This window comes from Mycobacterium sp. 852002-51613_SCH5001154, assembly GCF_001667425.1.
GTDB lineage: Bacteria > Actinomycetota > Actinomycetes > Mycobacteriales > Mycobacteriaceae > Mycobacterium.
On the sequence record NZ_LZII01000016.1, the window covers coordinates 1 to 104,056 of the forward strand.

The window sequence follows — 104,056 nt, forward strand, 5'->3', positions numbered from 1 at the left end:
CGCCGCCGACTCCGCCGTCGCAGACGGATACCGCCGCTCGAAGTGCTCATCGAACTCCGCGATCACCGCGGGCGACGGCAACTTCGATTCGAACATACATTCGATTATGCCAGGGCGGTCTGACAACACCTACCTGCCCACTAGTCCCCTTGCCGGACCCAGGCAAAGATGTACAAGCTCATCGCCGTGACGAGCGCGATCAGCACCCATTGAACGATGGCCTGGTCGATCCACGAACCGGGCGGTGGTGCGCCGGGAAGGATGTTGCGCAGCGGGACGATGGCGAACAGGTTCGCGGCGTACCAGGTGGCGAACGGCGGCAGAAACTTCCTTCTGCCCAGCGCCATCGGAATGGCGACCAGCAGTGCCAGGGTGGGCAGGCTGATGAGGACCAGGCAGATGCCCAGGTCGAAGATCAGCGGGCCCTTGGCCCTCTTCAGGGTGATGACCACGTTCCCGTTGTCGGTGCCGCGCTGCGTCGGGAGCGCTCCGGGGTCGTGGACGCGGTTGACGGTGATGTCCCACCCGTCCAACTCCCCAGTCACCTCGACCCGGGCGGGCACCTTCTTCAGGTTGTCGCCCGACCCGACGAAGGCGTCGGCGGAGATCGGCTCGGTCCGGTAGGAGTCGAACGGCCAGTTGCCCGGATCGCCGTGCGCCACGACCGTGGTGCTGAGTTGCGCCGGCGCCTTGCCCTTCGGGTAGTGCAGGTCGCCCAGGTCGCTCGTCGGGTACAGGCGCACGGCGACGTCGGTGCCCAACACGTCGAATCTGTTGTCGTACGCCGAAATCCCCGGATAGACAAGCACATTCACCGCGAGCCGCTTGGCGACCGGCTTCAATTCCTCGACCTGCAGCTGCACGATGGTCGCGTCGCCCCCGCCCTGGCCCAGGTCCAGCGGAGGCAGCGGCCCCTCGGACCTCTCCAGCCAGTGGACGCCGAACAGGGAGAGCATGTAGGCCGTGACGACCACCGCCAGGACGGCGACCCCGATCACGATGCGCGGCCGCTTCGCCATGTGTTTGCGGGCCGGCGGTGCGGACGGTGTCGGTGCGTCCGATGGGGGCGGCGGTGCCGGCGCCGCGGGAGCCTCGGCGGTCATTGGTGAGCCGCTGATGTTTCAGGGCTCGTCGAGGGCCACACGTGGTCAGATGCTAGCGAACTCGCGCACACCGTGCGCGCCGATGCACGCCCCGTCACTCGCCGTCCATGCGGCGGTAACCCGCTCGTCGTTTCAGGTGTGGGCGGCGCCCCCGGGAACGGCCCGCGTTTGCTGCGTGACGCAGCGGAACCCGATGTGGGTGGTCGCGGTGTCCTGCGACTGCGGTGACCGCGCGGCCGGACGATAGCGGTGGCAGTACTCCGGCGCGCACAGGTGCGAACCGCCCTTCAGCGTCTGGCTGACGGCCGGATCCGCCGGCCCCGTTGGGGCGCAACACGCCTTCGGCGGCTCGTCGAGGCGGTGGTGCGCGGAGAACCTGGTGGCGGTCCACTCCCACACGTTGCCGATCATGTCGAGCAGGCCGAACCCGTTGGGGGGGAACGTGCCCACCGGCGATGTGCCCACCCAGCCCAGGGCGCCGTCGTTGCGGTATGGGAAGCGACCCTGCCAGGTGTTGGCCATCAGCCGACCGTCGGGGTTGGGTTCGTCCCCCCACGCGTACGTGCCCGCGCTCCCGCCGCGGGCGGCGTACTCCCACTCGGCCTCAGTCGGCAGCCGCCGGCCGGCCCACCGCGCGTACGCGGCGGCGTCGGGGTAGGCCACCTGCACCACCGGGTGATCGGCCAACTCGGCGATGTCGCTGTCCGGGCCGAACGGGTGCCGCCAATTCGCACCCGGCACCCAGTCCCACCACTGCCGCCAGTCGCGCAGGTCGACCGGGCCGGGAGTGGGACGAAAGACCATGGCGCCCGGACGCAGATCGGCCGGGTCCGCCCCCGGGTACAGCGCCGGGTCGATGGGTTGCTCGGCAACCGTCACATAGCCTGTCGCGGAGACGAATTCGGCGAACTGCGCATTGGTCACCGGGTGTCGCTCCACCGCGAATGAGGCCACGGTGACGGTGTGGATCGGCGCCTCTTCGGGATAGAAGCTGGTGCACCCCATGCGGAACGATCCGCCCGGTAGGTCGACCAGCTCGGTGAGCACCAGTCCAGGGTACGAGCGGCTCAGTCGGATTGCCGATACCACGTGAGCATGTACAGCCCCATCGCCCCGACAAGCGCGAGCAGCACCCAGATCACCAACGCCTGGTCGATCCATGCCCCGGGTGGTGGCGAGCCGGGAAGGAAGTTGCGGATGGGTATGACGGCGAACAGCATCGCCGCGAACCATGTCACGAAGGGCGGCACGAATTTGCGCCTCCCCAAGGCGATCTGGATGGCCACCGCGAACGCCAAGGTCGGCAGGGCGAAGAGGACAAGGCAGATGCCGAGGTCGAAGATCAGCGGACCTTTGGCCCGGTGCAGCGTGATGACCACGTTGTCCGGCCGGTCCGATTCCTGGCTGGCTTCACCGACGCGCTGGACGCTCACGTCCCAGCCATCCAACGCGCCGGTGACCTCGACCCGGGCGGGGATGTATTGGCGGGCGTCGCCCTGGCCAACGAGAACATCGGCCGAGAGTGTATCCGTGCGATACGAATCGAACGGCCAGTCGTTGGGGTTTCCGTGTGCCTCGATCGTGGTGGCAACCTGCGCCGGCGACTTCCCCGCCGGGTATTGCAGATCGCCCAGGTCGTTGGGCGGATCCATCCGGACCGCGGTGTCGGTCTTCAACACGTCAAGGCGTTTGTCGAACATCGAGTCTTCGGGTATCACAAGCACTTTCACCGTCAGGCGATTGGCGATGGTGTCCAGCTTCTCGAGGCGGACCAACACGACGGTGTCACCGGTTGCGTTCAAGTCCGGCGGCTTGAGTGGGGCCCCGGAATTGGCCAGCAGGTGGAAGCCGAACAGGGACAACGCATAGACCGCAACGAAGGCCAGCAGGGCGCCGAGGCCGATGACGAGGCGCCGCCTGGGCTTGCGCGACTGCGTTTCGGGCCGCGCCAACGTCGTAGTGCCGGGCGAAGGCGTTGCTGGCGTTGCGGGCTGCTGCTGCGGCGGCGTGTGATGGGTCATCTTCCTGCCTTCGTCGAGGTTGACCGATCCGCCGCCCTGGGCGGCACGAGACAGATGGTAGCGAACTCGATGTGCTCGCGGGGCGAAAATAGATATCGGTCGCCATCAGGCATGTTGGGCCGACGCCGCCAGCGGCAGGCCGCCGGGCAGCGAATCCTTCCCAGGGCGACTCGTCCGCTCCCCGCGCACACCGGCATCTCGCATGGCCAAAGGATCAGTTCACCCGATGTTTGTTTGCTTGCCGGCTGGGATAACGGTAATTCTCGACGTGTGTCGAAATGGGGCGAAGCCCCTCTGCTCGCCGTCGCCGCCGGGCCCCACCCCCAGGAGCCAACCAACGTGAAGCGCAATCTACCGGCGGCAGCCATCAGCCTGTTCGCTGCGGCGGCAGTGGCGGTCTCAGCATGCAGCACCGACTCCCACCCGACGCTGGCGTATGCCGCCGGCGCAAAGGTGGAGTGCGGCGGCAAGCAGGCTCTGACCGCCAGCGGCTCGACCGCGCAGGCCAACGCGATGACGAAGTTCGTCGCCGCCTACGGGAAGGTCTGCGCCGGGCAGACCCTCAACTACACCGCGAACGGATCGGGCGCCGGAATCAGCGACTTCCTCGCCGGCAAAACGGATTTCGGCGGGTCGGACACGCCGCTGTCCGGAGACCAATATGCCGCGGCCAAACAACGCTGCGGCGGAGCCGACGCGTGGAACCTCCCGGTGGTGTTCGGCCCGCTGGCCATCACCTACAACCTCGGCTCGGTCGACTCCTTGGTGCTCGACGCGCCGACGATAGCCAAGATCTTCGACGGCACCATCACCCGATGGGATGACCCGGCGCTTACCGCGCTCAACGCATCGATGCCGGCCGAAGAGATCCGTGTCATCTACCGCAGCGACGCGTCCGGGACCACCGACAACTTCCAGTCCTACCTGCAGGCCGCGTCCGGCGGGGCCTGGAGCAAGGGCGCCGGCAAGGCGTTCAACGGCGGCGTCGGCACCGGCGCCGCCGGCAACAACGGCACCGCGGCACTGGTGAAATCGACCGAGGGCGCAATCAGTTACAACGAGCTGTCTTTCGCGCTGCAGCAAGGGCTTTACGCCGCCGAGATCAAAACCCCGGCGAGCCGCAGGTCGCTCCGGCCGGTGCGGATCGGCACCGACACCGTCGGCAAGACCATCACCGGCGCCAAGATCGTCGGCAGCGGCAACGACCTGGTGCTCGACATCTCGTTGTTCTACAACCCCGCCCAGCCGGACGTCTACCCGATCGTCTTGGCCACCTACGAGATCGTCTGCTCGAAGTACCCGACGCTGGACGTCGCCAAGGCGGTCAAGGCGTTCCTGCAGGCGGCGATCGGACCCGGCCAGGTGGAGCTGGCGAACAGCGGCTACATCCCGCTGTCGCCCAACTTCCAGGCCAGGGTCTCGAGCGCCGTCGACGCGATCAGCTCGATGGAGGCACCGAATCCGGAGTAGGCGTCAGGCCCTCTTCGGCGGCTTTTTCTCGCGGGATCGCCACCAGGCGACGATGAACAGGGACATCGCAGTGACCAGCCCTATCAGTACCCATAGGACGACGGCCTGGTCGATCCAGGAACCCGGCGGTGGAGATCCTGGCAGGAAGTTGCGCAGCGGGACGACGGCGAACAGCAGCGCCGCGAACCAGGTTCCCAACGGCGGCAGGAAGGTGGTCCGGCCCAACGCCATCGGGATGGCCACCCACAATGCGAGCACCGGCAGGGCGATGAGGACCAGGCAGATGCCGACGTCGAAGATCAGCGCGCCCTTGGACCGTTGCAGCGTGATGATCAAGTCGTCCTGCACATCGGGGTTGGCGTCCTCGGGGTCGTGGACGCGGGTGACGGTGGCGTCCCAGCCGTCCAACTTTCCGGTCGCCTCGACGCGGGCAGGTGCCTTCTCGCGGCTGGCGCCGGTACCGGTGAACACGTCGGCGGCGATGACCTCGGTCTTGTAGGCGTCGAACGGCCAGTTGGCGGGATCGCCGTGCGCGACGATGGTCGTGCTGACCTGCGCCGGCGATTTTCCTACCGGGTATTGCAGGTCGCCGAGGTCGTTGTCGGGATACAGGCGCACCGCGGCGTCGGTGGTCAGCACCCCGAAGTTCTTGTCGTACAACGAATCCTTGGGGTAGACGGTCACATTCACCGTCAGGCGGTTCGCGACGGTATCCAGCTTCTCCAGGCGGACCTGAACGACGCTGTCTTCGGCCTCCACCTTGCTCAAATCCACCGAGGGAAGCGGGGGCGCCGACTTTGCCAGCAGGTGCACGGCGATCAGCGAGAGAGCGTAGATGACGATGAGGGAGGCGACTATTCCAAAAGCGATGGCGATTTGCCGACCCCGGTGGTCGGCGGGCGCCGGCGGCGCGGGAGGCGCCGGAGTCCCGGCGGTCATTGAGGCATCACGGGCCAAATGCTAACAGGGACAACGGCGAATTTCAGGGGATAATGACGGCGAATTGCTGCATTACCGTCGATTTAGCCGCTTCGAAACCGGGCGCTTTGCCGGGCCCCTCCAGATGGATGGCGACCAGGTACGCCTGGGTGTTGGTCCGGATGTGGGCGATGCGGTCGGCGAACTCGTTTGCTCCGGCCCCGCCATTGGTCCCGCTGAGCAGCTGGCTGCTGTAGCCGCAGAATTGGGCCGCTGTGACGGTGACCTTGGCCCCGGGGTGCGCCGTCCCCAAGTCGGTGGCATAACGCAGGAACGCGCCACCGGGGTCGAGGTCGGTGCGGGCGATGGTCACCCGTACCGACATGCCGTCGGGGCCGGTCGACGTCAACGCCACGTCGCCCGTGCCGGGAACCGCATTCCAGCCGTCGGGCAACGGGACCGTGAGCACGGGCGCCACCGGGTCCGCCACGGAGGCCTTGGTCATCGACCCGCTGGTGGGCGGCGGGAAGCACACCAAGGCATTGGGCGGAATGTGGTCGGGCAGGGTGGTCTCGATGCCGGGCACCGGCTCGGCCGGGTCGGAAGCTCGCGTGGTGGCCGAAGTTGACGAGGCGGTGCCACCGATGGCCGTTCCGCCGGTGGTCTTCTCACATCCCACCGCAGCGAGCGCCAACAAGCACAGCACCAGGGCTTCAGTCGCGCGAAAAGGCAAGCGCAATTTCGGCTTCCACGTCTACATAGGGCCGGCCGGACAGGTCGACGGTGACCTGCGCGATGGTGCCCCCGGTGAACGAGAACGGCGCTTTGTAGCGGCTGCACACTGCCGAGCCGCCGTTGCGGCCGACGGTGATCCCGGCACCCGCGATCCCGAACGTTCCGGGATGGGTCTGCACGTCCGCGAGCGTGCCGACCACTTCGTCGTCGATGAACAACGTGACGTCGCCGAGCGGCGTGTGGCTGTCCGGCACGGTCCCGGTCCGCGAATAATTCACGCCGAGCAGATGCCTGCCGAGCGGCACCGCGCCCGATGAGGAGACCGTCTGCTGGCGCTCGCCCAGGAAGTTGTAGACGTAATGCAGCCGCCCGTCCTGGACGAACAACACGTGCCCGCCGTGGGCGCCGCCGTGTTTGAACAGCACCCCTTCCGCGCCGGTGGTGTCCACGCTCACCTCGGCCAGCACCGCGAACGACCTGCCGCGGATTTCTGCGGCGGCGCCGCTGCTCACGTCCGCGCAGTCGGGATAGTAGATGTAGCTGGTCCGGTCACCGACGAGGTAAGGGCGAAATCGCGTCATCGTCTCCAGGATGTTCAGGTCCGACAGCGGCAACCCGTTGTACTTGGCGGCCTCGGAGAACCACATCGCCTTGAGTTCTTCGTGTTTGTCCGGGTGCTCGGCGGCCAGGTCGTGACACTGGCTGCGGTCGGCCTCGATGTGGAACAGCTCCCAGCGGTCGGCGTCGAAGTGCGACCAGCCCGCCGGCGTGGCCGCGTGGACGGTGTTGGCGAACCAGCCCTGATGCCAGATGCCGCGGGTGCCGAGCATGGAATAGAACTGGGTCTGCTTCCCGGTGTTGGCGGCCGAATCAGCAAGGGCCGCTTTGAAACTCACGCCGTCCAGTGGCTTCTGCGCGATGCCCCGCACGGTGTCGGGGGGCGTCATGCCCAGCAGGTCGTAGACCGTGGGCGTGATGTCGCAGACGTTGACGTAGTTGTCGCGGATCTCCCCATGTGCGGCAACACCATTGGGCCACGAGATGATCGCCGTGTCGGCGATGCCGCCCTCGTGCGACGCGTACCGCTTGTACAGCTTGTACGGGGTGTTGAAGGCCATCGCCCAGCCGATCGGGTAATGGTTGTAGGTCTCCGGGCCGCCGAGGTGGTCGAACAGCTTCATGCTCTCTTCGACGGTGTCGATGTAGCCGTTGAAGAACTTGCCCTCGTTGACCGATCCGTTCGGGCCGCCCTCCCCGCTGGCGCCGTTGTCGGAGATCACCACGATGAGGGTGTTGTCCAGTTGACCGGATTCCTCCAAATAGTCCAGGATGCGGCCGATTTGGGCGTCGGTGTAGCTGAGGAAGCCGGCAAACACCTCGGCCATTCGGGAGAACAGCTTCTTCTCGTCGGCGTTCAGCGAGCCCCACGGCCGCACCGTGTCCTGCAGCGGCCAGGGCTCGCCCTGCGGTCCCTTGACGTCCAGGTACGGGTTGACCGGCGACAGCTCGGTGTCCGGCGGCACGATGCCCATCGACTTCTGGTTTTCCAGCACGATCTCGCGGTAGGCCTCGTAGCCCATGTCGAAGCGGCCGGCGTAATGGTCCGCCCATTCTTTGAAGACGTGGTGCGGCGCGTGCCCGGCGCCCGGGCACACGTAGCTGAACCAGGGCTTGTCCGGCGCGATCACCTTGGCGTCGCGGATGAACTCGATGGTCTTGTCGGCGATGTCCTTCGAAAGGTGATAGCCGTCTTCCGGCGTGCCCGGCGGGTTGACCGGATGGTTGTCGTAGACCAGGTCGGGATACCACTGGTCGGTCTCGCCGCCCAGGAAACCGTAGAACCGCTCGAAGCCGCGCGAGATGGGCCAATGTCGTTTCGTCGAAGCGAGATTGGATTCTTCGAGCGGCGTCAGGTGCCACTTGCCGACGCAGTACGTGTTGTAGCCGCGCTCGGCCAGCACTTCGGAGAGCAGCGCGGTATCGAACGGGATCCGGCCGTTGGCGTTGGGGAAGGCGTCGGTGAACTCCTCGATGGTGGCCATGCCGACGGTGGTGGCGTTGCGGCCGGTCAACAACGACGCCCGGGTCGGCGAGCACAGCGCGGTGGTGTGAAATTGCGACAGCCGTACACCACGCTCGGCGATGCGGGTCATGGCGGGCATCTCGACCAGGCCGCCGAAACAGTCCCACGTCGCGATGCCGGTGTCGTCCCAGACCAGGTACAGGATGTTGGGCGAGTTCTCCGGTGCGGTCGGGGCGGCGTACGGGCCCCAGTCCGGCTCGGAGTCCCGGATATCCAGCTCGATCTTGCCTTGAAAGGCATGGGAGTCAGGCGACATGCGCCGAGCGTAGCGCCACCGCGGGAATTCCGATCCTTTTTCCCTGCGGCGTTACGCTCGGCACAGCGAAACGCCCGAGACCCTAAGGTCCCGGGCGTTTCGATGTCCCGTGGGGGCTACTTGGCCTTCTCGAGGATTTCGACGAGCCGCCACCGTTTGGTCGCCGACGTCGGACGCGTCTCCATCAGCGAGACGCGGTCGCCGATGCCCGCGGTGCTGTTCTCGTCGTGCGCCTTCACCTTCTTGGTGGTACGGATGATCTTGCCGTACAGCGGGTGACGCACGCGGTCTTCCAGCTCGACCACGATGGTCTTCTGCATCTTGTCGCTCACCACGTAACCGATGCGGACCTTGCGCCGGCCACGCACCTTCGGGTTGGCCGGAGTGTGCTTGGGGCCCTTCTCTTTCGAGGCGGTGTCCTTTGCGGCCGCCTTCGGAGCCGCCTTCGGGGCCGCCTTCTTCGCTTCTGCCATCAGGATTCCTTACCGTCGGGCCCGGAAGCCAGGCCCAGTTCTCGTTCGCGCAGCACGGTGTACACGCGCGCGATCTCCTGTCGCACCGCGCGCAGCCGGCGGTTGTTGGACAGCTGCCCCGTCGCCATCTGGAAACGCAGGTTGAACAGCTCTTCCTTGGATTCGCGCAGACGCTCGGTCAGCTCCTCGTCGGTGAGCTCACGCAGTTCGCCAGGCGAAATTCCCACTGCCATCAGAACTGATCCTCTCGGGTCACGATGCGTGCCTTGATCGGCAGCTTGTGGATTGCACGGGTAAGGGCCGCCCGGGCCACCTGCTCGTTGGGGTAGCTCAGCTCGAACAGCACGCGGCCCGGCTTGACGTTGACCACCCACCATTCCGGCGAGCCCTTACCCGAACCCATCCGGGTTTCGGCGGGCTTCTTGGTCAGCGGGCGGTCCGGGAAGACGTTGATCCACACCTTGCCGCCACGCTTGATGTGGCGGTTGATCGCGATACGCGCGGACTCGATCTGCCGGTTGGTGACGTAGGCGTGCTCCAGGGCCTGGATGCCGTAGTCACCGAAGTTCACCGCCGTGCCGCCGCTGGCGATGCCACGCTGGCGGGGGTGGTGCTGCTTGCGGTGTTTAACCCTGCGGGGAATCAACATGATTCAGCTCTCCGTGCTCTGCGGTTCTGCGGCGGGCGCGGCCTCGGCCGCTGCGGCCGCAGTGCTTTCTTCGGCGCCCGCGGCGGCCCGGCCGGCCTCGGTGCTGGTCGCCGTGGTCCCCGACGCACCGCTGCGCCGGGGGCGCGTGCCCGACGGACGCTCGCGGCGCGGACGGTCGGCGCCCGCCGGAGCGGCTACGGCCAGTTCGCGTTTCCCGCCGACGATGTCGCCCTTGTAGATCCACACCTTCACACCGATCCGGCCGAAGGTGGTCTTGGCCTCGTACAGGCCGTAGTCGATGTCGGCGCGCAGCGTGTGCAGCGGCACCCGCCCCTCGCGGTAGAACTCCGAGCGGCTCATCTCCGCACCGCCCAGGCGACCCGAGCACTGCACCCGGATGCCCTTGACGTTGGGCTGACGCATCGCCGACTGGATGGCCTTACGCATCGCGCGGCGGAACGCCACCCGGTTGCTCAGCTGCTCGGCGACGCCCTGGGCCACCAATTGCGCCTGGGACTCAGGATTGCGGACTTCGAGGATGTTGAGCTGAACCTGCTTGCCGGTCAGCTTCTCCAGGTCCGCACGGATGCGGTCGGCCTCGGTGCCGCGGCGGCCGATGACGATGCCGGGGCGCGCGGTGTGGATGTCGACGCGCACCCGGTCGCGGGTGCGCTCGATCTCCACGTCGGCGATGCCGGCGCGCTCCAGCCCGGTGGACAGCAGCTTGCGGATCGCGACGTCTTCCTTGACGTAGTCCGCGTACTGCTTGTCGGCGTACCAGCGGGACTTCCAGTCGGTGGTGATACCCAGCCGGAAGCCGTGCGGATTTATCTTCTGGCCCACTAGTCTGAGCCTCCCTTCGCTTCCGAGGTCTCAGCAGTTGCCTTCGAAGTCTTCGCCTCGGCGGTTTTCGCCGCAGCCTTCTTCGCGGGTGCCTTCTTGGCGGGTGCCTTGGTGGCGGCCTTCTTCGCGGGCGCCTTCGCGGCGGCCTTGCTGGCCTCGGCGCGGCGGGCCCTCGTCGACTTCGCCGAACGCTGGTCCTTGGCCGGCCGGCTCTCCACCACGACCGTGATGTGGCTGGTGCGCTTGCGGATCCGGAATGCGCGACCCTGGGCGCGCGGACGAATGCGCTTGGCGGTCGGGCCCTCGTCGGCGTACACCGTGGCGACCACCAGGGTGGCCGGGTCCAGCCCGTTGTTGTTCTGCGCGTTCGCCGCGGCGCTGGCGATCACCTTGGCTACCGGCTCGCTGGCCGCCTGGGGCGCCCAGCGCAGGATGTCGAGCGCGTCGGCCACCGACCGGCCCCGCACCAGGTCGATCACCCGGCGTGCCTTCGTCGGTGAGACCCGCACGAACCGCGCCTTGGCGACCGCCGACGGGAATTCAGTTGTGGTCATCGCCGTTTGGCCTTCCGGTCGTCCTTGATGTGTCCCTTGAAGGTTCGCGTCGGCGCGAATTCACCAAGCTTGTGACCGACCATCGACTCGGTGACGAACACCGGGACGTGCTTGCGTCCGTCGTGGACGGCAAAGGTGTGACCGATGAAGTCCGGGATGATCGTCGAACGCCGAGACCAGGTCTTGATGACCTGCTTGGTGTTCTTCTCGTTCTGAACGTCCACCTTCTTGAGGAGGTGGCCGTCGACGAACGGGCCCTTCTTCAGGCTGCGTGGCATGTGCTTGTACTCCTAGTCCCGGAACTTCCTCAGCGACCGTGCTTCTTGCCGGTGCGCCGGCGCCGGACGATGAGTTTGTTGCTGGCCTTGTTCGGGTGGCGGGTGCGGCCCTCCGGCTTGCCCCACGGGCTCACCGGGTGGCGACCACCGGAGGTCTTGCCCTCACCACCACCGTGCGGGTGGTCCACCGGGTTCATGACCACACCACGGACCGAGGGGCGCTTGCCCTTCCACCGCATCCGGCCGGCCTTGCCCCAGTTGATGTTTGCCTGCTCGGCGTTGCCCACCTCGCCGACCGTGGCGCGGCAGCGCACGTCGACGCGGCGGATTTCACCGCTGGGCATACGCAGCGACGCGTAGGTGCCCTCTTTACCGAGCAGCTGGATGCTCGAGCCGGCGGACCGGGCCAGCTTGGCGCCACCGCCCGGCCGCAGTTCCACGGCGTGGATCACGGTACCGGCGGGGATGTTGCGCAGTGGCAGGTTGTTGCCGGGCTTGATGTCGGCGTTCGCGCCCGACTCCACCACGTCGCCCTGCGAAAGGCCTTGCGGCGCGATGATGTAACGCTTCTCGCCGTCCAGGAAGTGCAGTAGCGCGATGTTGGCGGTCCGGTTCGGGTCGTACTCGATGTGCGCGACCTTGGCGTTGACGCCGTCCTTGTCGTTGCGACGGAAGTCGATCACCCGGTAGGCCCGCTTGTGGCCGCCGCCCTTGTGGCGGGTGGTGATGCGGCCGTGTGCGTTACGGCCACCGTGGCCGTGCAGCGGGCGCACCAACGACTTCTCCGGCTCCGACCGGGTGACCTCGGCGAAGTCGGACACGCTGGAGCCGCGGCGGCCGGGGGTCGTCGGCTTGTACTTACGAATTGCCATGTCTAATCAGGTCTTTCTCTCGCGCGCGGCTAGGCCGGGGCCCCGAACAGGTCGATGGGCTTGCTACCGGGCGCCAGCGTGACGATGGCCCGCTTAGTGCCCTTGCGCTTGCCGTATCCGGTCCTGGTGCGCTTGCGCTTACCCTGCCGGTTTGCGGTGTTCACCGATGCGACCTTGACAGAGAAGATCTTCTCGATGGCGATCTTGATCTGCGTCTTGTTCGAATCGGGGTGCACCACAAAGGTGTACACGTTGTCGTCCAGCAGCCCGTAGGACTTTTCCGAGATGACCGGGGCCAGGATGATGTCGCGGGGGTCGGTGATGGTCGCCATCTACGCCGTTACCTCCTCGGTGCTAGCGGTGCTGGCGCCCGCCTGGGCACTGATGTAGGCGTTGAGCGCCTCAACGCTGAACACCACGTCGTCGGAGCGCAGCACGTCATAGGTGTTGAGCTGGTCGGGCGTCAGGATGTGCACACCGGGCAGGTTGCGCACGCTCTTGGCGCCGGCCTCGTCGCTGCGGCCGATCACGATCAGCACCTTCTTGCGGTCGGTCAGCGTGCCCAGAAATGCCCTAGCGTTCTTGGTCGACGGCGTCTGGCCCGACACCAGCTCGGTGACCGCATGAATGCGGCCGTTGCGCGCCCGGTCCGACAAGGCGCCGCGCAACGCCGCGACGATCATCTTCTTGGGGGTGCGCTGGGCGTAATCGCGGGGCTTGGGGCCGTGCACGACGCCACCGCCGGTGAACTGCGGGGCCCGCGTCGAACCCTGACGGGCACGACCGGTTCCCTTCTGCCGGTATGGCTTACGTCCACCGCCGCTGACCTCGCCGCGGGTCTTGGTCGAGTGCGTGCCCTGGCGAGCCGCCGCCCGCTGCGCGGTGACCACCTGGTGCATCAACGCGATATTGGCCGGGGCGTCGAACAATTCGGCCGGCAATTCGACGGAGCCGTCGACCTTGCCGTCCGGCGTCTTGACGTCAATCTTGAGTGTCTGGCCTTTGGTCGCCATTACTTCTCACCTCGTTTGATCGCGCTGCGGACCACCACGAGCCCACCGGTGCGGCCTGGGACCGCGCCCTTGATCAGCAGCACGCCGTTCTCGGCATCAACCTTGTGCACCACCAGGTTCTGCACGGTCACCCGGTCGTTACCCATCCGGCCGGCCATCCGGGTGCCCTTGAAGACGCGCGCGGGAGTGGCGCAGCCGCCGATGGAACCGGGACGGCGGTGCACCGCCTGCGCACCGTGGCTGGCGCCCTGGCCCTTGAAGCCGTGGCGCTTCATGGTGCCGGCGAAGCCCTTGCCCTTGGAGGTACCGGTCACGTCGACATAGGCGCCGTCGGCGAAGATCTCCGCCGTCAGCTCCTGGCCGACTTCGTATTCGCTGGTCGCGGCCTCGTCATCCAGCCGCAGCTCGGCGAGGTGCCGGCGCGGGTTCACGCCCGCGGCGCTGTACTGACCGGTCACCGGCTTGTTCACCTTGCGGGGGCTGATCTCGCCGTAGGCCAGCTGGACGGCGCTGTAGCCGTCGCGCTCGGGCGTGCGGATGCGGGTGACCACGTTGGGCCCCGCTTTGACCACCGTCACGGGGACGACCCGGTTGTTCTCGTCGAACACCTGCGTCATGCCCAGCTTGGTACCCAGAATGCCTTTTCTTGCCATGAGTTCACCAAGCCCCTACTGGATGTTGACGTCGACACTGGCCGGAAGGTCGATGCGCATCAGCGCGTCGACGGTCTTCGGCGTCGGGTCGAGGATGTCGATCAACCGCTTGTGAGTACGCATCTCGAAGTGCTCCCGCGAGTCCTTGTACTTATGCGGAGAGCGAATGACGCAGTACACGTTCTTCTCAGTCGGCAGCGGCACCGGACCTACGACACTGGCACCCGTGCGGACGACGGTCTCGACGATTTTGCGCGCCGATGCGTCGATGGCCTCATGGTCGTAGGCCTTGAGCCTGATGCGGATCTTTTGTCCCGCCACGCTTCTCCTACCCTCACTCCACTTACAAAAATCCGTGTCCGGACCTGGTGCTCCCAGCGCGCTGATCGAGCCCGGGTCAACCCTGGGCCGATCGAGCGTCGCGCCGGATACTGCGCCGCTGTTTACCTGTCGTGGTCCACCGGCCCCCGCGGTCGGGTGTGTCACCCTCACGCAGCCTGGACCGCGGCAAAATTTGTCGCGCTCCAAGGATGGGACCGGACGCGCCCGTTTGGGCGCTGGTCGTATGCCCGACCAGGCGCAAACCCGGCCCAAGGCAACCTGAACAGTATGCCCTAGATCGTGGGTTTGGCCAAATCCCGGCCGAACGCCGCCGACGCGGCCCCGCCGGGCGGCCAACCCGCTGGTCAGCGGCCGTAGCCGGCCTCAGGCACCCGCCGATTCGACGCTCGCCGCGTCGGCCCGGTTGTGTGCGCGCTGAACATAGAGGAAACCGTCGACGGACGCGAGCGCGCACTCGCGGTAATCGAAGTCGGGAAGCGTGGAAAGGCGCCCCAGCACTAGGGGGCCGATGAGGAGCGCGATGGCCCGGGAGCGGTCCACCTCGCCGAGTTCGGCGGCCTCCGGGCTGTCGAAGATGGCGTCGAACGGGGCCGCGTACTGCTGGGCGATGCGCTCGCGCAGCGTGGTGATCGCCGCGCTGTCCGCCGCCTGACTGTCGCGGGGTTCCGGCATCTCGTCCAGGTCGCGGCCCAGGGCCAGCCACGACATCGCCGTCATGACGGCGGGCGCCTGGGCCACCGACTCGGCCTGCGCCAACACCACCGCCACCAGGCGGTCGCGCAGCGAACCCTCGGCCGGCGGCGCGGGTGACGGCGGGATGAGGCTGTTGAAAGCCGCTGCCAGCAAATCGTTTCCGCTCGGGAAGTGGCGATACAACGTGGCCCTCGCGACGTTGGCGGTACGGGTGACCGCGTCGACGGTCACCGCGCTGGGACCACCGGAACTCAGCAGCGCGGCGGCGGCCTCGAGCAAACGGGCCCGCGAGCGCGCTGGGCGGGGGTCGCTGGTACTGCCAGTGATTGTGATCCACCTCCCTGTTTGGAAACGAGACTATCGGTCTACCTACAAGACTGTCGGTCTCGAAACTTCCCAACGCCACCGTGAGGAGGCGCATCATGGTCGAAACCCTGGTCCGGCCTGACCAGCGTACTGATGCGGTCAGCATCGGCAATAGTCCCCGAGCGCGAAACTGGACGCTGGCCGTCGCCTGCATGGGAGTCGCCCTGGTTGTCGCCTCGATGACGGCCTTGAACACCGCGCTGGGAGACCTCGCGGTGGCCACCTCGGCCACCCAGTCCCAGCTGAACTGGATCGTCGACGGATACACCGTGGCCCTGGCGTGTCTGCTCTTGCCCGCCGGCGCGATCGGCGACCGCTACGGCAGGCGCGGCGCCCTGCTGATCGGTTTGGTGGTCTTCTCGGTCGGCTCGATGGCTCCGGCGATGCTGCACAGCCCGGCGCAGATCATCGCCGGCCGCGCGGCGGCCGGGATCGGCGCCGCCTTCGTGATGCCGGCGACGCTGTCGCTGCTGAGCGTGGCCTATCCGAAAGCCCAGCGCACCAAGGCGGTTGGGATCTGGGCCGGCACGGCCGGATCCGGTGGCGTGCTGGGCATGATCGGTTCCGGTTTGCTGCTTCGCTTTTGGGACTGGCACGCGATCTTCTGGTCACTGGGCGCCGCCGGGCTGGTGATCTTCGCGCTGGCGTGCACCGTCGCTTCGTCCCGCGACAGCGGCGCCCCGCGGATCGATGGGCTGGGCGCGGTCCTGATCGGCGCCGCGCTGGCGATCGCCGTGGCGGCGATCCTGGAAGCGCCGACCCGCGGATGGAGCGACCCCCTGGTCTGGGGCGGGCTTGTCGCGGGCGCGGTGCTCGCGGCGGCGTTCGGTGCCGTCGAGCTGCGCCTCGCCTGGCGCAGCAGGCAACCCCTGCTCGACGTCCGGTTGTTCGCCGACCCGAATTTCGCCACCGGCGTCGCCGCGATCGTCATCCTGTTCGGCGCCACGTTCGGGTTCTTCTACATCGGCATGCAATACGTGCAACAGATCATGGGCTACTCGGCCCTGGCGACGGCAATCTCCTTCGGCCCGTTCATGGTGCCGCTGGGCATCTTCTCGGCGCTGTCGTTCTGGTACGTGCCCAAGCTGGGCCTGCGGCTGGTGCTGTTCATCGGCACGCTGCTGATGGCGGTCGGCTTCGCGTGCATGTACCGGTTGAACCTGCACTCTTCCTATCTGGAATTCGCCTGGCCCACACTGATCCTGGCAACCGGCATCGGAATCTGCACGGCACCGACGACATCGGCGATCATGGGAGCGGTGCCCGACGAGAAGCAGGGCGTCGCCTCCGCGGTGAACGATACGTCCCGGGAGATGGGCGGCGCGTTGGGAATCGCGGTGGCGGGTTCGATTCTGGCCGGCCGCTATTCGCACGAGCTCGCCCCGAAGCTGGCGGGCTTTCCCGGGCCGGTCCGGGGGCCGGCCACCGATTCGCTGGCCAAGGCGGTCGAGGTGGCGGGCCGGATGGGGCCCCAGGGCCGCCAGCTGGCCGACATCAGCAAGTCCGCGTTCCTGGCGGCCTTGCACGCGTCGACCATCACGATGGCCGTGATCGTCGCCGCCGCCGCGCTGCTGATCGCGGTTTGGGCGCCGGGCCGCGACGGCCGGCAGCTTCGGCCGGTACGCGGGATGCTGTCCGGCCGCCATCGCTGACACGCCGCCGGGGCGCGACCGCTTCGGCCAATGCTGTTGTCCGACAGCGGGTTCAACGCTTGAAAATGTCTGCCGGTTCTGGTATCACCAGACGTATATCGACAGATACAGATCATCTCTGCGAGCGAGGTGGATGTGGTGTTGATGGGTGTTGCGAGCGTGGTCGAGCCGGTATGCCCGGTGATGCATGAGGCGGCGGCGATCGTGGAGGCCGAATGGGTACGCCTGAGGCGAGAGAGCGAGCCGGCTCGGCACCCCAGCTGTGAGTTTCCCACGGCGCGGCGCTGCCGGCGCCAGACGAGCACCCTGGTGTCCACCGAATCGACGCGCGCCGGCCGCGCGGCGCACACCCTCGGGCGGCGGACTCGCTGGCCGGCCTCCCTGATCTGGGCCCGGCAGCGTTCACCTCCGGCCTGCCGGCATGTTTCACGCATCGGCGAAGGGAGGTAACCGAGAAGAGACAAGCACGGGTAATCGAACAGTGAAATGGCGACCGTGCAGTCCACGAATATTGCGACGCTATTGTCGCGTGACGCACCACCTGCGCGCGCACTGCCACTCGACGTGGCCATCTACGTGGACCGCATGAACAATCGCCGCTCGCGGGGCGGGCCTCATGCCTCAGCCTTGAGGCCCGCCCTCACGCACGCATCACCGAACGAATTCGGCGGCGCGATGACCGAGCATGACGATGCTGGCGTGCGGCCCCCGGCTGGTGATTTCGGGCAGGATCGAGCCGTCGATCACCCAAAGGTTGTCGATACCGTGCACCCGGCAGCGATGGTCTACGACGGCTCGCGGGTCGGTATCGGCGCCCATCGGCGCTGTGCCGCAGAGATGTTGCGACGTGGACCATACGGGTTCACCGACATGCGTTGCGGTACGCGCCAATTCGCGGGCAAGTTCGGCGCCTTGGCGTAGCGCCGCGACGTCTTCGGGCTCGCTGTCGTAGCGGTGCTCGATGCGGGGCGCCGCCTCGGGATCCGCCGACGCCAGCGCAATACGCCCCCGTGCGCGCGGCCGCATGAGCGCAACCCCGATGTGCGGCCAGTCGGCATGACCGGCGGTGCCGTCCCCGGTCATCGCGACGAATCCCCCTGTGTACGGTCTGATCTCGAGCCCGTCGGCGGTGCTGAGTACGACTTCGAGCACCGGCCGGCCGGGAGCCACCGTCCAGTCGGTGGGCAACACCCATTCGGGGTGATCGCTGAACGACGTCCCCACCGGCAGCGGCTTCACCACGGGTACGCCGACGGACCGCAGCCCCTTCTCGGCTCCGATGCCGGAGAGCATCAGCAGCTGCGCCGTTTGGATGGCGCCGGCACACAGCACGATCCGGTCCGCGGTCAGCGTCAAGCGGCCGTGCGGGCCGATCGCGTCGACACCCGCGGCGGCGGCGCCGGCGAAGCGCAACCGCGCGGCGCGCGTCCGGGAGTGCAATGTCAGATTCGGCCGGCGCAGCGCCGGCAGCAGAAATCCCGCGCCGGATCCGGTACGCACACCGTCCACGATGTTGAGCGGGACGGCGCCTACTCCCGAAACCAGTTCCGGCCCACAGTCATTGAGATCTTCGATCCAGTCGAACCCGGCGCGCTGCGCGGCGGTGATGAAACGCTCGGTGGTTCCCGTCATTTCGTGGGTACGACGGACCCGGATGGGACCGCTGTCGCCATGGGCCGGCCCGCTGAAGTCCAGGTCGGTCTCGATGGCGCGGAAGCTTTCGAGGACGTCGGACCAGGCCCAGCCGGGTAGCGATAACCGGTCGAAGTCGCGCGGCAATCCGCGGCAGAAGTAGCCGCCATTGATTGCGCCCGAGCCACCGACCGTCGCCCCGCGCACGATCGGATGCGCGCGCATGGGTCGATCGGTCAGGCTGGTCTGATAACGGCACACCAGCGGGCTGCCGACCCCGATCGGCAGCTGCAACCCGTTCGCGGTCTGAGCGAGCAATCCCGGATCATCGAGGGCCGGCCCCGCCTCGAGGACGGTCACCGCGCAGCCCGGCTCGGCAGAAAGACGTTCGGCGACAACCGATCCAGCGCTACCGGCACCGACGATCAGCACGTCGCTGTGCGGGGCGGCCTTACTCAAGGGCGGGTCAAGGTGGCGGCTAGCTCCGAATCTGGGGTTTCAGCGCCCGCAGGTTGCGCTCCCGCACCACTCCCCACCACAACCCGAGGCCGTACGCCAGGTCGTCGACACGCTTGAGCAACAGATAGGTCAACAGGCCGATCGGTTCGGCATCGTCGCCGATGGCGTCGCGGCGCCGCAGCCAGTCCACCACGCCGTCCATGATCGCCGCGACCAGCACGACGCGTCGGAAGTGTCGCGACAGCGTGGCGGCAAGCAGCGCCACCGGCCAATAGTGCCGACACAGGGCCGACGCCAGCTGCAGTGCCGCCGACCACAGGCCACGGGTCGCGATCATCGCCACGTCGGCGATGGACGTCTCGGCGCCGCGCATCGCCCTGGCGATCCTGCGGCCGGTCAGGACGGCGACGACGATGGACGCCAGCTGGGACAGGCTGGTCCCGAACGCCATCAGGATCCAGGTCATCAGCGCCCAGCCGGAGATCACCACCGGGGCCGTCTTGTCCGGGTGGCGAACCGAGAGCGGGGCCGCCGATCCACCATAGAACGCCTTGCGCGCGAGCCAATCCCGCAGTTCGGTGCGGTGGTCGTGGGCGACCAGCGCGATGGGTTCGTAGCGCAGCCGGGCGCCGGCCTCGATGAGCCGCCAACACAGGTCGACGTCTTCGCCGGATTGCAGGGTCTCGTCGAACCCGCCGACACTGCGCAGGGCGGAGCACCGACAGATGATCGCCGCGCTGGGCACGTAGGACACCTGGCTGTGGGGCAGCACCGGCGCTTCGCGCTCGCCGAGGTCGAGCGACGAGTGCAGCGCCTCGTAACGGGCCACCACATTCTCACTGTGCGACAAACCGACGATGCGCGGCGCGGACAGGGCCACGGTGGGATCGCAGAAATGCCCGAGCAGCGCCTCCAGCCAGCCGCGCCGCGGAGCGACGTCGGAATCCAGAAACGCGACGTAGTCGGTCCTGCAGGCGGCCAACCCGGTGTTGCGGGCGGCGGCCGGGCCTCTGGAGCGGGAGTGCCGCAACACTTCGACGTCGCAGTGCGCGCCGACGAAGTCGTCGGGCTCGATCGGCGGGCTCGAACCGTCGTCCACCACGATGACCCGCAGGCCGCGCAGCGAGCTCACCAAGCGGCGCACCCCGGAAAGGTTGTCGCGCACCGGAATTACCACGGTGACGTCGTGGTGCGACGGGCCGCCCGCCGGCCGCGGATGCGCCACCGTGGCGTCGAGCAGGGTGCGGGCCAGCTGGGCGCTGACGTCGTCGCGAACCTTCAGCCGGCCGTCGCACAGCATGTCCTGGGCGGCCGGCGCCAGCTTCAGCAGCCGGGTCGGTGAACCACCGAGCAGCGCCGAGCCATCACCGAGCACCCGCACCCGCCGGTCGACCTGGACGGCGAAGCCATCCGGCAGCCGGGCCGCCGTCATGTAAGCATCCCGTCGCGCCCGGGCGACCACCGGGCCACTCGCCGGACACAGCCGTCGACCATCTCGGCAAGGATGCGCTTGCCTTCGGCGGCGGTCGCGGTTGTCGGGTCCCCCAGCACGCCCACGGGGCTGACCGCCGCGACTCCCCCGCGCCGCATCGACGGGAGTAATTCCGGCAGCGGCGCCCGGTTGCCGGTGAGCCATCGGTCGGTCAGCACGTCGCCGGGCGAGATGTGCAGCAACATCGATGTTTCGGTGTGCCCGGCGTGGGCATCGCCACCGTCGGCCAGGCATGGGCACCAGCCGGCGTCGCGTCCCTCGGCCCGCAGTCGCGCCACCGCAGCGGTCAGCGCGGCGACGTTGCCGCCGTGGCCGTTGACGAAGACCAGGCGATTGGCCCAGCTAGCGGCCGACCGGCCGTACTCCACGAGCAGCATCGTCAGGGCTTCGGTGCCGATGGAGATCGTTCCGGCGAAACTCTGGTGCTCGCCGCTGGCGCCGTAGGCGATGGCCGGCGCCAGCAACCACTCGCGCTCGAGGATCGCTTCGAGACCGGCCCGAACCCCCCGGGCGACCGCGGTGGCGATCCGGGTGTCGGTGTCCAACGGCAGATGCGGGCCGTGCTGTTCGGTCGACCCCAGCGGGATCAATATCGACGGCGAGGTGCCCGATAGCTGGCTTGACGTCGCCATTGCCAATTCGCCGAGTACGGGCACTCGGTGATGGTAGGACGAATTCACCTGGCGTGCACCAATTGTTGTTCGGAGAAAACATTTTTTTTCTGACTGGTTCATCAGGGGTTCTAAATTTGTGCTCGTTCGTCACGGGTACCACGCGTGTACCACCGTTTCGGGGCCGCCGAGCATTCCGGATAAATCTGCCCGGGATTCGGTAATTAGCCGATCAGGCGTCCCCGCCGGACGGGACCCCGAGCGCCCGGGTGAAGCCGGCGGGCACCAAGATGTCCTCCGGGCCGAGGTCGTGGACGCTGGCGTGGCCCAGACCCATCAGCGCCGAGTCGATGCCCCCGCGCAGGATGTCGAGCACGTTCTCCACGCCCGCCTGGCCGGCCGCGGCGAGGCCCCACAGGTAGGCGCGGCCGATCATCACCGCGCGCGCCCCGAGCGCCACGGCCTTGACGACGTCGCTGCCGCGGCGGATGCCACCATCGAGCAGCACCTCGACCTCATCGCCCACCGCGGCGGCCACGGCGGGCAGCGCGCGGATGGAGGCCGGCGTGCCGTCGAGGTTGTTACCACCGTGGTTCGACACCGAAATCGCCGAAACCCCGGCATCCACAGCCCTTTTCGCGTCGTCAACACGCATCACGCCCTTGAGCATGAAGGGACCGCCCCACAGCTCGCGTAGCCACGCGATGTCCTCCCACGTCGGGGGCGGCGTACCCATCCACTCGCCGTAGGCCGCGAAGAAGGGCGGGCCGGGTTCACCGGGGCGACCCTGGTTGGGCACCCGCAAATCCGGCGGGCGCAGTGTCTTGCCGTATTTCCACAGCCAGCGTGGCTTGAACACCGCTTCCGGAGACTGCCGCAGGACGGTCCGCAGGTTCATCGCTTCGGGAATCTGGGGACTACCCCAGTCGCGCCCGTGGGAGAACGACCAGTCGGTGGTGACGATCAAACCGACCGCACCGGCCTGGCGCGCCCGTTCCACCCGCTCGGCGATCGCGTCGCGCCCGCCCAGCCAGTACACCTGGAAGAAGATTTTGGGATTGGCGGCGACGACCTCCTCGATCGGTTTGCTGGCGAAAGAGGACAGGCCCATCGCCGTTCCCCGCGCCGCCGCTGCCCGCGCGACCGCGACCTCACCGTCCGGGTCGACCGCCTGGACACCGGTTGGCGAAATCAGCACCGGCATCGAAATATCTTGTCCCATCACGGTAGTCGATAGGTCGCGCTTTTCCTGCGCGCCCACGACGTGCGGGGCGAATCCCAGTTCACCGAACGCCGCGACGTTATCGGAGACAGTGACTCCCTTTTCGCTTCCCGCAAGCAGCGCCGAGTAGACGGATTTCGGCAGTCGCCGCTTCGCGCGCTGCTGCGCGATGGCAACGGTTTCAAACCACTGGCCGGCCATGGTCACACCGGGCTTTCGTTGCACAGCCGCGCGGGTGGCACGTCCGGTGGCCGCACGGACAGCGTCAAGGGCACCGGCTGGCGAACGCGCCGCCCGTGGGAATGGTCGGCCCGGGGGCGCGGCGTCTCGCGCCGGCGGGCCAGCGCCGACGCGCTGTGGCCCTGGACGCACTCGGGATCCGGCCCGTCCATCGGCAGGCCGGTGAAGAACTTGGCCGCCATGCAGCCGCCCCGGCAGGCGTCGTAGTGGCCGCAGCTGCCACACGCGCCCGCGGACTGCGGTTCGCGGAGCTCACGGAACAGCGGTGCGTTCTTCCAGACCTGGTCGAATCCACCGTCCGACAGCACATTTCCGGCCAGGAAGCGGTCGTGGATGGCGAACGGGCAGGCGTACACGTCGCCCACCGGGTCGATCAGGCACACCACCCGGCCGGCACCGCACATGTTCAGCCCGGCCAGCGCGCCGGAGGACCCCAGCGGCGACAGGTGGAAGAAGGAGTCGCCGGTGAGGACCCGCTCCCCCTTGGCGACCAGCCAGTCGTAGAGCTGCACCTGCTGCTCGGCGGTGGGGTGCAGGTCCTCCCAGACGTCGGCGCCGCGGCCCGAGGGACGCAGCCGGGTGATCCGCAGGGTGGCACCGTAACGGCTTGCCAGCGCGGCGAATTCGTCGAGTTGGTCGACGTTGTGCCGGGTGACCACGACGGAGATCTTCGCGTCGGCGAAGCCTGCACTGGCCAGGTTCTCCAGCGCGCGCACGGCCATGGCGAAGGACCCCGGGCCCCGGACCGCGTCGTTGACCTCCGCGGTGGCCCCGTCGAGCGAGATCTGGACATCGACGTAGTCGCTGGCGGCCAGCCGGGCGGCGACCTCTTCGGTGATGCGGACCCCGTTGGTGGAGAACTTCACCCCGACGTGGTGCGCGGTGGCGTAATCGACCAGCTCCCAGAAGTCCGGGCGCACGGTCGGCTCACCGCCGCCGATGTTGACGTAGAACACCTGCATGCGTTCGAGCTCGTCGATGATGTCCATGCACTGCCGGGTGGACAGCTCCCGCGGATCACGTTTACCCGAGGACGACAGGCAGTGCACGCACGCCAGGTTGCAGGCGTACGTCAGCTCCCACGTCAGGCAGATTGGCGCATCCAGCCCGCTCTCGAACTGCTCGATGAGCCGCGGCACTCTGGCCAGTCCGGCGGTCATGGAACCTCCTGAGGTACCAACATCTTCGAATCGGCCAACACGCCCAGCGCGTGTAGGTACGGCGCCTCACCCGAGTCGTCCACACCCGCCGCGCGGCAGGCGGAATGCACATCGGGATGGTCGGCCAGCGACCGCACCACCGTCAGGATGGTGCGGTTCTTGAGAAAAGACAGCTTGCGGGTGCCGAAGTGATAGAGCAGCGCCCCGAACGGTTCGGGTCGAACCGCCACCTGGGGGTGCAACCGCCAGCCGCGGTCGGGGTCGAACACGCGGGTCAGTACACCCCGCACATGCCGTCGATGGACACCTCTTCGACCAGGGTCTCGGCGACGAGCTGGGTCTCGGTCTCGGTTTCGTGGTCCACGGGTCATTGCCTTTCGTCGGTTCTTGACAACGATGGGGATCGAGTCACAAGCTTCGTCAGAATATGGCATCGAGTGCCGAAATGGAAGGGCGGGGTGTCATGGTGCCGCAGCCACGGGTGGGCCGTCGCCGCTCGACGACTCCGCACCACATCACCGACGTGGCCATCGAACTGTTCAGCGCCCGCGGTTTCGCCGACGTCAGCGTCGACGACGTCGCGCAGGCCGCCGGCATCTCGCGGCGGACGCTGTTCCGCTACTACGCGTCCAAGAACGCCATCCCCTGGGGCGACTTCGACACCCACCTCGCGCACCTGCGCGACCTGCTCGACAACGTCGATCCGCGGGTGCCACTGGGCCAGGCTCTGCGCGATGCGCTGTTGGCGTTCAACACCTTTGACGAGTCCGAGACCGCGCGGCACCGCCAGCGGATGCGGGTGATCCTGCAGACGGCCGAACTGCAGGCCTATTCGATGACGATGTACGCGGGCTGGCGCGAGGTGATCGCCGGCTTCGTGGCCCGCCGGTCGGACATCAAGACGACCGACCTGCTGCCCCAGACCGCCGCCTGGACCATGCTCGCGGTGGCGCTGTCGGCCTACGAGCATTGGTTGGGTGACGAGTCCGTCCCGCTGCCGACCGCGCTGGGCAACGCGTTTGACGTCGTCGGCGCCGGACTTGACAGGCTGGATCGGTGACCGGTGACCACCTGCTGCACACCCTGCGCGCGCAGGGACGGTTTTGCGCCGGCTCGGGCTCACCGATGTATGGGGAGCTTTTCGAGCTGGTGGCCATCGACGTCGCGGCCGGCGGCGTCTTCGCCGCCATCTTGTCCGGGCACGAGGACGACCCGTCGCGCCTTGCGGTGCCGCTGCGTCTGCTCGGCGGGCTGCACCGATTGGTGCTCGACGGCCGGGCAGCGCAATTGCGCCGGTGGTATCCCAGCACCGGGGGCAGCTGGGACGCCGAGTCGGCGTGGCCGGAGATCAAGGACGTCGCGGCCGGCCACTCCGAGGCGCTGCGGGCGGCGTTGCGGCAACCGCCCCAGACCAACGAGGTCGGGCGGTCCGCCGCGCTCATCGGTGGCCTGTTGCGCGTCAACCGTGAATTCGACCTGCCGATAAGGCTTTTCGAGATCGGATCGAGCGCGGGGCTGAACCTGCGCGGAGACCATTACGGTTACCGATTCGCCGGCGGCCAGTGGGGGCCGGATGATTCGCCGGTGACCATCGAGGATGCGTGGCGCGGCGCGCTGCCGCACGGCCGGGTACGGATCATCGAGCGGCACGGCTATGACATCGCACCCATCGACGTCACCGGGGCCGCCGGGGAGCTCACCGTGTTGAGCTACGTGTGGCCCGACCAGAGCGCCCGACTAGAGCGGTTGCGCGGCGCCATCGAGGTCGCCCGGCGTGTGCCGGCCGGGCTGGAGCGCCAGACGGCGGCCGACGCGGTCGCCGGCCTCACCCTGGCCGCGGGCGCGCTGACGGTGCTGTGGCATTCAATCACCTGGCAATACCTGTCCGACGGGGAGCGGGACACGGTCCGCGCCCGCGTTCACGCGCTGGGCGAGCAGGCGGATGAGCGATCGCCGTTCGTCCACCTCACCCTGGAGCCGGCGCGTGACCGGCCCGACTCACCAATCCGGTTCCTGGTGCGGGCGCGCCGCTGGCCGGGCGGCGACCTGGAGATTCTCGGCGAATGCCATCCGCATGGACCGCCGGTGCGCTGGCTGTGAGCGGTGGACACGAAAACTGCTGGGGCGCAGCGGCTTCCGCCAGAGTCAGCCCAGCACGTCCGCGATGGGCGCGCCGGCGGAGATCTTGGCGCGCACCTTCATGACTTTGCCCGGCATCCCGCCGCCCACCACCCCGACCAGCACCCCGTCGCGCTCGTAATAGGCCAGGAACTTGCGGCCGTCGTCTTCGACGAGGTGGACGGTGTCGGTGGCTTCGGGCTCTCCGAGGCACTGGATCTTGACGTCGTACTGGTCGCTCCAGAAGTAGGGGACGACCACGGCCGACGAGACGTCCTGCCCCAGCATCGCGGGCACCACCACGCGGGTCTGGTCGGCGACGTTGCTCCAATGTTCTACGCGCGCTTGATGTCCGGTCGCGTCGCGCCAGGACGCGACGTCACCGAGCGCCCACACGTTCGGCGCGCTGGTTCGTCCGGCCTCGTCGCAGAGCACGCCGTTGTCGACCTCGACGCCGCTGCCCTCGAGCCACCCCGTGGCGGGGCGGGATCCGATGCCGACGACCACCAGGTCCGCGGCGAGCTCGGTGCCGTCGCTCAGCACCACGGTGTCCACCCGCTCGTCGCCGCGCACTTCGGCCACCCCGACACCGAGGCGCACGTCGACCCCCTCCGCGCGGTGCAGGCGCGCGACCAGCTCGCCGATTCGCTCGCCGAGCACCGACGCCAGGGGCGTCGGCTGCGGCTCAACCAACACGACGTCCACCCCGAGGCTCCGTAGGCTGGCCGCCACCTCACAGCCGATGAAGCCGGCGCCGACGACGACAGCACGCTGGCACGCGGAGGCGTGCTCACGCAGCGCCATGCTCTCGTCGAACGTGCGCAGCACCCGGATGCCCGCCAGATCGGGCAGCGTCGGAATGCGCCGCGGCACCAAGCCGGTCGCGATGACGAGTTCGTCGTAGCCGATCACGGACCCGTCGGCCAGCGTCACCGTCTGGGCCACGGTGTCCAGGCCGGTGGCCGCCACACCCAGCCGCAGGGTGATGTCGTTCTCGTCGTACCACTCGCGCGGTTTGAGGGCCACGTCGTCGACCTCTTTGCGCAGCACCTCTTTTGACAGCGGCGGGCGATCGTAGGGCACGTGCGCCTCGTCGCTGATGATCGTGACGCGGCCGGCGTACTCGGATCGCCGCAGCTGCTCGGCGGTCCGGGCGGCGGCCAGACCCCCACCGACGATCACGATTCCTTTGCTAGCGGTCACGTGGAGTTCATACCACGATCGCCGGTCAATACTTCAAGGCGCCCTTGTCCACGGGGATCTGGGTGCCGGTCACCGTGCCCGACCCGTCGCCAGCTAGCCATGCCACGACATCGGCCACCTCGTCGGGCGTCATGAAGCCGTTGGGCTGCAAGGGCATCGGGGGAAAGCTGTGCACGAAGCTGGGATGGCGGGCAAAAATCTCCATCATCGCCTCCGGCTCGATCATCGGGGTATCGACCGAGTAGGGGTGGATGGAGTTGACCCGGATGTTGTATTCGCCGAGCTCGATGGCGAGGGTGTTGGTCAGCGCGGTGAGTCCGTGCTTGCTGGCCGAGTAATGCCCGTTGCCAGGAGTGGCTTTCAGCCCCGCCGACGAGCTGACCACCACGATCGACCCCCCGTTGCCGGCCTCGATCATTGCGGGCACGGTGGCGCGCAGTGTGCGCCAGGTGCCGGTCAGGTTGACCCCGATCACCGTGTCCCACTGCTCATCGGTCAGCTCCCAAAGCCGGCCCCAGCTCAGGACTCCCGCGTTGGCCACCACGATGTCGAGCCGTCCGAATTGTTCGACGCCGTCGGCCACCAGTTGGCGCAGCGCGGCGTCGTCCCGGATGTCCGCTTCACGGGCCAGCACCTTGCGGCCCTCGGCTTCCACCAGGCGGACGGTCTCGCTGAGGTCCTCCGGCGTGGCCGGCGCGTAGGTCAGGCTCGTCGACGCCGAGGCGCAGATGTCGAGCGCGATGATGTCGGCGCCCTCCCGGGCCAGCCGCACCGCGTGCGAACGGCCCTGGGCGCGGGCGGCGCCGGTAATGAAAGCCACCCGCCCCTGCAGTGATCCAGTTTGTCCCGCCACGCAGCCAGGCTAGCAGCGAAACTGAAACCTGTTCTAACTCGCCCGCCGATCAGATTTCGGAGATGATCTGGGCCCGCCGGCTGTTGTACTCCTGGTCGGTCAGCGCGCCGCTGGCGCGCAACGTCTCGAGCTCCTGAAGCCGCTGAGCGATCGATGGCTGCGGGGGCGTCACCACCGGGGCCGGGCCGGCGGCAGCGGCCGGCTGGGCGGCCTGCGTGGCCGGCGCCTGTTGTTCGGCCGCGCGGCGCACCACCGCCTGGACCTGCTGGCGCAGCGCCGGGTTCGACCGGATGTCGACCATCCGGTTGAGCGGAACGTTGTTGGCCTTGAGGATCTGCAGGATCTCCATCAACGGGCCGGCCTGCCCGCTCAGGTCGTAGGTCCTGTTGTCCTCGGCCACGGTGAACTGCGCCGGCACCAGACCGTTGACCAACGCGCTTCGCTCCCAGTCGATTCGGTACTCGTTGGTGGTGGGGTTGACCAGCACCACCACCTTGCGGGCGCTCAGGTTGCCGAGCCGGGTCACGCTCGCGATCACCCGGTCTTCGCTGTCGAACGGCAGAAAACCCGGCCCGGAGATGTGCAGGTTCACCTTCACCACCTGCTGATTGTTGATCCACGTCCCCGTCTCGGTGACGCCGGTGATTTGAGCGAGCGCCAGCACCCCGTGCTGTTCGAGCTCCGCCGTCTTGGCCGAGGACTTCGCGCCGTAGTTGGCCAGCGCCAGCGCGATCAGCACGTCGGCCACCGTGATGAGCAGGCCGACGTAGAACATCCACTGCAGCAGGCTGCCCAGGCCGAGGGTGAAGTAGACGATCAGGAAAATCGGCCCGACCAGGCCGCCGCACAGCAAAACCACCAACTGTGCTTTCAGATAGCGCGCCAACACGAGTGTCTCCTTACCCTTGCTGGGATTTTCGTGTCAGGTTAGCCCTCGCGGTGTCACCGCGCGCGCCATAAACGCAAACCGGTCCGGCCTCAGTCCACCTTGGGAATCAGTGCCGGGGCGGGGCGCGTCGAAGACTCCGCCGACGTCGTCGCGGTGGGCGAATGGGCCGACACCATCTTCACCGGCGTGCCGGTCGATACCGGCATCGCCGGGGCCGCGGCGGCCGGCGGTGTCTGCACCTGCGCCGGCGTCGACGCGAGCGGATTGACCGGCGCCGGGGCCGGCGCCGCGGGCTGCGTGGTGGCCGGGGTATAGGCGGGGGCCACCATCCGCACCGGCGTCGCCGAAGTGGTGGCCGGGGCCACTGCGGCCGGCCCCGTGGTGGCCGCGGCTACGGTCGGGCTGGCGGGTGCCTGCGCCCCGGCGATCGCCGAGGCCGGCGCGACCGCCGACATCAGGGGACCCGCCGGTACACCCGGCGCCGAACCGCCCGCGGCCGTCGCCGCAGGCAGCTGTGCCGCCATCGACGCGGGGGCCGCCGCGGACTGCAGGGGCGTTGTGTTGGCGGCCTCGGTGGCGAGATACTGCGCAGCGCCGCCGTTCATCAGCTGCACGAACTGGTTGTGGAACGCCGCGGCTTGAGCGCTGAGCGCCTGGTAGACCTGAGAATGCGCGTCGAACAGCGCCGCGATGCCAGCCGACACCTCGTCGGCACCCGGGGCCAGCACGCTCGAGGTCGGCCCCAGCGCCATCGAGTTCGCCGACGTGATCGTCCAGCCGATCCTGGCTAAATCCGACGCCGCGGCGGCGACGTACTCGGGCGTCGCGAATACGAAGGACATCCGAACCTCCCGGCCATCTTCCCCCGACACCCTTGTCCCGGAATCGTAGCGGAATCGTCAAGATCCGGCCCGGTAAAACGCGTAAAGCCCGGACCGCCGAAATCGGCAATCCGGGCCCTACGGCGAACTGGATCTACTTGATGATCTTGACGACCCGGCCGGCGCCGACGGTGCGGCCACCCTCGCGGATCGCGAACCGCAGACCGTCGTCCATGGCGACGGGCTGGATCAGCTTGACCGAGATGTTGGTGTTGTCACCGGGCATCACCATTTCGGTGCCCTCCGGCAGCGTCACCACACCGGTCACGTCGGTGGTGCGGAAGTAGAACTGCGGGCGGTAGTTGTTGAAGAACGGCGTGTGCCGGCCGCCCTCGTCCTTGGACAGGATGTAGACGCTGCCCTCGAACTCGGTGTGCGGCGTGGTGGTGCCGGGCTTCACGACGACCTGACCGCGCTCGACGTCCTCGCGCTTGATGCCACGCAGCAACAGTCCGACGTTGTCGCCGGCCTGTCCCTGGTCGAGCAGCTTGCGGAACATCTCCACACCGGTGACGGTGGTCTTGGTGCTGGTCGGCTTGATACCGACGATCTCGACTTCCTCGTTCACGTTGATCACACCGCGCTCGACACGACCGGTGACCACGGTGCCACGACCGGTGATCGTGAAGACGTCCTCCACGGGCATCAGGAACGGCTTCTCGGTCTCGCGGACGGGGTCCGGGATCGACTCGTCGACGGCCTCCATCAGCTGCTCGACCGACTCCACCCACTTGGCGTCGCCCTCGAGCGCCTTCAGCGCCGAGACCCGAACCACCGGGGCGTCCTCGTCGAACTCCTGGGCGGCCAGCAGTTCGCGGACCTCCATCTCGACGAGCTCGAGCAGCTCCTCGTCGTCGACCATGTCGGCCTTGTTCAGGGCGACCAGGATGTAGGGCACCCCGACCTGACGCGCGAGCAGCACGTGCTCACGGGTCTGCGGCATCGGGCCGTCGGTGGCGGCAACCACCAGGATCGCGCCGTCCATCTGGGCCGCACCGGTGATCATGTTCTTGATGTAGTCGGCGTGACCCGGGGCGTCGACGTGGGCATAGTGCCGCTTGTCGGTCTGGTACTCCACGTGGGAGATGTTGATCGTGATACCGCGCTGACGCTCCTCGGGAGCGTTGTCGATCTGGTCGAACGCGCGGGACTCGTTCAGGTCCGGGTACTTGTCGTGCAGAACCTTGGTGATAGCCGCGGTCAGCGTCGTCTTGCCGTGGTCAACGTGACCGATGGTCCCAATGTTGACGTGCGGCTTCGTCCGCTCGAACTTCGCCTTCGCCACTTCGTTGTCCTCCTGGACTGTTGGTGCTCGTTAAAGCAGTGTTGGTGTTTTCAGTTGTGCCGCGCCCAAGGCTTTGCAATGACCCGGCAAGATTACTCCGAGGCGATATTTACTGACCCGTCGCCTTCGCGATGATCTCCTTCGACACGTTCGCCGGTACTTCGGCGTACGAGTCGAACACCATGGAGTAGTTCGCCCGGCCTTGGGTCTTGGACCTCAGGTCGCCGACGTAGCCGAACATCTCCGACAGCGGCACGTGCGCCTTGACGACGCGTGCACCGCTCCGCTCCTCCATGGCCTGGATCTGGCCACGGCGGGAGTTCAAGTCGCCGATCACGTCGCCCATGTAGTCCTCGGGCGTGGTGACCTCGACGGCCATGATCGGTTCCAGGATCACCGGCTGGGCCTGCTGCGCAGCCTTCTTCAGCACCTGCGAACCGGCGATCTTGAACGCCATCTCCGACGAGTCCACCTCGTGGAAGGCGCCGTCGAGCAGGGTGACCTTCAAGTTCACCAGCGGGTAGCCGGCCAGCACGCCGTACTGCATCGCGTCCTGGGCGCCGGCGTCCACCGACGGGATGTACTCGCGCGGGATGCGGCCACCGGTGACCTTGTTCTCGAACTCGTAGGTCGCACCGTCCTCGCCATGGAACGGCTCGAGGTTGATCAGCACCTTCGCGAACTGTCCCGAGCCGCCGGTCTGCTTCTTATGGGTGAACTCGACCTTCTCCACCAGCCGCTTGATGGTCTCCTTGTAGGCGACCTGCGGCTTGCCGACGTTGGCCTCGACCTTGAACTCGCGGCGCATGCGGTCCACCAGGATGTCCAGGTGGAGTTCGCCCATGCCACCGATCACGGTCTGGCCGGTCTCGGCGTCCTGGTGGACCTTGAACGTCGGGTCCTCCTCGGCGAGCTTCTGGATCGACAGGCTCAGCTTCTCCTGGTCGCTCTTGGTCTTGGGCTCGATGGCCACCTCGATGACCGGGTCCGGGAACGTCATGGACTCGAGCACGACTTGGTCGTTCGGGTCGCTCAGGGTGTCGCCGGTGGTGGTGTCCTTCAGGCCGATCACCGCGTAGATGTGACCCGCCGATGCGGTCTCCACCGGGTTCTCCTTGTTGGAGTGCATCTGGAACAGCTTGCCCAGCCGCTCCTTCTTGCCCTTGGTGGAGTTGATGACCTGGCTGCCGGAATCGACCTTGCCCGAGTACACCCGGACGTAGGTCAGCTTGCCGAAGAACGGGTGCGTCGCGACCTTGAAGGCCAGCGCCGAGAACGGCTCGTCGGTCGACGGCTTGCGGATGACCTCGACGTCCTCCTTGCCGGGCGCGTGGCCGACGGCCGGGGGCACGTCCAGCGGCGAGGGCAGGTAGTCGATGACCGCGTCCAGCATCGGCTGCACGCCCTTGTTCTTGAACGCGCTGCCGCACAGCACCGGGTAGGCCTCCGAGCTGATGGTCAGCTTGCGGATCGCGCCCTTGATCTCCTCGACGGTGAGCTCCTCGCCGCCGAAATACTTCTCCAGCAGCGCCTCGTCGGTCTCGGCGACCGCCTCGAGCAGCTTGGTGCGGTACTCGTCGGCCTTCTCCTGCAGGTCGGCGGGAATGTCGACCACGTCGTACTTCTCGCCGAGCTTGGCCTCGGCGCTCCACACCTTGGCCTTCATCTCGACCAGGTCGACGACGCCCTCGAAATCACCCTCGGAGCCGACAGGCAACTGGATCGGGATGACGTTCGCGCCCAGGCGCTCCTCCATGGTGCGGACCGAGAAGTAGAAGTCGGCGCCGATCTTGTCCATCTTGTTGACGAAGCAGATCCGCGGGACGTCGTACTTGTCGGCCTGGCGCCACACCTGCTCGGACTGCGGCTCGACGCCCTCCTTGCCGTCAAAGACGGCGACCGCGCCGTCGAGCACGCGCAGGCTGCGCTCCACCTCGACGGTGAAGTCGACGTGGCCGGGGGTGTCGATGATGTTGATCTGGTTGTCGTTCCAGAAGCAGGTGGTGGCCGCGGAGGTGATGGTGATTCCCCGCTCCTGTTCCTGCTCCATCCAGTCCATGGTGGCGGCGCCGTCGTGGACCTCACCGATCTTGTAGCTGATACCGGTGTAGTAGAGGATGCGCTCCGTCGTCGTCGTCTTGCCGGCGTCGATATGCGCCATGATGCCGATGTTGCGGACCTTGGTGAGGTCGGTCAGCACGTCCTTCTGTGCCACAGAAGTCTTCCCACTCTTTCGATTGCTTGGTTGCTGTCTATTTAGCCTCCGGCATCATCGCCGGAAGCTGTCACCAGCGATAATGCGCGAACGCGCGGTTGGCCTCGGCCATCTTGTGGGTGTCCTCACGCCGCTTGACGGAGGCCCCCAGGCCGTTGCTGGCGTCCAGGATCTCGTTCGCCAGCCGCTCGACCATCGTCTTCTCCCGGCGTTGCCGCGAGAAGCTGACAAGCCAGCGCAGCGCGAGCGTGGTGGACCGGTCCGGACGGACCTCGACCGGCACCTGGTAGGTCGCACCGCCGACGCGGCGGCTGCGCACCTCCAGCGCGGGCTTGACGTTGTCGAGAGCGCGCTTGAGCGTGATCACAGGATCGGTGCCCGTCTTGTCCCGGGCGTTCTCGAGCGCACCATAAACAATGCGCTCGGCCAGCGATTTCTTCCCCTGCAGGAGAACTTTGTTCACCAGCTGGGTGACCAGTTGCGACCCGTAGACCGGATCGTTGACCAACGGACGCTTCGGCGCGGGCCCCTTGCGCGGCATCAGCTCTTCTCCTTCTTCGCGCCGTAACGGCTGCGGGCCTGCTTGCGGTTCTTGACCCCCTGGGTGTCGAGGGAACCGCGGATGATCTTGTACCGCACACCGGGCAGGTCCTTGACTCGGCCACCACGCACCAGCACCATCGAGTGCTCCTGCAGGTTGTGGCCCTCGCCCGGGATGTAGGCGGTGACCTCGACCTGGCTCGTCAGCTTCACGCGCGCAACCTTCCGAAGCGCCGAGTTCGGCTTCTTCGGGGTGGTGGTGTACACGCGAGTGCATACGCCACGGCGCTGCGGGCTGCCCTTCAGGGCCGCGGTCTTGACCTTGGCGATCTTGTCGCGGCGACCCTTGCGGACCAGCTGCTGAATCGTTGGCATCTACCGGCTTTCTGTGTTCGTGTTGTGCGTTTTTCGGCTGTTCTCAAGTCTTCGTACTGCAGTTTTGTCCGGCCGCACTACCCCGCGGCCGGGTGTGTCGCACGCGCCGCGCACCAGAGAAGATCCGATGCATCGTGGACATGCGAATTCGCCCGGCATTCACTTCCTTACGGTTAGGCGCCGTAAGCCGCCAGGCACGAGCCTCCACAATACCCGCCGCCGGTCTTGCAGGTCAAAGCGGCGGTTGACCGTGCGCGACGCGCCGTTCCAGACCCGCCGCCAGCCGCAGCACCATGTCCGAGAACAGCGCGTCGGTGTCGATGTCGTCCATGACACCGGTCATTTCCAGAAGCACGAAGCCGTGCAGCGCGGACCAGAACTCCAGGGCCGCGTGGAACGCCTCGTCGCCGTCGAGACCGTAGGAGGACAGCACCGAGATCACCGGCGCGGCAGCGCCTCGGGTGGCCGCCGTGTACTCCGGATCGTCACCACCCAGCGGCATCCGGGTGAACGCCGAGTACCGGCCGGGGTGGTGATGGGCGTAGCTGCGGTAGGCGCCCGCCATGACCAGCACCGCGTCGTCACGGGCGCGGCCCTCGCCGACCCTGTTCAGCATCGTGATGATGTCGTCGATGACGCGGATCCGCACCGCGCGGCGCAGATCCTCCAGGCTGTCGACGTGGTTGTAGAGCGACGGTCCCTTGGTGCCCAGCTGCATCGCCAGCGCGTTGATGGTGAGGGCGTCCCAGCCCTCCCGGTCCAGGAAGGTGAGCGCGCCGTCGATGATGCCTTCGCGGCTCAGCTTTGCCGGGCGCGAGCCGGTTCTCCCCGCGCGCGGGCGCCCGCCCGCCGACGGCGTTTCCGGCTGAGCTGCCATGGCGGGGCCCTTCGCTTGCGATGATCGTGGTGCTTAACTAATGACTCTAGTTGACGCCAACCGCGAAACCGTTTCAGCCATGGCCGGATGGACGTAATCTCATCGAGCAGATCCACCCGTCACAAAAGGGGGCCCGCAGTGAACTGGACAACCGCCGCCGGGTCGCTGGCAACCTGCGTCGTCACCGTCGTCGCAGCACCCGCTCCCCCGGCTCACGCGAAGAACGGCGACACCCACGTCGTCGGGCAGGGCATCCAGCAGACGCTGGACTGCAACGACGCCACGCTGTTCGTCAACGGCTCCTTCAACAACGTCACCGCGCTGGGCAACTGCTACGCGGTCACGGTGATGGGCTCGTCCAACACCGTCGTCGCCGACTCGGTCTCGCACGACATCACTGTCTACGGCTACGACCAGACGGTGTTCTACCACAACGGCACGCCGTTCATCTGGGACCGCGGCCGCGAGCTGGGCATGACCAATCGGCTCCAGCAGGTGCCCGGCTGAACCACACACCACATCGCCACTCAAACCGTAGCTGCCATCCAAATCGAGGGGAATCGAGAAACAATGTCCGCCCACATCTTTGCCCGCCCCTCGGGGTTGACCGCGCTCGCCGTGGTGCCGGCCGTCGCGTCCGTGTTGCTGGCCGGCTGCAGTTCGACCGCCAACCCGCCCGCCGGTTCCACGACCACAACGAAGAGCAGCACGACGACGACGACGAGCGCCGGGGCGGCCCCCACCACGGGGTCGAGCGGCGCGAGCACCACCGCGTCGGTGGAGATCGGCAACACGCTCAACTACGGGTCGATGGGCACCACCGCGACGCTTGACTGCGCCAGCGGCAAGTCGCTGAATGTGGGCGGTTCCAACAACACCCTGACCGTCACCGGCAGCTGCGTGACGGTGACCGTCGGCGGCACGGACAACAAGATCACTCTGGACAAGGTCGACACCCGCATCAGCGTGGTCGGGTTGAACAACACCATCACCTATAAAGACGGTGAGCCCAAGGTCGACAACCTGGGTTCGGGCAACACCATCACCAAGGGCGGCTAGCCGGCAATCGTGCGCAGGTAGCCTGCGAACGCGGGTTTTACCGTTGCGCCACAACGGCTTTCATACCCCGATGCGTTGCGGTCGGGGCGCATGCCGCCGCTACTGCTGGGGCCGCGCGGTGTTTGACCCACACACCGCGCCGCCGAGGTGCCACGGGCAGATCCGGGGCATATGATTCTGCCAGCAGAACGGAAGCCAGCCATGTTCACCAGTACCAGCAATCACGCCCGCGCACTGGTTGCGGCCGTCGTGGTACTGACCGGCGTCGTGATGCTGCCCCACGGCGCGGCGGCGGCCGATCCCAACCCCGACGACCAGTTTTTGGCGCTGCTCGACCAGAAGCAGATCCCCGCCCTCGAGAACGTGCCGAGCCTCATCGCCACCGCCCACAGAATTTGTCGCCAACTCGATGGCGGAATGCCGGCGGACGGCGTCGTTGCCGACATGCGGGAACGGGCGTTCAATGCCAACGGGGCCGGCGGCCAATACCCTCCCGACCGCGTCGCGCGCACCATTGCCCGCTTCATCTCCGCCTCAGTCGAGGCCTACTGTCCGAACAACCAACCGAAGATTGCTTCCCTTCAGGCCATGGCGAATCCGGTGCCCGGCTCGAACGAATCGATGCCGCGGAGCCCCTCGTACATCGCAGCCAGCTGGTGGAGCGACCTTCGAGACCCGCAATCGGCAATGCGCATGGTCCCCTTGGGGGAAACCGGCCAGCCCGACCCACCGCAACTTCCCCCACCGCCGCCGCCGACGGCCCAGATCCTGACGCCACCCGCGCCGGTCGCGACGCCGTCTCCACGGCAACAACCGCCACCCCCGGCGCAGGACCCGCAACCGGGACCGCAACCGCAGGCGCCTGCTGCTCCCGCGCCCGGCGGTAGCGGCGCTGGTCCGGAGTCGCCGCCCACGCCGCCCACACCGCCCGGCAGGGTGCGGCTCGCGCCGTAAGGGACCGAACGATGCGCCGGCTAGCCGGCGGATGCCCCGTGCCGGCCCGCGCCCGCGGCGAACCGTCCGGCCCCCTCGTTCGCCTCGGCGGCGACGCGGGAGATGCTGGCGAATTCGAAGTCGATCGCCTCGGGTTCCGTTGTCCCCCATTGGTGTAGCGCCGAAAGCCGGTCGGACCGCAGGCACTGCTGCGGTAGCGCGGCCAGTTGCGCCGCCAGTTCCTCCGCCGCCTGCCGCGCCTGGCCGTTGGGCACGACGCGGTTGGCCAAGCCCATCGCCAGGGCTTCGTCGGCCTTGACGCCGCGGCCGGTGAGAATCATGTCCATCGCGCGGCTGTGCCCGATCAGCCGCGGCAGCCGCACGGTGCCGCCGTCGATCAACGGTACCCCCCACCGGCGGCAGAACACCCCGAACACGGCGTCCTCCTCGGCCACCCGCAGGTCGCACCAGACGGCCAACTCCAGGCCCCCTGCGACGGCGTAGCCGCTGACCGCGGCGATCACGGGTTTGGACAACACCATCCGCGTGGGACCCATCGGGCCCGGGCCCGTCCGGTGCACGGCGTTCGCGTCCGGTGTGCCGAAGGCCTTCAAATCAGCCCCGGCACAAAATGTTCCACCGTCTCCCCACAAGACGGCGACCGACGCCGTGTCGTCGCGGTCGAATTCGTCGAACGCCGCGTACAGGGCCGCGGCGGTGGGGCCGTTGACCGCGTTGCGCGCCGCCGGGCGGTTCAGGATCACCGTCGTCACCGGGCCGTTGCGTTCGATACGCACCGGATCGTTCATTTTGCCTCCGCAAATAGTGGTTCGCGCCGCTCGAGCAACTCGGTGGCGAAGTCGTGGTAAGCCGCGCGCAGCCGGGCGCCGGGCCAGTCGTCCGGCAGTAGTTCGTCGGGTAACACCGGGTCGGTGAGCAGGTGTCGCACCGTCGCCGCCGCGACCACGAATCGGCCGGGAATGTCTGGTGCGGTGGCCATCTCGTCGAGCATGCGGCTGCCGGCCCGGGCCCAGGCCGGCAGGTCCCACAGCTGGGCGGCGAGCTGCGCGGGATCGTCGTCGCGTGCCCGCAGGACGCGCACGCGAGCGTCGATCTCGGGGTCGAGGTCGAGCTCGAGGTTGTCGGGTCGCATCCAGACGCCTTCGCGCAGTTCGCCGAAGCGCTTACCGTGCAGGGCGGTTCGAAGCGCCGCCCGGGTGCGTGCGTCGCCGCCCACGCTGGTCACGATCAGCGTGATCCACTCCCCGCGCCACGGCCTGACTCGCGGGTTGATGGCGTCGTCCTGCCGCCGCTGGCGGGCCAGCAGGCGATCCGAGAGCCGGTAGCCGTCGGCGGAGCGGATCAGGTCGCCCGCGCCTACCATCCGGGTCAGCGCCACCCGCAGGGTGGTCTCTTTGATGCCGAAATCGGCAGTGAGCCTGACCAATTCACTCGCGCTGGCGCAAGCCGGGTGGGCCCCCAGCAGCACGCTGAGCACCACCGACCGGGCCGTCATGGTGGGCATGGCTACACCTGAGACGCGCGGCGGCCGTAGTCACCGAAAGGTTCGTCGCGATGCCGCACCGCGTCCCGGAAGCCGTGCTCCACGGCGTCGGCCACGAAGGCGTGGCCCTCGGGCGTATGCCGGGCAACGCCGTCGAACACGGTGCTGACCATCCTGCTGGTGCCCACACCTTGTTGCAGCAAAGCCGAATTCAGCGCGAGCTTGACCATCATCAGCTGATTGACGGGCACCGCGGCGATCCGCTGGACGAGCCGTTCGGTGCGCTCGTCGAGGTCCGCCGGGTCCGGCGCCTCGACCGCCAGGCCCCATTCGGCGGCTTGCGCGCCGGTTATGCAATCACCGGTGAACAGCAGGCGCTTGGCGCGCTGGTCGCCGAGCCGGTGCGCCCACAGCCCGGCCGCCGGGACGCCCCACACCCGCGTGGGCGGATAGCCGATCTTGGCGTCGGCGGCGGCGATCACCTGGTCGGCATGCAACGCGATGTCGGTGCCCCCGGCCACGCAGTAACCGTGGATCTTGACGACCGTCGGCTTGTCGGCGTGCATCAGGCTGGAGAAACCACGCACGAACCGGCTCATCATCTGGTAGTCGATCATCGGGTCCCAGGGCTGGTCGGGTAAGTGGTTGACCGCCTGGGTTTTTCCGCTCAGCACGGTGCCCGCATAGGCCCCGGTCCCGCCGGCCGATCCGGTGCGGTCGGCGTAGGCGCTCAGGTCGAAACCCGCGCAGAACCCCTCGCCGCGGCCGGACACCAGGATGACGTGCACATTGGGGTCGAGGTCGGCGCGCTCGACCAGCGCCGAGAGCTCCAGCGGGGTGTCCGCGACGATCGCGTTGCCCTTCTCCGGCCGGTTGAAGGTGATCCGGGCAACCCGGTCGGTGACCTCGTAGGTCATGGTCTTCAGGTTGTCGAAGTCGACCGGCCTGATCGCGTGAGTCATATTGGAGCTCAGCCCTTGACCAGGGCACGCTCGAGGATCGGGGCCAGATCCAGGCCGGCGGGCATGGTGCCGTACGCCCCACCCCACTGGCGGTCGAGCCGGGTCGTCAGGAAGGCCTCGGCGACGGCGGGGTGGCCGTGGCGCACCAGCAGCGAGCCCTGCAGCGCCAGACAGATGTCCTCGGCCACCTTGCGGGCCCGGTGCGCGATACTGTCCAGGTCGGTCAGGTCCTGCCGCAGGCGCTCGACGTGACCGCCCAGTCGCGGGTCCGCGCCGGCGCTTTCGGCCAGTTCGGTGAACAGCACATCGACGCATTCGGGCCGAGTTGCCATGGCGCGCAACGTGTCCAGCGCGCTGACGTTGCCCGACCCCTCCCAGATTCCCATCAGCGGCGCCTCGCGGTACAGCCGCGGCATGCCCGAGTCCTCGACGTAGCCGTTGCCGCCCAGGCATTCCAGCGCTTCGGCGGCGTGCGGGGTGGCTCGCTTGCACACCCAGTACTTGCTGGCCGCCAGGCCGATGCGGCGCAGCAGCGCCTCCTGGTCGTCGCCGCGCAACGCCTTGTCGGTGGCGCCGGCCATCCGCATCGCGACGATGGTCGCGGCCTCGGCCTCCACGGCGAGGTCGGCCAGGACGTTGCGCATCAGCGGCTGGTCGATCAGGTAGGCGCCGAACGCCTTTCGGTGCTGCGCGTGGTGGATCGCGCGGGTCAATCCGGTGCGCATGCTGGTGGCGCTGCCCAGGGTGCAGTCCAGCCGGGTCAGGTTGACCATCTCGATGATGGTGGGGACGCCGCGGCCCTCCTCGCCCACCAACCACGCGGTGGCGCCATCGTATTCGACCTCACTGGATGCGTTCGCGTGGTTGCCGAGCTTGTCCTTGAGCCGCTGCAGGAACATTCGGTTGCGGCTGCCATCGGGCAGCACCCGCGGCAGCAGGAAGCACGACAGCCCGCCCGGGGCCTGCGCGAGGACGAGGAAGATGTCGCACATCGGCGCCGAGGTGAACCACTTGTGGCCGGTCAGGCTGTAGCTGCCGTCGCCGTTCGGGGTCGCCTGCGTGGTGCCGGCGCGCACGTCGGATCCGCCCTGCTTCTCGGTCATCGACATGCCGGCGGTGATGCCGCGCTTGGTGGTGGCCAGCTTGAGTTCGGGGTCGTATTCGCGGCTGGTCAGCAGGGGCTCGTAGACCGCCGCGAGCTCTGGGTTGTAGCGCAGCGCGGGAACGACGGCGTAGGTCATCGAGATCGGGCAGGTGTGGCCGGGCTCGACGTTCCAGACCGACATCTTCGCCGCGCGCACCACGTGCGCGCCCGGGCGGTCGTCGGCCCACGGTGCGGCGTGGATGCCGGTGGCGATCGCCGTGCGCATCAGCTCGTGGTAGGCCGGGTCGTACTCGACCTCGTCGATCCGGTGGCCGTACTTGTCGTGGGTGTGCAGGATGGGCCGGTTGCGGTCGGCGAGCTCGCCCCATCGCTGCGCTTCGCGGCCACCCGCGATCGCGCCCACCTCGTTCACCTCTTCTGAGCCCCATCCCCCGCCCTCGCGGATCAGAGCCTCGATGAGCACCGTGGACGTCGCGGGGTTGTAGTTCTCCAGCGGAGGGACCTGGTTGGTGACGACATGCGTATCCGACATGCCACTCATGTTACATTTTTCCGACAGCCGCACAAGAGGTGTAATAGGGCGTCATCGTGGGTGCGCGGCGAAGAATTCCCAAAGCGTCCGCGCGGCGAACGGGGGCCACTCGTGGCCGCCCGCCTCGATCGTGATCAGCGTGACGCCGCGGCTGCCCGCACATCCCGCCGTCGACGTGGTGAGGGGGCCATTCATCGTGGTGGCCGGGGCGGCGCACTGATCGACGTTGCGCCAGAACGCATTCACGTCGGGTACCGAGGGCCCGTTGATGACGCTGAAACCCTGCCCGCCGCCATAGGGCACCAGCCGGTCCGCCGTGCCGTGGATGTGCATGATCGACATCGGACGTGGGTTGGGGCAGCGGTTCAGCTGCGTGCCGGCCACCGGACCGATCGCCGCGAAGATATCGGTGGTGCACGCCAGCGTGTAGGCCATGATGCCGCCGTTACTCATGCCGCTGACATAGATGCGGGCGGGGTCGGTGCCGAGGTGCTTGGCGACGTCGGCGACGGCCGCGCTGACGAAGGCGACGTCGTCGACGCCCTCCCGGCCCGGCCGGCCGCAGCAGCCCTCCCCGTCGACATTCCAGGCCCGGTCGAGTCCATCCGGGTAGGCGACGACGAACTTGGCCGAATCGGCCAATTCGTCCCAGCCGTAATCCCTTTCGACTTGCCTCGCGCTCCCGGAATAGCCGTGCAGCACCACGACGAGCGGCGCCGAAGCCGGTGCTCCCGGGGGCTCGTAGAGCCGATAGCTGCGATCGTGTCCGCCCACATTGATGTGGTGCAAGCTGGTGCCCTTGACGAAGCCCGAGGGCGGCTCAGGTTTCAGCGGCGAACAACCCACAGCCAGAAGGACTACCCCCAGAAGCGCCGCGAGCCGACCGAGCACGGGCCGTAACTCAGCCGCTGGTCTTTTCCCGCAGGAACGCGATGTCGTCCTTGCGGCCCTCGTCCGCCGTCTCGCAGATGACGGGCGCGTCCGCCGACCTGACGACCGCGGCCAGCAGCTCGGGATCGATCTGGCCGGTGCCGAAGTTGGCGTGCCGGTCGGCACCCGAGCCGGCGGCGTCGCGCGAGTCGTTGCAGTGCACCAGGTCGATGCGTCCGGTCAGGGCCCTGATCCTGTCGACCGCATCAATCAGCGCCTCCCCGGCGGCCCATGCGTGACAGGTGTCCAGGCAGAATCCAATGCCCTTGTCGCCGATGCGATCCCAGAGCCTGCCGATGGTGTCGAAGTGGCGGGCCATCGCATGGTCGCCGCCGGCGGTGTTCTCCAGGAACACCTGCACGTCTGTTTCCAGATAGTCCAGCGCCTTGACCCAGCGCTCGAAGCCGGCATCCATGTCGTTGTCGTCGGCATGGCCGCCGTGCACGATCACGGCGGTCGCGTTGATCTCCGAGGCGGCGTCGCAGGTGTCCTGCAGGATCTTGCGCGACGGGATGCGGATACGGTTGTTGGCCGATGCCACGTTGATCAGATACGGCGCGTGGACGTACAGCGGGATGGTGGACGCCTTGAGCACCTCGGCGTCGTCGCGCGGCTTGGGCTTCTTCCAGCTCTGCGGGTTACCCAGGAAGAACTGCACCGCGTCGGCGCCGTCCGCCTGCGCGGCGGCCAGCGGGTCGTCGTTGTGGACGTGTGAACCGATGAGCACGCGGCCAGTGTAGTTGGCGAGCGGCCGTCATCGCCGCCAGAACAAGTGATGCGTGACCCCACTGGCGCTGGGCACGACCTCGTGGTGGAACCTGTCCTCGAGCTCTTCAGGGGACTCCCAGAGGCGCGATCCGGCGCCGATCTCCACATCCGCGACCGCAACGTGAAGAGCGTCGACGACGCCCGCGTCCAGAAATCGGCGCACGGTGCTCGCGCCACCGCCGAGCCGGACATCCTTGCCGCCGGCGGCGAGCTTCGCCTGCTCCAGGACGCTCATCGGATCTCCCGAGACGAAGTGAAATGTCGTGTCCGACAGTGCCAACGGCGGGCGGTCATAGTGCGTCATGACGAACACCGGGGTATGGAACGGCGGCTCGTCACCCCACCACCCCTGCCAGTCGGGGTGGTCCTGCCATCGGCCGCGGTACGGGCTGAACTTGTTGCGACCCATGATCTCCGCGCCGATGTTGTTGGTGAAGTCGCGGATGAAGTAGTCGTCGAGGCCGCGATTCCCGCCGGGCTCGCTGCGGCCCACCCAACTCGCGGTCGCGCCGGCCCAGGCGAACAGGGCACCTTGGTCGGCGTCGCCGAACGGGCGCTCGAAGCACTGGTTGAGCCCGGCGCCGAACCCATCACGCGACAACATGAAATTCTGGACTCTGAGCAGTTGGGCCACGCATTCCTCCTGAGGTCTTCTACGGTCAATAGGTAGACCTGGACCGATGGCGGAACTCATCGCCGTTGGCCGCTTCGACTGACGAGCAGACACGAAATCGCGCCGGCGCAGCCAGATTCATGCAATATCTGCTCGCGAACAAGAAAAGAGCCCCCGCACTGGGCGGGAGCTCTTCCTCGTCGAACTAGCGGTAGTCGCTGTAGCCGTAGTCGTCCAGCGGCACCGCGGCACCGGTGGCCTGGCCGAAGTCCGGGCTGTAGTACTGATCCTCGTAGGACGGGATCGTGTACGCGGCGGCCCGAGCCTCCTCGGTCGGCTGCACCTGGATGTTGCGGTACCGGTTGATACCGGTACCGGCCGGGATCAGCTTTCCGATGATCACGTTCTCCTTCAGACCCTGCAGCTTGTCGCTGCGGCAGTTGATCGCCGCATCGGTCAGCACGCGCGTGGTCTCCTGGAAGGACGCCGCGCTCAGCCACGAGTCCGTGGCGAGGCTCGCCTTCGTGATACCCATCAGCACCGGACGTCCGGCGGCGGGCTCGCCGCCCTCGGCCACCACCCGGCGGTTCTCCGCCTCGAACTCCGCACGATCGATCAGCGACCCGGGCAGGAACTCCGTCGCGCCCGAGTCGATGATGGTGACGCGGCGCAGCATCTGGCGCACGATCACCTCGATGTGCTTGTCGTGGATCGACACACCCTGAGCCCGGTAGACCTCCTGGACCTCGCGGACCAGGTGGATCTGCACCTCGCGGGGGCCCTGCACGCGCAGCACCTCGTGCGGGTCGGCCGAGCCCTCCATCAGCTGCTGGCCCACCTCGACGTGGTCGCCGTCGGAAAGCACCCGCTCGGAACCGTCGTCGTGTTTGAACACCCGCAACCGCTGCCGCTTGGAGAGCTTGTCGTAGACGACCTCCTCGCTCCCGTCGTCGGGAATGACGGTGATCTTGTAGAAGCGCTCACCCTCCTCGAGGCGGATCCGCCCGGTCAGGTCGGCGATCGGGGCCTTGCCGCGCGGGACGCGGGCCTCGAACAGCTCCTGCACCCGGGGCAGACCGCCGGTGATGTCCTCACCGACACCACCCTGGTGGAAGGTACGCATGGTCAGCTGCGTGCCGGGCTCACCGATGGACTGGGCGGCGACGATACCGACGGCCTCGCCGATGTCGACCAGTTTTCCGGTGGCCATGGACCGCCCGTAGCAGGTCGCGCACACGCCGGTGCCGGTGGTACACGTCAGCACCGAGCGCACCTTGACCTGCGTGATGCCGGCCGCCAGCAGGGCGTCGATCTCCGGGTCACCCAGGTCTTCACCGCGGCGCACGACGACGTTGCCGGCCTCGTCGACCGCGTCGGCGCCCAGAGTCCGTGCGTACGCCGAGGTTTCGATGTACGGGTCGCGGATCAGGGTGCCGTCGGGCTGACGCTCGGCCAGCTCGACGAGGATGCCGCGCTCGGTCTCGCAGTCGTGCTCGCGGACGATGACGTCCTGGCTGACGTCCACCAGACGACGGGTCAGGTAACCCGAGTCGGCGGTACGCAACGCGGTGTCCGCCAGGCCCTTTCGAGCACCGTGCGTGTTGATGAAGTACTCCAGCACGGTCAGGCCCTCGCGGAACGACGACTTGACCGGACGCGGGATGAACTCACCCTTCGGGTTGGTCACCAGGCCCTTCATGCCGGCCAGCGTTCGGGTCTGGGTGAAGTTACCCGTGGCACCCGAGTCGACGATCGTGATGATCGGGTTGTCGGCAGGGTAGTGCTCGCGGAGCGCCTGACCGACCTCGTCGGTGGCTTCCTTCCAGATCTCCACCAGTGCCTCGTTGCGCTCGTCGTGGTTCAAAGCGCCGCGCTGGAACTGCTTTTCGACCTTCTCGGCCCGCTCCTCGTACTGGTCGAGGATCTCCTTCTTGCGGGGCGGCACCAACACGTCGGCCATCGAGACCGTGACACCGCTGCGGGTCGCCCAGTAGAAACCGGCGTCCTTCAGCTTGTCCACGGTCTGCGCGACCACGATCATCGGGTAGCGCTCGGCGAGGTCGTTGATGATGGCGGCCTGCACCTTCTTGTGCATCTGCTTGTTCACGAACGGGTAAGCCACCGGCAGCAGCTCGTTGAACAGCACCCGGCCCAGCGTGGTCTCGGCCATCCAGGAGTCGCCCGGCTGCCAACCGTTGGGGAACAGCTCCGCTTCGATCTCGGCGGGCGGACGCAGCTGCGTCAGTCGCACCTTGATCTTGGCCCGCACCGAGAGCACGCCGCGGTCGGCGGCCATGATCGCCTCGGCCGGCGAGGAGTACACGCCGACCTCCGGCTGATCCTTTGCGGCCGCCCGGAATTCGCCCTTGTCGCCGTCGACCTCGGTGGTGAGGAAGTACAGGCCGGTCACCATGTCCAGCCGCGGCATGGCCAGCGGACGCCCGGACGCGGGCGACAGGATGTTGTTACTGGACAGCATCAGGATGCGCGCCTCGGCCTGCGCCTCCGCGCTCAGCGGCAGGTGCACCGCCATCTGGTCACCGTCGAAGTCGGCGTTGAACGCCTCACACACCAACGGGTGCAGCTGAATCGCCTTGCCTTCCACCAGCATCGGCTCGAAGGCCTGGATGCCCAGCCGGTGCAGGGTGGGTGCGCGGTTCAGCAGCACCGGGTGCTCGGCGATGACCTCTTCGAGGACGTCCCACACCTGGGGACGCTGCCGCTCCACCATGCGCTTGGCGCTCTTGATGTTCTGCGCATGGTTGAGGTCGACGAGCCGCTTCATCACGAACGGCTTGAACAGCTCCAGCGCCATCAGCTTGGGCAGACCGCACTGGTGGAGCTTGAGCTGCGGGCCGACCACGATGACCGAACGGCCCGAGTAGTCGACACGCTTACCGAGCAGGTTCTGGCGGAACCGGCCCTGCTTACCCTTGAGCAGATCGCTCAGCGACTTCAGCGGACGGTTGCCCGGCCCGGTGACCGGGCGGCCGCGGCGACCGTTGTCGAACAGCGCGTCGACGGACTCCTGCAGCATCCGCTTCTCGTTGTTGACGATGATCTCGGGCGCACCGAGGTCGATCAGCCTCTTGAGGCGGTTGTTGCGGTTGATCACGCGGCGGTACAGGTCATTCAGGTCGCTGGTGGCGAACCGGCCACCGTCGAGCTGCACCATCGGACGCAGCTCCGGCGGGATGACCGGCACCGCGTCGAGCACCATGCCCATCGGCGAGTTGCCCGACTGTTGGAAGGCCGCGACCACCTTCAGGCGCTTGAGCGCACGAAGTTTCTTCTGCCCCTTACCGTTTCGGATGACGTCACGCAGGATGTCGGCCTCGGCGTCGATGTCGAAGTTCTCGATCAGCTTCTGGATCGACTCCGCGCCCATGGCGCCGGTGAAGTATTCACCGTAACGGTCGACGAGCTCCCGGTAGAGGTTCTCGTCGACGATCAGCTGCTTGGGGGCCAGTTTGGTGAAGGTGCTCCAGATGTCCTCCAGCCGGTCCAGCTCACGCTGGGCCCGGTCCCGAAGCTGGCGCATCTCCCGCTCGCCGCCGTCGCGAACCTTGCGGCGGGCGTCGGCCTTGGCGCCCTCGGCCTCCAGCTCGGCCAGGTCGGCCTCGAGCTTCTGCGCGCGGGCCTCCAGGTCGGCGTCGCGCTGGTCCTCAACGGCCTTGCGCTCCACCATCATTTCCGCCTCGAGCGTGGACAGCTCGTTGTGCCGCATCTCGTCGTCGACCGACGTGATCACGTACGCCGCGAAGTAGATGATCTTCTCGAGATCCTTCGGGGCCAGGTCGAGCAGGTAGCCGAGCCGGCTCGGCACACCCTTGAAGTACCAGATGTGCGTGACGGGTGCGGCCAGCTCAATGTGGCCCATCCGCTCGCGGCGGACCTTGGCGCGGGTCACCTCGACGCCGCAGCGCTCGCAGATGATGCCCTTGAAGCGGACGCGCTTGTACTTGCCGCAGTAGCACTCCCAGTCGCGAGTCGGTCCGAAGATCTTCTCGCAGAACAGGCCGTCCTTCTCAGGCTTCAGCGTGCGGTAGTTGATTGTCTCCGGCTTCTTGACCTCGCCGTAAGACCATTGCCTGATGTCCTCCGCGGTGGCCAGGCCGATACGGAGTTCATCGAAGAAGTTGACGTCGAGCACGTAACTCCCTTTCCCCTTGCGGGTTTAGTAACTAAAAGTGATTAAGCCAGGTCCTCAACGGAGGCGGATTCGTTGCGCGACAAGTTGATTCCCAAGTTGGCCGCAGCCCGCTCGAGGTCCTCGTCCTCGCCTTCGCGCAATTCGATCGCTGCGCCGTCCGACGAGAGCACCTCGACGTTCAGACACAGCGACTGCAGCTCCTTGAGCAGCACCTTGAACGACTCGGGGATGCCCGGCTCGGGGATGTTCTCGCCCTTGACGATCGCCTCGTACACCTTGACCCGGCCGACCGTGTCGTCGGACTTGATGGTCAACAGCTCCTGCAGCGTGTACGCGGCGCCGTAGGCCTGCATGGCCCAGCACTCCATCTCACCGAACCGCTGGCCACCGAACTGCGCCTTACCACCCAGCGGCTGCTGGGTGATCATCGAGTACGGACCGGTGGAGCGGGCGTGGATCTTGTCGTCCACCAGGTGGTGCAGCTTCATGATGTACATGAAGCCCACCGTCACCGGGTACGGGAACGGCTCACCGCTGCGGCCGTCGAAGAGCACCGCCTTGCCGTCGCCGTTCACCATCACCTCGTTGTCCCGGTTGGGCAGCGTGCAGGACAGCAGCCCCTGCAGCTCCGCCTCCCGGGCGCCGTCGAACACCGGCGTCGACACGATGGCGTTGGGCTCCGCGCTCTGCAGCTCCTTGGGCAGGTTGGCGGCCCAATCGGGCGAACCCTCGATGTTCCAGCCGGACTTGGCCACCCACCCGAGGTGGGTTTCCAGGATCTGGCCGATGTTCATCCGTCGCGGCACACCGTGGGTGTTCAAGATGATGTCCACCGGCGTGCCGTCCGGCAGGAACGGCATGTCCTCGACGGGCAGGATCTTGCCGATCACGCCCTTGTTGCCGTGCCGGCCGGCGAGCTTGTCGCCGTCGGAGATCTTCCGCTTCTGGGCCACGTAGACGCGCACCAGCTCGTTGACACCGGCGGGCAGCTCGTCGTCGTCCTCGCGGGAGAACACCCGAATGCCGATGACCTTGCCGGACTCGCCGTGCGGCACCTTCAGCGAAGTGTCACGGACCTCACGGGCCTTCTCACCGAAGATCGCCCGCAGCAGCCGCTCCTCCGGGGTCAGCTCGGTCTCCCCCTTCGGGGTGACCTTGCCGACCAGGATGTCGCCGTCGCGGACCTCGGCGCCGATGCGGACGATGCCGCGCTCGTCGAGGTCAGCCAGCACCTCGTCGGAGACGTTCGGGATGTCCCGGGTGATCTCCTCGGCGCCCAGCTTGGTGTCGCGGGCATCGATCTCGTGCTCCTCGATGTGGATCGAGGTGAGCACGTCCTCTTCGACCAGGCGGTTGGAGAGGATGATCGCGTCCTCGTAGTTGTGGCCCTCCCACGGCATGATCGCCACGAGCAGGTTCTTGCCCAGGGCCATCTCGCCGTTCTCGGTGCAGGGGCCGTCGGCGATGACCTGGCCGGCCTCGACCCGGTCCCCGGCGTCCACGATCGGCGACTGGTTGGCGCACGTCCCGTGGTTGGAGCGCTCGAACTTGCGCATCCGGTAGGTGTGCCGGGTGCCGTCGTCGGCCATCACGGTGATGTAGTCGGCGGAGACCTCCTCGATCACCCCGGCCTTGTCCGCGACGACGACGTCGCCGGCGTCGATCGCGGCGCGCAGCTCCATGCCGGTGCCCACCAGCGGCGCCTCGCTGCGCACCAGCGGAACCGCCTGGCGCTGCATGTTGGCGCCCATCAGGGCACGGTTGGCGTCGTCGTGCTCGAGGAACGGGATCATGGCCGTGGCCACCGACACCATCTGGCGCGGCGAGACGTCCATGTAGTCCACCTCGGACGACGGCACGTACTCGACCTCGCCCGCCTTGCGGCGCACCAGCACGCGCGACTCTTCGAACCGGCCGCTGTCGTCGATCGGCGAGTTGGCCTGCGCCACGACGTGGCGGTCCTCCTCGTCGGCGGTCAGATAGTGGATCTCGTCGGTGACCACACCGTCGACCACCTTGCGGTAGGGCGTCTCGATGAAGCCGAACGGGTTGACCCGCGCGTACACCGACAGCGAGCCGATCAGACCGATGTTGGGACCCTCGGGGGTCTCGATCGGGCACATCCGGCCGTAGTGCGACGGGTGCACGTCGCGGACCTCCAGCCCGGCCCGCTCACGGGACAGACCACCGGGGCCCAGCGCCGACAACCGGCGCTTGTGGGTGAGACCCGACAGCGGGTTGTTCTGGTCCATGAACTGGGAGAGCTGGCTGGTGCCGAAGAACTCCTTGATGGCGGCGACCACCGGCCGGATGTTGATCAGCGTCTGCGGCGTGATCGCCTCGACGTCCTGCGTGGTCATCCGCTCGCGGACGACCCGCTCCATCCGGGACATGCCGACCCGGATCTGGTTCTGGATCAACTCGCCGACGGTACGCAGCCGGCGGTTGCCGAAGTGGTCGATGTCGTCGGTTTCCACCGGCACCTCGATGCCACCCGGGACCGTCATGACGGCGGCCTGGCCATCCGTGCGGGCGTGGTGCAGGCGAACCAGGTACTCGATGGTGGCGACGACGTCTTCCTCGGTCAGCGTCGACGACGTGATCGGCTCACCGGCGTGCAGGCCCAACTTCTTGTTGACCTTGTAGCGGCCGACGCGGGCCAGGTCGTAGCGCTTCTCCTTGAAGAACAGGTTCTCCAGCAGCGTCTGCGCGGACTCCTTGGTCGGCGGCTCGCCCGGACGCAGCTTGCGGTAGATGTCCAGCAGCGCCTCGTCGGTGCCGGCGGTGTTGTCCTTCTCCAGCGTGCCCATCATGATCTCGGAGAAGCCGAACCGCTCGTGGATCCGCTCGTTAGTCCACCCGAGCGCCTTGAGCAGCACGGTGACGGGCTGGCGCCGCTTGCGGTCGATGCGCACGCCGACGGTGTCGCGCTTGTCGACGTCGAACTCCAGCCACGCGCCGCGGCTGGGGATCACCTTGACGCTGTGCAGCAGCTTCTCGGTGGACTTGTCGATGCTCTCGTCGAAGTACACGCCGGGCGAACGGACCAGCTGGCTGACGACCACGCGCTCGGTCCCGTTGATGATGAAGGTGCCCTTCTCGGTCATCATCGGGAAGTCACCCATGAACACCGTCTGGCTCTTGATCTCGCCGGTGTTGTTGTTGATGAACTCGGCCGTGACGAACAGCGGAGCCGCGTACGTCATGTCCTTGTCTTTGCACTCGTCGACCGGCGCCTTGACCTCGTCGAAGCGGGGGTCGGAGAACGACAGCGACATCGAGCCGGAGAAGTCCTCGATCGGGGAGAGCTCGTCGAGCACTTCCTCGAGACCACCCACCGGCTTGACGTCGCCGCGGGCGGCCGCGGCCTCGCGCCAGCGGGGCGAGCCGATCAACCACTCGAAGGAGTCGATCTGCACGTCGAGCAGGCCGGGAACCTCGAGCGGTTCGCGGAGCTTGGCGAAAGAAACTCGGTTAGGCGCTCCGGGTACGGAGCCGTTTAAGGAACTTCCATTAGAGGAACTTTGTGGGCGATCCGTTTTGCTCTGGCGGGAATCAGCCAAGATGCATCCTTCCAGCACCTCGTGCGACTCACGAGAACCGGAACCACCGGTCTGTTCGCCGCGAATTGTGTCGGTTTGGCCGGCGAACGATCTGTCCGAATCTCACGCGCACAACTAAAGAACCAAGCCGCTAGAGGGGGCTCAGGCTTAGACCACGTTGTCAAGTGGCGGGTGAGGTGGGCAGGAGGTAGCCAGCGCAACGTCCAACAATAGCGCAGGGCGGCGCATTCCTCAACTGTCCAGCACAAGCGATCCAGGGACATCGGCGCTGGCTGGCATCTCGACTTTCCACTGGATACATGCTGCCCAACAGACTGGCCGGTTTACGGCTCGTCGTCAAGAGGGCGGGCCGGGGAGTTACGCGAAGTTATCGCGAAAACTCGGACCGGGTCTTTAGTCGCCGACTTCGTGCGCGCGGTACTTGTGGGTGCCCTCCATGTCGTCGATGATCGCGGCCTGCGCCTTCTGCGGCAGGGTGTGCAGAATCTCGCGCACCCGGGCCTGGCGGCGGGCGACGGCCTTGCGCTCCGGCATACCCGGCGAGGCGACGATCTGCGGGGGCACTCCCTCGATCTCCTCGACACCGCCGGCGTGCTGGCCGGCCTCGAGGGCGGCCTGCTCCTCGGCCATGGTCGACTCGTCCTTTTCCTCGGACATGCCGATCGGCCCGATGCGGCGGCCGTTGAGGAACTGCCGCACGACCGGCTCGTCGCTGGTCAGCAGCACCTCGCGCGGGCCGAACATGACCAGCTTGCGCCGGAAAAGCATGCCCATGTTGTCCGGCACGGTGCGGGCGATGTTGATGTTGTGCGTGACGATCAGGACGGTGGCGTCGATTTGGGCGTTGATGTCGAGGATCAGCTGGCTCAGGTAGGCGGTGCGAACCGGGTCCAGACCCGAGTCGGGCTCGTCGCAAAGGATGATCTGCGGGTCCATCACCAGGGCGCGGGCCAGGCTGGCGCGCTTGCGCATACCACCCGAGATCTCGCCGGGGAACTTCTTCTCGTCGCCGCCCAGACCCACCAGGGTCAGCTTCTCCATGACGATGTCACGGATCTCGCCTTCCTTCTTCTTGGTGTGCTCGCGCAGCGGGAAGGCGGCGTTGTCGAACAGGTTCATCGAACCGAACAGCGCGCCGTCCTGGAACATGACGCCGAACAGCGTGCGGATCTCGTAGAGCTCCTTGGCCGAGCACTGCAGGATGTCGGTGCCGTCGATCACGACCGAGCCGCGCTCCGGCCGCAGCAGACCGATCAGGGACTTCAGGAACACCGATTTGCCGGTACCCGACGGCCCCAGCAGGACGCTGACCTCCCCGGCGGGGATCTCCAGCGTCACGTCTTCCCAAATCCTCGACGACCCGAAGGACTTCGTGAGGCCGTTCACCTCAATAGCGACACCCATCAGAGATCCTTCCGTCGACGCGCATGCCCGCCACCTGCCCTTTTATGTGGCATGAGTCACTGTAGCGCACGCTTGCTGCACGGCATCAGGGTTGCGCGGCACAGCCGACAAAAATTGGCTGACCTGAGATCCGGCCGCGCTCGGCGCCGGGCGTGCTATTCAACTCACGTTAGCCAGTGGGCGCCCAGTTGCCGTGGAAGCCCATCGGCACCCGCTGCGGCAGGTGCACGGTAGCCACCGGCTCGAGCGTCGCGGCGTCCAGCAAGACCAACTGGCCTTCGTCGCGGCCGCGGTGATAGCCGTAGCCCAGCAGAATGCCGTCGTCCTCGGCTCGTTTTGTCGTGCCGGCGCCGGGGTTGGGCACAAAGGACATCTCGCCGAGCAAAAGGTCCGGATCGAGCGGCGCGACGACGCTGCCCCCGGTCGCGTAGTCGTGCTTGTACAGTGCCGGCGCGGCGCCCTGGAAGGACGCGCCGACGGTGTAGCCGAAGCGGTGTTCCCGGCCCAGCAGCGTCTCGTTGATCCGCGGGAATTCCTGCGGCCGGTCGTCGCGGCATTCGGTGCTCACCGCGCCGCTCGCGAGGTTGATGGTCCAGCGTTCGAGGGTCGGCGGGGATTCGCCGGGCCCGCGCCGGTCGCGGTCGAACATTCGCGCGTACCGCACCACGTCGAGCACCAAAATCTCGGTCCCGTCCCGCATCTCGGAGTAGGCGTTGAGTGGGTGGTAGACGTAGCAGGGTTCGATGTCGAACCAGCGGATGTCGGAGTTTGCGCCCTCGCGCGGCATGACCCCGATGCGCGCCGGGTAGTCGGGGTCCCAGGCGTACGGCATCCGGTCGGAGTGCTTCGGGTTCCGGTTCATCATCGCGCTGATCGGGCTCGGCACCCGTACGCGCCCGATCAGCGACTGCATCACCAGCCGGGCCGGCAGGCCGAGCCAGCGGGGCATGGCCGCCGGCAGCACCTGCATCGGGTCGAACGTCACCGGCAGGTCGTAGACGACGACGTAGGAGTCGGTCAGCGAGAAGTCGTGCATCATCGGCGACCCCGACACCTCGATGTCCACCGTGCGGCGCGCGCGCCCCTGGGTGTCGATCACCGAATACTGCACGGTCCGCCCGCGGGCGAACGAGTAAGAGACGGCGTGCAATTCGCCGGTGCGCGGATCGCGGTGCGGGTGGGCGGTGTAGCCGCCGGCCAGGGTGCCGTCGAAGTCGCAGGTCCCGATGGTGTCCAGCTCGTTGGTCAGCTCGTAGTTGGCCACACCGCCCTCGACCAGAGCCAGCGTGCGCCCGGCGTGGGCCAGGACGTTGGTGTTGGCGCCCAGCGAGAGCATCCCCGCCCGGGGGTCGAGCCGGCGCGGCGTCGGCTCGCCCAGGGCGCCGCACACCGACAGGCTGCGTACCCAGCGGTTGCGGTACCACTGGGCTTTCCCGTCGCGCAGCGCGACGCCGTGCACCATCCCGTCGCCGCTGAACCAGTGATAGGTGGCGGGGTCGACCTCCTCGGCCGGGTTGGGTCCGTTGCGCAGATAGCGTCCGTCGAGGTGCTCCGGGATGTGCCCCGTGACCGGCAGGTCGGTGGCGGTCACTTCGGCGCGCACCGGCGCCAGCAAGCCCTCCAGATAGGGATTCCGGGTTTCGGCGGTTTGCACTGACGTCATCGCTGAGCTCCTATAACATCGATATGACGCTGTTATAGGTAACGTACGCCGCGGATGGGAAGATGGCAACGATGACTTCACAAGCGACTTCGGGCACCACGCCGGCCGGGCAACGCAGTGTCCGGGACGAGATGCTGTCCGCGGCCGTCGACCTGCTGAACGAGCATGGGCCCGACGCCCTGCAGACCCGCAAGGTCGCCGGCGCGGCGGGGACGTCGACGATGGCGGTGTACACCCATTTCGGCGGGATGCGGGGCCTGATCGCCGAGGTGGCCGCGGAGGGGCTGCGGCAGTTCGACGCCGCGCTGACCGTGCCGGAGACGGCCGACCCGGTCGCCGATGTGTTCGCTCTCGGCGCCGCGTACCGGCGCTATGCGATCGAGCGACCGCACATGTATCGCCTGATGTTCGGCAGTACCAGCGCTCATGGCATCCATGCCCCGGCGGGCAACGTCCTGGCCCTCACGGTCGCCGAGATCGAGCGGCACGTTCCCAGCTTCGCGCATGTGGTTCGCGCAGTGCAGCGGTCGGTGCGGGCGGGGCGAATCACCGTTGGTTCCGCAGCCGACGACGCGACCGTCGTTTCCACAGCCGCCCAGTTCTGGGCGTTGCTTCACGGATTCGTCATGCTCGAACTGGCCGGCTTCTACGGCGACGACGGCGCCGCCGTCGTGCCGGTGATGGACGAAATGACGTTGAAACTGTTTGTGGCGCTGGGTGATTCACCAGAACGGGTGGCGCAATCCCTGCGGTCGGCGGGCTGAGCACACGAAACCCCCGGGGGCGCCGCAGCGCGGTCCCGGGGGTTTTGCGAGTGGAGCTACTTGACGGTGACGGTGGCGCCGGCGGCCTCGAGCTTGGTCTTGGCCTCCTCTGCGGCCTCCTTGGCGACCTTCTCCAGCAGCGGCTTGGGCGCGCCGTCGACCAGGTCCTTGGCCTCCTTGAGGCCCAGGCCGGAGACGATCTCGCGGACCACCTTGATGACACCGATCTTCTTGTCGCCGGCGGCCTCGAGGATGACGTCGAACTCGGACTGCTCCTCGGCGGCCTCGGCGGGGGCGCCACCGGCGGCCGGGCCGGCCGCGGCGACGGCGACCGGGGCGGCCGCGGTGACCTCGAAGGTCTCCTCGAACTTCTTGACGAAGTCGGAGAGCTCCAGCAGGGTCATTTCCTTGAAGGCGTCGAGCAGGTCGTCGGTAGACATTTTCGCCATGGTGTGTGGGTCCTTCCTAATTTCCGGTTGGGGTTATTCGGCTTCGGCCGGGGTTTCCGGAGCCTCAGTGGGTGCTTCCGAAGCTGGTTCTGGGGCGGCCGCCGCAGGCGCCTCTGCCGCCTGCGCAGGCGCTTCTGCCGCCTTCTTTTCCTGCAGGGCGGCCGCGAGGCGGGCAACCTGCGAGGCGGGCGCGTTGAACAGGCCGGCGGCCTTGGCGAGGTTGCCCTTCATCGCGCCGGCCAGCTTGGCCAGCAGCACCTCGCGCGACTCCAGGTCGGCGATGCGCTCGACCTCGGCGACGGTCAACGCGCGGCCGTCCATGTAGCCGCCCTTGATGACCAGCGCCTTGTTGTCCTTGGCGAAGGTCTTGATCGCCTTGGCCGCGTCGACCGGTTCCCCGGTAACGAACGCGATGGCGGTGGGCCCGGCGAACAGTTCGTCGAGACCTTCCACGCCGGCTTCCGACGCCGCGCGCTTGATCAGCGTGTTCTTGGCCACCGAGTAGGTGGCCGATCCGCTCAGCGACCGGCGCAGGTCGGCCAGGTTGGCCACGGTCAAACCGCGGTACTCGGTGATCAGGGTCGCGGTCGCCTCCCTGAACTGCTCGGCGATGTCTGCAACGGCGGTGGCTTTGTCAGCCCTGGCCATGCGTACCTCCTGAAGTGAAAGCGATCCGACGTGTCGTCTGTGATTCACCCTTAGAACGAAGTACGCCCCGGCACAGGATGCGGCCGGGGCGTGAAAGACGCCGGCGCGTGCCGGCGTTGTTGCCTCGTCCTCCTGCGTGGGCCGCCGGGATGCTCCCGGACCTTCAACCGATTTCTCGGTGACCGACGGTCTTCGGTGGATCGGCCATCAGGATAGCCTGACCCGCCCCCGTCAGCCAAAACGGGGCCTTAAGACGGCCGGGGCGGTCAGCCGAGGGCCGCCAGCCGGGCGGCGCCGACCAGTCCGGCCGCACCGCCGAGTTCGGCGGGCACCACCCGCAGACCGACCAGGAAGTCCAGCCTGGCGTACTCGGCCAGCTTCGCCCGCAAGGGGTCGAAGAGCAGCCGGCCGGAGTTCGCGACTCCTCCCCCGATGACGACGATATCCAGGTCGCAGACCGCGCCGACCGAGGCGATCATCGCCGCGAGCGCGGTAGCTCCCCGGCGGAACGCCCGAGTGGCGACGGCCTCACCCGCCGCCGCCGCGGCGGCCAGGTCCCGGGCGCCCGCGGCGGGCGGCGCGGACCAACCGTTTGCCCGCGCCCAACGCACCATCGACGGTCCGGACGCGATGGTCTCGACGCAGCCGCGACCGCCGCACACGCAGGGCGGCCCCTCGTCCTCCACCACCACGTGCCCGACGTGGCCGGCATTGCCGGTGCGGCCGGTGTAGGGGACGCCGCCGAGCACCAATCCGCCGCCCACACCGGTGGACACCACCATGCCCAGCAGGAAATCGGCGCCGCGACCCGCGCCGCGCCAATGCTCACCCAGCGCCATGCACAACCCGTCGCCGCCGAGCCGTACCGGCACACCCGGCACGGCGGCGGCCACCCTGTCGCGCAGCGGAAAGCCTTGCCAGCCCTTGATGTTGATGGGGCTGACGGTTCCGCGGCGCAGGTCGATGGGGCCGGCTGAACCGATGCCCACGGCGGCGACCGCACCGTCGGCCGCGCGCAGCGCGTCGGCGATGGCCGCGTCGACCGCCGCCCAGACCTCGTCCGCTCCGCCGCCGGCCGGCGTGGGCCGGATGACGGTGTGCACCAGCGCGCCATCGGGATCGACGAGGCCGGCGGCGATCTTGGTGCCGCCGATGTCCAGACAAAGGGTGAGCATCGCGATCAGTGCCGATGGACGTTGTCGGGTTGGCGGGGGTCGCCGGGATGCTCGTAGCCGGGAGCGAGCCGCACCAGCTCGGCGCGCCGCGCGTCCAGCCAGACCCGGAAGGCGCGCCGCCGCGCGGCGCCCCGCAGCCGGTCGGCGATCGCCGGCCGGACGTCGTCCAGCGGCGGGCCGACCGGTGCGGGGACCCGCCAGCCGTGCTGCTCGTGACGCGGTTCGGCGAACCGGAGCGGGTTGCGGGCGTGGTAGGCGGCCACCTCCTCGTCGGTGACGCTCGCCGCGGCGGTGATGTCGGCGAAGAGCGCTCGCGCACGCGCGTCGGCCAGCGCGGCCGCGGCGATGCTGCCGAGCTCCAGCCGGGCCGTCGCGTCGGGCAGCAGTTCGGCCTCGCTCGGCGCACCCGCCCCGGTCAGGCCGCGCGCGTCGGCCTCGGCCGCGACAACCCGCCCGGTCACGATCAGCTGGGTCAGCCAGCGCCGCAGTTGACGCCCCTCCGCGGTGCCGCCGGCCGGGAGCGCGGCCGCGGCCCGCCCGCCGCGCAGCCGCGCCTCGGCCGCGTCGACCTCGTCGACAAGCACCGGAACGCCGGCCACCGTCGCGACCACGCTCATGTCACCGTCACCCGTATCGCCGGGGTGTAGACCAGCCGGCCGGCGCAGCCGAACCGGACCAGGGCCCACCACTCGCCGCGGTCCAGCCCGGCCGGCGGGCTCACGTCGAAGTGAACGTCAACGGTGCCGTGGGCGGGCAGCACGGCACCCACCGCGGCGGGGCCCAGCCACTCCCACGTGCCCCACGGGCTGATCAGGTGCGCCTCGAGCGCCAGGTCCGCCCCGGCGTGGGTGCCGACCCTTACGCTCAGCGCCGCCGTACCGCCGGCGGTCACCTCGACGTCAGCCGGCCCGTCGACCAGGTAGACCGGCTGCGCCTCGTGGCACGCGCCGACCTCGACCAGGCAGACATCCTCGACCGTCTGTCGCCACGCGGGCGGGACGTCTTCCCCGCCGATGCGGAGCTGGGCGCGGACCGGGTACAGCCCCGGCTGGGCGTGGGCGGGCACCGACACCGCCACGTCGGTCTCGCGGTATTCGCCGCTGCGCAGTGTCAGGGGGAGCTCGTCGGGCTTGGCCGACCAGCCCTGCGGACACACCAGGGTGACCGCCCCGGTCAGGGTCGTGTCGCTGCAGTCGCTGGCCGCCGTGAGGCGCAGCATGACCTCGCCGCCGGGCTCGGCGGCCACCCGCGCGGGATGCAGATGAGCGACGGCCGGCAGCCCGCCGAGCGGCGCGGGGCCCCGGTTGTGCAGCCAGTAGCGCGCGTACAACGGCTGCGCGGTTTCGGCCTGCGGGGCCAGCGCGCCCGAACCCGTCCGCACGGGGGGCGCTCGGAATCGGGCCAGCACGGTGGCCACCTGATAGCCGTGCAGGTCGAGCGGCCGGCTGCCGGCGCGCGGCGATTCGAGTAGGTCGGCGTCGCGGAAGTCGCTCACCTCGCCGATGTCCGAACCGATCACCACGCTGGTTGGCGACCCCGTCGTCTCCACGAGTCGCAGGGCCACCGCGCTCGGGTCGACGGGCCGGGCGCTGCCCGCCGTGAGCGGGTTGCCGGCCGCCTTGAGCGCCGCCAGCTGCACCCGGCCGGCGGGCTCGACGCTCAGCAGGGATCCCGCCGCGGGCAACGCGCCCCCCGCCCGGCCGGATGCGCACGCCAGCAGCGGGTGGGAGAACTGTGCGCTGCGGCTGGGGATCTCGGCGCGCCGCCAGTCGCCGGCCCCGCAGACCAGCGCGTAGTCGAAAACGTGTGTCCAGTGCTGCAGTTGAAAGTTCGAGCCGTCCGGGGCGGTCCGGCGCGGCTCGTCGATCCAGATGCCCGACGGCCAACCGGTGCAGGACCGCATCAACGCGGTGTGCAGGGTGCCCTCGGCGTCGACGGCGAAGCTGGGCACGCCCCGGTTGAGCAGGGCGACGGTGCGGTCCTCGAATTCGCCGGTTCCCGCCGGCGCGCGCTGCGTGACGACGACTTCGGCGTCGCCGAGGTCGTCGGCCACCGACGCGATCTCGGCGGCCAGGCTCTCCGCGTCGCGGCCGGCGATCACCAGCACCGGCAGCGCGTCCGGCGCGCGCAGATCGGCGCTCGGCACCCACACCGCGGCCAACGGCGTCGCGGCCGGCACCCAGACCCTGGCCCGTCCCGTCGTCGCCAACTGGCGGTCGAGGTCTTCCGCGTACACCGGGTCCGCCTGCGCCAGCACCGCCTTGGTGAACGCGTTGCGGGCCGGTCCGCCCAGCGCGATGCGCACGTCGGGCAGGTTCGAATCGACGTCGAGGTGGCCGTAGCGCTGCTTGTCCGCGCCGCTGCAGGTCGCCGTCACCCCGGCGCGGACCAGCGCAACCATCAGCTCGCGCGCGAGCGGACCGGACACCGCCTCGTCCGGCGACACCACCTCGGCCACCGAGATCGCGCGCACGGCTTGGCTGTGCGGCGAGCCCACCCGCACGCGCGCCGCCGAGGACAGGCCGAACCAGCCGTAGGCGGGGTTGTCCAGCGTCCACGGGTGCCGCGCGGTGTCCACCGATTCGGTCCCGTCGTGCAGCAACCCGAAACCCCGCCCCACGACGGCGTCACCGACCTCGCTGACCGGCATGGCGCCCGGCAGCGGGCACGGCCAGCGCAGCCGCACCAGGCGGTCGGCCCCGGTGAATTCGTCGATGGTGGTGCGGCAGTCCACCCGCGGCACCCCGCGCCACAGCGTCAGAGTCTGGGTGTAGCGCGCCACCGTGTCGATCCGCCCGGTGACGACGATCCGCTGCCCCAGCGGGCCGTGGTAGGTCCGCGCCCGCGCCGGTGAATCCGACGAGCAGACCACCGGCCCCTTGGGCAGCAGGTGCCACGGGCCCTCGGCCTGCGTCGGGTGCGCCGCGTATTCCTCGTAGACCGCGAGCTCGTTGCCCACCCGGCCCTCGGCGACCAGCTCGCGGCCGTCCGCGACCAGGGACACGACTCCCCCGCCGCGCGCCGGGTCGACCTCCAAGCGGTAGTGCTCGTTCGCGATCGCCGAGCCCGCCACGGGTTGCCAGCCGCTCGGGCCGTCATCGGGAACCAGCCGGTAGGCCCGCCACCCCATCGACGGCACCTCCCGCGCCAGCCAGGTGACCGACCGGCCGCCGTGCTCGACGTGCGCGGGCGACTCGGCACCGTCGGCGTCCAGCACCCGGACCCCGCCCGCGAGCGGCGCGTCGAGCCGCGCGGTGACGACGTCGGTCCGCTTCTGCGCCAGCGGATTCCACACGACGACGTCACCGCCGACCGCGCTGGACAGCAACGCCAGCGAGGCGTCACGCGTCGCTCGGCCCAGCTCCCACGCGTCGCGCCACCCGGTCAGCAGGTCGAGGTAGACCTGGTCGGATTCCGAGCCGGTGATGCCGTCGTGGTGCGCCCCGTACGCGAGCTGCACCCACGCCTTGGCCAGCGCCGCCTGCGGGTACTCGGCGCCGGCCAACAGCCCGGCGAACACGGCGAACCGCTCGGCCTGCAGGACGGCGTTCTCCGCGGCCCGGTTCGCCTGCTTGGTGTCGATGAAGGACACGTCCTTGCCGGTGTAGATCGGGTTCATGTCCCGGGTCTGCGGCGACGGCGCGCGGCCGCGCTCGGCCAGTCCGGCGCGCACGGCCGCGAAGAACTCCCGCGGCAGCGCGCACACGAAGCGCGGCCAGGTGTAGCGGGCGGCCCAGTCGCGGTGGATGGCGGTCACCCACTTGTTCGGCGGCGTGTAGTCGGTGCCGACGGGCAGCAGCACGTTGCGCGTCAGCGCGACCCTTTTCAGCTGATCGAAGAGCGCAAAGGTGGCATCCTCGGCCTCGGCCACCGACGTGGCCGAGTCCATCCACCAGCCCGCCGAGTAGTGCGCGGGCATGTAGTGGGTGAGCAGCCCGCGGCCCGACGGCGAAATCCACTCGAACTCGCTGCTGAACTGCATCCGCTCGACGTCCCCGCCGCCCAGCGCCGGGCCCCACTGGTGGTGCGGGCCGCGGGCCCACGAGCTCGACGTCAGCCCGGCGTCGGCGGCCAGCCCGGGGAATTGCGGATCGTGGCCGAACACGTCCAGCTGCCAGGCGGTGGCCGGATCGGCGCCCAGCACGTCACGCTGAAAACCGATGCCGTGCACCAGGTTTCGAATGGTTGTTTCCGGGCTGGTCAGGTTGGTGTTGGGTTCGTTGTATGTGCCGCCCATCACCTCGACGCGACCCTGCGCGATGAACCGGCGCAGGTCGGCGCGGTCCTCGGGCCGGGTGTCCCAATAGGGCTTGAGGTAGTCGACCTCGGCCAGCACGAACTTGTACTCGGGCTCGCGGCGGGCCATTTCCAGGTGGGCGTGCACCAGCTCGAAGCCGTTCGTCTGCCGGGCGCGCCCCGGCGGGTCCTCGGTCCACTCGCTGGTGTAGGCGCCCTGGGTGTTCCACCACACCGGGTCGTAGTGGAAGTGGCTGACCATGAACATGGTCCAGCCGGGCTCGGCCACGACGAAGTCGAACGGCAGGGCGGCGCCGGCGGCGTCGACGCGCGCGGCCCGGCGCTCACCGGCGACCGGATCGCGCAGCGCGACCGGGACCTCGACCACCTCGCGGCCGGGCTGCGCGAGCGCCTCCCCGCCCAGCCCGTCGCCGCCGACGCGGACCGGCGTCGGCTCGGCGCACCCGGAGACGGCCACGCGCACCACCTGCAGCGGCGCATCCGGCGGCCCGACGAACAGCTCGGTCGAGAGGGCCGAAACCAGCTGCATCCCCGAACCTTACGGGTGTCACCCCCTGCTGGAAAGCTAGGCGCCATGGCGGACATCACCACCCAACTGGCCGACCAGCTCGACTGGCACTGGCGGGGACACCTGCGCCCTCGGCTGGAAGGCCTGACCGATCACGAGTATTTCTGGCGGCCGGTGCCGAACTGCTGGACGGTACAACCGGACGGGTCGGTGGACTACACCTACCCGGCCCCCTCCCCGCCGCCGTTCACCACGATCGCCTGGCGCATGGCACACGTCATCGTCGGAGTTTTCGCCATGCGCAACCACAACCACTTCGGTGGCCCGCCCGCCGACTACCTGAGTTGGAACTACGCCACCGACGCCGTCACCGCATTGAGACAGCTCGATGACTGTTACGCCACGTGGATCAACGGAGTGCGGTCGCTCTCGGCGGCGGATCTCAGCCGCCGCTGCGGTCCGGCGGAGGGGCCCTACGCTGAGCACCAGCTGAGCGAGCTCGTCCTGCACATCAACCGGGAAGCGATCCACCACGGCGCCGAGATCGCTTGTCTTCGAGACCTCTACGTCCATCGCCAGATCACCGACCGGAAGGCCTGAGAATGCCCGCTCTTGCCCGGCCCGTAGCCGACGAACGCAGCGCCCTGCGCGAATACCTGGCCTACCACCAAAGCGCGTACTTCGCGGTGTCCTACGGCCTGACCGACGAACAGGCGCGGTCCACCCCCTCGGTCAGCGCGCTGTCGATCGGCGGGCTGATCAAGCACGCCACCGCGATGCAGCGCAGCTGGATGGCGCGGGTCGCCGCCGCACCGGACGCGCCGCCGAAAGACCCTCGCCCGTTCGAGCAGATCACCAAGGAGTTCGCGGATCAGCACGTGATGCGGCCCGACGAGACGCTGGCCGGTCTGCTGCGGGCATTCGAAGAACAGAACGCGACGTCGCTGCGCCTGGCGGAGACCGCGGACCTCGACGCGGCGGTGCCGGTTCCGCAGGACATCCCGTGGTTTCCCAAGGACCAGAAGGCCTGGTCGGTGCGCTGGGTGATCCTCCATGTGATCAACGAGTTGGCCCGGCACGCCGGGCACGCCGACATCATCCGCGAAACCATCGACGGCGCGACCATGTACGAGTTGATCGCGGCGCTGGAGGGCTGGGCGATCCAGGGCTGGGTGCAACCCTGGAGCCCGAGCTAGAGGAATTGGGACTGACTCCGCCGATTTGGCAGACTGCTTTAGATGAGCTCTACCAAACATCGAGACGTGGCCAGGCTTGACCGGGTGCCGCTGCCGGTGGAAGCGGCCCGGGTGGCCGTCACCGGTTGGCAGGTCACCCGCACCGCCGCGCGGATCGTCAGCAAGCTGCCGGGCAAGGGCCCGTGGCAGCAGAAGGCGATCAAGCAGCTCCCGCAGACCTTCGCCGACCTCGGCCCGACGTACGTGAAATTCGGTCAGATCATCGCGTCCAGCCCCGGGGCGTTCGGCGAATCGCTGTCCCGCGAATTCCGCGGCCTGCTCGACCGGGTGCCGCCCGCCGACACCGAAGAGGTGCACAAGCTCCTCGTCGAGGAGCTCGGGGGTGACCCCGCCGACCTGTTCGCCAAGTGGGAGGAGACGCCGTTCGCGTCGGCGTCCATCGCCCAGGTGCATTACGCCACCCTGCACACCGGCGAAGAGGTCGTCGTCAAGATCCAGCGCCCCGGCATTCGCCGCCGGGTCGCCGCCGACCTGCAGATCCTCAAGCGCTTCGCCCAGGCCGTCGAACTGGCAAAGATGGGCCGCCGGCTCTCGGCGCAGGACGTGGTCGCCGACTTCTCCGACAACCTGGCCGAGGAGCTGAACTTCCGGCTGGAGGCGCAGTCGATGGACGCGTGGGTCTCGCACCTGCACGCCTCCCCGCTGGGCCGCAACATCCGGGTGCCGCAGGTGCACTGGGACTTCACCTCCGAGCGGGTGCTGACGATGGAGCGGGTGCAGGGCATCCGCATCGACGACGTCGCCGCCATCCGCAAGGCCGGGTTCGACGGGGTCGAACTGGTGAAGGCGCTGCTGTTCTCGCTTTTCGAGGGTGGGCTGCGGCACGGGCTGTTTCACGGCGACCTGCACGCCGGCAACCTCTACGTCGACGAGGCGGGCCGCATCGTGTTCTTCGACTTCGGGATCATGGGCCGCATCGACCCGCGCACCCGCTGGCTGCTGCGCGAGCTGGTGTACGCGCTGCTGGTGAAGAAGGACCACGCCGCCGCGGGCAAGATCGTGGTGCTGATGGGCGCCGTCGGGACCATGAAACCCGAGGCTCAGGCCGCCAAGGACCTGGAGCGCTTCGCCACCCCGCTGACCATGCAGACGCTGGGCGACCTGTCCTACGCCGACATCGGGCGGCAACTGTCGGCCCTGGCCGACGCCTACGACGTCAAGCTGCCCCGCGAGCTGGTGCTGATCGGCAAGCAGTTCCTCTACGTCGAGCGGTACATGAAGCTGCTCGCCCCCAAGTGGCAGATGATGTCCGACCCGCAGCTGACCGGCTACTTCGCCAACTTCATGGTCGAGGTAAGCCGCGAGCACTCCCCCGATCTGGAGGTGTAGGGGCACTCTGATGCAGATCCGCACCGGGACCGCCACCGTCGGCGACTTGAAGCTCTATTACGAGGACATGGGCGACATCGACGACCCACCCGTGCTGCTGATCATGGGGCTGGGCGCCCAGCTGCTGCTGTGGCGAACCGCTTTCTGCGAGCGGCTGGTCGACCACGGGCTGCGCGTCATCAGGTACGACAACCGGGACGTCGGCCTGTCGAGCAAAACTCAGCACCGCAGCTCGGGGCAGCCGCTGGTGACGCGGCTGGCGCGCTCCTGGCTGGGCCTGCCGAGCGAGGCGGCATACAGGCTCGAGGACATGGCCGACGACGCCGCGGCCGTGCTGGATCACCTGGGCATCGAGCACGCACACGTCGTGGGCGCGTCGATGGGCGGCATGATCGCCCAGATTTTCGCGGCGCGATTCCATGAGCGGACGAGAACCCTCGGGGTCATCTTCTCCAGCAATAACTCGGCCTTCCTGCCACCACCCGGTCCGCGCCAGTTGCTGGCGCTCATCAAGGGGCCGCCGCCGAGCTCGCCGCGCGAGGTGATCGTCGATAACTCCATCCGGGTCAGCAAGATCATCGGCAGCCGGCGCTTTTTGGCTTCCGAGGAGCAACTTCGGGCCGAGGCCATCGAGAGCTACGAACGCAGCTATTACCCCTGGGGCGTCGCCCGGCATTTCGACGCCGTGCTGGGCAGCGGCAGCCTGAGGCGCTACAACCGCCGGACCGCCGCCCCGACCGTGGTGATTCACGGCCGGGCGGACAAGCTGATGCGGCCCTTCGGCGGCCGCGCGGTGGCCAGATCCATCGACGGCGCCCGATTGGTGTTATTCGACGGGATGGGCCATGATCTGCCACAGCAGTTGTGGGATCAGGTGATCGGCGTGTTGGCGGGCAACTTCGCCAGAGCGAACTGAGCCAAAAACACTCGAGAGAAACGCTTCCCCTGCGATCCCAGTCCGTATCGCCGGGTTGTACGGTTGTCCAAGGAGGTGGGTCCACCAATGGCCAAGCTGAAGCCGTATTACGAAGAGTCGCAGGCAACCTACGACATCTCAGACGACTTCTTCGCGCTGTTCCTCGACCCCAACATGGTGTACACCTGCGCGTACTTCGAGAACGACGACATGACGCTGGAAGAGGCGCAGCTCGCCAAGCTCGATCTGGGGCTGGACAAGCTGGAGCTCGAGCCTGGCATGACGGTGCTCGACGTCGGGTGCGGCTGGGGTGGGGCGGTGGTCCGCGCGGTTGAGAAATACGACGTGAACGTCATCGGCATCACGCTGAGCCGCAACCACTACGCGCGCACCAAGGAAAGGCTGGCCGCCATTCCCACGACGCGGCGGGCCGAGGCCCGGCTGCAGGGTTGGGAAGAGTTCGACGAGCAGGTGGATCGGATCATCAGCTTCGAGGCCTTCGACGCGTTCAAGAAGGAACGTTGGCCCGCGTTCTGGGATTGGGCCTATAAGACCCTCCCCGACAACAGCCGGATGATGATGCACAGCATATTCACGTACCCGCAGGCGAACTGGCAGGAGCGCGGCGTCCAAATCACGATGTCGGATCTGCGTTTCTTGCATTTCCTCGGCAAGGAAATCTTCCCCGGCGGGCAGATGTGCGGTGAAGCCGACATCGTCGACTATGCGCAAGCCAGCGGTTTCTCGGTCGAGCAGATCCAATACATGCAGCCGCATTACGCGCGGACCCTGGACATGTGGGCGGCCAATCTGGAGGCCAATCGCGAGCGCGCCATCGCCATCCAGTCCGAAGTGGTCTACGACCGCTTCATGCGCTATCTCACCGGCTGCGCGAACCTGTTCCGCAAGGGCATCTCCAACGTGGCCCAGTACACGCTGACCAAGTAGCGCCCAGCCGCCGGGGCCGACGGTAAACGAAGCGGACCCGTAAAAACTTCGGCGCACGCGCGCAAATGCGGGGTTTTCCAGCCCCGGCGGGTAGCGTGCCCCCGGAGATGGCCACCTCTCTGGCGGCCGTCCTCTCGGGAGGACATATGTCTGACAACCCGGCCGGCGCTGTTCGTACGCGCTCCAATTTCGACGACGTACGGGCGCACTACGACCTGTCGAACGAATTCTTCGCGCTCTTCCAGGACCCGACCCGCACCTACAGCTGCGCGTATTTCCCCCGCCAGGACATGACGCTGCAGGAGGCGCAGCTCGCCAAGCTCGACCTGACCCTGGACAAGCTCCGGCTCGAGCCGGGGATGACCCTGCTCGACGTGGGCTGCGGTTGGGGTTCGATGTTGAAACGCGCCGTCGAGCGCTACGACGTCAACGTCGTCGGGCTGACCCTGTCCAAAAACCAGCACTCCTATTGCCAACAGGTGCTCGACGGGATCGACACCGGCCGGTCACGGCGGGCGCTGCTGTGCGACTGGGCCGAGTTCAGCGAACCGGTGGACCGCATCGTCACCATCGAGGCGTTGGAGCACTTCGGCTTTCACCGCTACGACGACTTCTTCAAATTCGCCTATACCGCCCTGCCCCGCAACGGTGTGATGCTGCTGCACTCGATCTCGGCATTGCACGGAAGGCAGGCCATCGAGCGCGGCCTGCCCCTGACGATGGGGGTGGCAAGGTTCATCAAGTTCATCTTGACCGAAATATTTCCGGGCGGCCGGCTGCCGATGATCGAGACCATCGAGGAGCACTCGACGAAGATCGGCTTCCGGGTGACCAACGTCCAGTCGCTGCGGACCGACTTCGCCAGGACCCTCGACCTGTGGGCCGGCGCCCTGCAGGCGCGCCGAGCCGAGGCCATCGACATCCAGTCCGAGGAGGTCTACGAGCGCTACATGAAGTACCTGACCGGCTGCGCCGGGGCCTTCCGCACGGGATACATCGACTGCAACCAATTCACGCTGGAAAAGTAGAGTTGGGTATCGTTGCACGTCACACCCCGAGGCAAAGCCGTGGGAAATACGCAGTGAACTTCATCCAGGAGAACCAGACGAAAATGGCTGATCAACCGGCTAGCCCCACGAAGATACGGACGGCTCCCGAAGACATTCAGGCGCACTACGACGTCTCCGACGACTTCTTCGCCCTGTTCCAGGACCCCACCCGGACCTACAGCTGCGCCTACTTCGAGCGTGACGACATGACGCTGGAAGAGGCCCAGTACGCCAAGATCGACCTGAACCTGGACCAGCTGGACCTCAAGCCGGGGATGACCCTGCTGGACATCGGCTGCGGCTGGGGCACCACCATGAAGCGCGCGGTCGAGCGGTTCGACGTCAACGTCATCGGCCTGACCCTGTCCAAGAACCAGCATGCCCGCTGTGAGCAGGTGTTGGCCTCCATCGACACCAACCGGTCGCGTGAGGTGCGGTTGCAGAACTGGGAGGACTTCAACGAGCCCGTCGACCGCATCGTGTCGATCGAGGCTTTCGAGCACTTCGGGCACGAGAACTACGACGACTTCTTCAAGCGGACCTTCGACATCATGCCCGACGACGGCCGGATGACCGTGCAGAGCAGCGTCAGCTATCACCCGTACGACCTGGCCGCCCGCGGCAAGAAGCTGACATTCGAGACGGCCCGGTTCATCAAGTTCATCCTCACCGAGATCTTCCCGGGTGGCCGGCTGCCCTCCACCCAGATGATGGTCGACCATGGCGAGAAGGCGGGATTCGTTGTACCCGAGCCGCTTTCACTGCGACCGCACTACGTCAAGACGCTGCACATCTGGGGCGACACACTGGAGTCCAACAAGCAGAAGGCCATCGAGGTCACGTCCGAAGAGGTCTACAACCGCTACATCAAGTACCTGCGCGGCTGCGAGCACTACTTCACCGACGAGGCGCTCGACGTCAGCCTGGTGACGTACCTGAAGCCCGGAGCCGTCAGCTGATTTCTCCGCCGCTGTCGGATTAGGGCTGCGTCGTTCGTCGGATAGGTAGAGAGTGGAGCACGGGGCTTCGCTCGCTATCTGGAGGTGACGAGACATGCAGTACTTCGCCTTATTGATCAGCAGGGAACAGGACCGCGCGCCCGAAGGCCCGGACGCGATGGCCGCCTGGGGAGAATTTCACGCCAAGGCCGGCGCGGCGATCAAATCCGGGGATGCCCTGGCGCCCGCCGCCGCCGCGGCGGTCATCACCGGCGGCCCGGATGCGCCGGTGGTCACCGACGGCCCCTTCGCCGAATCCGCCGAAGTGGCCTGCGGCTTCTACCTGTTCGAAGCCGAAAACCTCGACGAGGCACTGGCGTTGGCGCGTGACGTCCCGCTCGCCACGTTCGGCGCGGTGGAGGTCTGGCCCACGGTGCACTCGGTCGAGCTGTCCCGCGAGCTCAGCGGCAACGACTGGCTCGCGCTGCTGCTGGAGCCGGCCGAATCCGCGCACACGCCGGGCACACCGGAGTGGGAAGCGGTGGCGGCAAAGCACGCCGATCTCCACGCGGCCGCAGGCGATCACATCATCGGCGGCGCCGCGCTGCACGATCGCTCCACGGCAACGACCGTGCGGGTGCGCGACGGAGAGGTCCTGATCACCGACGGGCCCTACGTGGAAGGCGCCGAAATCGCCACCGGGATCTATTTGTTGAATGCCGCGGACCGCGAAGAGGCCGTCAAGCTGGCCTCGATGATCCCCGCCTCGACGGTGCAGGTGCGGCAGCTGGCCGGGCTCTCGGGGCTCTGAGCGTCGCCGGTGTCCGACCTGGACGGCGTCTTCCGGCGGGAATGGGGACCCGCGGTCGCCGCGCTCGCGCGGTGGTCCGGCGACCTCACCGTGGCGGAGGACGCCGTCCAGGAAGCCTGCGCCGAGGCGCTTCGCACCTGGGACCGCGATGACCTGCCGGACAATCCCGGCGGATGGCTGGTGACCGTCGCCCGCAACCGGGCGCGCGACCGCCTGCGCCGCGAATCCGTCCGTCCCGGAAAGGAATTGGCGGCCGTGATCGACGAAATACGGGCGCGCACCGATCACACCGACCCGTCTCCCGTTCGTGACGACGAGTTGCGGATGATGTTCACCTGTGCGCACCCCGCCCTGGACCGCCAATCCCAACTGGCGCTCACCCTGCGGATGGTATCCGGGCTGACCGTCCCCGAGATCGCCCGCGCGCTGCTGCAGACCGACGTGGCGATCGGGCAGCGAATCACGCGCGCCAAGAACAAGATTCGGCATGCCAACATCCCGTTGCGGGTGCCGCCCGCCGAGCTGCTGCCCGAACGCACCCCGCACGTGCTCGGCTGCGTCTACTCGGTGTTCACCGAGGGCTATTGGTCCACGGCGGGCCCGTCGGCGATCCGCGACGAGCTGTGCGACGAGGGGATCAGGCTGGCCGGCGAGCTGTGCGCGCTGATGCCGCAGGAGCCCGAGGCCCAGGCGCTGGCGGCCCTGATGCTGCTGCACGATTCGCGACGAGCCACCCGGGTCGACGACGCCGGGATGCTGGTGCCGCTCGAGGAGCAGGACCGTCGCCGGTGGGACCGCGGCCGAATCGCCCGGGGGCTGGACCGGTTACGCCGGGCCGAGGGTTCGACGGGCCCCTATCTGCCACAGGCGGTGATCGCCGCGCTGCACGCGACGGCGCCGTCCTGGGACCGGACCGACTGGGCCACCATCTGCGCGGCCTACGACCGGCTGCTGACGCTGACCGACTCACCGGTCGTGCGCGCCAACCGCGCCCTGGCGGTCGGCTTCCGCGACGGACCCGACGCCGGCCTCGCGGCCCTGGACGAGGTGGCCCACGACCCCCGGCTCGGCCGCTCCAATCTGGTCGCGACGGTGCGCGCCGACCTGCTCAGGCGTGCGGGCAGACCGGGCGATGCCGTCACCTGGTACCGAGAAGCGTTGCGAGTCAACGGTTCCGAGCCGGGCCGCGAGTTCCTGCGCCGCCGCATCGCGGAGTGCGGCGGGTAGTAGGGCTCAGGCCTCCGCGAAGTTGCGGGTGACGGCCGGGTCCACCGGGATGCCCGGGCCCGTGGTCGTCGACACGGTGATCTTCTTCAGGTAACGGCCCTTCGAGGCGGACGGCTTGAGCCGCAACACCTCGTCGAGCGCGGCGCCGTAGTTCTCGGCGAGGGCCTTCTCGTCGAAGGACGCCTTGCCGATGACGAAGTGCAGGTTGGCCTGCTTGTCGATGCGGAAGTTAATCTTGCCGCCCTTGATGTCGGCGACGGCCTTGGCGACATCGGGGGTCACGGTGCCCGTCTTGGGGTTCGGCATCAGGCCGCGCGGGCCAAGCACGCGAGCGATGCGACCGACCTTGGCCATCTGGTCCGGGGTCGCGATCGCGGCGTCGAAGTCCAGGAAGCCGCCCTGGATCTTCTCGATCAGGTCGTCACTGCCGACGATGTCGGCGCCGGCGGCCTGCGCCTGTTCGGCTTTGTCGCCGACCGCGAACACCGCGACGCGGGCGGTCTTACCGGTGCCGTGCGGCAGGTTGACCGTGCCGCGGACCATCTGGTCCGCCTTGCGGGGGTCGACGCCGAGCCGGATCGCCACCTCGACCGTCGCGTCCTGCTTGGCCGACGCGGTCTCCTTGGCGAGCTTGGCCGCCTCGAGCGGGCTGTACAGGCTGTTGCGGTCCACCTTCTCGGCGGCGGCGCGGTATGCCTTGCTGTTCTTGCTCATTGATTCATCCAATCGGGTGTTGGGTCGTGGTTAGCGGGCCGAAGCTGGCCCTCCCACGGTGTCGGTGTTGAAAACTATTCGACGGTGATCCCCATCGACCGGGCGGTGCCGGCGATGATCTTGGCGGCGGCGTCGATGTCGTTGGCGTTGAGATCGGTCTTCTTGGTCTCGGCGATCTCACGAACCTGGTCCCAGGTGACCTTGGCGACCTTGGTCTTGTGCGGCTCGGCCGAGCCCTTGCCCACGCCGGCGGCCTTGAGCAGCAGCTTGGCGGCGGGCGGCGTCTTGAGGGCGAAGGTGAAGCTGCGGTCCTCGTAGACCGTGATCTCCACCGGGATGACCTGGCCGCGCTGGTTCTCCGTGGCCGCGTTGTAGGCCTTGCAGAACTCCATGATGTTGACGCCATGCTGGCCGAGCGCGGGTCCGACCGGCGGCGCAGGGTTGGCCTGCCCCGCCACGATCTGCAGCTTGATCAGCCCAACGACTTTCTTCTTCGGGGCCATGAGATGTTGGTGTTCCTTCCTGGGGGTGGGCGCAACGGCCCGAGCTAAATCTTGGAGACCTGGCTGAACGTCAATTCGACCGGCGTTTCGCGGCCGAAGATCGACACCAGCACCTTGAGCTTCTGCTGTTCGCCGTTGACCTCGCTGATGGTCGCCGGCAGCGTGGCGAACGGCCCGTCCATGACCGTCACCGATTCGCCGACCTCGTAGTCGACCTCGATGGCCGGACGCTCCAGCCCGCCCGCCTCGGCGGCCGCGGCGGTGGTGGCCGCGCCCTTGGCGGCCTTCTTGGTCGCGCCCCGCGGCAGCAGGAACTTGACCACGTCGTCGAGCGTCAGGGCCGACGGGCGCGACGTCGCCCCGACGAACCCGGTGACGCCCGGCGTGTTGCGCACCGCGGCCCACGAGTCGTCGGTCAGATCCATGCGCACCAGGATGTAGCCGGGCAGCACCTTGCGGTTGACCTGCTTGCGCTGACCGTTCTTGATCTCGGTGACCTCTTCGGTGGGCACCTCGACCTGGAAGATGTAGTCGCCGACGTCCAGGTTCTGCACACGGGTCTCGAGATTGGCTTTGACCTTGTTCTCGTATCCCGCGTAGGAGTGGATGACGTACCAGTCGCCGGGCTTGCGGCGCAGTTCCGCCTTGAGCGCGGCCGCCGGGTCGACCTCTTCGGCCGACTCCTCGGGAGCCTCGGCCGCCGAGGTTTCAGCGTCCGTTTCCGGGGCCGCTTCAGCCTCCGTTTCCGGGGCCTCCGCAGCGCCCTCGGCGCGCTCTTCTACGTCGACCGCTTCACCCGCGGACGTGTCACCGTCGAAGGTAGTCACGGTTTTCAGTCCTCTCTATCTTCTCGCTCAGCCGAACACCAGCAGCACAAGCTTGGTGAGGCCGAAGTCCGCGAGGCCGACCAGCGCCACCATGAAAGCCAGGAACGCCAGCACCACCGATGTGTAGGTGAGCATCTGCTTGCGGTTGGGCCAGATAACCTTCCGCATCTCTGCAACCACCTGCTTGAGGTAGTTGAAGACGAACACGAACGGGTTGGCCGAACGGTCCCCTGGCTTCTTCGGCTTCTTGGCCTTCTTGGCTTTGGCGCCCTTGGTGGCCTTGTCCTCTTTGGCAACCTCGGCCTCGTCCGCCGACTCTACGTCGACGTCCTCGCCGGCGTCGGCCGCCCGCTGCCGAGATCGTTTGCCGGTGGGGCGCTGCGGCCGCGTCACCACAGCGGTCCGACCGCCGTTTGCGCGGTCGTCCTCCCTGTCAGCGCCGTCGCTTGTGGCGTCGTTGGCAGCGTCGCCTTCGTCGCTCACCGCATGCTCCTTAAGTTTGCTAGTATCCCGCGGGCCGTCCCGTGGTGGACGGCCACTATTCCAGTGTCCACCATGGCACGCCTTTTCTATTGTCCGGCTCCTCCTCGGGCCGTTCCGGCCCGCATCGTCCCCGGACGTCGCGTTCAGCAGGGGCGACAGGACTTGAACCTGCAACCTGCGGTTTTGGAGACCGCTGCTCTGCCAGTTGAGCTACGCCCCTTCGCGGTTGGCAGGCCAACCTGCGCTTACCTACCGGGGCTTACATGACACGCGCGCCTTCCGATTGCTCGACTTCACGGAAAGCGCGCTGATGCTGGGAAAACCCCGAGGTCCGAGTGTACATCGACGCGCGAGTCAGATACTAATTACGCCGTTCTGACGACCTGCCCGGACTCCGGGTCCCAGCGCAGGTTGTCCGACTGGTCGGCGTGCTGGCTCATCAGCGTGGTGTAGGCCTCCAAGACCAACTCACCATCCTCATTGATGCAGATGTTCTTGGTGACCACGATGTCGGCGCCGAACCGCTCGACCACCGACATGACGTCCATCCGGGCCCACAGCTTGTCGCCGGCCTTGATCGGCTTGGCAAACACGAACCGCTGATCGACCTGCACGATCACCAGAGTTTCCATGCCGATGTCGACGTGCCGGAAGAAATCCAGCTGGACCAGCTTGGCGAAGATGGTCGCGAAGGTCAGCGGCGCGAGGATCGCGTCGTGGCCGAGTGCGGCGGCCGCGTCCTCCCGGTAGTGGGCGGGGTGGCGGTCCTTGACGGCCAAGGCGAACTGGCGGAGCTGTTCACGGCCCACGACGAAGTAGTCCGGATACCGCCAGATCATTCCGCGGATATCGGTTTTTAAAGCCATTAACAGGCCCGGCCTACGCGAGGGTCGCGGACGCGATGGCCCTACCGAAGATCTTCTTGCCGCCGGTGGTGGCCGTCAGCGCGATGGTCACGGACTTGGTCTCCGGGTCGACCGACTTCACCCGGCCGCTGAAGACCAGCTCGGCGCCCTTGCCGTCGTTGGGCACCGGCACCACCGCGGTGAACCGCACGTTGTACTCGGTGACCGCACCGGGGTCACCGATCCACGCGGTGACGTAGCCGCCACCGATGCCCATGGTGAGCATGCCGTGCGCGATCGCGGTGTCCAGCCCCACGACCTTGGCCATCTCGTCGTCCCAGTGGATCGGGTTCAGGTCGCCCGAGACGCCCGCGTAGTTCACCAGATCCTGACGGGTCAGCGGGTAGGTCCGCTCGGGGAGCTGGTCACCCACCTTCACCGAGCTGAACTCACGCAGTGGCATCAGAAAATCCCTCTTCTCCATCCTCACCCGCACGACCCGCCAGGGTCGTGTAGGTCTCCTGCACGACATCACCGGCGTCATTGGTGATGATGTTCTTGGTCACGATGATCTGGGTGCCGTGCGACACCCGCATCGAATCCACGTAGACGTCGCAGTACAGCTTGTCACCCGCCACGATCGGCGCGTTGAACTTCAGCACCTGGTCGACCTGAACGATCTGCGCGTCCTGCACGGCGATGTTCGCATACTTGAAGAACGCCGTCTGCGCCTTGTAGCCGAACACGCAGATGAACGTCAGCGGGGCCAGCAGCCCGTCGTACCCGAGTTCTGCCGCCGCCTTCTCCTCGAGGAATGCGGCATCGTCGTTCTGCACGGCGACCGCGTGCTCGCGGATCTTCTCCCGCTCCACGACATAATGGTCGGGATAGCGGAAGTGCATACCGACGATGTCTTCGGTTAACGGCACGGCTCTAAAATCTACCTAGTCGGTCTCAATAATCACTCGCGGGTCACCGCTAGCGCGTCTCTCGATGCGCCTGGTGCTTGCCGCAGTTCGGGCAGAACTTCTTCAGCTCCATCCGGTCCGGGTCGTTCCGGCGGTTCTTCTTGGTGATGTAGTTGCGGTGCTTGCACACCTCGCATGCCAAGGTGATCTTCGGCCGCACGTCGGTACTGGAAGCCATGACGGTTCTCTCTCGAATCTCTCAAAAATGCATTGTTGTGTTGTAGCGATGGCCGGACTCGAACCGGCGACCTAACGATTATGAGTCGTTCGCTCTAACCGACTGAGCTACATCGCCTCTGGCCACCCCATTCGGGGTTGAAGCCGCCACGCCTGCTCGGCGTCCGCCGAGCCCCCTAACGGAATCGAACCGTTGACCTTTTCCTTACCATGGAAACGCTCTACCGACTGAGCTAAGGGGGCCGTTCACCCGAATCGGCAGTGCCGTGGGCCTAAAAGAGGGTACAACCTGGCGCGCAACCGGACCAAACCACGGGCTTTGGGCCCGGCGGTCGCCTGCGCTGCGGACCCTCCGCGGGCACGCCCTAGTCTGGTCACGTGTCAACGGACCGGCTGTACTTTCGTCAACTGCTCTCGGGGCGCGATTTCGCCGCCGGCGACATGTTCGCGACCCAGATGCGCAACTTCGCCTACCTGATCGGCGACCGTGAAACGGGCGATTGCGTGGTGGTCGACCCCGCCTACGCGGCCGGCGAACTGCTCGACACGCTCGAGGCCGACGGCATGCACCTGTCGGGGGTCCTGGTGACCCATCATCATCCCGACCACGTGGGCGGATCGATGATGGGCTTCACCCTGCAGGGCCTGGCCGAGCTGCTGGAACGCAAAGCCGTGCCGGTGCATGTCAATACCCATGAAGCACAATGGATTTCGCGAGTTACCGGGATCGGCGTGGGTGATCTCACCGCCCACGAGAATCACGACAAGGTCAGCATCGGCGACATCGAGATCGAGTTGCTGCACACGCCCGGCCACACCCCCGGCAGCCAGTGCTTCCTGCTCGATGGTCGCCTCGTGGCCGGTGACACGTTGTTCCTGGAGGGCTGCGGCCGGACCGATTTTCCCGGCGGCGACTCCGACGAGATGTACCGCAGCCTGCAGCAACTCGCGACCCTGCCCGGCGACCCGACGGTTTTTCCCGGGCATTGGTATTCGGCGGAACCGAGCGCATCGTTGTCGGAAGTCAAACGGTCCAATTACGTGTATCGCGCCGCGGACCTGGCGCAGTGGCGAATGCTGATGGGCGGCTGAGGCGGGCGGCGATCGCTCGATCGGGACGGGCCGGCAACCGGCCTGTGATATAAGCGGAGGGTGGCTTCCATGGGGTGGATCCAGGACGGCTGGCACGGAATCACGCACGTTGGGTCCAGCACCTGGATCGCGTGGGCGGCATGGGCGGCGATCGCGCTCGCGGTCGTCACCCTGATCTTCACCAACCGGCAGATCACCCGTAACCGCCGGCTGGTCGCCGAGCAGACCCGGCCGCAAGTCGCGATGTTCATGGAACCGCATCCCGCCGACTGGCACGTCATCGAACTGGTGGTTCGGAACTTCGGTCAGACGGCGGCGTACGACATCACGTTCTCGTTCATGAATCCGCCGACGGTGGCCGAATACGAGAACGCCACCGACGGGTACGCCGACGTCGCCGAACTGCGACTCCCCCGCGAGGTGCCGGTGCTGGCCCCCGGCCAGGAATGGCGCATGGTGTGGGATTCGGCCCTCGACCGCGCCGAGATCGGCAGTGGCATCGAGTCTCGCTTCACCGGCACCATCAGCTACTTCGATCGCCCGGAGCGCCCGCACGGGCGACGGTTCTTCGAGCGCGAGCGCGTTCCGCTGGAGACCCAGGTGGTGCTGGACTGGGACTCCCTGCCGCCCGTCCAGCGCATCGAGCTGATGACGACCCACGACCTGGCGAAGCGCGAGAAGCAGAAGCTGGAGCTGCTGCGCGGGCTGCTGACGTACTTCCACTACGCGAGCAAGGAAACCCGTCCCGAGGTGTTCCGCAGCGAGATCGAACGGATCAACGGGGCGGTGCGGGAAACGCAGGACAGATGGCGCACCCGCCAGCTCGACGAGCCCACCGATGTCAGCCTGCGCTGGGGCGAGGCCGAGGACGACCTGGGCAAACACCACAGTCAGCCCGCGTGACGGCAAGGAGCCAGCAACCGATGAGCGGCCCGGTCCACTACAGCCTCAAGGATTCCATCGCGGTCATCAAGATGGACGACGGCAAGGTCAACGCCTTGGGTCCGACCATGCAGCAGGCGTTGGGAGAGGCGATCGACCGGGCCGAGGCGGACAACGCCGGGGCGCTGGTGATCACCGGCAACGACCGGGTGTTCAGCGGCGGCTTCGACCTGAAGATCCTCACCTCCGGCGAGGCGCAGCCGGCGATCGACATGCTGCGCGGGGGCTTCGAGCTGTCCTATCGGCTGCTGTCGCATCCCAAGCCGGTCGTGATGGCCTGCACCGGCCACGCCATCGCGATGGGGGCGTTCCTGCTGTCGTCCGGCGATCACCGGGTGGCCGCGCACGCCTACAACATTCAGGCCAACGAGGTGGCGATCGGCATGGTCATCCCGTACGCGGCGCTGGAGATCATGAAGCTGCGGCTGACGCACTCGGCGTACCAGCAAGCCGCCGGGCTCGCCAGGACGTTCTTCGGTGAGACGGCGCTGGCCGCCGGCTTCGTCGACGAGATCGTGCTGCCGGAGATGGTGGCGAGCCGGGCCGAGGAGGCCGCGCGTGAGTTCGCCGGTCTGCACCAACGCGCCCACGCCGCAACGAAATTGCGTGCCCGGGCCGACGCGCTAAAGGCCATTCGGGCCGGGATCGACGGCATCGAGGCCGAGTTCGGCCTGTAGGCGGCCTGGCCAGCACGTTTTGGACCCCGGCGGCCGGGTACGCCCCCGGCGTGACAGTAGACCGGATCGCGGAGCCCTGGGGAACGCGGACACCGTACGGACCGGGTACGCGGTGGCCCGAGCGCGTCGACACCTACCTGGCCGACGGCGTCACACCCGAGTCGGTGGACCGCTGGGTGCAGTCGGCGGCCGTGTTGCATTCCAACGGAGACGGCCTGGACATCGCCGTCAAGGACGGACGGATCGTGGGGGTACGCGGCCGCGCCGTCGACCGGGTCAACCACGGCCGGCTCGACCCCAAAGACCTGTTCGGCTGGCAGGCCAATAACTCGCGAGACCGGTTGACCAGTCCGATGATTCGAGTCGGCGGCGAACTGAGGCCGTGCGATTGGGACACCGCGATGGACCACATCGTGGCTCGCAGTAGGCGACTGCTGGACAACTACGGCCCCAGTTCCATCGGCTTCTACACCTCCGGGCAGTTGTTCCTAGAGGCGTACTACACCCAGGGGGCCATCGCGCACGGGGCGATCGGCACCAACCACGTCGACGGCAACACCCGCCTGTGCACCGCGACGGCGGCCGAGGCCCTCAAGGAATCGTTCGGCTGCGACGGGCAACCGGGTTCCTACACCGACGTCGACCATGCCGACGTCATCGCGCTGTTCGGCCACAACGTCGCCGAGACGCAAACGGTGCTGTGGGCCAGGATGCTGGACCGGCTGGCCGGCGACTCACCGCCGGCCATCGTGTGCGTCGACCCCCGGCTCACGCCGGTTGCCCGGCACGCCACCGTTCACCTCGCGCCGCTGCCCGGCACCAACGTGGCACTGATGAACGGCCTGCTACACGAGATCATCGGCCACGGCTGGATCGACCGGGACTACATCGACACGCACACAGTCGGTTTCGGCGAGCTGCGCAGCCGGGCCGAGGAGTTCCCGCCGGAACGGGTCGCCGAGATTTGCGGGGTGGCGGCCGAGGACATCCGGCGCGCGGCGCGGCTACTCGGCACCGCCGAGCGGTTGCTGTCCACCGTGTTGCAGGGTTTCTATCAATCACACCAGGCGACCGCGGCGGCCGTGCAGGTCAACAACATTCATTTGGTGCGCGGCATGCTGGGCAAGCCCGGCTGCGGAGTGCTGCAGATGAACGGGCAGCCGACCGCCGAGAACACCCGCGAGTGCGGCGCGGACGGGGACCTGGCCGGCTTCCGCAACTGGTCGAACGACTCCCACATCAAGCAGCTGGCGAAGTTGTGGAACCTGGAGCCCCTCCAGATTCCGCACTACGGCCCGCCGACCCATGCCATGCAGATGTTCCGCTTCGCCGAGGAGGGGACCCTGCGGATGTTGTGGGTCACCGCCACCAATCCCGCGGTGTCCCTGCCGGAGTTGCCGCGGATCCGTGACATCTTCTCCCAAGAGCGGTTGTTTCTCATCGTCCAGGACATCTTCATGACCGAGACCGCCGCGCTGGCCGACGTGGTGTTGCCGGCCGCGGCATGGGGGGAGAAGACCGGTGCCTTCACCAACGCGGACCGCACCGTGCACCTGTCCGAAAAGGCCGTGGAGCCACCGGGTTCCGCGCGTTCGGACCTCGACATCTTCCTGGACTATGCGCGGCGGATGGACTTCCGCGACAAGGACGGCCAACCGTTCCCGCCGTGGACCGATCCCGAGTCGGCGTTCGAGGCGTGGAAGGAATGCACCGCGGGCCGGCCGTGCGACTACACCGGCCTGAGTTATGAGAAGCTGCGCGGCGGCAGCGGCATCCAATGGCCTTGCAACGCAGAGCATCCCGACGGCACCGAACGGCTCTACGCCGACGCCGGGTTCTGGTCGGCACCGGACTACTGCGAGGCGTACGGCAAAGACCTGATCACGGGCGCCCCGTTGCAGCCGGATGAATACCGCTCCATGAATCCCTTCGGCAAGGCCATCATCAAGGCGGCCGAATACCTTCCCCCGCACGAGCGGCCCAGCTCCGAGTATCCGTTCGCGTTGATCACCGGCCGCACCGTCTACCACTTCCACACCCGCACGAAAACGGCTCGCGCACAGCAGCTTCAGGATGCGGCACCCGAGGTGTGGGTCGAGGTCTCGGAACCCGACGCCCGGCGTCTGGGCATCGGTGAGGGCGACCTTGTGGACGTGAGCACGCCGCGCGGCCGCGTCACCTGCGCCGCCCGCATCTGCGGCATCCGCGCCGGCGTTCTGTTCGTGCCCTTCCATTACGGCTATTGGGACACCGGCAGCAAGGCCCACCAGCGGGCCGGCAACGAACTCACCCTCACCGATTGGGATCCTGTTTCCAAGCAGCCGATCTACAAGACCGCGGCAGCTCGAATCCAGAAGCGTCGAGCGGGCCAGGCCGAAAGAAACGGCGCCGCGCACGCGCCCACCACAACGGCGTCCGCGCCGGTCAATGGGGCGGTGCCCGCCACGGCGGGCGGGGCGGCCGCCGCCGTGACCGAAGTCCTGGCGACCGGGGGGCGGCGATGAAGCTCAAAATGGCGATCCGCGAGCTGCACCGCTCCGAACGCAAACTGGCCCACAAACTCAACCTGGTGGCCGCCCGGCACCACAGCGACCCGGACATCGATCACCTGGCGCAAGACCTGGCCGGCTGGTCGCGACAGCACCTGAACGAACTGGCCGAGCACGGCCGCCACTACGGTCTGCACCTGTCCGCCGAGCCCCGCACCCGCGCGATCACCCGCGCCGTGCAGTCCCGGATGAGCGGCATCCTGCGGCATCGGCCGGAGCCGGGCCTGGTGCTGCTCGCCGACTTGCGGCGGATTCACCGCCTGGCGGCGGGGGTGTCACTGGATTGGGAGTTGCTGGCCCAGGGCGCGCAGGCCGCCAAGGATTCCGAACTGCTGAGCTTGGCGTCGCGCTGCCACCCCGAGACGCTGCGCCAGATGCGCTGGGCCAACGCGATGCTGAAGGAACTTTCGCCACAGGTATTGATGAACTGAATGGCGAACGCGGTGGCCGCTGCTAGCCGCCACCGCGTTCCCTTCGCCTCCTCGCCGCCAGTCTGACATGTGCGCGACGTGCCGTCACTTCACTTCCGCGACGATTCATCGGAACCGGTCCAGATACGCCGGCCAGTCCCAGGTCGACAAAAAATCCTGCGCGGCCGCGTAGCCCCTGTCGCAGAGCTCTTCCAGGCGAGCCCTGGAAATACCGAAGTCGAGAACGCTCACGTCGGTGGACGCGACTCCGATGGTGCGACATTTGACCCACGGCAGGCTCAGCTGTGCCTGGTCATGGCCGACCAGCATGGTGGTGAAGAGGCTTTGCAGCAGCGCGGACTGCTTGAGGAAACGCAGCGGGCGCAACGCGGGGAACACCTGTTCCACGCCCTCGGCGAGCTTGGGCATCACCGTGATCCCGAATGTCGGCCAGCGCGGCGGTTTGCCGTCGGTGCGGTCCAGCGAGTCGACCGGGAAGTTCGACAGCACCCCGCCGTCGACCAGGTTGGAGGTGAGCCCCATGGTGTCGGTCAGCCTGACCGGGGGGTAGAAGAACGGGATCGCCATCGAGGCGCGGACGGCGTCGGCGACGGGCTGCTCGTCGGGATCGAGCCCGTAAAGCCGCTGATAGTCCCAGGGCAGTCGCACCAGCTGCGCCGCGGTGACATCGGCGACCGTGACCGCCACCTTGTAGCGCCGTTCGGGAGGAAGGTCGGCGTCGTGGAGCGCGAGATCACCGAACGTGACAACCCCCAGGTTCTTCAGCTCGCTGCGGATCCACGCGTGGGCGAAATCGCCGCGGTACATGGCCGTGTCTCGCACCAGCCCCCACGCGGACCCGACGAAGGGCACCGGGCCCGCGTCCCGCCAACTCCGCAACGGCACCGACAGCGCGAGTTCCCTGACCTGACCACTGGTCAGTTGATCCCCGTTGGACGCGGCCGCCGAGATCACCGCGACCACCGATCCGGCCGAAACACCCGACACCCGATAGGCCGAGTACCCGGCATCCATGAGCGCGGCGACCGCACCGACCAGGCCGATGAACTTCACGCCCCCGCCGGAGAGAACGAGGTCTACCGGCTTCGCCTCGGCCGCCATTTCAGGTATCCGACGAAATCCACTGGTATGGAAGGAATTTGCCGTCCAGGGTCACCACCACGCGGTCGCCGGACGCGTGTGATTTCTTCTGCAGGTCGACGCTGAAGTTGATCGCGCTCATGATGCCGTCGCCGAACTGTTCGTGGATCAGCTCCTTGATGGCGCCGCCGTAAACCTGCAAAGCCTCGTAGAAGCGGTAGATCGTTGGGTCGGTCGGCACGGCGGTCGGCAGGCCGCCGCGCATGGGTGGTGCCGCCAGCACGGGCACCACCGATTCGTCCAAGTTCAGTTTCTCGGCGAGAATCCTTGCCAGTTCAGCGGGAATGGGGTGTTGGCCGAGCAGCGCCGCGGTGGTCCATACCGGCGGCCGGTCGATGGCATCGGCCAGCTGCTGCCACGTCAGGCCGAGCCTCAGGCGGGCCAGGACGATCTGCTCGGTGATCTCGTGTCTGTTCATGGCCCCAAGCATGCACGCCGGCGGCGACGGCCGCCGTGCGGATCCGGCGGTCCTCACCCCGGTTTCGTCGCGGTGACCAGGCGGGTGGAAAACCACGGGCCGCCGTAGTACATGCGCCATCCGAGGTTGCGGCGCCGCACGTTTCGCCAACCCAGTTCCCGTAGGTGCGCGGCATGCCGGCGCGTCTCCCACAGGTCCGCGATGGCCAGCCGCCCACCCGGGCGCAGCACCCGGACCGCTTCGTCGAGAGCCTTGCGCCGGCCGGCGTGTGTCGCGATGTTGTGGATGGCCAGGTTGCTGACGATTACGTCGACGCTGTCGTCGGCCAGGGGCAGGGCGGTCATGTCGGCGGTGTGCACCTCGACGCGATCGGCGACGTGCTCCAGCGCCGCGTTCGCCAAGGTGGCGTCCGGGGAGTTGTCAGTCTGGTCGGCGTGCCACAGATCGACCCCGATCGCCCGGCCCCCCGGCAACCGCTTGGCCGCGGCGAGCAGCACCGCGCCCCGCCCGCAGCCGAGGTCGAGCACCGTTTCGTCACCCCGCAGCCCGAGGTCGCCCAGCACCCGGTCCCACACGACGAACTTGCCCACCCGCGTCGCGTATGTGTAAAGCGCTGCGCCAGAAGCGATCCCGACGGCCGAGATCGCTGCCAGCGCCGCCCTCACCCGCTTGCCGCGCGCCCAGTTGATAGCGGCCCACCCGGCCAGGGCCGCGGTCTGCGCGGCGATGCCCATCGCCTGCCAGCGCGCCGAGACGGTGTGAAACGAGCCGTCGATTCCGTAGTCGCCCCGGTGGTCATCCACGATGAAGAGCTTAAGACCGCTTTCTCACCAACGACCGTGGTGGACGACCTCGTCGAACGGCCGCCGGTTCGGTGTGCGGATCGGGGTGAGCGGGCGGTCGGCGGGATAGCCGACGCCGAGCAGGAAGGCCACCAGCCGGTCCTCGGGGACACCCAGGATGGTTCGCGCCTTCTCCTGGTCCCCCACTGACGAATGCCCGGTCCCGATTCCCAGGTCCGTGGCCGCGATCATCATCGCCATCGTGGCCTGCCCGACGTCGTAATTGTCGGTCACCACCCGGCGCTCGTCGGGCGGCACGGGCACCACGATGGCAATCGCCGCCGCCGCGGCGGCGATGTGCCCCGCGCCCTGCCAGACGGTCGACAGTTCCTGCAGTTGCGCCCGGTCCGTGACGATCACGAAGTCCCACGGCTGGCGGTTCTTCGCCGACGGCGCGCGCCACCCGGCCTCGGCGATGCGGTTGAGGTCGTCTTCGGAAATCGCGTCCGGTTTGTACTGCCGGACGTTGCGCCGGGCGCGGATCGCGTCCCAAGCCTCCATTTGTTCCTCCTCGTTTTCCAGCCGACTCCCGGTAAACGGGGGTAGCCTCGTCGGAATTCCCCGCATACGCGCGCCGAAGTTTGATTCCGGCAATTGCGGGAAGCCAGGGGTGAACCAGCTGAGCAGCCCACTCGTGTACAGCTGAATGGCCCCGGATTCAGAAAGGCGCGTAGCTGGTATGACGGAAAACCTGACGCCGCACTTCGAGGACGTCCAGGCGCACTACGACCTGTCCGACGACTTCTTCCGGCTGTTCCTCGACCCCACCATGACCTACAGCTGCGCCTACTTCGATCGCATGCGAGATATCCCGCTCGAAGAGGCGCAGCTCCGCAAGATGGACCTGGCACTCGGCAAGCTCGGCCTGCGGCCCGGCATGACGCTGTTGGACGTGGGCTGCGGCTGGGGCGGCACCATGCGCCGCGCGATCGAGAAATACGACGTCGACGTCGTCGGCTTGACGCTGTCCGAGCACCAGGCCGCCCATGTGCAGAAGATGTTCGACGCCATGAACACCACCCACAGCAGGCGGGTGCTGCTGCAGGGCTGGGAACAGTTCGACGAGCCCGTCGACCGGATCGTCTCCATCGGCGCCTTCGAGCACTTCGGGTACGACCGGTACGACGATTTCTTCCAGACGGCCTTCCGGGTGCTGCCCGACGACGGGGTGATGCTGCTGCACACGATCACCATGTTCACCCCGGAGCAGATCCTCGAACGCGGCCTGCCGATGACCGAGGAGCAGACCAGCTTCAACAACTTCATCGCCACCGAGATCTTCCCGGGCGGCCAGTTGCCGCCGATCGAGATGGTGGAGTTCCACGCCTCGAAGATGGGCTTCAACCTGGTCCGCAGGCAGTCGCTGCAGCTGCACTACGCGCGGACGCTCGATCTGTGGGCCGCGGCGCTCGAGGCACACCACAGCGAGGCTGTCGCGATCCAGTCCGAAGAGGTGTATCAGCGATACATGAGGTATCTGACCGGTTGCGCCAAGGCTTTCCGGGACGGCTACATCGATATCAATCAGTTCACCCTGGCCAAGTAGGCGCGGGTCACGACTCGACAAGGCGCCGAAGGTTTTTCAGGCTCTCGTCCAGGGAACGACCGACCCAGAACGCCGCCACCCGATCGGCGATCAGGCCGAGCAACCCGCCCTCCGAGCTGTAGGCGAGCCGAAATGTCACCCGGGTTCGGTCCGGCCCGGCGTCGCGCAACCGGAACCGGCCCCGCTGTGTGACGCCGGTGATGTTGATCCAGGCCAGATCCCGCGCCGCATCGAACTCCACCACTTCGGCGATGCCGCCCACGGGGATCGAGCCGATCTTCCACAGCACGGTGTAGCGGGCGCCCACCCGCGCCGGGCCATCGGTCAGGGTCTCCCAGCGCTCCAGGTGCGGCAGGAACGACGGGTAGCGATCCGGGTCGCTGAGCACCTTCCACACGGTGTCGCGGTCCGCATTGACGACGATCCGCCGTTCGACGCGCATCAGCCGATCACCGGCAATCGGCGTTCGGCGGCGAGCCGGTCGACACCGGCCTGCAGGCTGGCGATCACCGCGTCGTACACCGCCTGGTCGTCGTCGTGCACCGTGATCGGCTCCTGGACCTCGATGACGATCTTGGCGGGCAACGGGATGTGCCCGAGCAGGTCGCTGACGTTGAGGCCCCACGGCAGCGCCAGCGAGATCGGCACACTCTTGAGCCGGACCACCTTGTCGAGCAGCAACAGTTTGGCCAGCCACTGCGCGCGGCCGAGGAAGAATGCCGTCTCCTGGCCGCCGACGCTGGCCACCGGAACGATCGGCACGCCGGTTTCCCGGGCGAGCCGCACGAAGCCTTTGCGGCCACCGAAGTCGACGACGTGTCGCTGCCAGGACGGGCGGAATACCTCGTAGTCGCCGCCCGGGTACACCAGCACGGCGGCGCCGGATTCCAAAGCGAGACGGGCGTTTTCGGGGCTGGCCGCCACGGTCCCGAATTTGCGCAACCAGCGCAGCGGGGGGTAGAGGGTGACCAGGTTGTGCGCGAGCTGATAGAACGGGCGCTCCACGCCGAAGTACGAGCAGAACGCCAGGGTGAAAACGAAGGTGTCGGGCGGGACGTTGCCGCCGCTGTGGTTGCCGACCAGCAGCACCGGGCCGTGCGCCGGGATGCGGTCGAGCCTGCGAACGTCGGCCCGGAAATACAGCGACGCCACCAGCCAGGTGCCGGGCAGCTGGTCTCGGATGAAGTCTGGGTCGCGCTGATCCAGGTCCGCCTTGGGAACGCGGTCCCCGATCTGCCTACCCACCCACCCGATGGCATCCGCGACGCCGGCCATGGTTTCAGCCTGGCACAGCGGAGCCGGCCGGTGCAGGGCCTTTCGTCGCTATCGCGGCGGGCGATGGGTCACCACCGCCGGTGATCGCGGCCGTAGGCGACCTCGATGGCCGTCCCGCCTCGCGGTGTCGGTGCTGGGGTCTATCGTTGCACCGCAATGGCGCTTCATCTCCACCGTGCCGAACGCACCGATCTCCTTGCCGACGGTCTCGGCGCCCTGCTGGCAAATCCGCAGACCGACCCGTTCGCCGAAGAACTGGTGCTGGTGCCCGCACGCGGCGTGGAGCGCTGGCTCAGCCAGCGGCTCTCGCATGTGCTCGGTCGTGCCCGGGGCGGTGACGGCGTGTGCGCCGGAGTGGTATTCCGTAGCCCCGGCTCCCTGATCGCCGAACTCACCGGCACGGGGGACGAGGATCCGTGGTCACCGGACGCGATGGCCTGGCCGCTGCTGCAGGTGATCGACCGCTCGTTGGATCAGCCGTGGTGCCGCACCCTGGCAACGCATTTGGGCCACTTCGCGCCGACGGAGGCGGAGGCCGAGCTGCGCCGCGGCCGCCGCTATTCGGTGGCGCGCCGGCTCGCCGGCCTGTTCGCCTCCTACGCCAGGCAACGTCCGAGCCTGCTGGCCGATTGGCTGGCGGGCGATCCGAGTGGCATCGACCCCGACCTGGCCTGGCAACCGGAGCTCTGGCGGGCACTGGTGGCCGCCGTGCCCGCCGATCCCCCGCACATCCGCCACCAGAAGACCCTCGCCGGGTTGCGCGAAGGCCGGGCCGACCTGCCGGCGCGGCTGTCCCTGTTCGGCCATACCCGGTTGGCGTGCACCGACGTGGAGCTGCTGGACGCGTTGTCCGCCCACCACGAGTTGCACCTGTGGCTGCCGCATCCCAGCGACCAATCGTGGCGCGCGCTGGCCGGCGCCCGGGGTGCCATCCCCCGCCGCGCGGACACCGGCCATCGCACCGTGGGCCATCCGCTGCTGGCCACGCTCGGGCGGGACCTGCGTGAACTTCAGCGCGGCCTGGCCGCCGATCCGCAGACCGACGAGCATCTCCCCGCGCCGGAACGTCCCGACACGCTGCTCGGCTGGCTGCAGTCCGACATCGCCGCGAATGCCGTTCGGCCGCAAGGGCGTAACCTCGCGGACGATGACCGCTCCGTGCAGGTACACAACTGCCACGGCCCGGCACGCCAGGTCGACGTGCTGCGCGAGGTGTTGCTCGGCCTGCTGCAGGACGACCCGACGCTGGAGCCGCGCGACATCCTGGTGATGTGCCCGGACATCGAGACGTACGCGCCGCTGATCGTCGCCGATTTCGGGCTGGGCGACGTGGTGCACGGCGCGCATCCCGCGCATCGGTTGCGGGTGCGGCTCGCGGATCGCTCTCCGCTGCAGACCAATCCGCTGCTCGGCGTGGCCTCGCGGTTGCTGGCGCTGGCCGGCAGCCGGGTGACGGCCAGCGAGGTGCTCGACTTCGCCGAGGTGGCGCCCGTGCGCGCCCGCTTCGATTTCACCGACGACGACCTGGAGGCCATCACCCGCTGGGTCCGGCAGGCCAACATCCGGTGGGGGTTCGACCAGGAGCATCGGCGCCCGTACCACGTCGACTTCGTGCACAACACTTGGCGTTTCGGCATCGACCGGGTGCTGGCCGGCGTCGCGATGTCCGACGACTCGCACGCCTGGCTGGACGCGACATTGCCCCTCGACGATGTCAGCAGCAACCGCGTCCAATTGGCCGGCCAGTTCGCCGAATTCGTGGAACGGCTGCAACATACGGTCGACTCGCTCACCGGCGCGCGGCCGTTGCGCGACTGGTTGGCTGCGCTGGCTGACGGTATCGAGCTGCTGACGCGCATCGACGATTCGGACCTGTGGCAGACCAGTCAGATGCAGCGGGAGTTCGCCTCGACGCTGGCCGACGCCGGACCGCACGCCGGCACGATGCTGCGGCTGCCCGACATCCGGGCACTGCTCGAGGGGCGCCTCGCCGGGCGCCCGACACGGACCAACTTCCGCAGCGGCACGCTGACGGTCTGCACCATGGTCCCGATGCGCTCGGTGCCGCACCGGGTGGTGTGCCTGGTGGGCCTCGACGACGGCGTGTTCCCACGGCTCGGCGTCGTCGACGGCGACGACGCGCTGGCCCGCGACCCGATGACCGGCGAACGTGACATCCGTTCGGAGGACCGGCAATTGCTGCTGGACGCCATCGGCGCGGCCACCGAGAAGCTGGTGATCACCTACACCGGCGCCAACGAGTACTCGGGCCAGCCGCGCCCGCCCGCGGTGCCGCTGGCCGAGCTCCTGGACACCCTGGACATGACCGCGTCGAGCGAGAAGACGGGCAAGGTTCGCGGGCGCATCGTCGTCGAGCATCCGTTGCAGCCCTTCGACGTTCGCAACGTGATCCCGGGAAAGCTGGTGCCGAAGGTTCCCTTCAGCTTCGACCCGACCGTGCTGCGGGCGGCGCGGGCCGCCGCGGGCGATCGCGGCGAAGCGCCCAAGTTCATTTCGGGACCGCTGCCGGCACCGTCGGCCGAGGACGTCATCCTCGCCGACCTCGTGAGCTTCTTCAAGGACCCGGTCAAGGGCTTCTTCCGCGCCCTGGAGTTCACGCTGCCGCGGGATGTCGATGGCGTGCAGGACGCTATGCCCGTCGACCTCGACGGCCTCGAGGAGTGGACGGTCGGCGACCGGATGCTTAGCGACATCCTGCGCGGGTGGACACCGGACGACGCCCGGCAGGCCGAATGGCGGCGGGGGACCCTGCCACCGGGACAACTGGGCTGGCGCAGGGCAACCGAGATTCGCGATCAGGCCGCCCTGCTGGCGGCCGCCGCGCAGCAGCACCGGCGGGCCGACGCCCGCGCGTACGACGTCGACATCGATCTCGGCTCCGGACGGCGGCTCACGGGCACGGTGGCGCCGGTGTACGCGGAGCGGCTGGTGTCGGTGACCTACTCCAAGCTGGACGGCAAGCATCTGCTCGAGTCGTGGATTCCCTTGCTGGCGTTGATCGCTCACGACCCCGACCGCGACTGGTCGGCGGTGTGCATCGGCCGCCTCAAGAGGGGCACCACCCCGCGTGTGGAGGGTCTCGGGCGGCCACACGAGGACGCCCTGGCGGTGCTGCGTGAGCTGGTGACGATCTACGACGCCGGGCGCCGGGAGCCGATTCCGTTGCCCATCAAGACATCCTATGCATGGGCGGCCGCCCGGCACTGCGGCGACGATCCGCTGCGCGAGGCGCAATACCGGTGGAAATCCAGCGAGCGGTATCCCGCGGAGGACTCCGCACCCGCACACGTGCGCGCGTGGGGCAAGAACGCGCGGCTGACCGAACTGATGGGGCCGCCGCGCCCGGGTGAGGAGCACGACGGCGAAGACACCCGGCTGGGCGCGTACGCCGCCCGGGTTTGGCTGCCGATGCTGCGTGCCGAAAGGAAGCCTTGAGATGAGGCCGGTGATCGAGCGGTTCGACCTGCTCGGGCCGCTGCCCGCCGATCGGTCCACCACCGTGTTGCAGGCCAGCGCGGGCACCGGCAAGACGTTCGCGCTGGCGGGCCTGGTCACCCGCTACGTCGCCGAGGGCGTGGCGACGCTGGACCAGATGTTGCTCATCACGTTCGGCCGGGCCGCCAGCCAGGAGCTGCGGGAGCGCGTGCGCGGCCAAATGGTCGAGGCGGTGGCCGCTTTCGACGACGGTGCCGGCGCCAATGAGTTGGTGGCTCATCTTCTGGAGGGCACCGACGAGCAGCGCGCGGTGCGCAAGCAGCGCCTCCGCGACGCGCTGGCGCGCTTCGATGCGGCGACGATCGCCACCACGCACCAGTTCTGCCAGCTGGTGTTGAAGTCGCTGGGCGTGGCCGGCGACACCGCCGCGAACGTGACGCTGCTGGAGAGCCTCGACGAGCTGATCGTGGAGATCGTCGACGACCTCTACCTCGCGCACTTCGGACAGGAGCGCGAGGATCCGGCGCTGGGTTACCGGGAGGCGCTCCGGCTGGCTCGCGAGGTCGTCAGGAATCCCTCGGCGCAGCTGCGGCCGCGCGACCCCGAGCCCGGCTCGCGGGCGGCCGTGTGCGTAACCTTCGCGAAAGACGTTCTCGCGGAACTCGACACGCGCAAGCGGCGGCTGGGGGTCCTCGACTACGACGACCTGCTGAGCCGGCTCGCCGATGCGCTGGCCACCGACGACTCCCCCGCGCGGGTCCGCATGCATCACCGCTGGCCGATCGTCATGGTCGACGAGTTCCAGGACACCGACCCGGTGCAGTGGCAGGTGATCGACCGCGCGTTCAGCGGGCGCTCGACGGTGATCCTCATCGGCGATCCCAAGCAGGCCATCTACGCGTTTCGCGGCGGCGACATCGTGACGTATCTGCGGGCGGCCGAGACGGCGGGTGAGAAGAAGACGCTGGCCGTCAATTGGCGCAGCGACTCGGCCCTCATCGATCGGCTGCAGGTGGTGCTGCGCGGCGCCCAACTCGGCGACCCCGCGATCGTGGTGGACGAGGTCGACGCCTACCACCGGGGTCACCGGCTCGCCGGAGCCCCGCGCAATGACCCGTTCCGGTTGCGGGTGGTGCAACGAGAAACGTTGGGCCGTCGCGGGGTTCAAAACCTGCCCATCGACGAGTTGCGGGCGCACATCGGCACCGACCTGGCGGCCGACGTCCGCGCATTGCTGGCGAGCGGCGCCAAGTTCGACAGCGAGCCGCTGCAGGCCCGCGACATCGCCGTGATCGTGGAGAAGCACAAGGACGCCGCCGCCTGCTTCAAGGCGCTCTGCGACGCGGGCGTTCCGGCGGTATACACGGGCGACTCCGACGTGTTCTCCTCGGACGCCGCCGAGGACTGGCTCTGCCTGCTGGAGGCGTTCGACCAACCGCACCGGCCCGGCATGGTGCGCGCCGCGGCGGCGACGATGTTCTTCGGCGAGACCGCGGAATCGTTGGCGGCCGGCGGTGACGCCCTGACCGACCGGGTCGCGGAAACGTTGCGGGAGTGGGCCGGTCACGCGCGCGAACGCGGCGTTGCGGCCATCTTCGAGGCCGCGCAGCTGTCGGGCGTCGGCGATCGCGTGCTGTCCGCCCACGGCGGCGAACGCCACATGACCGACCTGGCACACATCGCGCAGTTGCTGCAGGAGGTCGCGCACCGGGAGCGCTCCAGCCTGCCCGCGCTCCGCGACTGGCTGCGCAGGCGGCGCGACGAACGCGGCGGCGCGCCCGAACGCAACCGGCGCCTGGACAGTGACGCGGCGGCCGTGCAGGTCATGACGGTCTTCGTGAGCAAGGGCCTGCAATACCCGATCGTGTATCTGCCGTTCGCGTTCAACCGCAATACCCAGGACCGCGATGTGGTGCTCTTCCATGACGAGGGCGTGCGCTGCCTGCACATCGGCGGGAAGGACAGTCCGGACTTCCACACCGTCGAGAGGCTGGGCCGCCAGGAGGACGCCAGCGACGACAGCCGGCTGACCTATGTCGCGCTGACCCGCGCCCAGGCGCAGGTCGTGGCGTGGTGGTCGCCGGCATTCGACGAGCCCAACGGCGGACTGTCGCGGCTCCTGCGCGGCCGCCGACCGGGAGAGGCCTTCGTACCCGACCGATGCGAACCGGCCAAGATCTCCGACGACGACGCGATGGCCCGATTGCGCGAATGGGAGGCGGCGGGCGGTCCGGTGATCGAGCGGTCGGTGGTGGGCGCGGCGCCGTCCGTGCCGCCCGAGCCGGTGCCGTCCGGCCTGGACAGCCGCCACTTTCACCGCGGCATCGACACGGGGTGGCGACGCACCTCGTACTCCGGCCTGATCCGGGTGGCGGAGACCTTCGGGTCGATCGGGGTGAGCAGCGAGCCGGAGGTCACCGAACTGGACGACGAAGCCGGTGATATTCCGTTGGCCCAGACCGTATCCGGGCCGGAAGTGCCGTCGCCGATGGCGGACCTGCCGATGGGCGCGAAGTTCGGCACGCTGGTGCACGCCGTGCTGGAGACGACCGACCCGTTGGCCACCGACCTGGCCGCCGAGTTGGAGTCGCACATCCGCGGCCACTCGGTGTGGTGGCCGGTCGACGTGCCCCCGGATGTGCTGGCGGCGGCCATGGTACCCATGCACGACACGCCGTTGGGTCCGCTGGCCGGTGATCTGACCCTGCGCCGGATCGGGCTCCGGGATCGGTTGCGCGAGTTGGACTTCGAATTCCCGCTGGTAGGCGGCGATCTACGCTCGACCTCGCCCGAGATCCGTCTGGCGGACATGGGCGCGCTACTGCGCGCGCACCTTCCGGCCGACGACGCGCTGGCGTCCTATGCCGATCGGTTGATCAGCCGCCCCCTTGGTGATCAGCCGTTGCGCGGCTATCTCACCGGCTCCGTCGACGCCGTGCTGCGCGTGCCCGACGGCGCGGCGCACCGCTATCTGGTGGTCGACTACAAAACCAACTGGCTCGGCGATCCCGACCGGCCGCTGACGTCCGCCGATTACGAGCGGCCACGGCTGGTCGAGGCGATGCTGCACTCGGACTACCCGCTGCAGGCGCTGCTGTACAGCGTTGTGCTGCACCGGTTCCTGCGGTGGCGGCTGCCCGACTACGACCCGGCCCGGCATCTGGGCGGGGTCCTCTACCTCTTCGTGCGCGGGATGTGCGGCGCGGCCACACCCGTGGCCGACGGTCACCCCGCGGGGGTGTTCAGCTGGCGGCCGCCGTCGTCGTTGGTAGCCGAATTGTCGGACCTGCTCGACGGGAGGGCGGTCGCTTGACGCTGGAGACGATCGCCGCCGAGGGCATGCTGCGCACGTACACCGAGGCCGGCGTCTTCGAGGCCGCCGATGTCCATGTGGCGCGGCGGCTTACGACGCTCGCAGGCGAGCCCGACGAGCGGGTGGCCCTGGCGGTCGCGCTGCTGGTGCGCGCGCTGCGGGGCGGGTCGGTGTGCGTGGACCTGCGGGCGGTTGCCGCGCAAGTCGGCGATGCGGACCTGCCCTGGCCCGATGCCGACGAGTGGATGGCCGCCGTGCGGTGCAGTCCGCTGCTCGGCTCTCCGCCGGTGCTGCGGCTGTTCGGGGAACTGGTGTACCTGGACCGGTACTGGCTCGAGGAGGAGCAGGTGTGCGCCGACCTGCTCGCGCTCTCCGTTCCCCGGGCGAAAGGCGATGCGTCCGCCCTCGAGCGGCTCTTTCCACCCGGATATGACGAGCAACGCGCGGCCGCCGAAATCGCGGTCTCGCAAGCGGTTACCGTGCTGACGGGCGGGCCGGGCACCGGCAAGACCACCACGGTGGCGCGGCTGCTTGCCGTGCTGGCCGGGCAGGCCGAGCTTGGTGGCCGCCCGCGGCCCCGGATCGCGCTGGCCGCGCCGACCGGCAAGGCGGCGGCGCGGCTCGCCGAGGCGGTGGCCGCCGAGGTGCAGCGGCTGGACGCCGCGGACCGGGCGCGCCTGATGGGCCTGCCGGCGACGACGCTGCATCGGCTGCTGGGCTCGCGGCCGGATACGTCGGTGCGATTCAAGCACAATCGCGGCAACCGGCTGCCGCACGACGTCATCGTCGTGGACGAGACGTCGATGGTGTCGCTGACGATGATGGCCCGCCTCCTGGAGGCGGTACGGCCCGATACGCGGCTGATCCTGGTGGGCGATCCCGACCAGCTCGCCTCGGTGGAAGCCGGCGCGGTGCTGGCCGATCTGGTGGACGGGCTCGCCACCCGCGACGACGTGCGGGTCGCGGCCCTGCGCACGCCGCATCGCTTCGGCGAGTCGATCGGTGCGCTGGCCGAAGCGATCCGGGTCGGCGATGCCGACCGCGTGCTGGAGTTGCTGCGGGCCGGCGGCGACCACGTCGAGTGGGTCGACTCCGACGGGCCGACCGACCGGCTGCGCGCGGTCCTGGTTCCGCACGCGCTGAGGGTGCGGGAGGCCGCGGTGCTCGGCGCCACCGGGGCGGCGTTGGCGACGCTCGACGAGCACCGGCTGTTGTGCGCGCACCGGCACGGGCCGTACGGGGTGTCGCACTGGAACCGGCAGGTGGAGCGCTGGCTCGCCGACGAGACGGGTCAGCCCATATCGTCGCCGTGGTATGCCGGTCGGCCAGTCCTGGTGACCGCCAACGACTATGGGCTCAAGGTCTATAACGGGGATGCCGGGGTGGTCGTTGTCGGCAGCGACGGGCTTCGGGCCGTCATCGCCGGCGCCGGCGGGGCGCTGAGCTTCGCGACCAGCCGGCTCACCGACATCGAGACCATGCATGCGATGACGATCCACAAGAGCCAGGGCAGCCAGGCCGACGAGGTGACGGTGCTGATGCCGCCGGAGGATTCGCGGCTGCTGACCCGCGAATTGTTCTACACGGCCGTGACGCGGGCGAAGACCAAGGTCCGGGTGGCAGGTTCCGAGGATTCCGTGCGCGCGGCCATCGAGCGCCGCGCCGTGCGCGCGACCGGACTGGCACAGCGGCTGCGCGCCTCAAGTCAGGGCGATGTCACCTAGGGCGCGCCGCCGGATTGCGCCTTGGCCGCCATCTGCTTGAGCATGCCGTCGTGAATGATGTCGATCCGCGACCGGGCTTCCGCGCACACGTACGGGTCCCGGATCACGGTGAGCTGGTTGTCCTGCTTGGACTCTCCGCCGGTGGACCAGTTGGTCGAACCGGTGATGACGTCGACGCCGTCGATGATCACCATCTTCAGGTGCATGATCGCCGACTTCTCGCTGTGACCGATCGCGATGCTGTTGCCGGTCTTGTCGTTGAGCCACGGGGCAAGCAGAGCACGCTCGGACTTGCCCGCGGCTTGAGTGGAGTCGAGACTCATTTGCACATAGATCTTTTCGTCGTTCAGCGACGACTGCAGCACCGAATTCAGTTCGGTGTCATCGTAGCCATACATCGCGACCACGATGCTCTTGTCGGCCGACGTCAACAAATCCTTGAGCGCCTCATGCACACGGTCGACCGGGCTGTAGAACGTTCGCGTGTTGTCGGGATAGCCGGGCGGAAACGGCGCGGCTTTGTACTGGTCGAGAGTGGTCAGCGAACTGAGCGCCATGGCGTTTCTCCTTTACAACGCGGGGGAGGTCCAGTCGGCCGGGTCGGCGCTGAGCCGTTGCGCTTCGTCGGTCAGATTCGGTAGGTAGCCCGGGTTGTCGCGACGGCGCACAAGGACGCTCGGGTGCACCAGCGCGTCGGGGCCCATCGGCCTCCGCCGGCGACCGAGGAGGTACCACAATTTGCCGTTGTCGTGGATCGGCGCGTCCGCGAAGTCTTCGGTCACCGCGCACTGCTGCCGGTAGGCCGCCGGGTCGATCGCCAGTTCGCCGACGATCCCGTCGGTGACCCACTTCAACGCGATCGTGGCAAGCCGGTGATCGGGCATGAACGTGCCGCCGACATCGGCGTGCACGCCGGCGAACCAGCGTTCCTGAAGTCCCTGCGGATGGCGCTCGACGAGGTACTCCCGGTAGGGGCGGCGACGTTCGTCGATCGAGACAGCGTGGCGAATGCGCGCCACGTTGGGCAGCGAGCGGGTGTAGGGCCAGCGCAGGTTACCCAACCTCAGGAAACCGGCCGCCTTGACGGTGTCCCACAGGCCGAGATACGCCACCGGCACCGCGTGATGCCACACCTGACTCGGGCTGTTCTGCCGAACAGTGGAAAACAGCGGCTCGCCCTCGGTGCGCCAGCAGAATGCGCGGGCGAACTCGGCCCAGTGGGCATACTCGTCCTGAGTGAAATACCGATTGATGGCGTACTTTTCGACCGCATAGGGCAGCAGGTTCTCCGAGCCGGGCCGCATCAAACCCGGCCGCAGCAGCATGCCGGCCAACGCACGCGCGGTGTAGGCGCCGCGGCTGAATCCGAAGATGTAGAGCGCGTCGCCCGGGCGCCAATGCTGCATCACGTAGCGGTAGGCCTGTGCGACATTGCCTTTCAGCCCCAGGCCGAATGCCTGCTCGAACAGTAAGTCCTTGGCGCGCGACAGCGAACAATGCGCCGATGCCGGCGCCAGGGTGCCGACGCCGGGGTCGTAGTAGGCGAGCTGGCCGGCCGGATCGTCCTTCTCCAGCATCTCGAAGAGCTTGGCGACGTTGGTGAGATTCCCGGCTCCGATTTGGTTGGCGGTGCCGTCGAGGCAGACGACAATCCGCTTGCCCCGCGGTGGTTCAGGGTGCTCGGGCATCGAGGAAGGCCTCTCACAGGTATTCAACTCCCTGATGCGTAGCACTCTACGGCGGCGGCGCACGGGCCGTGACGCCTTTCGCGGGCCGGTGCGGAAGAATCGCGGTCAGCATGGACGACAGCGACGATTCCCAACCCGACGCCCAACCCGCCTCCCGCCGCACTCACATCGTGCGGCTCGCCGTGTTCGTCGTGTTCCTCCTCGTGCTGTTCTACCTGGTGGCCGTCGCGCGAATCATCAACATCGAGGAGGTGCGGCGCGTGGTGTCGGCGACGGGTCCGGCGGCGCCGGTGACCTACGTCGCCGTATCGGCCGTCCTGGGCGCGTTGTTCGTGCCCGGCTCGATTCTGGCCGCGGCCAGCGGGCTGTTGTTCGGTCCTGTACTGGGTGTCTTCGTGACGCTCGGCGCGACCGTGGGTACCGCCGTGGTCGCCAGCCTCATCGGCCGCCGGGCGGGCCGGGACAGCGCGCGTTCGCTGTTGGGGCCGAAACGGACCGACCGCATGGACGCCTTGATCGAACGTCGCGGTCTGTGGGCGGTGGTCGGTCAGCGCTTCGTCCCGGGCATCTCCGACGCGCTCGCGTCCTATGCGTTCGGGGCATTCGGAGTTCCGTTGTGGCAGATGGCTATTGGCGCGTTTGTCGGGTCGGTCCCGCGAGCGTTCGCCTACACCGCGCTGGGCGCCTCGATCGGGAACCGGTCGTCGCCGCTGGCGTACGCCGCGATCGCGGTCTGGTGCGTCACCGCCGTCGTCGGCGCGTTCGCCGCACACCGCGGCTACCGGCATTGGCGCGCCGGCCGTCGCGAGGACTCCGAAGCGGACGGCCGCTAGTTTCCCGCTCGCTCGGCGGACACGAACAGGTTTCCCGGCACGGCGTCCTCTACCTCCTTGGGCGCCGCGCGGTCATAGCCGGCCATCAGCTTGTCGGACGGGGTGACAGTCACGCTCCAGCCATGGCGGCGGAACCACTCACCGACGTCCTCGCGCTCCTCGAAATACCACAGCTCGTCGGTCCTCGGCACCTCTCGAGCCGGGTCCACCCGCGCCATCAAGGCGCGGACCCGGTCCATCCGCGCACGGCGCTTCGCGCGGAACTCCGGATCGAGGAACTTCGGACCCAGCGCCTCCACGGCCACCCGGCTGCCGGGGGCGGCCAGCCCATGAACGCGGTCGAACAGCAGCTCCTGTGCGGCCGCAGGCAGGTACGGCATCAGCCCCTCGGCCGACCACACGCTGGGCGCCGAGGGGTCGAACCCGGCCTGCCGCAACGCCGCCGGCCAATCGTGGCGCAGGTCGACCGGGACGGCGATCCGGTGGCACGCGGGCTGCGCCCCGTGTTCGGCCAGCGTCGACAATTTGAAGTCCAGCACCCGGGGCTGGTCCAACTCGTAGACGCATCCGCCGTCCGGCCATTGCAGCCGCCATGCCCGCGCGTCCAGGCCCGCCGCCAGGATCACCGCCTGCCGGATGCCGGCGCGCGTGGCGGCCAGGAAGAACTCGTCGAAAAACGCGGTACGCGAGGCCATGTAGCCGACCATCGCCTGCATCTGCAGCGGCAACTCGGGTTCGGCCTCGACGAGTTCGTCCGGCAGCTGCGGCGCCGAATGCCAGTTCCACACCCCGTCGCCGGCGGCGTCGAGGAAAACCTGCGCAAAGGGATCGCGGATCAACGGATTCTCGCTGCGCGTCTCGGCCGCGCGGGCGGAGGCCACCCCCAACGCCGTCGCCCCCACGCTCTCGGTGATCTCCCAGGTGTCGTTGTCCGTTCTGGCCACGCTCACGCCCTCCGATTTCGCTAGCTCACCTACGTACACGACCCTACGCGCGCCAGGTTGGCGGGAGCTGTCGCGCAACCGGGTATCGGCGTTAAGTTGTCGGCGAGCCGGCGAGCGGGATCGATCAGCGGCGCCGAACGGATCCGAAGGATCGGCACAACATGCGAGTCGACGGGCGCGAGGTCAGCGTTTCCGGCAGCTTGCTGCAGCCGTTGACCCGGCGCACCAACGACATCCTGCGGCTGGCCGCGAGCGCGACCTTCCTCGCCGTGGTGATCACCAGTTCGCTGATCACCCGGCCGCAGTGGGACGCGCTGGAAAAGTCGATCTCGCAGATCGTCGGGGTGCTCTCCCCGCGACAGGCCGACCTGGTGTACCTCGCGTACGGCCTGGCGATCCTGGCCCTGCCCTTCATGATCCTGATCGGCCTTATCGTCGGGCGGCAATGGAAACTGCTCGGGGCGTATGCGGCGGCCGCGCTGCTGGCGGCGCTGCCGCTGTCGGCGGGCGGCAACGGGTTTTCGGCGCCGCGCTGGCACTTCGACCTCTCCGAACGCCTGCAGACCGTGTTGGGGCAGTTCCTCGACGACCCGCGCTGGATCGGGATGCTGGCGGCGGTGCTGACCGTCTCGGGGCCGTGGCTGCCCGCGCGCTGGCGGCGTTGGTGGTGGGCGCTGCTGCTGGCCTTCGTGCCGATCCACCTCGTCGTCAGCGCCATCGTGCCGGCCCGCGCCCTGTTGGGCCTGGCCGTCGGCTGGCTCGTCGGCTCGCTGGTGGTGCTCGTGGTCGGCACCCCAGCGCTTGAGGTGCCCCTGGAGGCGGCGGTGCGCGCGATGGCCAGGCGCGGGTTCGTGGTTTCGCGGCTCAGCGTGGTCCGGCCGGCCGGCCGCGGCCCGCTCGTCCTTTCGGCCGGATGCGACGAGCCCGACCGCGCAGCGGTCGTCGAGCTCTACGGCCCGCATCAGCGCAGCGGCGGCACGCTGCGCCAGCTGTGGATCAAGCTGCGCCTGCGCGACACCGAGACCGCACCCCTGGTGACCTCCATGCGCCGCGCCGTCGAGCATCGCGCCCTGATGACGATCGCCGTCGGGCAGGTGAACCTGGCCAACACCGCGACGATCGCCGTCGCCACCCTCGATCGGGGCTGGATCCTGTACTCGCACAAGCCGCCCGATGGCCTTCCGCTCGGTCGATGCGCACAGTCCACGCCGGTTCAGCAGGTGTGGCAAGCCCTGCGGATCCTCAACGACCAGCAGATCGCGCATGGCGACCTGCGAGGCAACGAAATCACCGTCGACGACGGCACCGTGCTCTTCGGCGGCTTTCACAGCGCCGAATACGGCGCCACCGAAGCTCAACTCCAATCCGATATCGCTCAGCTGCTGGTGACGACCTCGGCCCTGTATGACCCCAAAGCGGCGGTGGCCGCCGCGATCGAGGCGTTCGATCGGGACACCATCCTGCGCGCGTCGCGTCGATTGACGAAAGTCGCTGTGCCGCGGCCCATTCGCAGGTCAATCTCGGATGCGGGCGCCGTCATATCGGCCGCCCGCGCGGAGGTGAAGCGGCAGACCGGGGCCGACCAGATCAAACCCGAAACCATCACCCGATTCACCCGCGGCCAGATCATTCAGCTGGTGCTCTTCGGCGCCCTGGTCTATGTGGCGTACCCCTTCATCAGCACCGCGCCCACGTTCTTCTCCCAGCTGAGGACCGCGAACTGGTGGTGGGCGCTGCTGGGCCTGGGGGTCTCGGCGCTGACCTACGTCGGGGCGGCCGCCGCGCTGTGGGCGTCCGCCGACGAGACGGTGAACTTCTGGAGGCTGTCAATCGCGCAGGTGGCCAACACTTTTGCCGCCACCACCACCCCGGCGGGAGTGGGCGGCCTCGCGCTGAGCACACGGTACCTGCAAAAGGGCGGCGGGCTGTCCGCCATGCGGGCCACCACGGCGGTGGCCCTGCAGCAATCCGTGCAGGTGATCATGCACCTCGTGTTGCTGATCCTGTTCAGCACCGTCGCCGGCGCGTCGATGAACCTGTCGCACTTCGTCCCCACCGCCACGGTCCTCTACCTGATCGCGGGCCTGGCGCTCGGGATTGTCGGCACCTTTCTGTTCGTCCCCACCCTGCGACGCTGGCTGGCCACCGACGTGCGCCCCAAACTCAAAGAGGTGACAACCGACCTCGTCGAGGTCGCCCGGGAACCGAAACGACTGGCGCTGATCGTAGCCGGCTGCGCGGGAACGACTCTGGGTGCTGCGCTGGCCCTGTGGACCAGCGTCGAAGCATTCGGCGGCGGCGCTTCGTTCGTCACCTGCACCGTGGTCACCATGGTCGGCGGAACGCTGGCGTCCGCCGCGCCGACGCCCGGCGGGGTCGGGGCCGTCGAAGCCGCGCTGATCGGTGGCCTGGCCGCCTTCGGGGTGCCGGCGGCCATCGGTGTGCCGTCCGTTCTGCTGTATCGGGTGCTCACCTGTTGGCTGCCCGTGTTCGCCGGCTGGCCGGTGATGCGGTGGTTGACCAAGAACGAGATGATCTAAAGCGCGCCCCGGATCACTCGGTTCCAGGCTGCACGACCACGAGAATGGTTGAGGTGCGCGCGCTTTGGCCGACCGTAGAGGTCAAGTACACCAGGTAGTACTCCGGGGCCACCGACCGTTCGACCTTGATGGGTACGTCGATGCTCGCCGATCCGTCCGGGGAGAACTGTCCCGTCGCTGGCGTCACGCTGATACCGACGTCCGAGGCGGTGCCGGTGACGGTGTAGCCGCCGGCATCACCGATCATGCGTTGGGCGTCGATTTTCACGGTGCCCGTCGTGCCCGGCTCGATCGTGACGATGGGGCTGGGGACGTTGACGGTTACCGCCGAACTGCCCGCACCGAAGGACGGCGGCGCGGACGATTCGCTTGTGCCCCAAGTCCTGTCCGGATAGGCGACGAGCGAGAAGCTCAGGTCCCCGCCGGTGCGGATGAATGACTCGGGCAACCAGGTGTGATCGGTGGGCCGGCCGCCGACACGCAGGCCGCTGATGTATTTGAGGTGGCGCGGCCCGGAAGCTCCCGGCGCGGAGATCCGAATGGCTCTGCCGCCGGGGAGCGCGAGCACGGCACGGTCGAAGATCGGTGCGGCCACGGTGAGGATCGACGTTCCCGGCGTGCTCGGGTAGAGGCCCAGGGCCGCCCAGACGTACCAGCTGGCCAGCGCGCCCAGATCGTCGTTGCCCGGCTCCCCGTCGGCCGTCGGTCCGAACAGCCCACGCACCCGGTCGACCGTGCGCTGCGCCTTCCACGGTTGACCGACGTAGTTGTACAGCCACGGCACCCCGAAGCCGGGTTCGTTGCCGGCCCACAGGTAGGGCTCGTTGGGGCCGACGTTCAGCTTCTTGGTGAAGCCGTCGAGCCGCCCGGCCACCGCCTCGCGGCCGCCGAGCGCGGTCACCAGGCCGGCCACGTTGTGCGGCACCCACCAGACGTACTGCGTGGCGTTGCCCTCGTCGAACCCGATCTGGCCGAAATCCTTCGGGGACACCACGAACGCCGGGCCGGCGCGGAAGAAGGTGGTCCAGTTGCGGGGTGAGATGTACCCGGTGGTCGGGTTGAACAGGTTCTGCCAGTATTGCGACCGGCCTTGGAATTCGGCGGCGGTCGCCGCGTCTGGAAGTGAATCGGCGAACCGCGAGATGGTGAAGTCGTCGACCGACCACTCGAGCGTGATCGACGCGGCGGCGACCCAGCCATCGGTGCGGAACTCGAAGGAGAACGGCGCGTAACCGAATTGCAGATACGTGTCGATCCCCGGCCTTTCGACGTAACCGTTAAGCCCGACACCGCCTTTCGTCGCCGCGTTCACCATGTAGCGCAGCGCAGTCTTGGTGTCGAAGTCCTCGGCACCGAAGGCGTGCAAGTTCGCGATGAGCGGTACCACGCTGTCCCCGCTCATCTCCGCGGTCGCGGCGTTGGCCAGCGCCCACCGTGGCAGCGCTCCGCTCTGTTCGGCGTCGTTCACCAGCGATTGGGCCATGTCGCTTGCCCGGTCCGGAAACAGCAGCGCCTGCAAAGCCGCCAAACATCGGTAGGTGTCCCAGTCGGAGAAGTTGGCGTACTGCGTGTGGCCCGCGGCCACGGTGTGCACGGCGCCGTCGAATCCGATGTAGCGTCCGTCCGCGTCGTTGAAGGTGTTGGGGTGCAGCAACGATCGATAGAGCGCGGTGTAAAACGTCTCGAGGTCGTCGGCATTACGGCCGGCGACCGAGATCCGCGACAGCGTGGCGTTCCACATCCTCCACGCAGCGCCACGCACGTCGTCGAAGCTCGCCCCATCCTCGGCCGCCAGGTTGGCCCGCGCTCCGTCGATACCGACGTAGGAGATCGCGGTCCGCACCTCGAGCACGGCTCCCGCCGGGAATTCCACGTAGCCGCCGCTGTACGGCGAATTCGCGCTGCGGGTACCGGGATACACCGCATTGCCATCCCACGCTCCGTACGAAACGAATGGCTGGCTGAACTTCATCGCGAAATAGACCGTGTACGTGTTGTTCTTGCCGCAGAATCCGCCGCTGGTCGCCCAGCCGGTGATCGTGGTTTTGTCCTCACCGATCTGGATGGTCGCGCGGGAGTTGCCCGCCAGCGACGCCCCGGAGCGCACGTGCAGCAGGGCGGGGCGGCCGTTGCGCGGGTAGCTGAATCGGCCGACACCCGTGTGCGTGGTGGCGGTGAGTTCCGCCTTCACCCGGGTGCCCGGGAACCGCACAGTGTAGTAGCCCGGCACTCCCCTTTCGGTGTCGTCGTGCGCGATCCGTTCCCAGGCCTTCCATGGTTGCGAGCCAATTGCATTGGTGGTCGGCAACATCGAGATGTCACCGAATGCGGCGCAACCCACCGAGGCGTGCGTCATGCTGAACCCGCTTGCGCGCGGGTTGTCGTAGTTGTAGCCGGCGTAGTTGCCGACGGTGTCGGGCGAGTACTGCACCATCCCGAACGGCACGGCGGCGCCCGGGAAGTTGTTGATCTCCCCCACCGTCTGGCCGCCCGTCCCGGTGCCGATCAACGTGGCGACGTGGTCGGCCGGGTTGGCGACGAATGCGGGCTCACCGTCGTAAGCAATGGGCGGCGGCGCCGCGGCGATGAACGCCATGAAGACGACCGACGCCGCCAGCAGCGCGACGAGGGCCCTTCGTGACCGCATACCTGTCTCTTACTGGACAACGCGGTTCTGGGTGAGTGTTTTCCAGACGAATTGGATAACGATTTACGGGCCGCTCGCGCTAGCGCCAAAAAGAGCAAAAGATACCGGCGAAGTTGCAGGCCATTTCGGCTACTGTCATTTCGGCGTGGCCGGCGCTGGTACCGGCCCCATTTTCGGGAGATTGGATTATGAAACATTTGACGCTAGCAACCATTTCCGTAGCGCTGAGTTTGGCGCTCGTCGGTTGCGGCAACGACCACAAATCCGGCAGTCAATCGTCGACTTCGACGTCCACATCCACCTCAACGTCCACGACGTCGGCCGCAACCAGCTCCGCCCCGGCCGCGAAAGCGAAATACACCATCGCCGACTACGTCAAGGACAACCACATCACCGAGACGCCCGTTCACCACGGCGATCCCGGCCCGAACGTCGACCTGCCGGTGCCCGCCGGCTGGCAGCTCAACCAGAACGCCGGCACGTCGTACGGCGGCATCGTCTTCACCCAGCCCACCAACCCCGCCGATCCGCCCACCATCTCGGCGTTGTACTCCAGGCTCTCCGGCGACGTCGACCCGGCGAAGCTCATCCAGTACGCCCCGGGCGAGGTGCAGAACCTGCCCGGTTACCAGGGCAGCGGCGACGGGACCGCGTCCACGCTCGGCGGTTTCCAGGCGTGGCAGCTCAAAGGCACGTACCAGAAGGACGGCAGCGCCCGCGTCATCGCCCAGAAGACGGTGGTGATCCCCAGCCAGGGCGCGGTCTACGTGCTCCAGCTCAACGCCGAGGGCCCGCAGACCGATGAAGGCCCGTTGATGGACGCCGCCAACGTCATCGACGACCAGACCACCATCACCCCCTGAGCGAGGGAAGTGGTGGCGCCGCAGGGGTCCCCCCCCCGCGCCCCCCCCCCCACCCCCCCCCCCCCCCCCAATGCGTTTCCGGAAACGCAAGCCCACCCCCCCCCCAGGCCAAACACCCCGGCCCCCCCG

Annotated in this window: 97 protein-coding genes and 3 tRNA genes; 29 read left to right on the top strand and 71 right to left on the bottom strand. The window is 68.0% G+C overall.

All coding sequences use genetic code 11. From position 1 onward, the window contains the following. Positions 1–140: 140 nt before the first annotated feature. The 3 genes from A5750_RS05120 to A5750_RS05130 form a co-directional block, all read right to left on the bottom strand. Complete coding sequence (locus A5750_RS05120) at positions 141–1,019, bottom strand: DUF4436 domain-containing protein (protein ID WP_066951897.1); 879 nt, start codon at positions 1,017–1,019, stop codon at positions 141–143. 216 nt (positions 1,020–1,235) lie between these two features. Continuing rightward, positions 1,236–2,150 (bottom strand): formylglycine-generating enzyme family protein, encoded by a 915-nt coding sequence (locus A5750_RS05125; RefSeq protein ID WP_066951900.1) that lies wholly within the window; start codon positions 2,148–2,150, stop codon positions 1,236–1,238. A 20-nt stretch (positions 2,151–2,170) separates the two neighbouring features. Then, positions 2,171–3,124, bottom strand: a complete 954-nt coding sequence (locus tag A5750_RS05130; protein WP_066951903.1) for a DUF4436 domain-containing protein — start codon at positions 3,122–3,124, stop codon at positions 2,171–2,173. A 339-nt stretch (positions 3,125–3,463) separates the two neighbouring features. On the opposite strand from A5750_RS05130, the gene pstS reads away from it, so the two are divergent. Further along, on the top strand, positions 3,464–4,594 hold the full coding sequence (pstS, locus tag A5750_RS05135) for a phosphate ABC transporter substrate-binding protein PstS (RefSeq protein WP_067261525.1): 1,131 nt from the start codon (positions 3,464–3,466) through the stop codon (positions 4,592–4,594). A 3-nt stretch (positions 4,595–4,597) separates the two neighbouring features. Here pstS and A5750_RS05140 read toward each other — a convergent pair whose 3' ends face one another. From A5750_RS05140 to A5750_RS05210, 15 genes are all read right to left on the bottom strand, one after another. After that, on the bottom strand, positions 4,598–5,533 hold the full coding sequence (locus A5750_RS05140; RefSeq protein ID WP_066951906.1) for a DUF4436 domain-containing protein: 936 nt from the start codon (positions 5,531–5,533) through the stop codon (positions 4,598–4,600). A 43-nt stretch (positions 5,534–5,576) separates the two neighbouring features. Then, a complete protein-coding gene (locus A5750_RS26040; RefSeq protein WP_231989139.1) occupies positions 5,577–6,218 on the bottom strand; it encodes a hypothetical protein in 642 nt (213 codons plus the stop codon). Positions 6,219–6,225: 7 nt separating this feature from the next. Continuing rightward, positions 6,226–8,586 (bottom strand): arylsulfatase, encoded by a 2,361-nt coding sequence (locus A5750_RS05150; protein WP_067261487.1) that lies wholly within the window; start codon positions 8,584–8,586, stop codon positions 6,226–6,228. A gap of 116 nt (positions 8,587–8,702) precedes the next feature. Next, positions 8,703–9,062 (bottom strand): 30S ribosomal protein S17, encoded by a 360-nt coding sequence (gene rpsQ / locus A5750_RS05155; protein ID WP_197505364.1) that lies wholly within the window; start codon positions 9,060–9,062, stop codon positions 8,703–8,705. Beyond that, a complete protein-coding gene (rpmC, locus tag A5750_RS05160; protein ID WP_066951916.1) occupies positions 9,059–9,292 on the bottom strand; it encodes a 50S ribosomal protein L29 in 234 nt (77 codons plus the stop codon). Before rpmC ends, rpsQ begins: the two co-directional genes overlap by 4 nt. Further along, positions 9,292–9,708 carry a 50S ribosomal protein L16 gene (gene rplP, locus A5750_RS05165; RefSeq protein ID WP_007167840.1) on the bottom strand — a complete coding sequence of 139 codons (417 nt, stop codon included), beginning with the start codon at positions 9,706–9,708 and terminating at the stop codon, positions 9,292–9,294. The genes rpmC and rplP overlap by 1 nt, the downstream gene beginning before the upstream one ends. A gap of 3 nt (positions 9,709–9,711) precedes the next feature. Further along, entirely contained in the window at positions 9,712–10,551 is an 840-nt protein-coding gene (gene rpsC, locus A5750_RS05170; protein WP_066951917.1) for a 30S ribosomal protein S3, read from the bottom strand. Further along, complete coding sequence (gene rplV / locus A5750_RS05175; RefSeq protein ID WP_066951918.1) at positions 10,551–11,105, bottom strand: 50S ribosomal protein L22; 555 nt, start codon at positions 11,103–11,105, stop codon at positions 10,551–10,553. The genes rpsC and rplV overlap by 1 nt, the downstream gene beginning before the upstream one ends. Further along, positions 11,102–11,383, bottom strand: a complete 282-nt coding sequence (gene rpsS / locus A5750_RS05180) for a 30S ribosomal protein S19 (RefSeq protein WP_066951921.1) — start codon at positions 11,381–11,383, stop codon at positions 11,102–11,104. Before rpsS ends, rplV begins: the two co-directional genes overlap by 4 nt. A gap of 29 nt (positions 11,384–11,412) precedes the next feature. Next, on the bottom strand, positions 11,413–12,255 hold the full coding sequence (gene rplB, locus A5750_RS05185; RefSeq protein ID WP_066951922.1) for a 50S ribosomal protein L2: 843 nt from the start codon (positions 12,253–12,255) through the stop codon (positions 11,413–11,415). 29 nt (positions 12,256–12,284) lie between these two features. Further along, entirely contained in the window at positions 12,285–12,587 is a 303-nt protein-coding gene (gene rplW, locus A5750_RS05190) for a 50S ribosomal protein L23 (RefSeq protein ID WP_066951923.1), read from the bottom strand. Further along, positions 12,588–13,268, bottom strand: coding sequence for a 50S ribosomal protein L4 (rplD, locus tag A5750_RS05195; protein ID WP_066951925.1), 681 nt, complete (start codon positions 13,266–13,268; stop codon positions 12,588–12,590). After that, positions 13,268–13,921: a 50S ribosomal protein L3 gene (rplC, locus tag A5750_RS05200; RefSeq protein WP_067261490.1), complete on the bottom strand. Its 654-nt coding sequence runs from the start codon at positions 13,919–13,921 to the stop codon at positions 13,268–13,270. Before rplC ends, rplD begins: the two co-directional genes overlap by 1 nt. A 15-nt stretch (positions 13,922–13,936) precedes the next feature. After that, positions 13,937–14,242 (bottom strand): 30S ribosomal protein S10, encoded by a 306-nt coding sequence (rpsJ, locus tag A5750_RS05205; protein WP_003873519.1) that lies wholly within the window; start codon positions 14,240–14,242, stop codon positions 13,937–13,939. Between the two features lie 384 nt (positions 14,243–14,626). After that, positions 14,627–15,235, bottom strand: coding sequence for a TetR/AcrR family transcriptional regulator (locus A5750_RS05210; RefSeq protein WP_082948155.1), 609 nt, complete (start codon positions 15,233–15,235; stop codon positions 14,627–14,629). A 143-nt stretch (positions 15,236–15,378) separates the two neighbouring features. Here A5750_RS05210 and A5750_RS05215 point away from each other — a divergent pair, with 143 nt between their 5' ends. After that, on the top strand, positions 15,379–16,974 hold the full coding sequence (locus tag A5750_RS05215; RefSeq protein ID WP_066951928.1) for an MFS transporter: 1,596 nt from the start codon (positions 15,379–15,381) through the stop codon (positions 16,972–16,974). Positions 16,975–17,625: 651 nt separating this feature from the next. Here A5750_RS05215 and mftG read toward each other — a convergent pair. The 7 genes from mftG to mftA form a co-directional block, all read right to left on the bottom strand. Continuing rightward, positions 17,626–19,065 (bottom strand): mycofactocin system GMC family oxidoreductase MftG, encoded by a 1,440-nt coding sequence (mftG, locus tag A5750_RS05225; RefSeq protein ID WP_066951931.1) that lies wholly within the window; start codon positions 19,063–19,065, stop codon positions 17,626–17,628. A 19-nt stretch (positions 19,066–19,084) separates the two neighbouring features. Next, positions 19,085–20,497: a mycofactocin biosynthesis glycosyltransferase MftF gene (mftF, locus tag A5750_RS05230; protein WP_067261493.1), complete on the bottom strand. Its 1,413-nt coding sequence runs from the start codon at positions 20,495–20,497 to the stop codon at positions 19,085–19,087. Further along, complete coding sequence (gene mftE, locus A5750_RS05235; protein ID WP_066951935.1) at positions 20,494–21,237, bottom strand: mycofactocin biosynthesis peptidyl-dipeptidase MftE; 744 nt, start codon at positions 21,235–21,237, stop codon at positions 20,494–20,496. Before mftE ends, mftF begins: the two co-directional genes overlap by 4 nt. 163 nt (positions 21,238–21,400) lie before the next feature. Continuing rightward, the gene (gene mftD / locus A5750_RS05240; protein ID WP_067261495.1) at positions 21,401–22,591 is read right to left on the bottom strand and encodes a pre-mycofactocin synthase MftD; all 1,191 of its coding nucleotides are present in this window, start codon (positions 22,589–22,591) and stop codon (positions 21,401–21,403) included. Positions 22,592–22,593: 2 nt separating this feature from the next. Next, positions 22,594–23,790: a mycofactocin radical SAM maturase gene (gene mftC, locus A5750_RS05245; RefSeq protein WP_066951938.1), complete on the bottom strand. Its 1,197-nt coding sequence runs from the start codon at positions 23,788–23,790 to the stop codon at positions 22,594–22,596. Beyond that, the gene (mftB, locus tag A5750_RS05250) at positions 23,787–24,059 is read right to left on the bottom strand and encodes a mycofactocin biosynthesis chaperone MftB (protein WP_231588695.1); all 273 of its coding nucleotides are present in this window, start codon (positions 24,057–24,059) and stop codon (positions 23,787–23,789) included. The genes mftC and mftB overlap by 4 nt, the downstream gene beginning before the upstream one ends. A gap of 5 nt (positions 24,060–24,064) precedes the next feature. Further along, a complete protein-coding gene (gene mftA / locus A5750_RS25740) occupies positions 24,065–24,154 on the bottom strand; it encodes a mycofactocin precursor MftA (RefSeq protein WP_040621348.1) in 90 nt (29 codons plus the stop codon). Positions 24,155–24,253: 99 nt separating this feature from the next. Here mftA and mftR point away from each other — a divergent pair, with 99 nt between their 5' ends. Both mftR and A5750_RS05265 read left to right on the top strand, forming a co-directional pair. Further along, complete coding sequence (mftR, locus tag A5750_RS05260) at positions 24,254–24,850, top strand: mycofactocin system transcriptional regulator (protein ID WP_197505362.1); 597 nt, start codon at positions 24,254–24,256, stop codon at positions 24,848–24,850. Beyond that, the gene (locus A5750_RS05265) at positions 24,847–25,890 is read left to right on the top strand and encodes a DUF2332 domain-containing protein (protein ID WP_066951939.1); all 1,044 of its coding nucleotides are present in this window, start codon (positions 24,847–24,849) and stop codon (positions 25,888–25,890) included. The genes mftR and A5750_RS05265 overlap by 4 nt, the downstream gene beginning before the upstream one ends. A 45-nt stretch (positions 25,891–25,935) precedes the next feature. Here A5750_RS05265 and A5750_RS05270 read toward each other — a convergent pair whose 3' ends face one another. The 9 genes from A5750_RS05270 to A5750_RS05310 form a co-directional block, all read right to left on the bottom strand. Continuing rightward, positions 25,936–27,111, bottom strand: coding sequence for an NAD(P)/FAD-dependent oxidoreductase (locus tag A5750_RS05270; protein WP_067261498.1), 1,176 nt, complete (start codon positions 27,109–27,111; stop codon positions 25,936–25,938). Between the two features lie 25 nt (positions 27,112–27,136). After that, positions 27,137–27,964, bottom strand: coding sequence for a mycofactocin-coupled SDR family oxidoreductase (locus tag A5750_RS05275; RefSeq protein WP_066951941.1), 828 nt, complete (start codon positions 27,962–27,964; stop codon positions 27,137–27,139). A 49-nt stretch (positions 27,965–28,013) separates the two neighbouring features. Further along, positions 28,014–28,853, bottom strand: coding sequence for an SHOCT domain-containing protein (locus A5750_RS05280; protein ID WP_066951942.1), 840 nt, complete (start codon positions 28,851–28,853; stop codon positions 28,014–28,016). An 89-nt stretch (positions 28,854–28,942) separates the two neighbouring features. Further along, a complete protein-coding gene (locus A5750_RS25200) occupies positions 28,943–29,695 on the bottom strand; it encodes a PE family protein (protein WP_082959048.1) in 753 nt (250 codons plus the stop codon). Between the two features lie 133 nt (positions 29,696–29,828). Beyond that, complete coding sequence (tuf, locus tag A5750_RS05290; RefSeq protein ID WP_066951944.1) at positions 29,829–31,019, bottom strand: elongation factor Tu; 1,191 nt, start codon at positions 31,017–31,019, stop codon at positions 29,829–29,831. 109 nt (positions 31,020–31,128) lie between these two features. Further along, positions 31,129–33,234 carry an elongation factor G gene (gene fusA / locus A5750_RS05295; RefSeq protein WP_082948158.1) on the bottom strand — a complete coding sequence of 702 codons (2,106 nt, stop codon included), beginning with the start codon at positions 33,232–33,234 and terminating at the stop codon, positions 31,129–31,131. 70 nt (positions 33,235–33,304) lie between these two features. After that, positions 33,305–33,775: a 30S ribosomal protein S7 gene (rpsG, locus tag A5750_RS05300; RefSeq protein WP_007167813.1), complete on the bottom strand. Its 471-nt coding sequence runs from the start codon at positions 33,773–33,775 to the stop codon at positions 33,305–33,307. After that, complete coding sequence (gene rpsL / locus A5750_RS05305; RefSeq protein WP_007167812.1) at positions 33,775–34,149, bottom strand: 30S ribosomal protein S12; 375 nt, start codon at positions 34,147–34,149, stop codon at positions 33,775–33,777. Before rpsL ends, rpsG begins: the two co-directional genes overlap by 1 nt. A gap of 232 nt (positions 34,150–34,381) precedes the next feature. Continuing rightward, positions 34,382–35,026, bottom strand: a complete 645-nt coding sequence (locus tag A5750_RS05310; protein WP_066951946.1) for a TetR/AcrR family transcriptional regulator — start codon at positions 35,024–35,026, stop codon at positions 34,382–34,384. 138 nt (positions 35,027–35,164) lie between these two features. Here A5750_RS05310 and A5750_RS05315 point away from each other — a divergent pair, with 138 nt between their 5' ends. The 3 genes from A5750_RS05315 to A5750_RS05325 all read left to right on the top strand — a co-directional run bounded on the left by A5750_RS05315 (position 35,165) and on the right by A5750_RS05325 (position 37,039). Beyond that, complete coding sequence (locus A5750_RS05315) at positions 35,165–35,533, top strand: DUF3060 domain-containing protein (RefSeq protein ID WP_066951948.1); 369 nt, start codon at positions 35,165–35,167, stop codon at positions 35,531–35,533. Positions 35,534–35,596: 63 nt separating this feature from the next. Further along, positions 35,597–36,085 (top strand): DUF3060 domain-containing protein, encoded by a 489-nt coding sequence (locus A5750_RS05320; protein ID WP_067261500.1) that lies wholly within the window; start codon positions 35,597–35,599, stop codon positions 36,083–36,085. Positions 36,086–36,286: 201 nt separating this feature from the next. Continuing rightward, a complete protein-coding gene (locus tag A5750_RS05325) occupies positions 36,287–37,039 on the top strand; it encodes a DUF732 domain-containing protein (RefSeq protein WP_067261502.1) in 753 nt (250 codons plus the stop codon). A gap of 20 nt (positions 37,040–37,059) precedes the next feature. Here the strand turns inward: A5750_RS05325 and A5750_RS05330 are convergent, their stop codons facing one another. From A5750_RS05330 to A5750_RS05380, 11 genes are all read right to left on the bottom strand, one after another. Beyond that, positions 37,060–37,827 carry a crotonase/enoyl-CoA hydratase family protein gene (locus A5750_RS05330; protein ID WP_066951954.1) on the bottom strand — a complete coding sequence of 256 codons (768 nt, stop codon included), beginning with the start codon at positions 37,825–37,827 and terminating at the stop codon, positions 37,060–37,062. After that, a complete protein-coding gene (locus A5750_RS05335; protein ID WP_066951956.1) occupies positions 37,824–38,543 on the bottom strand; it encodes a PaaX family transcriptional regulator C-terminal domain-containing protein in 720 nt (239 codons plus the stop codon). The genes A5750_RS05330 and A5750_RS05335 overlap by 4 nt, the downstream gene beginning before the upstream one ends. 2 nt (positions 38,544–38,545) lie before the next feature. Next, entirely contained in the window at positions 38,546–39,484 is a 939-nt protein-coding gene (locus tag A5750_RS05340; protein ID WP_066951958.1) for a crotonase/enoyl-CoA hydratase family protein, read from the bottom strand. 8 nt (positions 39,485–39,492) lie between these two features. Continuing rightward, positions 39,493–41,121: an acyl-CoA dehydrogenase family protein gene (locus tag A5750_RS05345; RefSeq protein ID WP_067261504.1), complete on the bottom strand. Its 1,629-nt coding sequence runs from the start codon at positions 41,119–41,121 to the stop codon at positions 39,493–39,495. 51 nt (positions 41,122–41,172) lie between these two features. Continuing rightward, the gene (locus A5750_RS05350; protein ID WP_066951962.1) at positions 41,173–42,012 is read right to left on the bottom strand and encodes a PHB depolymerase family esterase; all 840 of its coding nucleotides are present in this window, start codon (positions 42,010–42,012) and stop codon (positions 41,173–41,175) included. A 10-nt stretch (positions 42,013–42,022) separates the two neighbouring features. Beyond that, entirely contained in the window at positions 42,023–42,778 is a 756-nt protein-coding gene (locus A5750_RS05355) for a deoxyribonuclease IV (RefSeq protein ID WP_066951964.1), read from the bottom strand. Between the two features lie 27 nt (positions 42,779–42,805). Continuing rightward, entirely contained in the window at positions 42,806–43,453 is a 648-nt protein-coding gene (locus A5750_RS05360; protein ID WP_066951965.1) for a dihydrofolate reductase family protein, read from the bottom strand. 184 nt (positions 43,454–43,637) lie between these two features. Then, positions 43,638–47,585: a DNA-directed RNA polymerase subunit beta' gene (locus tag A5750_RS05365; RefSeq protein WP_066951966.1), complete on the bottom strand. Its 3,948-nt coding sequence runs from the start codon at positions 47,583–47,585 to the stop codon at positions 43,638–43,640. Between the two features lie 41 nt (positions 47,586–47,626). After that, the gene (locus tag A5750_RS05370) at positions 47,627–51,148 is read right to left on the bottom strand and encodes a DNA-directed RNA polymerase subunit beta (protein WP_156659432.1); all 3,522 of its coding nucleotides are present in this window, start codon (positions 51,146–51,148) and stop codon (positions 47,627–47,629) included. Positions 51,149–51,541: 393 nt separating this feature from the next. Beyond that, positions 51,542–52,552 (bottom strand): ABC transporter ATP-binding protein, encoded by a 1,011-nt coding sequence (locus tag A5750_RS05375; protein WP_066951969.1) that lies wholly within the window; start codon positions 52,550–52,552, stop codon positions 51,542–51,544. 169 nt (positions 52,553–52,721) lie between these two features. Then, positions 52,722–54,215 (bottom strand): carotenoid oxygenase family protein, encoded by a 1,494-nt coding sequence (locus A5750_RS05380; protein ID WP_066951971.1) that lies wholly within the window; start codon positions 54,213–54,215, stop codon positions 52,722–52,724. Between the two features lie 71 nt (positions 54,216–54,286). Between A5750_RS05380 and A5750_RS05385 the strand changes: the two genes are divergently transcribed. Further along, positions 54,287–54,979 (top strand): TetR/AcrR family transcriptional regulator, encoded by a 693-nt coding sequence (locus tag A5750_RS05385; protein WP_066952055.1) that lies wholly within the window; start codon positions 54,287–54,289, stop codon positions 54,977–54,979. Between the two features lie 56 nt (positions 54,980–55,035). Here A5750_RS05385 and rplL read toward each other — a convergent pair whose 3' ends face one another. The 5 genes from rplL to A5750_RS05410 form a co-directional block, all read right to left on the bottom strand. Further along, the gene (rplL, locus tag A5750_RS05390) at positions 55,036–55,428 is read right to left on the bottom strand and encodes a 50S ribosomal protein L7/L12 (RefSeq protein WP_066951972.1); all 393 of its coding nucleotides are present in this window, start codon (positions 55,426–55,428) and stop codon (positions 55,036–55,038) included. A 33-nt stretch (positions 55,429–55,461) separates the two neighbouring features. Beyond that, positions 55,462–56,076 carry a 50S ribosomal protein L10 gene (gene rplJ, locus A5750_RS05395; RefSeq protein ID WP_067261507.1) on the bottom strand — a complete coding sequence of 205 codons (615 nt, stop codon included), beginning with the start codon at positions 56,074–56,076 and terminating at the stop codon, positions 55,462–55,464. 266 nt (positions 56,077–56,342) lie between these two features. Beyond that, positions 56,343–57,251 carry an ROK family protein gene (locus A5750_RS05400; protein ID WP_066951976.1) on the bottom strand — a complete coding sequence of 303 codons (909 nt, stop codon included), beginning with the start codon at positions 57,249–57,251 and terminating at the stop codon, positions 56,343–56,345. Positions 57,252–57,256: 5 nt separating this feature from the next. Next, positions 57,257–57,868, bottom strand: a complete 612-nt coding sequence (locus A5750_RS05405; RefSeq protein WP_066951978.1) for a malonyl CoA-ACP transacylase — start codon at positions 57,866–57,868, stop codon at positions 57,257–57,259. Beyond that, positions 57,865–62,037, bottom strand: coding sequence for an NEW3 domain-containing protein (locus A5750_RS05410; protein WP_067261509.1), 4,173 nt, complete (start codon positions 62,035–62,037; stop codon positions 57,865–57,867). The genes A5750_RS05405 and A5750_RS05410 overlap by 4 nt, the downstream gene beginning before the upstream one ends. Before the next feature lie 45 nt (positions 62,038–62,082). On the opposite strand from A5750_RS05410, the gene A5750_RS05415 reads away from it, so the two are divergent. From A5750_RS05415 to A5750_RS05455, 9 genes are all read left to right on the top strand, one after another. After that, positions 62,083–62,616: a DinB family protein gene (locus A5750_RS05415; protein WP_066951983.1), complete on the top strand. Its 534-nt coding sequence runs from the start codon at positions 62,083–62,085 to the stop codon at positions 62,614–62,616. Between the two features lie 2 nt (positions 62,617–62,618). Further along, entirely contained in the window at positions 62,619–63,212 is a 594-nt protein-coding gene (locus A5750_RS05420) for a DinB family protein (protein WP_066951985.1), read from the top strand. 42 nt (positions 63,213–63,254) lie between these two features. Further along, positions 63,255–64,601, top strand: coding sequence for an AarF/ABC1/UbiB kinase family protein (locus A5750_RS05425; RefSeq protein WP_066951987.1), 1,347 nt, complete (start codon positions 63,255–63,257; stop codon positions 64,599–64,601). Positions 64,602–64,611: 10 nt separating this feature from the next. Next, a complete protein-coding gene (locus tag A5750_RS05430) occupies positions 64,612–65,517 on the top strand; it encodes an alpha/beta fold hydrolase (protein ID WP_066951989.1) in 906 nt (301 codons plus the stop codon). Positions 65,518–65,604: 87 nt separating this feature from the next. Beyond that, entirely contained in the window at positions 65,605–66,465 is an 861-nt protein-coding gene (locus A5750_RS05435; protein WP_066951991.1) for a cyclopropane mycolic acid synthase family methyltransferase, read from the top strand. 146 nt (positions 66,466–66,611) lie between these two features. Then, the gene (locus A5750_RS05440) at positions 66,612–67,493 is read left to right on the top strand and encodes a cyclopropane mycolic acid synthase family methyltransferase (RefSeq protein WP_067261511.1); all 882 of its coding nucleotides are present in this window, start codon (positions 66,612–66,614) and stop codon (positions 67,491–67,493) included. A gap of 83 nt (positions 67,494–67,576) precedes the next feature. Continuing rightward, positions 67,577–68,473, top strand: coding sequence for a hydroxymycolate synthase MmaA4 (mmaA4, locus tag A5750_RS05445; protein ID WP_067261533.1), 897 nt, complete (start codon positions 67,577–67,579; stop codon positions 68,471–68,473). Positions 68,474–68,567: 94 nt separating this feature from the next. Then, entirely contained in the window at positions 68,568–69,263 is a 696-nt protein-coding gene (locus A5750_RS05450; protein WP_067261513.1) for a YciI family protein, read from the top strand. 9 nt (positions 69,264–69,272) lie between these two features. Then, complete coding sequence (locus A5750_RS05455; protein WP_067261516.1) at positions 69,273–70,490, top strand: RNA polymerase sigma factor; 1,218 nt, start codon at positions 69,273–69,275, stop codon at positions 70,488–70,490. A gap of 6 nt (positions 70,491–70,496) precedes the next feature. Here A5750_RS05455 and rplA read toward each other — a convergent pair whose 3' ends face one another. The 11 genes from rplA to A5750_RS05510 form a co-directional block, all read right to left on the bottom strand. Next, positions 70,497–71,204: a 50S ribosomal protein L1 gene (gene rplA / locus A5750_RS05460; RefSeq protein WP_066951999.1), complete on the bottom strand. Its 708-nt coding sequence runs from the start codon at positions 71,202–71,204 to the stop codon at positions 70,497–70,499. Between the two features lie 74 nt (positions 71,205–71,278). Next, entirely contained in the window at positions 71,279–71,707 is a 429-nt protein-coding gene (gene rplK, locus A5750_RS05465) for a 50S ribosomal protein L11 (protein WP_066952006.1), read from the bottom strand. Between the two features lie 44 nt (positions 71,708–71,751). Continuing rightward, positions 71,752–72,534: a transcription termination/antitermination protein NusG gene (gene nusG, locus A5750_RS05470; protein WP_066952007.1), complete on the bottom strand. Its 783-nt coding sequence runs from the start codon at positions 72,532–72,534 to the stop codon at positions 71,752–71,754. 27 nt (positions 72,535–72,561) lie between these two features. Next, entirely contained in the window at positions 72,562–73,017 is a 456-nt protein-coding gene (secE, locus tag A5750_RS05475) for a preprotein translocase subunit SecE (protein ID WP_066952009.1), read from the bottom strand. 147 nt (positions 73,018–73,164) lie between these two features. Next, positions 73,165–73,237 (bottom strand) — tRNA-Trp (locus tag A5750_RS05480). A gap of 145 nt (positions 73,238–73,382) precedes the next feature. Next, positions 73,383–73,883 carry a (3R)-hydroxyacyl-ACP dehydratase subunit HadC gene (gene hadC / locus A5750_RS05485; protein ID WP_066952012.1) on the bottom strand — a complete coding sequence of 167 codons (501 nt, stop codon included), beginning with the start codon at positions 73,881–73,883 and terminating at the stop codon, positions 73,383–73,385. A 13-nt stretch (positions 73,884–73,896) separates the two neighbouring features. Next, the gene (gene hadB, locus A5750_RS05490) at positions 73,897–74,325 is read right to left on the bottom strand and encodes a (3R)-hydroxyacyl-ACP dehydratase subunit HadB (RefSeq protein ID WP_066952014.1); all 429 of its coding nucleotides are present in this window, start codon (positions 74,323–74,325) and stop codon (positions 73,897–73,899) included. After that, a complete protein-coding gene (gene hadA, locus A5750_RS05495; protein ID WP_066952016.1) occupies positions 74,312–74,791 on the bottom strand; it encodes a (3R)-hydroxyacyl-ACP dehydratase subunit HadA in 480 nt (159 codons plus the stop codon). Before hadA ends, hadB begins: the two co-directional genes overlap by 14 nt. A gap of 49 nt (positions 74,792–74,840) precedes the next feature. Continuing rightward, on the bottom strand, positions 74,841–75,008 hold the full coding sequence (gene rpmG, locus A5750_RS05500) for a 50S ribosomal protein L33 (protein ID WP_007167776.1): 168 nt from the start codon (positions 75,006–75,008) through the stop codon (positions 74,841–74,843). 43 nt (positions 75,009–75,051) lie between these two features. Then, positions 75,052–75,125: transfer RNA gene (locus A5750_RS05505), tRNA-Met, on the bottom strand. A gap of 52 nt (positions 75,126–75,177) precedes the next feature. Next, positions 75,178–75,250, bottom strand: a tRNA-Thr gene (locus A5750_RS05510). 135 nt (positions 75,251–75,385) lie between these two features. Here A5750_RS05510 and A5750_RS05515 point away from each other — a divergent pair. From A5750_RS05515 to A5750_RS05535, 5 genes are all read left to right on the top strand, one after another. Continuing rightward, the gene (locus A5750_RS05515; protein WP_066952018.1) at positions 75,386–76,099 is read left to right on the top strand and encodes an MBL fold metallo-hydrolase; all 714 of its coding nucleotides are present in this window, start codon (positions 75,386–75,388) and stop codon (positions 76,097–76,099) included. 69 nt (positions 76,100–76,168) lie between these two features. After that, positions 76,169–77,002, top strand: a complete 834-nt coding sequence (locus tag A5750_RS05520) for a hypothetical protein (protein WP_066952020.1) — start codon at positions 76,169–76,171, stop codon at positions 77,000–77,002. Positions 77,003–77,022: 20 nt separating this feature from the next. Next, positions 77,023–77,718, top strand: a complete 696-nt coding sequence (locus tag A5750_RS05525; protein WP_066952022.1) for a crotonase/enoyl-CoA hydratase family protein — start codon at positions 77,023–77,025, stop codon at positions 77,716–77,718. Positions 77,719–77,768: 50 nt separating this feature from the next. Further along, entirely contained in the window at positions 77,769–80,222 is a 2,454-nt protein-coding gene (locus A5750_RS05530; protein WP_067261518.1) for a molybdopterin oxidoreductase family protein, read from the top strand. After that, the gene (locus tag A5750_RS05535; protein ID WP_066952026.1) at positions 80,219–80,698 is read left to right on the top strand and encodes a hypothetical protein; all 480 of its coding nucleotides are present in this window, start codon (positions 80,219–80,221) and stop codon (positions 80,696–80,698) included. The genes A5750_RS05530 and A5750_RS05535 overlap by 4 nt, the downstream gene beginning before the upstream one ends. A 105-nt stretch (positions 80,699–80,803) precedes the next feature. Here A5750_RS05535 and A5750_RS05540 read toward each other — a convergent pair whose 3' ends face one another. Genes A5750_RS05540 through A5750_RS05555 form a run of 4 tightly spaced genes read right to left on the bottom strand, consistent with a single transcriptional unit; the run spans position 80,804 to position 83,599 of the window. After that, positions 80,804–81,799 carry a patatin-like phospholipase family protein gene (locus A5750_RS05540; RefSeq protein ID WP_066952028.1) on the bottom strand — a complete coding sequence of 332 codons (996 nt, stop codon included), beginning with the start codon at positions 81,797–81,799 and terminating at the stop codon, positions 80,804–80,806. 1 nt (position 81,800) lies between these two features. After that, the gene (gene cynS, locus A5750_RS05545) at positions 81,801–82,268 is read right to left on the bottom strand and encodes a cyanase (RefSeq protein ID WP_067261521.1); all 468 of its coding nucleotides are present in this window, start codon (positions 82,266–82,268) and stop codon (positions 81,801–81,803) included. A 41-nt stretch (positions 82,269–82,309) separates the two neighbouring features. Then, positions 82,310–83,059: a class I SAM-dependent methyltransferase gene (locus A5750_RS05550; protein WP_066952031.1), complete on the bottom strand. Its 750-nt coding sequence runs from the start codon at positions 83,057–83,059 to the stop codon at positions 82,310–82,312. 24 nt (positions 83,060–83,083) lie between these two features. Beyond that, positions 83,084–83,599 (bottom strand): nitroreductase family protein, encoded by a 516-nt coding sequence (locus tag A5750_RS05555; RefSeq protein WP_066952032.1) that lies wholly within the window; start codon positions 83,597–83,599, stop codon positions 83,084–83,086. 178 nt (positions 83,600–83,777) lie between these two features. Between A5750_RS05555 and A5750_RS05560 the strand changes: the two genes are divergently transcribed. Next, entirely contained in the window at positions 83,778–84,644 is an 867-nt protein-coding gene (locus A5750_RS05560) for a cyclopropane mycolic acid synthase family methyltransferase (protein ID WP_066952033.1), read from the top strand. A gap of 7 nt (positions 84,645–84,651) precedes the next feature. Here A5750_RS05560 and A5750_RS05565 read toward each other — a convergent pair whose 3' ends face one another. Beyond that, the gene (locus A5750_RS05565; protein ID WP_066952035.1) at positions 84,652–85,086 is read right to left on the bottom strand and encodes an SRPBCC family protein; all 435 of its coding nucleotides are present in this window, start codon (positions 85,084–85,086) and stop codon (positions 84,652–84,654) included. After that, the gene (locus A5750_RS05570; RefSeq protein WP_066952036.1) at positions 85,086–85,919 is read right to left on the bottom strand and encodes a lysophospholipid acyltransferase family protein; all 834 of its coding nucleotides are present in this window, start codon (positions 85,917–85,919) and stop codon (positions 85,086–85,088) included. The genes A5750_RS05565 and A5750_RS05570 overlap by 1 nt, the downstream gene beginning before the upstream one ends. Positions 85,920–86,075: 156 nt before the next feature. Between A5750_RS05570 and recC the strand changes: the two genes are divergently transcribed. Genes recC through recD form a run of 3 tightly spaced genes read left to right on the top strand, consistent with a single transcriptional unit; the run spans position 86,076 to position 94,412 of the window. Next, positions 86,076–89,375, top strand: coding sequence for an exodeoxyribonuclease V subunit gamma (recC, locus tag A5750_RS05575; RefSeq protein ID WP_067261523.1), 3,300 nt, complete (start codon positions 86,076–86,078; stop codon positions 89,373–89,375). A gap of 13 nt (positions 89,376–89,388) precedes the next feature. After that, positions 89,389–92,688, top strand: a complete 3,300-nt coding sequence (gene recB / locus A5750_RS05580) for an exodeoxyribonuclease V subunit beta (RefSeq protein WP_066952062.1) — start codon at positions 89,389–89,391, stop codon at positions 92,686–92,688. A gap of 26 nt (positions 92,689–92,714) precedes the next feature. Beyond that, the gene (gene recD, locus A5750_RS05585) at positions 92,715–94,412 is read left to right on the top strand and encodes an exodeoxyribonuclease V subunit alpha (protein WP_066952060.1); all 1,698 of its coding nucleotides are present in this window, start codon (positions 92,715–92,717) and stop codon (positions 94,410–94,412) included. On the opposite strand, the gene A5750_RS05590 is transcribed toward recD, so the two are convergent. After that, positions 94,409–94,969 carry a phospholipase D-like domain-containing protein gene (locus tag A5750_RS05590; protein WP_066952038.1) on the bottom strand — a complete coding sequence of 187 codons (561 nt, stop codon included), beginning with the start codon at positions 94,967–94,969 and terminating at the stop codon, positions 94,409–94,411. The genes recD and A5750_RS05590 overlap by 4 nt on opposite strands. 12 nt (positions 94,970–94,981) lie before the next feature. Continuing rightward, on the bottom strand, positions 94,982–96,100 hold the full coding sequence (locus A5750_RS05595) for a DUF2235 domain-containing protein (RefSeq protein WP_066952039.1): 1,119 nt from the start codon (positions 96,098–96,100) through the stop codon (positions 94,982–94,984). 110 nt (positions 96,101–96,210) lie between these two features. Between A5750_RS05595 and A5750_RS05600 the strand changes: the two genes are divergently transcribed. Then, positions 96,211–96,933, top strand: a complete 723-nt coding sequence (locus A5750_RS05600) for a TVP38/TMEM64 family protein (RefSeq protein WP_066952040.1) — start codon at positions 96,211–96,213, stop codon at positions 96,931–96,933. Here the strand turns inward: A5750_RS05600 and A5750_RS05605 are convergent. Next, a complete protein-coding gene (locus A5750_RS05605; RefSeq protein WP_066952064.1) occupies positions 96,930–97,877 on the bottom strand; it encodes a class I SAM-dependent methyltransferase in 948 nt (315 codons plus the stop codon). The genes A5750_RS05600 and A5750_RS05605 overlap by 4 nt on opposite strands. Positions 97,878–98,038: 161 nt before the next feature. Between A5750_RS05605 and A5750_RS05610 the strand changes: the two genes are divergently transcribed. After that, entirely contained in the window at positions 98,039–100,417 is a 2,379-nt protein-coding gene (locus A5750_RS05610; protein ID WP_066952042.1) for a lysylphosphatidylglycerol synthase transmembrane domain-containing protein, read from the top strand. A gap of 13 nt (positions 100,418–100,430) precedes the next feature. On the opposite strand, the gene A5750_RS05615 is transcribed toward A5750_RS05610, so the two are convergent. Then, a complete protein-coding gene (locus A5750_RS05615; protein ID WP_066952043.1) occupies positions 100,431–103,064 on the bottom strand; it encodes a GH92 family glycosyl hydrolase in 2,634 nt (877 codons plus the stop codon). A gap of 188 nt (positions 103,065–103,252) precedes the next feature. Between A5750_RS05615 and A5750_RS05620 the strand changes: the two genes are divergently transcribed. Next, positions 103,253–103,927, top strand: a complete 675-nt coding sequence (locus A5750_RS05620; protein ID WP_066952044.1) for an LpqN/LpqT family lipoprotein — start codon at positions 103,253–103,255, stop codon at positions 103,925–103,927. Positions 103,928–104,056 lie beyond the last annotated feature (129 nt).

Bases quoted from the DNA above. Each gene is read 5' to 3' on its own strand.
- rpsS (WP_066951921.1), bottom strand. From the start codon at position 11,383: ATGCCACGCAGCCTGAAGAAGGGCCCGTTCGTCGACGGCCACCTCCTC.
- A5750_RS05540 (WP_066952028.1), bottom strand. From the start codon at position 81,799: ATGGCGGCCGAGGCGAAGCCGGTAGACCTCGTTCTCTCCGGCGGGGGC.
- A5750_RS05120 (WP_066951897.1), bottom strand. From the start codon at position 1,019: ATGGCGAAGCGGCCGCGCATCGTGATCGGGGTCGCCGTCCTGGCGGTG.
- A5750_RS25200 (WP_082959048.1), bottom strand. From the start codon at position 29,695: ATGTCCTTCGTATTCGCGACGCCCGAGTACGTCGCCGCCGCGGCGTCG.
- A5750_RS05570 (WP_066952036.1), bottom strand. From the start codon at position 85,919: ATGGCCGGCGTCGCGGATGCCATCGGGTGGGTGGGTAGGCAGATCGGG.
- A5750_RS05385 (WP_066952055.1), top strand. From the start codon at position 54,287: ATGACTTCACAAGCGACTTCGGGCACCACGCCGGCCGGGCAACGCAGT.
- A5750_RS05420 (WP_066951985.1), top strand. From the start codon at position 62,619: ATGCCCGCTCTTGCCCGGCCCGTAGCCGACGAACGCAGCGCCCTGCGC.
- mftC (WP_066951938.1), bottom strand. From the start codon at position 23,790: ATGACCGCCGGACTGGCCAGAGTGCCGCGGCTCATCGAGCAGTTCGAG.
- A5750_RS05330 (WP_066951954.1), bottom strand. From the start codon at position 37,827: ATGAACGATCCGGTGCGTATCGAACGCAACGGCCCGGTGACGACGGTG.
- hadC (WP_066952012.1), bottom strand. From the start codon at position 73,883: ATGGCTTTAAAAACCGATATCCGCGGAATGATCTGGCGGTATCCGGAC.
- mftD (WP_067261495.1), bottom strand. From the start codon at position 22,591: ATGGCCGGCCAGTGGTTTGAAACCGTTGCCATCGCGCAGCAGCGCGCG.
- rplP (WP_007167840.1), bottom strand. From the start codon at position 9,708: ATGTTGATTCCCCGCAGGGTTAAACACCGCAAGCAGCACCACCCCCGC.
- recD (WP_066952060.1), top strand. From the start codon at position 92,715: ATGCTGCGCACGTACACCGAGGCCGGCGTCTTCGAGGCCGCCGATGTC.
- mftF (WP_067261493.1), bottom strand. From the start codon at position 20,497: ATGACGGCGGCCCGGCTGCCGGATGGCTTCGCCGTCCAGGTCGACCGG.
- A5750_RS05435 (WP_066951991.1), top strand. From the start codon at position 65,605: ATGGCCAAGCTGAAGCCGTATTACGAAGAGTCGCAGGCAACCTACGAC.
- A5750_RS05415 (WP_066951983.1), top strand. From the start codon at position 62,083: ATGGCGGACATCACCACCCAACTGGCCGACCAGCTCGACTGGCACTGG.
- A5750_RS05130 (WP_066951903.1), bottom strand. From the start codon at position 3,124: ATGACCCATCACACGCCGCCGCAGCAGCAGCCCGCAACGCCAGCAACG.
- A5750_RS05150 (WP_067261487.1), bottom strand. From the start codon at position 8,586: ATGTCGCCTGACTCCCATGCCTTTCAAGGCAAGATCGAGCTGGATATC.
- A5750_RS05310 (WP_066951946.1), bottom strand. From the start codon at position 35,026: ATGGCAGCTCAGCCGGAAACGCCGTCGGCGGGCGGGCGCCCGCGCGCG.
- A5750_RS05140 (WP_066951906.1), bottom strand. From the start codon at position 5,533: ATGACCGCCGGGACTCCGGCGCCTCCCGCGCCGCCGGCGCCCGCCGAC.
- A5750_RS05535 (WP_066952026.1), top strand. From the start codon at position 80,219: ATGAAGCTCAAAATGGCGATCCGCGAGCTGCACCGCTCCGAACGCAAA.
- A5750_RS05430 (WP_066951989.1), top strand. From the start codon at position 64,612: ATGCAGATCCGCACCGGGACCGCCACCGTCGGCGACTTGAAGCTCTAT.
- A5750_RS05565 (WP_066952035.1), bottom strand. From the start codon at position 85,086: ATGCGCGTCGAACGGCGGATCGTCGTCAATGCGGACCGCGACACCGTG.
- A5750_RS05600 (WP_066952040.1), top strand. From the start codon at position 96,211: ATGGACGACAGCGACGATTCCCAACCCGACGCCCAACCCGCCTCCCGC.
- A5750_RS05590 (WP_066952038.1), bottom strand. From the start codon at position 94,969: ATGGCGCTCAGTTCGCTGACCACTCTCGACCAGTACAAAGCCGCGCCG.
- rplK (WP_066952006.1), bottom strand. From the start codon at position 71,707: ATGGCCCCGAAGAAGAAAGTCGTTGGGCTGATCAAGCTGCAGATCGTG.
- rplW (WP_066951923.1), bottom strand. From the start codon at position 12,587: ATGGCGACCATCACCGACCCCCGCGACATCATCCTGGCCCCGGTCATC.
- mftR (WP_197505362.1), top strand. From the start codon at position 24,254: ATGGTGCCGCAGCCACGGGTGGGCCGTCGCCGCTCGACGACTCCGCAC.
- rpsL (WP_007167812.1), bottom strand. From the start codon at position 34,149: ATGCCAACGATTCAGCAGCTGGTCCGCAAGGGTCGCCGCGACAAGATC.
- A5750_RS05345 (WP_067261504.1), bottom strand. From the start codon at position 41,121: ATGTCGGATACGCATGTCGTCACCAACCAGGTCCCTCCGCTGGAGAAC.
- A5750_RS05375 (WP_066951969.1), bottom strand. From the start codon at position 52,552: ATGGGTGTCGCTATTGAGGTGAACGGCCTCACGAAGTCCTTCGGGTCG.
- rplJ (WP_067261507.1), bottom strand. From the start codon at position 56,076: ATGGCCAGGGCTGACAAAGCCACCGCCGTTGCAGACATCGCCGAGCAG.
- rpmG (WP_007167776.1), bottom strand. From the start codon at position 75,008: ATGGCTTCCAGTACCGACGTGCGGCCGAAGATCACCTTGGCATGCGAG.
- rpsG (WP_007167813.1), bottom strand. From the start codon at position 33,775: ATGCCGCGCAAGGGGCCCGCGCCGAAGCGTCCGTTGGTCAACGATCCG.
- rpmC (WP_066951916.1), bottom strand. From the start codon at position 9,292: ATGGCAGTGGGAATTTCGCCTGGCGAACTGCGTGAGCTCACCGACGAG.
- rplC (WP_067261490.1), bottom strand. From the start codon at position 13,921: ATGGCAAGAAAAGGCATTCTGGGTACCAAGCTGGGCATGACGCAGGTG.
- A5750_RS05440 (WP_067261511.1), top strand. From the start codon at position 66,612: ATGTCTGACAACCCGGCCGGCGCTGTTCGTACGCGCTCCAATTTCGAC.
- A5750_RS05525 (WP_066952022.1), top strand. From the start codon at position 77,023: ATGAGCGGCCCGGTCCACTACAGCCTCAAGGATTCCATCGCGGTCATC.
- A5750_RS05450 (WP_067261513.1), top strand. From the start codon at position 68,568: ATGCAGTACTTCGCCTTATTGATCAGCAGGGAACAGGACCGCGCGCCC.
- recC (WP_067261523.1), top strand. From the start codon at position 86,076: ATGGCGCTTCATCTCCACCGTGCCGAACGCACCGATCTCCTTGCCGAC.
- A5750_RS05215 (WP_066951928.1), top strand. From the start codon at position 15,379: ATGGTCGAAACCCTGGTCCGGCCTGACCAGCGTACTGATGCGGTCAGC.
- A5750_RS05425 (WP_066951987.1), top strand. From the start codon at position 63,255: ATGAGCTCTACCAAACATCGAGACGTGGCCAGGCTTGACCGGGTGCCG.
- A5750_RS05555 (WP_066952032.1), bottom strand. From the start codon at position 83,599: ATGGAGGCTTGGGACGCGATCCGCGCCCGGCGCAACGTCCGGCAGTAC.
- hadB (WP_066952014.1), bottom strand. From the start codon at position 74,325: ATGCCACTGCGTGAGTTCAGCTCGGTGAAGGTGGGTGACCAGCTCCCC.
- A5750_RS05335 (WP_066951956.1), bottom strand. From the start codon at position 38,543: ATGCCCACCATGACGGCCCGGTCGGTGGTGCTCAGCGTGCTGCTGGGG.
- A5750_RS05325 (WP_067261502.1), top strand. From the start codon at position 36,287: ATGTTCACCAGTACCAGCAATCACGCCCGCGCACTGGTTGCGGCCGTC.
- A5750_RS05595 (WP_066952039.1), bottom strand. From the start codon at position 96,100: ATGCCCGAGCACCCTGAACCACCGCGGGGCAAGCGGATTGTCGTCTGC.
- A5750_RS05610 (WP_066952042.1), top strand. From the start codon at position 98,039: ATGCGAGTCGACGGGCGCGAGGTCAGCGTTTCCGGCAGCTTGCTGCAG.
- mmaA4 (WP_067261533.1), top strand. From the start codon at position 67,577: ATGGCTGATCAACCGGCTAGCCCCACGAAGATACGGACGGCTCCCGAA.
- rplA (WP_066951999.1), bottom strand. From the start codon at position 71,204: ATGAGCAAGAACAGCAAGGCATACCGCGCCGCCGCCGAGAAGGTGGAC.
- rplV (WP_066951918.1), bottom strand. From the start codon at position 11,105: ATGACCACAACTGAATTCCCGTCGGCGGTCGCCAAGGCGCGGTTCGTG.
- A5750_RS05320 (WP_067261500.1), top strand. From the start codon at position 35,597: ATGTCCGCCCACATCTTTGCCCGCCCCTCGGGGTTGACCGCGCTCGCC.
- rplB (WP_066951922.1), bottom strand. From the start codon at position 12,255: ATGGCAATTCGTAAGTACAAGCCGACGACCCCCGGCCGCCGCGGCTCC.
- A5750_RS05520 (WP_066952020.1), top strand. From the start codon at position 76,169: ATGGGGTGGATCCAGGACGGCTGGCACGGAATCACGCACGTTGGGTCC.
- A5750_RS05410 (WP_067261509.1), bottom strand. From the start codon at position 62,037: ATGCAGCTGGTTTCGGCCCTCTCGACCGAGCTGTTCGTCGGGCCGCCG.
- A5750_RS05405 (WP_066951978.1), bottom strand. From the start codon at position 57,868: ATGAGCGTGGTCGCGACGGTGGCCGGCGTTCCGGTGCTTGTCGACGAG.
- rplL (WP_066951972.1), bottom strand. From the start codon at position 55,428: ATGGCGAAAATGTCTACCGACGACCTGCTCGACGCCTTCAAGGAAATG.
- A5750_RS05340 (WP_066951958.1), bottom strand. From the start codon at position 39,484: ATGACTCACGCGATCAGGCCGGTCGACTTCGACAACCTGAAGACCATG.
- A5750_RS05620 (WP_066952044.1), top strand. From the start codon at position 103,253: ATGAAACATTTGACGCTAGCAACCATTTCCGTAGCGCTGAGTTTGGCG.
- A5750_RS05400 (WP_066951976.1), bottom strand. From the start codon at position 57,251: ATGCTCACCCTTTGTCTGGACATCGGCGGCACCAAGATCGCCGCCGGC.
- cynS (WP_067261521.1), bottom strand. From the start codon at position 82,268: ATGCTTGGGGCCATGAACAGACACGAGATCACCGAGCAGATCGTCCTG.
- A5750_RS05615 (WP_066952043.1), bottom strand. From the start codon at position 103,064: ATGCGGTCACGAAGGGCCCTCGTCGCGCTGCTGGCGGCGTCGGTCGTC.
- A5750_RS05560 (WP_066952033.1), top strand. From the start codon at position 83,778: ATGACGGAAAACCTGACGCCGCACTTCGAGGACGTCCAGGCGCACTAC.
- rplD (WP_066951925.1), bottom strand. From the start codon at position 13,268: ATGGCGACCAAAGGCCAGACACTCAAGATTGACGTCAAGACGCCGGAC.
- A5750_RS05380 (WP_066951971.1), bottom strand. From the start codon at position 54,215: ATGACGTCAGTGCAAACCGCCGAAACCCGGAATCCCTATCTGGAGGGC.